We start from the raw sequence: 98,150 nt of genomic DNA on the forward strand, positions 1-98,150 counted from the left end.
GACCTGGGGTGCCTTCACCTATCCCCTGACCTTCCTGGTCACCGACCTGACCAACCGCTTCTTCGGCCCGCACCGTGCCCGCCAGGTCGCCTATGCCGGCTTCGCCATCGCCGTGGTGCTGTCGCTGTGGCTGGCCGATTGGCGCATCGCCGTGGCCTCCGGCACCGCCTTCCTGGTCGGGCAGCTGCTCGACATCCACATCTTCAACCGGCTGCGCCGCGCCGCCTGGTGGCAGGCGCCCTTCGTCGGCTCGGTCCTGGGCTCGGTGGTCGACACCGGCATCTTCTTCACCATTGCCTTCGCCGGCACCGGCCTGCCGATCCTGAGCCTGATGGCCGGCGACCTCTCGGTGAAGCTGGCCTGCGCGCTGCTGTTCCTGGCGCCGTTCCGCGCGCTGATGAACGTTGTGATGCCGATGCCGACGCTGCAGAACGGCTGACCCAGAGCCCCATGCGAGTCGACGATTTCGATTTCGATCTGCCGCGGCAGCTGATCGCCGACCGGCCCGCCGAGCCGCGCGACGCCGCGCGGCTGCTGGAGGTCGAGGCGGGCGGGCTGATGACCGGCCCCGAGCTGACGGATTGGCATGTGCGCGACCTGCCGGGCCTGCTGAAGGCCGGCGACGTGCTGGTGGTCAACGACACCCGGGTGATTCCGGCGCGGCTGCGCGGCAAGCGCGGCCTGGCCGGGGTCGAGATCATGCTGCACCAGCCGGTCGACGCCGGGCGCTGGCGCGCCTTCGCCCGCCCGGCCAAGAAGCTGAGCCCGGGGGACACAATCGTTTTCGCCGAGGATTTCACCGCCACGGTGATTGCCAAGGGCGAGGGCGGCGACGTCGAGATCGCCTTTAACGACCCGGCCGCGCTGGCCGACCAGCTGCAGCGCCATGGCGAGATCCCGCTGCCGCCCTATATCGACCGGCCGGACGGGCCGGATGCGCGCGACCTCGACGACTACCAGACCATGTTCGCCGCCCATGACGGGGCCGTCGCCGCGCCGACCGCGGGGCTGCACTTCACCCCGGCGCTGCTCGACGCCCTGACGGCGCGCGGCGTCGAGACGGTGCGGCTGACGCTGCATGTCGGCGCCGGCACCTTCCTGCCGGTCAAAAGCGAGACCGTCGAAGAGCATGTGATGCATGCCGAGCGCGGCGTGCTGACCGCCGAGGCCGCCGCCCGGATCAACGCCGCCCGCGCCGCCGGCGGCCGGGTCGTCGCGGTCGGCACCACCAGCCTGCGCCTGCTGGAGAGCGCGGCGGGGGAGGACGGCGCGGTCCACCCCTTCACCGGCAGCACCGCGATCTTCATCACGCCCGGCCACCGCTTCCGCGTCGTCGACCTGCTGGTGACCAATTTCCACCTGCCGCGGTCGACCCTGTTCATGCTGGTATGCGCCTTCGCCGGGACTGAGTGGATGAAGCAGGCCTATGCCCATGCCATCGCGACCGGCTATCGCTTCTATTCCTATGGCGACACCAGCCTGCTGCACCGTCAGACCGCCCCATGACCGATCCCGCCTTCCGCTTCGAACTCCTGGGCCATGACGGCGCCGCCCGCCTCGGGCGCGTGCACACCGCCCATGGCGTGGTCGACACCCCGACCTTCATGCCGGTCGGCACCGCCGCCACGGTGAAGGCGATGAAGCCGGAGGACGTGGCCGCGACCGGCGCCCAGATCGTGCTGGGCAACACTTACCACCTGATGCTGCGGCCGGGGGCGGAGCGGGTGGGCCGGCTGGGCGGGCTGCACCGCTTCATGAACTGGCCCGGCCCGATCCTGACCGATTCCGGCGGCTTCCAGGTGATGTCCTTGTCCAAGCTGCGGCGCATGGACAAGGACGGGGTGACCTTCCGCTCGCATCTCGACGGCAGCGAGCACCGGCTGACGCCGGAGCGGTCGACCGAGATCCAGCACCTGCTCGACGCCACCATCACCATGGCCTTCGACGAGTGCACGCCGTTCCCGTCGGAGCCGGAGGTGGCGGCCAGCTCGATGCGGCTGTCGATGGCGTGGGCGAAGCGGTCGCGCGACGCCTTCGTCGCCCGGCAGGGCTATGGCCAGTTCGGCATCGTCCAGGGCAGCGTCTACCCCGACCTCCGCGCCGAATCCGCCGCCGCGCTGGCCGCCATCGGCTTCGAGGGCTACGCCATCGGTGGGCTGGCGGTGGGCGAGGGGCAGGAGCGGATGTTCGCCGCCCTCGACGTCACCACCCAGGTGCTGCCCGAGGACCGGCCGCGCTATCTCATGGGCGTGGGCAAGCCGTCCGACCTGGTCGGGTCGGTGCGCCGCGGCGTCGACATGTTCGACTGCGTGCTGCCGACCCGGTCCGGCCGCACCGGCCAGGCCTTCACCCGCCGCGGCACGGTCAACATGCGCAACGCCCGGCACCAGGATGACGGGCGGCCGCTCGACGAGGCCTGCCGCTGCCCGGCCTGCCGCCAGTACAGCCGCGCCTACCTGCACCACCTGATGCGCAGCGAGGAGGTGCTGGGTCTGATGCTGCTGACCACGCACAACCTGACCTATTATCAGGACCTGATGGCCGGGCTGCGCGGCGCCATCGCCGCCGGCACGCTCGACGCCTTCACCGCCGCCTTCGAGGCGGAACAGGCGCAGGGCGACATCCCGGCGCTGTAGGAGACGAGGACCATGGCCCGCAAGGCGCCCACGGCAGGCAAGGCAAAGGGCGTCGAGGCGCTCACCCAGCTCGGCCAGGCCACCACCCTGCCGGCATCGCCGGAGGCGGCGGTGCTGGAGACGGTGGCGAATCCGCGGCCGAAGCAGCTGTACCTCGTGCGCTTCACCGCGCCGGAATTCACCTCGCTGTGCCCGATGACCGGGCAGCCGGACTTTGCCCATCTGGTGATCGACTACGCCCCGGCGGCGAAGATCGTCGAGAGCAAGTCGCTGAAGCTGTTCCTGGGGTCGTTCCGCAACCACGGCGCCTTCCACGAGGACTGCACCGTCAATGTCGCCGAGCGGCTGATCAAGGCGATGAAGCCGCGCTGGCTGCGCATCGGCGGCTACTGGTACCCGCGCGGCGGCATCCCGATCGACGTGTTCTACCAGAGCGGCCCGGCGCCGGACGGGCTGTGGCTGCCCGACCAGGGCGTGCCGCCCTACCGCGGACGGGGATGACCGGCGCAGCCGACATCAAGGACCGGATCAGGGCCGAGGCGAAAGCGCTCGGCTTCGATAGCGTCGGCTTCGCCGCAGCGGTGCCGGACCCGAAGCTGAGGGAGCGGCTGGCGCTGTTCCTGGCCGAAGGGCAGCACGGCGAGATGGGCTGGATGGAGGCGAATGCCGACCGCCGGGCCGATCCCCTGACCCTGTGGCCGGAGGCGCGCACCGTGCTGTCGCTCGGCCTCAACTACGGCCCGGCGGAGGATCCGCTGCCGCTGCTGCAGCAGCGGGGGCGGGGCGCGATCTCGGTCTACGCCCAGGGCCGCGACTACCACGACGTGGTCAAGAAGAAGCTGAAGGCACTGGGTGGCTGGATCCACCGCAGCTTCAACACCGAACTGAAGGTCTTCGTCGACACCGCCCCGGTGATGGAGAAGCCGCTGGCGATGCAGGCCGGGATCGGCTGGCAGGGCAAGCACACCAACCTGGTGTCGCGCGACTACGGCTCCTGGCTGTTCCTCGGCGAGATCTACCTGGCGATCGAGCTGCCGCCCGACGCGCCCGAGCGGGACCATTGCGGATCCTGCCGCGCCTGCCTCGATTCCTGCCCGACCGCGGCGTTCCCCACGCCCTACCGGCTGGATGCAAGGCGCTGCATCTCCTACCTCACCATCGAGCACAAGGGCCCGATCCCGCACGAGCTGCGGCCGCTGATCGGCAACCGCATCTATGGCTGCGACGACTGCCTGGCGGTGTGCCCCTGGAACAAGTTCGCCGAGATGGGGCGCGAGGCGGCGCTGGCGCCGCGACCGGAGCTGAACGGCCCGGCCCTGGCCTCGCTGCTGGGATTCGACGATGCCGGCTTCCGCGCGGCCTTCGCCGGGTCGCCGATCAAGCGCATCGGCCGCGACCGCTTCCTGCGCAACGTGCTGGTCGCCGTCGGCAACAGCGGCGACGCGGCGCTGGCGCCGCTGGTCGAGCCGCTGCTCGACGATGCCGCGGCCACGGTGCGCGGCGCCGCCGTCTGGGCGCTCTCCCGGCTGCTCGGCCCGGCCGGGCTGCGCCGCCTCGCTTCGGCCCGGTCGGCGGATCCGGAGGCGGAGGTCCGCGAGGAATGGCGGGTCGGGATCGCCGCCGCCAACTGATCGCCCGGCTTGCATTTCCGGGGCGCAGGGCGTATCAACCGCGCCGTCGTCAATCCCACACGCGGGCATCGCGGCCTGACCACAGCAGTGGCTCGGTCGCTCCGGTGCTTTTCGCCATATCCGCAATCCCGCGGTCAGGCGAGGGGCAAGGCCCGCGGCGGAACAACCGGAAAAGGACATTCCGACCATGGCTACGCCGACCTTCACCATGCGCCAGCTCCTCGAAGCCGGGGCGCATTTCGGCCACCACACCCGTCGCTGGAACCCGAAGATGGGCCCGTTCATCTTCGGCGTGCGCAACGGCGTGCACATCATCGATCTCGAGCAGACCGTGCCCCTGCTGCACCGCGCGCTCGACGCGGTCCGTGACGTCGTCGCCAATGGCGGCCGCGTCCTGTTCGTCGGCACCAAGCGCCAGGCGCAGGACCAGATCGCCGAGGCGGCCAAGCGTTGCGGCCAGTACTTCGTCAACCATCGCTGGCTCGGCGGCATGCTGACCAACTGGAAGACGGTGTCGCAGTCGATCAAGCGCCTCAAGGAGATGGACGAGCAGCTGTCCCAGGGCGCGCTCGGCCTGACCAAGAAGGAGCAGCTGACCCTGACCCGCGAGCGCGACAAGCTCGAGAAGGCGCTGGGCGGCATCCGCGACATGGGCGGCCTGCCCGACATCCTCGTCATCATCGACACCAACAAGGAGTCGATCGCGGTGCTCGAGGCCACCAAGCTCGGCATCCCGGTCGTCGCCGTGCTCGACAGCAACTCCAGCCCGGACCACATCACCTTCCCGGTGCCGGGCAATGACGACGCGCTGCGTGCGATCGAGCTGTACTGCGAGCTGTTCTCCGGCGCCGTCATCGCCGGCATCCAGGCCGAGATGAGCGCCAGCGGCGCCGATGTCGGCGCCCTCGAGGAGGCGCCGGTCGAAGAGGCCCTGCCGGAGGCCGAAGAGGTGCCGGTCGTCGAGGCCGGCGAGCCGGAACAGCCGGCCGCCTGAGGCGACAACGATACCGGGGCGGCCCAGACAGCCGCCCCTTTCTTTCGATGAGGGCGCTTGCGACCGCAGACTGGGCGCAGCGCCGAACGAACCGAATACGAGGACGATATGGCAGAGATCACCGCAGCGCTCGTGAAGGAGCTTCGTGAGAAGACCGGCGCCGGCATGATGGACTGCAAGAAGGCGCTCGGCGAAGCCGGCGGCGATCTCGAGGCCGCGGTCGACTGGCTGCGCAAGAAGGGCCTCGCCGCCGCCGCCAAGAAGGCCGGCCGCGTCGCCGCGGAAGGCCTGGTCGGCGTCGCCGTCGAAGGCAACCGGGGCGCGCTGGTCGAGGTCAATTCCGAGACCGACTTCGTGTCGCGCAACGACAAGTTCCAGGGTCTCGTCTCGACCCTCGCCGGCCTCGCCCTCAAGGCCGACGGCAAGGTCGAGGCGCTGGCCGCCAGCGCCTATCCCGGCACCGGCCGCACCGCCGCCGAGGAGGTGACGCACCTGGTCGCCACCATCGGCGAGAACATCAGCCTGCGCCGCAGCACTGCCCTGTCGGTGTCGAACGGCGTCGTCGCCGCCTATGTCCACAGCCCGGTCGCCCCGGGCCTCGGCAAGATCGGCGTGCTGGTGGCGCTGGAATCGACCGGCGACAAGGCCAAGCTCGAGGCCTTCGGCAAGCAGGTCGCGATGCATGTCGCGGCGGCCCGGCCGGATGCGCTGCACGTCGCTGACGTCGATGTCACCGCCCTGGACCGCGAGCGCAGCGTGCTGGCCGATCAGGCGCGGGCCAGCGGCAAGCCCGAGGCGATCATCGAGAAGATGGTCGAGGGCCGGCTGCGCAAGTACTACGAGGAAGTGGTGCTGCACGAGCAGGTCTGGGTGCTCGACGGCGAGAGCAAGGTCCGGCAGGCGATCGAGGACGCGGCCAAGTCGGTCGGCGCCCCGGTCACCGTCACCGGTTTCGTCCGCTTCGTGCTCGGTGAGGGCATCGAGAAGGAGCAGGGCGATTTCGCGGCCGAAGTGGCGGCCACGCTCGGCCGCTGACGTCGGAAAGAACGCGGATCCGCGACGCTGAGGGAGTGGGACGACATGGCGAAGGCCGCCCAGTATCGACGGGTGCTGTTGAAGATTTCCGGGGAAGCCCTGATGGGCGACCAGGAGTACGGCATCGACCCGAAGATGGTGGAGCGCATCGCCGATGATGTCGCCCAGGTCCACGCCCTCGGCGTCGAGATCTGCATGGTGGTCGGCGGCGGCAACATCTTCCGCGGCATGAGCGGCGCCGCCTCCGGCATCGAGCGGGCGACCGCCGACTACATGGGCATGCTGGCCACCGTGATGAACGGGCTGGCGCTGCAGAGCGCCTGCGAGCACAAGGGCCTGCACACCCGCGTGGTCTCGGCCATCCCGATGCAGACGGTGTGCGAGCCCTATATCCGGCGCCGGGCGATCCGGCACATGGAGAAGGGCCGCGTCGTCATCTTCGTCGGCGGCACCGGCAACCCGTTCTTCACCACCGACACCGGCGCCGCGCTCCGTGCCTCCGAAATGGGGTGCGACGCGCTGCTGATGGGCAAGCAGGTCGACGGCGTCTACGACGCCGATCCGCTCAAGGTTGCAGACGCCAAGCGCTTCGACCGCTTGACCTACATGGATGTGCTGGCAAAAGATCTCCGCGTCATGGACCATGCGGCGATCTCGCTGGCGCGTGAGAACAAGATCCCGATCCTCGTCTTCTCCATCAACGAGCATGGCGCGTTTGCGGAGGTGGTCGCGGGGCAGGGGCGCTACACAATCGTTACCGAGGAGGGCTGAGCGTGGCCAAAGCCGATCTCGAAGACATCGACCGCCGGATGACCGGCGCCATCGAGTCTCTGCGCAAGGATCTCGGCGGTCTCCGCACCGGCCGTGCCAGCGCCAGCCTGCTCGAGCCGATCACGGTCGATGCCTATGGCGCCCAGATGCCGCTCAACCAGGTCGGCACCATCGGCGTGCCGGAGCCGCGGCTGCTGACCGTCTCGGTCTGGGACCGCAGCATGGTCAAGGCGGTGGAGAAGGCGATCCGCGACTCCGGGCTCGGGCTCAACCCGCAGACCGAAGGCCAGACCGTGCGCGTGCCGCTGCCGGATCTGAGCGAGGAGCGCCGCCGCGAGCTGACCAAGGTCGCCGGCAAATACGCCGAGGCCGCCCGCGTCGCGGTGCGCAATGTCCGCCGCGACGGCATGGATATGCTGAAGCGGCTGGAAAAGGACCACGAGATCTCCGAGGATGAGCACAAGCGCCTGGCCGACGAGATCCAGTCCCTGACCGACCGCCACATCCGCAAGGTCGACGAGGTCGCGGCGCAAAAGGAAAAAGAAATCCTTCACGTCTGAGCAGCGGGATGCACCGTTTCGCCCCCAAGGCCGAAGACCACCCCGCGCTCCACGTCGCCATCGTCATGGATGGCAACGGTCGCTGGGCGACTGGCCGCGGCCTGCCGCGCACCCTGGGCCACCGCAAGGGCATCGACGCCGTGCAGCGGACGATCGATGCCGCGATCGCGCTCGATGTCGGCTACCTCACGCTGTTCGGATTCTCGACCGAGAACTGGCGCCGTCCGATCCTCGAGGTCGGCGAGCTGATGAAGCTGCTGCGCTTCTTCCTGCGTGGCGAGCTCAAGGCGCTGCACCGCAAGGGCGTCCGGCTGCGCTTCATCGGCGACCGTGCCCGGCTGGCGCCCGACATCGTCGACCTGCTGGTCGAGAGCGAGACGCTGACCGAGGGCAACACTCAGCTCAACCTGACCGTGGCGCTGAGCTACGGTGGGCGGCAGGAGATCACCGAGGCGGCGCGCCGGGTGGCGCGGGACGTCGCCGCCGGCACCCTGGCGCCGGAGGCGATCGACGAGGCGCTGTTCGCTGGGCGCCTGTTCACCGCCGACTTGCCGGACCCCGACCTCCTGATCCGAACCAGTGGCGAGCAGCGGATCAGCAATTTCCTACTGTGGCAGGCGGCCTATGCCGAGCTGGTCTTCGTCGACACGCTGTGGCCGGATTTCGGGCATGCCGAGCTCGAGGCGGCCCTGACCGAATTCCGCAGCCGCGAACGTCGGTATGGCGCCGTCGGTGGCCAGTAAGCCCAGCAATCTCTCGCTGCGGATCCTTTCCAGCCTCGTTCTCGGACCGCTGATCCTCGCCACCGTCTACATCGGCAGCTGGGAGTTCGCCGTCATCGTGGCGCTGCTGGCGCTGCTCGGCGTCGACGAATGGCTGCGCCTGGTGCTGCCGCGGCCGCCCGCCGGCTGGCTGCGCGGCCTCGCCGGGGCCGGCATCGTCGCGGTGGCCGTTGCATCGCTCTGGGGCGGTGCGGTGGCCGGGCTGGTGGTTCTGGCGGCCGCGACCGTGCTGCTCGACATCCTGCTCAACCTGCGCCTCGGCGCCCCGGGGCGGATGCCGGCAATGGGGCTGCCCTATCTCGGCCTGACCGTGGTCGCGCTGCTGCACCTGCGCCTTCATGGCTGGCAGGCGGTGGCCTGGCTGCTGCTGGTGGTCTGGGCCACCGATATCGGCGGCTACATCTTCGGCCGCTGGATCGGCGGGCCGAAACTGGCGCCGCGCCTCAGCCCGAAGAAGACCTGGGCCGGGCTGATCGGTGGCGCCGTGCTGGCGGCCCTGGTTGGGGCGGTCGCGGCCGCGCTGTTCGGCCGCGGCGCATCGCCGGTCCTGGCCGGTGTCCTGGCTGTGCCCCTCGCGCTGATCTCCCAGGCCGGGGATCTCGCCGAATCCGCGGTCAAGCGGCGCTACGGCGTCAAGGACAGCGGCCAGCTGATTCCCGGCCACGGCGGCGTGCTCGACCGCATCGACGGGCTGCTCGCCGCCGCCCCGGTCTTTGCCTTGTTCATCGCTTTCCTGGATGTACCATTCCCATGATCTCCACCCCGTCGTCAGACCATCCGCGCTCGGTCACCATCCTCGGCGCCACCGGCTCGGTCGGCGCCAGCACCGTCGACCTGCTGAGCCGGACGCCGGAGCGGTTCCAGGTCGAGGCGGTCACGGCCAACCAGGATGCGGAAGGGCTGGCCAAGATCGCCCGCCAGCTCGGGGCGCGCTATGCCGCGATGGCGGATGAGGCGGCCTATCCGGCGTTGAAGGCGGCCCTGTCCGGCAGCGGCATCGAGGTCGCCGGCGGCGCCGAGGCGGTGGTGGCCGCCGCGGCCCGCCCCGCCGACTGGGTCATGGGTGCGATCGTCGGCGCCGCCGGGCTGCTGCCGATCCTGACCGCGATCCGGCGCGGCGCCATGGTCGCCTTCGCCAACAAGGAGTGCCTGGTCTGCGCCGGCGCCCTGATGATGGACGAGGTCCGGCGGCACGGCGCCACGCTGCTGCCGGTCGACAGCGAGCACAACGCCATCTTCCAGGTGTTCCAGCCCGGCGCCGCGGTGCGCCGCCTGATCCTGACCGCCTCGGGCGGCCCGTTCCGGGAATGGAGCCGCGAGCAGATGGCGACGGCGACGCCGGCCCAGGCCGTGGCGCACCCGAACTGGAGCATGGGCGCCAAGATCTCGGTCGACAGCGCCACCCTGATGAACAAGGGGCTGGAGCTGATCGAGGCCTCGCATCTCTTCGCCATCCCCGAGGACAAGATCGAGATCGTGGTCCACCCGCAATCGGTGATCCACAGCCTGGTCGACTATGCCGACGGCTCGGTCCTGGCCCAGCTCGGGGTGCCCGACATGCGGGTGCCGATCGCCTACACCCTGGCCTGGCCGGAGCGGATGGAGACGCCCTGCGCGGCGCTGGACCTGGCCAAGATCGCCCGGCTCGATTTCCAGCCGCCGGATCCGGAGCGATTCCCGGCGCTGCGCCTGACCCGCGAATGCCTGCGGCAAGGTGGCTCAGCCGCCACCGTGCTGAACGCCGCAAACGAGGTCGCCGTGGCGGCTTTCCTGGCCGGCAAGATCGGCTTCCTCGACATCGAACGGATCGTCGAGCACACCCTTGCCATGATTCCGGCACAAGCTGTCGCGACTCTGGCCGAGGTCTTCGCCATCGACGCCGAGGCCCGGCGCTACGCCGCCGCACTTTGATTTCGGGATCGAGGCGCCTACATAGCCCCTCGGCAAGAGGTTCGCGCGGATGACGTTGTTCACCTATCTGATCCCGTTCCTGGTGGTTCTGACCGTGCTCGTGTTCGTGCACGAGTTCGGGCACTACTGGGTCGCCCGCCGCAACGGCGTGCGGGTGGAGACCTTCTCGATCGGCTTCGGGCCCGAGATCTTCGGCCGGACCGACCGCCACGGCACCCGCTGGAAGTTCAGCCTGGTGCCGCTCGGCGGCTACGTGAAGATGTTCGGCGACGCCGATGCCGCCTCCAGCCCGGCCACGGGCACCCTGGACGGCATGACCGAGGACCAGCGCGCGGTCTCCTTCCACCACAAGCGGGTGGGGCAGCGCGCGGCGATCGCCGCGGCCGGGCCGGTCGCCAATTTCCTGTTCTCGATCGTCGCCCTGTTCTTCCTGTTCATGATCGGCGGCCATCCCTTCCCGCCGGCCGTGGTCGGCGACGTGTCGGCGAACGGTGCCGCGGCCCAGGCCGGGATCGCGGCCGGCGACCGCATCACCAGCGTCGACGGCAAGGCGGTCGACCGCTTTGCCGAGCTCGGCGCCGCTATCCGCGGCGGCAATGGCAAGCCGGTCACGCTCGGCGTCGACCGGGACGGCAAGCCGCTGAGCTTCGAGCTGACGCCGCGCCAGGAGAGCGTGCCGACCACCGATGGCGGCACCGCCACCATCTGGCGGCTCGGCATCGCCGCCGACACCGGCCCCTACGGCGTCGTCGCCGCGGCGAAGATGTCGGTCAGCGAGAGCTGGGCGATCGTGTCGATGACCGCCTCCGCCCTGGGGCAGATCGCGACCGGGCAGCGCGGCACAGAAGACCTCGGCGGCCCGATCCGGATCGCCCAGATGTCCGGCGAGGTCTACCAGGTCGGCATCGTCGCCCTGCTGTGGTTCATGGCGATCCTGTCGATCAATCTGGGGCTGATCAACCTGGTGCCGATCCCGATGCTGGACGGCGGCCATCTGCTGTTCTGCGCGATCGAGGCGATCCGCGGGCGCCCGCTGGGCGCGCGCGCCCAAGAATACGGTTTCCGCCTGGGGCTCGCTTTGGTATTAACCCTGATGCTCTTCGCGACCTGGAACGATCTGGTCCAGCTCAGGGTCGTGGCCTTTTTCAAAGGCTTGGTCTCCTGACCGGGGGTGTAGTACCAAACCGCGGTGAGACCGACTCATCGAGGTTTGCAGTCCGCCGTCGCGGGCCGGCGGGCGTCCGCCGAGCCTTGCCGGTCCCAGCCCATCGGGATCGGAAGGTCTGAGTATGAGTTTGAGGGGAAAGCAGAAACCGATGTCGACCGTGACCTCCCGACTCTGGCTCGCGGCCGTGGCGGCTGTTGCCCTTGGTACCGCGCCGATGGCCGCGCCGGCCCAGACCCGCGGCGGCGGCGGCACCATCGCCGACGTCAAGGTCGAGGGCTCCGAGCGCATCGAAGCCGCGACCGTGATCTCCTACATGTCGATCAAGCCGGGCGACGACTACAGCGACCGCGGCGTCGACGAATCCGTCAAGAGCCTGTTCGCCACCGGCCTGTTCTCCAACGTCACGATCCATCGCCAGGGTTCGACGCTGGTGGTGGTGGTCGAAGAGAACCCGATCATCAACCAGATCGCGTTCGAGGGTAACAAGCGCTTCGACGACACCAAGCTGACGGCCGAGATCGAGGAGCGCCCCCGGCAGGTCTACACCCGGACCAAGGCCCAGAGCGACGCCGACCGCATCCAGCAGCTGTACCGCCGCGGCGGCCGCTTCGCGGCTGCGGTGGAGCCGAAGATCATCAAGCTCGACCAGAACCGCGTGAACCTCGTCTTCGAGGTCAAGGAAGGCGACCTCGCCAAGATCGAGGCCGTCAATTTCGTCGGCAACCGGGCGTTCAGCAACAGCGCCCTGACGGACGAGATCCTGACCAAGGAGAGTCAGTGGTGGAACATCCTCGCCTCCAACGACACCTATGACCCCGATCGCCTGGCGGTCGACCAGGAGATGCTGCGCCGCTTCTACCTGAATCGCGGCTACGCCGATTTCCGGGTGGTCTCGGCCGTGTCGGAACTGGCGCCGGATGGCGAAGGCTTCTTCATCACCTTCACGGTGGACGAGGGCGAGCGCTACAAATTCGGCAAGATCGACGTGAACAGCGCCCTTCCCGGTGTGAATGTCGACGAGCTCAAGACCGTCCTCGTCACCGATGAGGGCGACTGGTACTCCAGCAAGGCCGTCGAGGATTCGATCACGGCGCTGACGCAGTATCTCGGCGACAAGCAATACGCCTTCGTCGACATCCAGCCGACGGTGCAGCGCAACCGCGACGACAAGCTGATCGCGATCACCTACGAGATCGCCGAAGGGCCGCGGGTCTTCGTCGAACGCATCGACATCAGCGGCAACGTCCGCACCGCCGACGAGGTTATCCGCCGCGAATTCGAGCTGGCCGAAGGCGACCCGTTCAACTCGTCGCGGCTGAAGCAGTCCGAGACCAACATCCGCAACCTCGGCTTCTTCAGCAAGATCGACATCAAGCCGAATCCGGGTTCGGCGCCGGACCAGACGGTGATCGCGGCCGCGGTGACCGAGCAGTCGACCGGCGAAGTGCAGCTCGGCATCGGCTATTCCACCAGCGACGGTCCGCTCGGCGACGTCACGGTGCGCGAACGCAACCTGCTCGGACGCGGCCAGGACCTGCGGCTGTCGACCTCGCTCAGCGGCGTATCCTCGCAGATCGACCTGAGCTTCACCGAGCCCTACTTCCTGGACCGCAACCTCGCGGCTGGCTTCGATCTGTTCCGCACCACCCGCAACAACCAGAGCTTCAGCAACTACGACGAGAGCACCACCGGCTTCGCGCTGCGCATGGGCTATCCGTTGAGCGAGAACCTGCGGCAGACGCTGCGCTACCGCCTGGCCTATCGCGATGTGTCGAACGTCGATGACGAGGCCTCGCGCTTCATCAAGGACCAGGAAGGCGCGACGCTGAGCTCCTCGGTGCAGCAGACCTTGACCTATGACCGGCTGGACAGCCGCATCAACCCGACCGACGGCTACACGCTCAGCCTGACGAACGAGGTCGCGGGCCTCGGCGGCGACGTGGCCTACTTCAAGACCGCGGTCAACGCCGACTGGTACTACCCGGTCACCGACACGATGGTCCTGAACATCGGGGGGCAGGCCGGCAACATCATCGGCCTCGGCCAGGATGTCCGGATCAACGACCGAACCTTCCTCGGCGGCAACTCCTTCCGCGGCTTCGAGACCGCCGGCCTCGGGCCGCGCGACCTGAGTTCGAAGGACAAGGATTCGCTGGGCGGCAAGAACTTCGCCGTCGGCACGGTCGAGCTCAGCTTCCCGCTTGGCCTGCCCAGCGAATTCGCGCTCCAGGGGCACACCTTCACCGATTTCGGCACGGTGTTCGGATTGGACAAGGGCGACACCGGCGACGGTGTCGTCGACGAGGCCGCCCTGCGCGCCTCGGCCGGCGTGGGCGTGTCCTGGGGATCGCCGTTCGGGCCGATCCGGCTCGACTATGCCTACCCCATCCTAAAGCGCGACTACGACAAGCAGGAGCAGATCCACATCAGCTTCGGCTCGAGATTCTGATTGATGCGGCGTCGGCTCGCCTCCGGGCTCGCACGGCTCCCGATGGCGGCTCCGGGCGCTGCCTGGGAGCCGCAGGGCGCTGCCAAGGTCGCCGTCGTCACCACCGAGCCGTGAGCAGAGAGAGCGCCCATGCCCGATCCGCGATTCTTTCGCAGCGCCGGTCCGTTCCCGCTCGGCCGCCTGGCCGAGATCGCCGGGGCGAGCCTTGCGCCCGGGGTTGACCCGGCGCGGATGATCGTCAGCGTCGCGCCGCTCGACGCGGCCGGGCCGGACGACATCAGCTTCCTCGACAACCGCAAATACGTCGACGCCTTTGCCGCCAGCACGGCCGGCGCCTGCGTCGTCGCGCCGGCCCTGGCCGACCGGGCGCCGGCCGGCATGGCGCTGCTGCTGACGCCCAAGCCCTACAAGGGCTACGCGCTGGTCGCCCAGGCCTTCTTCCCGGTGTCGGCGCCGCGGCCGGGCATCGCGCCGTCCGCCAGCGTCGACCCCTCGGCCACGATCGGGGCGGGATCGGAGATCGGGCCGGGGGCTGCGATCGGGGCGGGGGCGGAGATCGGCGCGGGATGCCGGATCGGCCCCAACGCGGTGATCGGCGCCGGCGTCGTGCTGGGGGACCGCTGCATCATCGGGGCGGGCGCTTCGCTGAGCCATTGCCTGGTCGGGGCGCGGGTGACGATCTATCCCGGCGCGCGCATCGGCGAGGACGGCTTCGGCTTCGCCATGGACGCCGAGGGCCATGTCCGCCTGCCGCAGCTCGGCCGCGTCATCATCGAGGACGATGTCGAGGTCGGGGCCAACTCCACCATCGACCGCGGGGCCGGCCCGGACACGGTGATCGGGCGGGGGGCGATGATTGATAATCTGGTGCAGATCGGGCACAACGTGCAGGTCGGACGGGGCGCCGTCATCGTCGCGCAGGCAGGCGTGGCGGGGAGCACCAAGTTGGGCGATTTCGCCGTTCTTGCCGCCAAGGCCGGTGTCGCGGGCCATCTCACCATCGGTGCGGGGGCGAGGATCGCCGCGAATGCGGGGGTGATGCGCGATGTCGACCCCGGCGCGGAGGTCGTGGGTGCGCCGGCGATACCGAAGCGGCAGTTTTTTCGGCAGCAGGTCATGCTAGCGCGTCTAGCCGAAGGGAAGGGCGACTGAGATGGGTGGAGCCGCCGGCGACGAGAAGGATCTGTCGCAGCTGGACATCGTCGGGATCATGGAGCTGATCCCGCATCGCTATCCGATGATCCTGGTGGATCGCGTGGTCGACATCATCCCGGGCGACAGCTGCACCGGCATCAAGAACGTCACCATCAACGAGGGCTTCTTCCAGGGCCATTTCCCGCGCCGGCCGGTGATGCCGGGGGTGATGATCGTCGAATCGATGGCGCAGACCGCCGCCATCCTGGTGGTCAAGACGCTGGGCGAGGACGCCAAGGGCAAGCTGGTCTACTTCATGACCGTCGACAACGCCCGGTTCCGCCGTCCGGTCACCCCGGGCGACAGCATGCGTGTCCACGTCAAGCGGCTGCAGCAGCGCCGCAACGTCTGGAAGTTCTCGGGCCAGGTGAAGGTCGACGACGTGCTGGTGGCCGAGGCCGAGTTCGCCGCCATGATCATGGACGATCTATGACATCCGAGATCCACCCGTTATCGCTGGTCGACCCGGCCGCCAAGCTGGGCGCCGGCGTCAAGATCGGCCCGTTCTGCACCGTCGGCCCCCATGTCGCGCTGGGCGACGGGGTCGAGCTGATCTCGCACGTCGTGATCGCCGGCCACACCAGCATCGGGCCGAACACCAAGGTGTTCCCCTTCGTCTCGCTCGGCCTGCCGCCCCAGGACCTGAAGTTCTCCGGCGAGAAGTCGCAGCTGATCATCGGCGCGAACAACGTCATTCGCGAGCACGTGACCATGAATCCGGGCACGCGCGGCGACAAGATGAAGACCGTGGTCGGCGACAACTGCATGTTCATGGTGAACACGCATGTCGCCCATGACTGCATCCTCGGCAGCCACATCATCATGGCGAACAACGCCGTACTGGCCGGCCATGTCACGATCGAGGACCACGTCATCATCGGCGGCAACAGCGCCATCCACCAGCACATCCGCCTCGGCGCCCATTGCTTCATCGGCGGCATGACCCCGGTGCGCAACGACATCATCCCCTTCGGCCTGGCCATCGGCGAGACCGCGACGCTGAACGGGCTGAACCTGGTCGGCCTGAAGCGCCGCGGCTTCACCAAGCCGCAGATCCAGTCGCTGCTGGCGGCCTATCGCACCCTGTTCGACGAGGACACGGTGTTCGCCGAGCGCCTGGAAACCACGCGCGAGAAGTTCGGCGACAACGAGATCGTGCAGCGCATCCTGGCCTTCATCGACGCCGATGCCGGCCGCAACGTGATGCAGCCCGCCCGCCGACGGCATGCCGGATAAGCTTGGCATTCTGGCCGCTGCCGGCCCGCTGCCGGGGCGGCTGGTCGAGGCCTGCCGCCATGCCGGGCGCGACTTCGTCGTGGTCGCCTTCCGCGGCATGACCGATCCGGCGCTGGTCACCGACGACCTGCCGCATTTCTGGACCCGCCTGGGGGCCGCCGGCCGCTGGATCGGCGAACTGAAGCGCCTGGGCGTCGGCACGCTGTGCCCGGTCGGCAACATCCGCCGGCCGAGCCTGTTCGAGCTGATGCCCGACTTCAAGGCGGTGCGCATCCTCACCCGCATCGGCTTCTCCTCGCTCGGCGACGACGCGCTGCTGACCTCGCTGCGCCGCATCCTCGAGGAGGAGGGCTTCCATCTCGTGGCGCTGCACGAAGTGATCGACGACTTCCTGGCCAAGCCCGGCCTGCTGACCCGGCTGGGGCCGGACGAGATGGCCCAGGGCGACATCGACAAGGCCCGCGAGATCGCCCGTGAGATCGGCCGGCTCGACATCGGCCAGGGCGCGGTGGTGCAGCACGGCTACGTCCTGGCGGTCGAGGCGGCGGAGGGCACCGATGCGATGCTCCGCCGCTGCGGCCCGCTGGCCCGGCCCGGCCCGGGCGGCGTCCTGGTCAAGGCGAAGAAACCGCAGCAGGACATCCGGCTGGACCCGCCGACCATCGGGGTCACCACGGTCGAGCTTGCCGCCGCCAACGGGCTGCGCGGCATCGTGGTCGAGGCCGGCGGCGCCATGATCATCGACGCCGAGGCGGTGCGGCAGGCGGCCGACCGGCTCGGCCTGTTCGTGCTGTGCCTGGCGGAGGGCGAGTGATGGCGTCATCGGCGGCGCCGCACATCTTCCTGGTCGCGACCGAGCCCTCGGGCGACCTGATGGGCGCCAGCCTGATGGCGGCGCTGCGCCGGCGCTGCGGCGACGGGGTGCGCTTCAGCGGCGTCGGCGGCGCCCGCATGGCGGCGGAGGGGCTGGACAGCCTGTTCCCGCTGGCCGACATCGCGGTGATGGGCGCGGTCGAGCTGGTGCCGCAGCTGCCGCGGCTGTTCAACCGCATCCGCCGCACCGCCGAGGCGGCGCTGGCGGCCAAGCCGGACGCGCTGGTGTCGATCGACGGCCTGGCCTTCAACGCCCGGGTGGCGGCCCGACTGGCCGGCCGGGCCTTCCCGATCGTGCATTTCGTCGCCCCCAAGGTCTGGGCCTGGCGGCCGGGCCGGGCGCGCAAGCTGGCCGGGCTGGTCGACCACCTGATGGTGCAGCTGCCCTTCGAGCCGCCCTGGTTCGAGCGCTACGGCCTGCCCACCACCTATGTCGGCCACCCGATCATCGAGACCGCGGCCGGGCAGGGCGACGGCGCCCGGTTCCGGCAGGCGCATGACATCGCCCCGGACGCTCGTCTGCTCACCGTGCTGCCCGGCAGTCGGCGCGGCGAGGTCCAGAAGCTGCTGCCGGTGTTCGGTGAGGCCCTGCAGCAGCTGGCGGCCCGCCATCCCGGCCTGCGGGTGGCGGTGCCGACGGTCGAAACGGTGGCGCATCTGGTGCGCGCGGCGGCGCAGTCCTGGCCCGGCGAACCGATCCTGATCGAGGGCGACGGCGAGAAGTACGACGCCTTCGCTGGCAGCGACGCGGCGCTCGCCGCCTCCGGCACCGTGGCGCTGGAGCTGGGCATGGCGCGGGTGCCGAGCGTGATCGCCTACCTGATCAACCCGCTGACGGCCTTCGTCGTCCGCCGCCTGCTGACCACCAAATACGCCAATCTGGTCAACATCATGCTGGACCGCCCGGCGGTGCCGGAGCTGCTGCAGGAGAACTGCACGCCGGATAAGCTGGCCGCGGCGATCGACCGGCTGCTGACCGACCCGGCGGCGGTGGCGGCGCAGCGCGAGGCCTATGCCGAGGTGGCGCGGATGATGCTGCTGCCGGACGGCGCCGTGCCCGGCGACCGGGCGGCCGATGTGGTGCTGGATGTGATTCGCCAGGGCCGGCGGCCGGCCTGACCCCGCCCTAGGCGTAGGTTGGGCTCGCCGGAGGCGAACCCAACATGGTTCCGCCAAGCCGGCATGAACGTTGGGTTCGCGAGACGCGAACCCAACCTACGCCTGACGTCGTTCTGAAGTTTTTTCTCTTCACTGTCATTCCCGCGGAAGCGGGAATCTCGCGCCGTTCAGGGCGTCATGAGATCCCCGCTTCCGCGGGGATGACGAAAAAGGGGAGCGCGACGACGGCGGTTCGGAAAATCAGGAAAATAGATAGGTCAGCAGCGCAGCGCCGGCGAGGACGGCCAGCAGGGCAGCGCCGAAGCGGAGCCGGGCGCGCCAGGGCGCCCGGTTCGCGTTCGCGGCCTTCGGCACCGGCCGCGGGGTGGTGGCAATGCCGATCGGCCGGTCCGTGCGCCCACCAGGGGCGCGCGGACCGGTCCGATTGATCTGGGTGACCCGCCTAGCCACGCTCGTTCAGCGGGACGAATTCACGCGACGTGTGGCCGGTGAACAGCTGGCGCGGCCGCCCGATCTTCTGGTGCGGGTCGCCGATCATCTCAGTCCACTGGGCGATCCAGCCGACGGTGCGCGCCACCGCGAACAGCACGGTGAACATGCTGGTCGGGAAGCCCATCGCCTTCAGGATGATGCCCGAGTAGAAGTCGACATTCGGGTACAGCTTGCGCTCGACGAAGTACTCGTCCTCGAGCGCGATCTTCTCCAGCGCCATGGCGAGGTCGAGCAGCGGGTCCTTGACTCCGAGCTCCTCCAGCACCTCGTAGCAGGTGGCGCGCATCACCTTGGCGCGCGGGTCGTAGTTCTTGTAGACCCGGTGGCCGAAGCCCATCAGCCGGAACGGGTCGTCCTTGTCCTTGGCCTTCTTGACGAATTCGCCGACGCGATCCTTGCTGCCGATCTCGCCCAGCATCTTCAGCACCGCCTCGTTGGCGCCGCCATGGGCGGGGCCCCACAGCGAGGCGATGCCGGCGGCGATACAGGCGAAGGGGTTGGCGCCGCTGGACCCGGCCAGGCGGACCGTCGAAGTCGACGCGTTCTGCTCATGGTCGGCGTGCAGGATCAGGATGCGGTCCATGGCGCGGGCCATGACCGGGTTGATCTTGTACTCCTCCGCCGGCACGGCGAAGGTCATGTGCAGGAAGTTCTCGGCGAAGCTGAGGTCGTTCCGCGGATAGATGAAGGGCTGGCCGATCGAATACTTGTAGGCCATGGCCGCCAGCGTCGGCAGCTTGGCGATCAGCCGGTGTGAGGCGACCTCGCGCTGGCGCGGGTCATGCACGTCGGTCGAGTCGTGGTAGAAGGCCGACAGGGCGCCGGTCACGCCGCACAGCACCGCCATCGGGTGCGCGTCGCGGCGGAAGCCGCGATAGAAGTGGTGGATCTGCTCATGCACCATGGTGTGGCGCGTGATGGTGTGCTCGAACTCCGCCTCCTGGGCCGCATTCGGCAGCTCGCCATGGAGCAGGAGGTAGCAGACCTCGAGGAAATTGCTCTTCTCCGCCAGCTCGTCGATGGCGTAGCCGCGGTGCAGCAGGATGCCCTCATCGCCGTCGATGTAGGTGATCTCGCTGTCGCAGGAGCCGGTCGAGGTGAAGCCGGGGTCGTAGGTGAACATCCCGGTTTCGGCGTAGAGCTTGCGGATGTCGATGACACTCGGGCCGATGGTCCCGTCGATCACCGGCAACACCACCGACTTTCCGGTCGAGTTGTCGGTCAGCGTGACGGTCTTCTGCGCCACGGGAATCTTCGTATCGGGCATGACGATGTCCTTGAGCGGGGGCTTCGTACTGGAAACGCAGGTCGTCCGCTCCGTCGGCCGGGAGGATAGTCGGCCGGCGGCGCAAGATCAACGCGAGTTGGGTCCTCCCATCGCAACAAATCGATCGCCTAATTTTTAGGCTTTCCGATAATTCTCTCTCAAAAACAGAGAGTTACGGATTCTTCCTAAGGGGCTTCGACAGCATCGCGGATCCGCCGGAGCGTCTCGTCGCGGCCCAGGATGGCCGCGACCTCGAAGATACCTGGGGAGACGTTCGATCCAGTCAATGCCGCGCGCAGCGGTTGCGCCACCTTGCCCAGCTTCAGCCCCTCGGCCTCGGCGAGCCGGCCGACCTCGGCCTCCAGCGCCGCCTCGGTCCAGTCGTTCAGGCCGGACAGCGCCGCCAGCATCCGGCCGAGCAGCGCCTTGGCGTCGGCGGACAGGATCTTCAGGGCGCCGTCGTTCATCGGCAGCGGGCCGGAGCGGAGATAGAACAGGGCGCTGTCGGCCAGCTCGACCAGGGTTTTGGCGCGCTGCTTCAGCCCGTTCAGCCCGAGCAGCAGGATGGCGCGGTCGGCATCGTCGAGCGACCGGCCGAGGGCGGTCTCCAGGTTCGGCGTGACCCGCTCCAGCAGCTCGCTGTCCGGCGTCTCGCGCATGTAGATGCCGTTCAGGTTCTCCAGCTTGGCGAAGTCGAGCCGCGAGGGCGACCGGCCGACGCCGTCGAGGTCGAACCACTCGATCGCCTTGTCGGTCGGGATGATCTCCTCGTCGCCCTTGCCCCAGCCCAGGCGCAGCAGGTAGTTGCGCAGCGCCGCCGGCAGGTAGCCGAGATCGCGATAGGCCTCGATGCCGAGCGCGCCGTGGCGCTTCGACAGCTTGGCCCCGTCCGGCCCATGGATCAGCGGGATATGGGCGAAGCCGGGCGGCACCGCGCCGATGGCGTTGTACAGCTGGACCTGGCGGAAGGTGTTGGTCAGGTGGTCGTCGCCGCGGATGACCTGGGTGATGCCCATGTCGATGTCGTCGACCACCACCGACAGCATGTAGACCGGCGTGCCGTCGGCGCGCAGCAGCACCATGTCGTCCAGCTGGTCGTTCTGCACCGTGACCTGGCCCTGGACCTTGTCCTCGACCACGGTCTCGCCGGTGCGCGGCGCGCGCAGCCGGATCACCGGGTCGACGCCCTTCGGCGCCTCGGCCGGGTCGCGGTCGCGCCAGTGGCTGTTGTAGAAATTCCAGGGCTTGCCTTCGGCCTTGGCCCGCTCGCGCCCTGCTTCCAGCTCGGCCGGCGACAGCCAGCAGTGATAGGCCTTGCCCTCGGCCAGCAGCTGCCGGGCAACGGCGGCGTGGCGCTCGCGCCGCTCGAACTGGGACACGATCTCGCCGTCCCACTCCAAGCCGAACCAGGTCAGCCCCTCGATGATCGCGCGCACGGCGTCGTCGTTGGAGCGGGCGCGGTCGGTGTCTTCGATGCGCAGGCGGAAGACGCCGCCGTGGTGGCGGGCATAGAGCCAGTTGTACAGGGCCGTCCGGGCCCCGCCGATATGCAGGTATCCGGTCGGGGAGGGGGCGAAACGGGTCACGACCGTCATGGGTCAGATTCCAGAAGAGCTGCTAGGATCAGTGCGAGAGGTCCATAGCATAGGCCTTCGGGCAATGGCTAATGCGGGGGCGTCGGCCGGGATTCCGCTGGCGGTGCGGGCGTCGTTGCGCCGCCTCGGCGCCGGTCGCTGGGCGATGGACGGGCTGGATTGGGCGGAGGCCGCCGATGCCCTGGCCGGGGGCGTCCGGCGCCGGCTGGTTCTGCTGATGCCATGCTGCCTCGGCGCCGGGATCGGCGTCTATTTCGCCCTGCCGATCGAGCCTTCACTGGCGGTGGGTGCGGGCGCCCTGATGCTGTCGGCACTCCTGGTGTTCCTGCTGCGCCGCAGGGAGCGGGCGGTGTCCTTCGCCGTGCTGCTGCTGGGCATCGCGCTCGGCTTCCTGGCGGCGGAGCTGCGCACCCGGATGGTGGCGACGCCGCTCTTGGACCGCGAACGGCGCGGCACCGTGACCGGCACGGTCGAGACCGTCGACCTGCTGCCGCATGGCGTCCGCGTGGTGCTGGGCGGCCTGACCATGGAAGGACTGGCGCTGGAGGCGACGCCCGACGCCGTGCGGCTGCGCCTGATCGGGTCGGACGCCGTCCCTGCCGCCGGAGACCGCATCCGGGTGCGGGCGACGCTGGCACCGGTGGCCGGCCCGGCCTATCCCGGCGGCTTCGACTTCCGCCGCCAGCTGTTCTTCCAGGGCATCGGCGGCACCGGCTTCGCCATGGGCAAGGTCGAGCGACTGGATGCGACCGCGGACGCGGCGCCGTCCAGCCTGGCGCGCCTGCAGGACCGGATCGCGGCGCGGGTGCGGGCGCAGGTCTCCGGCGACGCCGGGGCCATCGCCGTCGCCTTCCTGACCGGCGAGCGCGCCGGGATCAGCGACGACGCCAACCAGGCGATGCGCGATTCCGGCCTGTCGCATCTGCTGTCGATCTCCGGCATCCACATCAGCCTGGTGGCGATCCTGCTGCTCGGCGGCTTCCGGCTGGGCTTAGCCTTGATCGAGCCGGTGGCGCTGCGCTGGCCGATCAAGAAATGGGCCGCCGGCTTCGCCCTGCTCGGCATCGTCGCCTACACCATCCTGGTCGGCGCCTCGGTGCCGACGGTGCGGTCCAGCGTCATGACCGGCGTGGTGCTGCTGGCGGTGGTGGCCGACCGGGTGGCGATCTCGATGCGCCTGGTCGCCCTGGCGGCCACCGCGATTCTGCTGGCGGCACCGGAGGCGCTGCCGGGGCCGAGCTTCCAGATGTCCTTCGGCGCGGTGATCGCCCTGATCGCCGCCTATGAGGCGCTGCGGCCGCATCTCGCCCGCTGGCATGCCGGGGCCGGGCCGGTGCGCCGCGCGTGCATGTATCTCGGCGGCATCGTGCTGACCACGCTGGTGGCCACGGTCGCGACCACGCCCTTCGCCATCTACCACTTCCAGCGCTTCGCGCCGCTGGCGGTGGCCGCCAACCTGATGGCGATCCCGCTGACCTCGCTGCTGATCATGCCGGCGGTGCTGGTGGCCTATCCCGCCATGCTGCTGGGCCTCGACGGCTGGGTGCTGCCGCTGCTGGGCTGGGGCAACCAGGCGATGCTGTGGGTGGCCTACACCGTCTCGTCCTGGCCGCTGGCTGCCTTCACCGTGCCGGCGATGCCGGCCTGGGGGCTGTTGGCCGGCGCCATCGGCGGGCTGTGGCTCTGCCTCGCCGCGGGCCGCATGCGCCTGCTCGGGCTGCTGGCCATTCCCATCGTGCTCGCTGCCTCGCTGTTCGCGCCGGCGCCGCAGATCCTGGTCGACACCACCGGCCGGCTGGCGGCGGTGCAGGGCACCGACGGGACCCTGACCTTCTCCACCCGTCGCAGCGAGCGCTTCATCCGCGAGATCTGGCTGCGGGCCCAGGCCGTCACCGAGGATGCCACGGCGTGGCCGCAGCAGGGGGAAGGGGCGGGCGGGCGCCTGGCCTGCGATCCGCGCGGTTGCCTGTATCGCCTCGGCGCCGTCACGGTCGCCTTCACCCGCAGCGGCGAGGCCTTCGACGACGACTGCTCGGGCGCCGACCTGGTGATCACGCCCCTGGTCGCGCCGCGCTGGTGCCGGCCGCGCTTCGGCGTCTGGGACCGCTTCGACCTGCGCCGCAGCGGCAGCATCGCGGTCGACCTGTCGGGGCCGGAACCGATTGTGGCCACGGTGGCCGAGGCGGTGGGCGACCGGCCCTGGGCCCCGGCCGCGTTCCGGCCGGCGCCGCCGCCGAATTGACCGAACGATCGGTCAGCGAATCACGCCCGCCCCTCGGCGTTCCCGGCCTTTGCGGCGTCCAGCACCTCGGGATAGGGGTAGTTCAGCCCCAGCAGCTGGCGCAGGTCCGGGCTGGCCTGTTCGACGAAGGCGCGGGGCAGGGCTGCCGGCATGTCCTCCATCGGCTTCACGAATTTCGGCAGATACTGGATCAGGATCGCCGAGCGGTCCTGCTGCGACCGGTTCGGCATGGCGCAGTGCCAGACCGCGCCGAAGAACACCACGGTGTCGCCCGGCTCGCCCAGCATGCGGGCGCAGCGGTCGTAGAACCGGTCGCTCTCGGTGGGATAGCGCAGCTCCGCCTGCGTCCCCGGCACATAGGCGGTGGCCCCGGTCTCCTCGGTGAACGGGTCCAGCATGATCGTGGCCTGGGCGTTCAGCGGGAAGCTGGCGTTGATCCGCACCGGATGCGACTCCGGCTTGTGCAGGTCCCAGTAGGGATAGTCGATATGCGGCTCCTGGCCCGGCCCGCCGGGCAGGATGCGGTTGGCGGCGATCGAGCCCATGATGAACTCGCTGCCCAGGAAGGCCCGCATCACCGTCATCAGCGCCGGATGCGCCGCCATGCGCGAGAACACTTCGCCCTTGGCCAGCAGGTTCCACACCCGGCGCTGCAGGGCGATCTTGCCCTCCTGCTCCGCGGCGCCCTGGAAATGGGTGACCTTGGCGGCGGCCGTCCCCTCGGATTCGCGCATCACCACCGCCCGGGCCGCCGCGACCTCCTCGGCCGTGAACAGTCCGCGCAGCACCACGGCGCCGGGGCCGTTGATCAGTTCCGCCACGATCGCCGCCGGGTCCAGCGTGTCCGGAGTGTAGATTTTCATGCCATCCTCCCTATCCTGGCCGCCAGGGTAAGCTGGTTTGCAAGCGCTTGCAAATCGAGTCGGCATGGCTAGGATTCGATAGGGGCGGCGGCAATCCGCCCGGCATGGGGAGGCCCGCATGGGGAGGATGCAATGACCGGGATGCTGCGCATCGGCCTGATCGGCGCCGGCTACATGGGCAAGGCGCACAGCATCGGCTTCCAGATGGTGCGGACCGCCTTCGCGCCGCCGCTGATCCCGGTCTGCGAGATGATCAGCAGCACCACGGCCGAGGGCGCGGCCGGCCATGCCGCGGCCTGGGGCTGGAACCGGTCGACCGCGGATTGGCGGGCGCTGGTCGCCGACCCCGCGGTCGACGCCGTGATCATCGCCACGCCGCCGCGCACCCATCTGGCGATGGCGACCGCGGCGCTGCGGCTGGGCAAACCGGTGTTCTGCGAGAAGCCGCTGGGCTGCGACCCGGCCGAATCGCGGGCGCTGGTCGAGGCGGCGGAGGCGGCCGGCGTCGCCACCATGGTCGGCTTCAACTACATCCGCACCCCGGCCAGCCAGCTGGCCAAGCAGATCATCGAGGCCGGTGAGATCGGCGACGTCATCCAGGTCACCGCCGAGCATGTCGAGGACTACCTGCACGACCCGAAGGCGCCGGCGTCCTGGCGCACCCGGATCGCCACGGGGACCGAGGCCGGGGCGCTGGGCGACGTCGCGCCGCACATCGTCAACGCCTGCCTGCGCCTGGTCGGGCCGATCGAGTCGCTGGTCGCCGACCTCAACACGGTGCGGGCGACGCGGCCCGGCCCGCAAAGCGAGGAGCGAGTGGAGAATGACGACCAGGGCCAGATGCTGCTGCGCTTCGCCAATGGTGCCACCGGGTCGCTCAGCTTCAGCCGCGTCGCCGCCGGGCGGAAGATGGGCTACACCTACCGCATCACCGGCACCCGCGGCGCCCTGGCCTTCGACCAGGAGAACCAGAACGAGCTGTGGCTGTACGATTCGGCGCGGCCGGCTTCGCGCCAGGGCTTCCAGCGGCTGCTGACCGGGCCGGCGCACCCGGACTACCTCGCCTTCAACCAGGGCGTCGGCCACGGCACCGGCTACAACGAGCAGATCGCGATCGAGGCGCGCGACTTCCTGCAGGCGGTGGCGACCGGCCAGCCGGTGTGGCCGACTTTCCGCGACGGCTGGGAGGTCGACCGCGTCACCGCCGCGGCCCTGCGCTCCGCCCGTGACCGCGCCTGGGTGCGGATCGCCGACGTCTGAGGCATCAGACGCGCAGCCGCGACCGTGCGGTCGGCGACAGCAGCGCGACCTCGGGCGCCCGGACCAGATGTGGCAGCAGCGCCGCGGCGAAGCCGGGCATGCGGGCGAGGACGGCAGCGTGGCGTTCATAGGCCGCCCGGTCGGGGAAGCGCGAGAACCAGACGAAGACCCGGGTGTCCTCGCGCACCGGCAGGGCCGGGAAGGTGTTCTCGCTGTGCTCGCTGACGAAGATCGCCAGGATCGGCACGCCGGCCTCGTGCAGCATAGCGACCAGATCGGTGTCGAACACCGTCATGAATCCGGCCTCGGCTGCCGGGTGAAGATGCCAGGTGGTGGCGACCACGATGCCGCCCGGGGCTGCGGTGCTGCCCTGGGGCGGGCGGCCGGGCCCGAGCGGGAAGCCCGATTCCGGATGGGCCGGGCGCAGCAGCAGGACATCGTCCGAATCGATCATGGTGGCGTTGGCGGCCGCGCGGTTCGCCTGCCACACCGGCCCGCCATAGAAGGCCTGCAGCGCCGCCGCCCGTGACGGCATGTCGGCGAAGCCGCGCAGCCAGACGAACTGGTCGGGCGCGTCGAGGTCGCGGAACTGGCCGATGAGGGTCATCCCGGTGGCCTCCTGGCTTTCCAGGAACTCCCGTTCGAACAGGTCGATCAGCACGTCGCGCCGGCCGGGATGCAGCGTGTAGCGCCGCAACTCGACGATCGGGCTGAGGGTCCGAACCATCACCTGCTGCCCGTTGTCCTGCATGATCGCCTCCCAGTTCATTTAAAACAGACCGGTTGTCCGGTTCTAAAACAGACTGATTGTCCGGTTGAGTCAATATGCTACCCTCCGGCCATGGCAAAGACATCGGCAGAGCCCAAGCGCAGCTACGATCCCGAGGGCATGCGGCGACGGCTGTTGGACGTGGCGGCGGAGGCGTTCCAGTCGCGCGGCTACCAGGGCACCGGCATGCACGAGATCATGCGCATCGCCGGGACCACGGGCGGGGCGCTGTACCATCATTTCCCGACCAAGAAGGCGCTGGGGCTGGCGGTGATCCGGGACCGGGTGGCGCAGGAGGTCGAGGAGACCTGGTGTGCCCCGGTCCGGTCGGCGCCGGATGCGCTGGAGGGCATTGCCGCGGTCTTCGCCGGGATCGCCGAGGGGCTGGAGCGGCGCGGCGCGGTCTCCGGCTGCCCGCTCAACAACCTGGTGCTGGAGCTGTCGCTGGCGGATCCGGAGTTCCGGCTGGCGATGCAGGCGCTGTTCGAGGCCTGGCGGGCCGCGATCGCCGAGCGGCTGCGCGCCGACCAGCACTCGGGCCGGCTGGCGGCGGCGGATCCGGACGATCTCGCCACCTTCGTCGTCGCCGCCTATTCCGGGGCGATGGCGCTGGCCAAGGCAGAGCAGAGCGCGGCGCCGCTCAGGGTCTGTGCCCGGCAGCTGATGCAGGTTCTGGAAGGGCTGCGGGTGGCCTGACCTACAGGCTGCCGCGCTCCACCAGGGCGATCTCGAACAGCCGGCTCCGCAACTCGTGGGCGGGATCGGCGAGGCGGGCGGCGATCTCGCCGATGGCGTGGCGCACCATCTCGGCCATCGGCTGGCGGATCGTGGTCAGGCTGTAGCCGGGCCAGGCGGCCAGCTTCATGTCGTCGAAGCCGACCACGCCGATCTCCTCCGGCACCCGCACACTCCGCTCGCGGCAGGCGTCGAGCGCGCCGAGGGCGAGGATGTCGTCGCCGCAGAACACCGCATCGGGCCGATGGGCGTCGAGCAGCGCGTGCATCGCCCGCCGGCCGTGCTCATGCGAATAGTCGCCGGCGTAGTCCACGGCCACAGGCTGCAGGCCGGCCCCGGCCAGTTCCTGGGCGAAGCCGGCGGCGCGGTCGATCGACGACGCATCCGACGGCGCGCCGCCGAGGAAGGCCAGGCGCCGCAGCCCGCGCGCCAGCATCGCCTGCGCCGCCAGGCGGCCGCCGGCGACATTGTCGACCGTCACCACCGGCACCGGCGCATCGGTCCCGGCCCGGCCGAACACATGCACCACCGGCAGCCCGGCCCGGGCGCAGGAGGCGGCGAAGCCCTCCGGCGGCGCCGAGGTGGCGATCAGCACGGCGTCGACATTGTATTGCAGCATCATGTCGAGCGCGGCCGCGGCGTGGCCATCCTCCGACAGGTTGGCGATCAGCGGCCGCAGCCCGCGACGCTGCAGCTCCCGCGTGAACAGGTCGAACACGTCCATGAAGGCGGGGTTGGCGAAATGGGTCGAGACCAGCCCGACCAGCTCGGTCCGGCCGGTCATCAGGCTGCGCGCCAGCTGGTTGGGGCGGTAGCCCAGCGCCTCGGCCGCCGCCAGCACCCGGGCCCGCATCCGGGGCGAAACGCTGGCGTGTTTGGTGAAGGTGCGCGAGACGGCGGAGATCGACACGCCGGCCGCATCCGCGACCTGCTGCGCCGTCGCCCGTTCGACGCCGCCAAACGGGCGCGGCCCGGCACGGCCAGTCATGGCGTGCCGGGCCGCGTGATGGCGAGCCCTGGCTGGTGAGGCCGCAGGTTACGAATAGGTCCGCAGCAGCCCGACCAGGCGGCCCTGGATGCGGACCCGGTCCGACGGCAGGAAGCGGGTCTCGTAGGCCGGGTTGGCGGCTTCCAGCCCGACCGATGCGCCCTTGCGCCGCAGCCGCTTCAGCGTGACCTCGTTGTCGTCGACCAGGGCGACGATGATCACGCCGGCGTCGGCGGTGTCGCAGCGGCGGATGATGACGGTGTCGCCGTCCAGGATGCCGGCCTCGACCATGCTGTCGCCGGCGACTTCGAGCGCGTAGTGCTCACCCGGGCCGAGCAGCGAGGCCGGCACCTGGGCGAAGTTGTGCTCCTGCAGCGCCTCGATCGGCATGCCGGCGGCGATCCGGCCGTAGAGCGGCAGGCGGACGCCGTGCTCGGCATTGACCAGATCGGCGCGCTCCAGCTTGCGGCCGGGCAGGGGCGTGTCGCTGCGCAGCGGCCGGAAGGGGACGACATTGTCGTCGTCGGTCGCCGCCGGGGCGTCGGTCTTGAGGCAGTCGGGAAGGCGAAGCACCTCGAGCGCCCGGGCCCGATGCGGCAGGCGGCGAATAAAGCCGCGCTCTTCGAGGCCGGTGATCAGTCGATGGATGCCCGACTTCGACTTGAGACTGAGGGCGTCCTTCATCTCGTCGAAGGAAGGACTGACGCCGTCCGCCTCCAGGCGGCGATGAACGAACAACAGCAGCTCCTGTTGCTTACGCGTCAGCAAGGCATCCTCCGTTTTCAGGGCCGCGGTGCGGCCGAATCCCTGGAAACACGATAGGAGGAACAAAACAAAAACACAAGGCGCTAACTTTGTCGCACCCGACTCTTTACTTCCTCGCAACAATCGCCGGGTCAGATCCCGTCCGTGAACAGCACCGCCTCGACCGCATCGCCGCGCGCCGCCGCCGGCGCCAGCGGCGGCCGGATCACCAGCCCGTCGGCGGCCGCCAGCAGCGACAGCATCGAGCTGTCCTGGGCCGGGAACGGGGTGGCGACCAGGCCGTTTTCGGTGCGCTCGATCCGCGCCCGCAAGTAATCCTCGCGCCGATCATTGGCCGGCAGGTCGCGGCCCAAAGTCGCCGCGATCCGGTCGTCCGGGAGCGCCGCGCCCTGCAGCGCCAGGATCGCCGGGCGCAGGAACAGCCAGCCGCAGACCATGGTCGAAACCGGGTTGCCGGGCAGGCCCAGCATCGGGGTGTCGTCGAGCCGGCCGAACATCAGCGGCTTGCCCGGCCGCATCGCGATCGTCCAGAAGTCGAGCGCCAGGCCGCGCCCGCCCAGCACCGAACGGATCAGGTCGTGGTCGCCGACCGAGGCGCCGCCGGTGGTGACGACCAGGTCGGCGCCGCGCGCCCCGGCCGCCAGCGCGGTCAGCGACTCGGCATCGTCGCGGGCGATGCCGAGATCGATCGGCTGGCCGCCGCAGCTGCGGACCAGGGCGGCGAGGGCGTGGCTGTTGGAGCTGACGATCTGGCTCGGCCCCAGCGCCTCGCCCGGCATCACGATCTCGTCGCCGGTCGCCAGGATCGCCACCCGCGGCCGGCGGCGGACGCGCAGCCAGGGATGGTTGGTCGAGGCGGCGATGCCGATGTCGCGCGCGGTCAGGCGCCGGCCGGGCTGCAGCAGGGTGTCGCCGGCGCGGAAGTCCAGCCCGGCCTTGCGGACATAGCGGCCGGCACCGGCGCCCTCGCGGATGGTGACCGAATCGCCTGATGCGTCGGCATCCTCCTGGATCACCACCGCGTCGGCGCCCGCGGGCAGCGGCGCGCCGGTGAAGATGCGGACGCATTGGCCCGGCCCGACCGTGCCCTCGAAGCGGCCGCCGGCCGGCACCCGGCCGATCTCGCGCAGCGTCGCCGGCACCGTGGCGACGTCGGTGGCGCGCACCGCCCAGCCATCCATGGCGGAGACGTCGAGCGGCGGCTGGGTCAGCCGCGCCACGACCGGCTCGGCCAGGATCCGGCCCAGGCCCTCGGGCAACGGCACGGTCTCGGCCGGCAGGGCCTGGAAGGCGGAGAGGATGCGGGCGCGGGCCTCGGCGACCGGGATCATGGCGCGGCCTCATAGATGCCCGACCGCCCGCCGGATTTGTGCAGCAGGCGCAGGTCGGTGACCACCATGCCACGGTCGACCGCCTTGCACATGTCGTAGACGGTCAGGGCGGCGACTGAGGCGGCGGTCAGCGCCTCCATCTCGACTCCGGTGCGGTGGGTGACCTTGACCGTGGCCTCGATCTCGACCCGGCTGTGCTCCGCATCGCAGCGCAGCGCCAGCTCGACGCTGGACAGCGGCAGCGGGTGGCACAGCGGGATCAGGTCGGCGGTGCGCTTGGCGGCCATGATGCCGGCGATGCGGGCGATGCCCAGCACGTCGCCCTTGGCGTGGCCGCCGGCGGCGATCAGCGCCAGCGTCTCCGGTTTCATCTCGACCCGGCAGCCGGCACGCGCCACCCGGACCGTCGCCTCCTTGTCCGAGACATCGACCATGCGCGCCTGCCCGGCGGCGTCGAAATGGGTGAGGTCGCTCATGCGGCGGAGGATCTCGCCTCCGGCGTCAGCAGCGCGCGGGTGGCGGCGGCGACGTCGTCGTGGCGCATCAGGCTTTCGCCGATCAGGAAGGTGGTGGCGCCCACCCGGGCCATGCGGGCCAGGTCGGCCGGGGTGAACAGCCCGCTCTCGGACACCATCAGCCGGTCCCGCGGCACCTGGGCCGCCAGCGCCTCGGTGGTGGCGAGGTCGACCTGCAGGGTCTTGAGGTTCCGGTTGTTGATGCCGAGCAGCGGCGACCGCAGCTTCAGCGCCCGCTCCAGCTCCGCCGCATCATGCACCTCGACCAGCACGTCCATGCCGTTGTCGATCGCGGCCTGCTCCAGCTCCTGCGCGGTGGCGTCGTCCAGCGCCGCCATGATCAGCAGGATGCAGTCGGCGCCCAGCGCCCGGGCCTCGTCGATCTGGTAGCGATCGACCATGAAGTCCTTGCGCAGCACCGGCAGCTCGACCGCATTGCGCGCGGCGGTCAGATACTCGTCGGCGCCCTGGAAATAGGGCACGTCGGTCAGCACCGACAGGCAGGTGGCGCCGCCGTCGCGATAGGCGCGGGCGAGGGCGGGCGGGTCGAAATCCGGGCGGATCAGCCCCTTGGACGGCGAGGCCTTCTTGATCTCGGCGATCAGGCCGGTGCGGCCTTCGGACTGTGCCCGGCGCAGCGCCGCCAGGAAACCGCGCGGCGGGGCGGCGCGGTCGGCGAGATCCGCCAGCCGGCGAATCTCGGCCGGCGGCACCGCCGCCTTGCGCTGTTCGATGTGCCGACGCTTGTCGGCGACGATGCGTGTCAGCGTGTCACTCATGATTCCTAACCCTTGGCCGGGCCCTGGGTTGTGATCCGGGCCAGCCGTTCGAGCACATGGGCGGCCGTCCCATCGTCGATGATGCGCGCCGCGAGGTCGGCACCATCGGCCAGAGTGGTGACCTTGTCGGCAACGATGAAGGCCGCAGCGGCGTTCAGCCGCACGATGTCGCGATAGGCCCCGTGGGCGCCGCCCAGAACCGCGCGCAGCGCCGCGGCGTTGGTCTCGGGGTCGCCGCCCTTGAGGTCCTCGGGTTTGGATCGGGGCAGCCCGGCATCCTCCGGCGTCACCGTCAGGCGCCGGACCTGGCCGCCGCGCAGCTCGGCGACCGAGGTCGGGCCGGTGGTGGTCAGCTCATCCAGCCCGTCGCTGCCATGCACCACCCAGGCGACGTCGCTGCCGAGCTGGAGCAGGGCCTCGGCCACCGGGGCGACCCAGGCCTCGGCGAAGACGCCGAGCAGCTGGCGCTTCACCCCGGCCGGGTTGGCCAGCGGACCGAGCAGGTTGAAGATGGTGCGGGTGCCGAGCTCCTGCCGCGCCGGGCCGACATGGCGCATGGCGCTGTGGTACAGCGGCGCGAACAGGAAGCCGATATTGGCGTCCCACAATGCCTCGCGCATCACCTCCGGCGTCGCCTCGACATTGACGCCCAGTTCCGCCAGCACGTTGGCGGCGCCGGTCAGGCTCGATGCGGCGCGGTTGCCGTGCTTGGCCACCGGCACGCCGGCCCCGGCCAGGACGAAGGAGACGGCGGTCGAGACGTTGAACGACCCGGAACTGTCGCCGCCGGTGCCGCAGCAGTCGATGGCGCCCTCCGGCGCGTCGATGGTCACCGCCTTGTCGCGCATCACCCGCGCGGCGGCGGCGATCTCCTCCGGCGTCTCGCCGCGGACCCTGAGGGCCATCAGGAAGCCGCCGATCTGCGCCGGCGTGGCCTCGCCGGACATGATGATCTCGAAGGCGGCGCGGGCATCGGCCGCGTTCAGCGGCTGGCCCAGCGCGGCCTTGGCGAGGAACGGTCGCATCTCGGTCGTCATGCCGCGTTCCGCCGTTCGGCGATGGCCAGGAAGTTCTGCAGGATCTTGTGGCCGAACTGCGAGGCGATGCTCTCCGGGTGGAACTGGACGCCATGGATCGGCAGCGTCTTGTGCTGCAGCGCCATGATCACCCCGTCCGCGGTCCAGGCCGTGGCCTCCAGGCTGTCCGGCATGCTGTCGGGCGCGATGGTCAGCGAATGGTAGCGGGTGGCCTCGAAATTGTCCGGCAGCCCGGCGAGGACGCCGCCGCCATGGTGGTGCACCGGGCTGATCTTGCCGTGCATCGGCACCGGCGCCCGGACGATCCGGCCGCCGAAGACCTGGCCGATCGCCTGGTGGCCCAGGCAGACGCCGAACACCGGCACCCGGCCGGCGGCGGCGCGGATCAGGTCCATGCAGATGCCGGCCTGGTCGGGGTCGCGCGGGCCGGGCGAGATGACGATGCCGTCGGGCCGCAGCGCCAGCGCCTCGTCGACGGTCAGCGCATCGTTGCGCCGGACATCGGTGTCGGCCCCGAGTTCGCCGAGGTAATGCACCAGGTTGTAGGTGAAGCTGTCGTAGTTATCGATCAGCAGAAGCATCGATTTCGCCCTTTCGAGGCATGGGTATGGGGAGGGGGCGGCGGACGCGATCCGGCCGGCCTCACCATCGATGCGGCAGAGCATGGCGCTGGTCGCGATGCTGCTGCGAAAGGGTGCGTTCTCTAGACATGTCCCATCGGCCGATTGCCGCTGCGCGGTCGGTTGGCGAAGCGTACCGCATCTTCGGCGGCGCGCACCAGCGCCCGCGCCTTGTTGCGGGTTTCCTGGTACTCGCCCTCGGGGTCGCTGTCGGCGACGACGCCGCCGCCGGCCTGGATGTACAGGGTGTCGTCCTTCACCACCGCGGTGCGCAGGGCGATGCAGGTGTCCATGTCGCCATTGGCGCCGAAATAGCCCATCGCCCCGGCATAGACGCCGCGCCGCGCCACCTCCAGCTCGTCGATGATCTCCATCGCCCGGACCTTGGGTGCGCCGCTGGTGGTGCCGGCCGGGAAGCCGGCGGACAGGGCGGCGATGGCGTCATGCTCCGGCCCGATGCGGCCGACCACGTTGGAGACGATGTGCATGACGTGGGAGTAGCGCTCGATGATGAAGCGGTCGGTGACCTTGACCGAGCCGATCTGCGCCACGCGGCCGACATCGTTGCGGCCGAGGTCGAGCAGCATCAGGTGCTCGGCCCGCTCCTTCGGGTCGGCCAGCAAATCCTGTTCCAGCGCCACATCCTCCTCCGGCGTGGCGCCCCGGGGGCGGGTGCCGGCGATCGGCCGGATGGTGACCTCGCCGTCGCGCAGCCGCACCAGGATCTCCGGGCTCGACCCGACCACGGCGAAGTCCCGGAAGTTCTGGAACACCAGGAAGGGCGAAGGATTCAACCGACGCAGCGCCCGGTACAACGCGAAGGGGGGCAGGGTGAAGGGCAGGGCGAAGCGCTGCGACAGCACCACCTGGAAGATATCGCCGGCGCGGATGTACTCCTTCGCCCGCTCCACCACCGCGTGGTACTCCTCCCGCGTCATGTTCGAGGTCGGCTCCGGCAGGGCCGGCAGCACGCCCTCGGCCGCGGCCTCGCGGTGCGACAGGCTGGATTCGAAGCCGGCAACCACGTTGGACAACCGCTCGCACGCCGCCTCATGCGCCTTCTCCGCCGTCACCGCCGGGTCGGGGAAGACCGGGGTGACGATGGTGACGACGTCGGCGATGGTGTCGAACACGCAGACGATGGTCGGCCGGATCATGATCGAATCCGGCACGCCCAGCGTGTCCGGATTGGTGTCGGGCAGCGTTTCCATCTGCCGGACCATGTCGTAGCCGAGATAGCCGAACAGCCCGGCGGCCAGCGGCGGGAAGCCGCGCGGCAGGTCGATGCGCGATTCCGCGATCAGCGCCCGCAGGCTGTCCAGCGGCTTGGCGGCGACCGGGGTGTAGCTGTCGAGGTCGGCCAGCGCCTTGCGGTTGATCTCGACCGTGTCGCCGCGGCAGCGCCAGATTAGGTCGGGGCGCAGCCCGATGGCGCTGTAGCGGCCGCGGATGGCGCCGCCCTCGACCGATTCGAGCAGGAAGGAATAGGGCTCGTCGCCGGCCAGCTTCAGCATGGCCGAGACCGGGGTGTCGAGGTCGGACACCAGGCGGGTCCAGACCACCTGCGGCTTTCCGGAGCGATAGATGTCGGCGAAGGCTTCGAACGCCGTGGAGTCCGGCATGTCGGTTACCTCAGATGAGAGTCCATGGGATGGGGGCGGAAGGGAACGGCGCCGATGCGGCGCCATCGCTCCCCGCCCTTGTCCCGGGCCCTGATCACCGACAGGCCGACCACGCGCGTCATTCCTCGTATTTCAGCCGGGCGAGCACCGACTGGTCGATGCTGACGCCGTAGCGGTCGCGCAGCACCTGGTCGAGGCCGGCGCCGATGTCGCCGGCAAGGCTGCGCCGCAGGTCCTGGCTCACCGCCGCCTCGGCGGTGGCGTCGGGCTTGGCCGGGTCGATCCGGGTCAGCCGGGCGACGACGCGGCCGCCCGGGGTTTCCGCCGTGGCGGTGCCGCCGACCTTGGCCGTGAACAGGTCGCGCACCAGCGGGGCGGGCAGGGCGCCGGCATTGCTGGCGTCGCGCAGCAGCGGCTGGGTCTCGGCATACTGGCCGCCGACCGCCTTGGCGACGTCGACTGCGGCCTCGCCGGCTTGCAGCCGCTTCTCGATGTCGGTGGCCAGCGTCGCGGTCGCCTCGGCCTGCTTCTGCTCGGTCCAGGCGGCGGCGACCTCGTCGCGGACCTTGGCCAGCGGCTCGGTGGTCGGCGGCAGGATGCTCTCGACCCGGACGATGACGGAGATCTTGTTGTCGATCGCGGTCATCGGGCTGGCATCGCCCTGCTGCAGCCCGAAAGCGGTGGTCAGGATCTGCGCCTGGCCCGGCAGCACCGCCAGCGGCGTGCCGCTCTGGGTCGACCCGTCCTTGGCCACCGCCGGCACCGTGGTTACGGTGAAGCCGAACTCCTGCGCCGCCTTGTCGATGGCGACGCCGTCGGCCAGCGCGTCCTCGAACTTGTTCGCGGTCTCATACAGGGCGTCGGCCGCCTTGCTCTGGCGCAGCGCCGTCTCGATCTCGGGCCGTGCCTCCTCGAACGGCACGGTGCGCGCCGCCTGGGTGCCGGTCAGCACCAGCACGTGCCAGCCGAAGGGCGACTGCACCGGATCGGTGGCCTGGCCCTGCTGCAGGGCGAAGCCCGGCTCGGCCAGCGCCGCGACCGGCATGTTGGCCTTGGCGGTGAAGTCGACCGGGACCAGCGTGACCGAGGCGTTGCCCGCCTCGTCCACCGCCTGCTGCACCGGCTTGCCGCCGCGCACCGCGGCCACGATCTGGGCGGCCAGTTCCTTGGTCGGCGCGATCACCTGGTCGAACTTGCGCAGCTCCGGCTTCTCGTAGTTGGCCTGGTTCTTCTCGTAATAGGTCCGCGCCTCGTCCTCCGACACCGCCGCGCCCTTGCCGAAATCGTCGGCGTTCAGGATCACCACGCTCAGCGTGCGGTATTCCGGCGACTGGAACTTGTCGCCATGGTCCTTGTGGTAGGCTTCGAGATCGGCCGCGGTCGGCTGCGGCACGCGGGTCTGGTCGGCGTTGCGCAGCGTGATGGTCTCGGCCACCCGGGTCTCGCGGCGGTAGCGGGTGATCGGGTCGACCAGGGCCTTCGGCGGCTCGGCGCCGACGAACAGGGCCCGCAGCACCTGCTGCTGCGCCATCTGGCTGCGCTGCGAGGCGATGAAGCCGGCCTCGTTCAGGCCGCTGCCCTGCAGCGCCTGCAGGAAGATGTCGCGGCTGAACTGGTTGGTCGCCGGGTCCTTGAACCGCGGATCGACGCGCACGGCGTCGGCCACGACATCCTGCGGCACGACATAGCCGAGGTCGCGAGCGAACTGGGCGTAGAGCAGGGAGGAGATCTGCGAGTCCAGCACCTGCTGGACCAGGCCGAACTGCTGGGCCACGGCCAGCGGAATGCGCTGGGCCTGGGCCACGTTGCGGAACTGGGCGTCGACCTGCTGCAGCGGAATGGTCTGGTCGCCCACCGTGGCGACGGTGTCGGTCTGCCCCCGGTTGCGGAAAATATCCCCGACGCCCCAGATCGCGAAGCTCAGGATCAGCAGGACAAACAGCACCTTGACGACGATGGAGCCTGCCTTATGGCGAAGAATCTGGAGCATGACGACCGTTGAACGAGGGCAAGGCCGCGCCGGGGTCCCCGGGCGGTTGGGCCGCGCATCATAGGTGCGGCCTTGCCATGCAGCAACGAAGGAGTCGCTGTGGCGTCGCGGCCTGCGGATTGGTAGATGAAAGGGACCTTCAGGGACTGGGCGGAGACACGGGGATGGCGCGCAAGCTGATCGCGGGCAACTGGAAGATGAACCTGCTGCGCGACGAGGGCACGGCGCTGGCCCGCGACCTCGCCCTGCGGCTGGCGCGCACCGTCGATCCCGCCTTCGACCTGCTGATCTGCCCGCCGGCGACCATCATCGCGCCGATCGCCGCGGCGGTGGCGGGCAGCGGCCTGCTGGTCGGCGGCCAGGACTGCCATAGTGCTCCAAGCGGCGCCCACACCGGCGATATCGCGGCGCGGATGCTGGCCGATCTCGGCTGCAGCCACGTCATCGTCGGCCATTCCGAGCGCCGCCAGGATCATGGCGAGATCGACCTCATGGTCGCCGAGAAGGCCCGCGCGGCGCAGGCCGAGGGCATGGTCGCGATCATCTGCATCGGCGAGACCGAGGCAGAGCGCAACGCGGGCCGGGCGCCGCAGATCTGCAGCCGCCAGATCGCGGGGTCGCTGCCGCGCGGCGCCACCGCCGAGAACACGGTGATCGCCTATGAGCCGATCTGGGCGATCGGCACCGGGCGGACCCCGACGGCGGCCGAGGTGGCGGACACCCATGCCCATATCCGGGCGATGCTGGCCGTCCATGTCCCGGCCGAGGCGGCGGGAATCCGCATCCTCTACGGCGGCTCGGTCAAGCCGTCCAACGCGGCCGAGCTGCTGAGCCTGGCCAATGTCGACGGCGCCCTGGTCGGCGGCGCCAGCCTGAAGGCGGATGATTTCTGGGCCATCGCCCAGGCCATCGCAAAATAGCCCAGCATCGGCGTTGCATAGGGCGGGGGCCGTGGTTATAGTCCGGCCCGCTCGCCACCCGGCACCTGTCCGGCGGCGACCACGGTCGGAGCGTAGCGCAGCCTGGTAGCGCACTTGCATGGGGTGCAAGGGGTCGGGAGTTCGAATCTCCCCGCTCCGACCAATCTTCCCCCGGTCTGGTTTCACCAGCCGCCAAGCCCCCAAGCGAAGGGCCCGATCCGCGCCATGCTCGTCGCCTTCGATTGGGGAACCTCCTCGCTTCGCGCCTGGCTGCTCGATGCCACTGGCGCCATCCGGGACGAGGCCTCGGCGCCGCTCGGCATCCTCAAGGTCCCCGGCGGCGATTTCGACGCGGTGTTCCGGCAGGTCGCCGGCGCCTGGATCGAATCCGGCGCCACCGCCGCCATCGCCTCCGGCATGATCGGCAGCCGCCAGGGCTGGGCCGAGGCGCCCTATGCCGGCTGCCCGGCCGACGAGGCCGCGCTGGTCGCCGGGCTGATCACGGTTCCGACCTCGCTGCCGGTGCCGCTGCGAATCGTCCCCGGCGTCAGCCGCATCGATGCCGACGGCATCCCCGACGTGATGCGCGGCGAGGAAACCCAGATCATCGGCGACGCGCCGTCGACCGGCCGCCGCCTCTACGTCCTGCCCGGCACCCACAGCAAATGGGCGCTGGCGGAGGATGGCCGCATCACCTGGTTCGCCAGCTCGATGACCGGCGAGACCTTCGCCGTGCTGGCCGAACACAGCATCCTCGGCCGGCTGATGGATGGCCGCGCCCACGACCCGGCCGCCTTCCGCCGCGGCCTGGGCGTCGGCGCCACATCAGGTGGAGGCCTGCTGCGCCGGCTGTTCAGCGCCCGCACCCTCGGCCTGTTCGGCGAGCTCGACTCCAAGGCGATCGGCGCCTACCTCTCCGGCCTGCTGATCGGGGCCGAGGTGGCGGATGCCCGGGCGACCGTGGCCGCCGCCACCGGCGCCGCACCTGATTCGGTGACCATCGTCGGCGGCGCCGAGCTGTCGGCACGCTATGCCGAGGCGATCGACGCGGCCGGCCTGTCCAGCCGCATCGCCCCGGCCGACACCACGGTCAAGGGGCTGTGGCGCATCGCCAAGCAAGCGGAGCTGGTGTGACATGAGCGTTTCCCTGCACGACGCCCTCGCGGGCCTGCCGCTGGTCGCCATCCTCCGCGGGGTGAAGCCGGACGAGGTCGCGGGCATCGGCGCCGCCCTGGTCGAGGCCGGGTTCCGCTGCATCGAGGTGCCGCTGAACTCGCCGCAGCCCTTCGACAGCATCCGCATCCTGGCCGACCGGTTCGGACAGCAGGCGCTGATCGGCGCCGGCACGGTGCTGCAGCGCGAGGACGTCGCCCGGGTCAAGGCGGCGGGCGGGCGGCTGATCGTGATGCCGCATGCCGATGTCGACATCATCGCCGAGGCCAAGCGGCAGGATCTGGTCTGTGCCCCCGGCGCCGCGACCCCGACCGAGGCCTTCGCCGCCCTGAAGGCCGGGGCCGACGCGGTCAAGCTGTTCCCGGCCGAGGCGATCCCGCCCGGCGTGGTCAAGGCCTGGCGCGCGGTGGTTCCCGCCGCAGTGCCGCTGATCGCGGTCGGCGGCATCACCCCGGACCGGATGGCGGCCTATCGCGACGCCGGCACCACCGGCTTCGGCCTGGGCTCGGCGCTGTACAAGCCGGGCATGACCGCCGCCGATGTCGCCGCCACCGCTGCCGCCTTCGCCAGCGCCTGGCGGGCGCTCAAGGGCTGACCGGCCCATCCCTTACCCCCAATTGCCGACCGTGACACGGGACCGGCCGCCGTCTATGACCGTGGCACGAGCGACGGGTGAGGGAATCAGCGCGTGGTGCAGGACGGGGGCGTTCAGGCCGGGGCCGAGCGGCCGGGCTTCATCCGCCGGCAGTACGACCGGCTGATCCGGGCGGCGCACGGGCCGCGGGCGCAGTGGACGCTGTTCGGCGTGTCCTTCGCGGAAAGCTCGTTCTTCCCGATCCCGCCCGACGTGGTGCTGATCCCGATGATGCTCGCCAATCCGCGGCGGGCATGGTGGCTGGCGGGGCTGTGCACCGTGGCCTCGGTGCTGGGCGGCCTGGTCGGCTACGCCATCGGCTATTTCCTGTTCGCGACGGTCGGGTCCTGGCTGATCAACCTCTACGGGCTGCAGTCCGGCTTCCACGAGTTCCAGCAGAAATACGCGGAATGGGGCAGCTGGATCATCCTGGCCAAGGGGGTGACGCCGATCCCCTACAAGCTGGTGACGATCACCAGCGGCGTGGCGCAGTTCCCGCTGGGCCTGTTCATCCTGTCCTCGATCGCCTCGCGCGGCCTGCGCTTCTTCCTGATCGCGGTGCTGATGCGGGTCTATGGCGACAAGGTCCGCTTCTATCTCGAGAAGTACCTGAACTGGGCCTTCTGGGGCTTCCTGGTCCTGGTCGCGCTCGGCTTCGCGGTGATGACGCAGATCTGACCCGCTGCGTCCTGAGCCGCGGGCAAGGGGGAGCCACCGGACATGTCCGTGCAAGCCATCCTGCTTCCGGTGTTCGTCCAGGTCCTGCTGATCTTCCTGCTGGCGCTGTGGATGCTGCAGGTGCGCGCCGCGGCGCTGCGTGGCGGCGACGTCGATCCCCGCGACATCGTCCTCGGCCGGGCGGCCTGGCCGGAGCGGGCCATCCTGGTCTCGAACAGCTTCCACAACCAGCTGCAGCTGCCGTTCCTGTTCTTCGTGCTGGTGATCCTGGCGATGATGACCCGGAAGGCGGACCTGCTGTTCGTGGTGATGTCCTGGGCGTTCGTGGCGTCGCGGATCCTGCACATCGCGGTCCACACCGGATCGACCAACCTCAGCCGCCGCTTCGGCGCCTTCGCCATCGGCTTCGTGCTGCTGCTGGCGATGTGGGTGATCTTCGCCCTGCGCATTCTGCTGGCGGGAATCGAGCCGATGTGACGGGGGCGCCGCTATTCCTGACCGATCGATCGGTCAATAGCGGCCCAGGATCCGAAACCTATCTGTATTATTGTTCGGCAAAACGCACGGGTGCTAACCTTCCCCCTTCGAACAAGCGAAGGGGGAAACGATGGCGTTTGTGTCTCGAGCCGCGATACTCGCGGCGGCGATCGGTGTCGGCTTGTCGGGACCGGCCTTGGCCCAGGACACCGCGACCCAGGCGAAGGCGGAGATCCAGCGGGTGCGGGACAGCGCCGGCTTCAAGGCCGCCGTGCAGCACATCGACCAGGGCTACGACTCCTACATCGCGGAAGGGATCAGGCTGGTCGAGATCCCGGCGCCGCCCTTCAAGGAGGGGGTGCGGGCCAAGGCCTTCGCCGAGCTGCTCCGCGGCGCCGGGCTGGCCGATGTCGAGATCGATGAGGAGGGCAATGTCCTCGGCCTGCGCAAGGGCACCGGCGGCGGCGACCGCGTCGTCGTGGTGTCGGCCCATCTCGACACCGTGTTTCCGGAAGGCACGGACGTCACCGTGCGGCGCGAGGGCACCAAACTGAGGGCCCCCGGCGTCAGCGACGACACCTTCAGCCTGGCGGCGATCCTCGCCTATATCCGCGCCATGGATTCGGCCGGGATCAGGCACAAGGCTAACATCCTGTTCGTCGGCACGGTGGGCGAGGAGGGGCTGGGCGACCTGCGCGGCGTCCGCCACCTCTTCACCAAGGGCCAGTACAAGAATCGGATCGACGCCTTCTTCTCGATCGAGGGCGGGTCGGCCGACACCTTCACCAGTTCCGGCGTCGGCTCCAAGCGCTACCGGGTCACCTACAAGGGCCCGGGCGGCCACAGCTTCGGCGCCTTCGGCCTGGTCAACCCCAGCTACGCCATGGCCGAGGCGATCACGCTGCTGGCCCGCACCCAGGTCCCGGCCGACCCGAAGGTGACCTACAATGTCGGCGTGGTGTCGGGCGGCACCTCGGTCAACTCGATCCCGGTCGAGACCTCGATGGAGGTCGACATGCGTTCCGGCGACAGCAAGGGGCTGGGCCGGGTGGAGCAGCGGCTGCTGGCCGTCATCGCACAGGCGGCGGAGACCGAGAACGCCGCCCGGTCGACCAAGGAGGGCGAGATCACGGTGGAGAAGACGGTGATCGGCGACCGTCCGGCGGGCGCCATCGCCGAGACCGAACTGCTGTTCCAGCTGGCCAAGGCCTCGATCGAGACGGCGGGCTACGAGTTCAAGGGCCCGCGCGAGGCCTCGAACGATTCGAACATCCCCTGGAGCCTCGGCATCCCGGCGGTGACCCTGGGCAAGAACGGTCCGGGCCAGAGCGGCCGGTCGCATTCGCTCGACGAATGGATGGACATCGAGCAGGCGCCGATGGTGAAGGGCATGGCCACCAGCCTGGCGACGATCCTGGCGACGGCGAAGATGGAATGATCTGCTGAGCTGCCAGCCTGGTGGGCGGCCGGCTGGGGCAGCCCCTGATCATCCCCCCATGCCCCGTAGCAGGGCATGGGGGGTGATCAGCGGTACGAGGCGTCGTCCGGGCTGATGTCCTTCGCTGCATTGTCAGGCATCAAAGGATGAAATCGCCCTCGAACAACTTGTGGTCGGAGAAGACGTGGATGGCCGAATCCGCCTGTTTGTCGCCGGTTGTATCGATCAGGACGGTTTGGCCGCCAGTGGGATTGACCACGACCCGAATCTCGCCAGCCGTTCCGGTGAAAGCGCCGGTGCCGAAGCGGAGATGGCCCAGGGACGAGAGATCGATCCAGTCGAGGATCGTGAAATCCAGGATCGTATCCTGGCCCGCCGCCGCCACAGTGCTGTCACTGATCGACAGATAGGCGAAGATGTCGGTCCCGGGTCCGCCGTTCAGCCGGTCCGCGCCGGCACCGCCAATCAGGGCATCATTGCCGCCGACTCCGTAGAGGTCGTCCGCTCCGGCTTGGCCATAGAGAACATTGGTGCCGGTATCGCCGAGGATCTGATCATTGAAATCGGATCCCACCACATTCTCGATCCAGAACAGCCGGTCGCCTGCGGCATCACCCCCTTGGCCGTCACCGCTTTGCAGATAGACGACCACTTTAGAGCTGGATCCGGCATAGCTGACGAAGTCCTCGCCGGCACCGCCGTCGAGCCTATCGGCGCCGGCGCCGCCGACCAGGGTGTCATCGCCGTCCCCTGCGTAGATCTGGTCGGAGCCTGCCCCTCCGTTCAGCCAGTTGGCCGCGCCGGTGCCCGAAATGGTGTCGTTGAAAACAGATCCTTCGACGTCCTCGATCCAATACAGCCGGTCGCCCTCGGCATCTCCGTGCAACCCGGTCCCCGCCAGCAGGTTGATCTGCACGTATGAACTGGAGTTGCGATAGCTGGCCAGATCAAAGCCGCCGCCACCATCGATCAGGTCGGCACCGGCGCCGCCGATCAGGAAATCGTCGCCGTCGCCGCCATATAGCCGGTCCGCGCCTGCCTCGGCGCTCAGCCAGTTGCCGACGCCGCTGCCGGCGATCATGTCATCGAAGGCAGTTCCCGCGACATCCTCGATGCTGATCAGGATATCGCCTTCGGCGTCGCCATGGTGGCCAATGCCATTCACGAGTGTGATCTCGACATAGCTGTCGCCCGAGCGATAGCTGGCGAAGTCCTCGCCGGCACCGCCATCGAGCCTATCGACGCCGGCACCACCGATCAAGGCATCGTCGCCGAGCAAGCCATACAGGCTGTCGGCACCGGCCTCGCCATACAGCCAATTGTCGCCATTGCTGCCGACGATGACATCGTTGAAGACGGATCCATCGACATCTTCGATCCAGCGCAGCTGGTCGCCCTCGGCGTCGCCGTGCCCGCCGATTCCATCCCGCAGACTGATCGCCACATAGGTGGAGGACGTGAAATAGCCGACGGCGTCGAGGCCGTTGCCGCCATCGAGCAGGTCGGCGCCGGTGCCCCCGATCAGGAAATCGTCGCCGTCGCCGCCGTACAACCGGTCCGCACCTGCCGCGCCGTTCAACCAATTGTCGGCGCCGCTCGCGGCAATTGTGTCGTTGAACGCCGATCCCAGGACATCCTCGATGTTGGCCAAGGTGTCGCCTTGCGCATCGCCGTGCCGGCCGAGCCCGCTCAGCAGGTCGATCTCGACAAAGCTGCCGGATGTGCGATAGCTGGCGAGATCCTCGCCGGCGCCGCCGTCGAGCGCATCGGCACCGGCACCACCCAACAGGGCGTCATCGCCGGCCATGCCAGACAGGCGATCTTCCCCGCCCCAGCCATACAGCCAGTTGTCGGTGCTGTTTCCGACGAGGACATCGTTGAAAGCGGACCCTTCGACATCCTCGATGCGATAGAGAACATCACCCTGCGCATCGCCATGCTGGCCGATCCCGGCCACATTCCGCAGGTCGACCGTCACATAGATGCTGGAGTCGGCATAGCTGGCAAGGTCGAAGCCGTCGCCGCCGTCGAGGCGGTCCGCGCCGGTCCCGCCGGTCAGGATATCATCGCCACCGTTGCCGAAGAGGCTGTCGTTGCCTCCCAGGCCCGACAGTTCGTCATCGCCATTCCCGCCTGACACCGTATCGTTGCCGTCAGTCGGCTTGGCTGCTGCGGCCGTATCGCGGTCTGCCAATCCGGAATCCGTGGATTCCGATTCCCTGAACATGATCATTGATAGAATTCCCCCTGAGCGCTCAATTTTTATTTAGTAAGGCAATTATGCCTAGAATACGGCGATCGCCAATATCGATTCTATCCCCGTTCCCGATCGCCGCTCGCGGCCAGAAATCGATCAATCCGCGTCGGCACGGGCGCCCGCCGATGCCGGCGGGCCGGCCTGAGCCGTTGCGGAAGGTCACAGCGGCTGTTGACCGTTATCGATCCGGCCGCGGTGATGGAGCACGCCGCCCGGTCCACCAAAAGGGCGAGATCACGGTGGTGAAGGGCGACGGCTTGCGGTGGCTCGACACCGGATGAAGACAATCGTCTTCTTCTCGTCCGGACCTCGCTGCGGCGGAAATGCTATCCGTCAGATAGAATCTCCAATTCCACAAAGGGGGGAGCACGCCATGACCGACGCAATCAGGTTGCCGGCAGATTCGGAGAGGCGTTCACAGCTCGGGCGGTCGCTCCATCGCGGCCTGCTGATGTCCCTCCTCGCCGCGGCATCGCTGTGGCCGGCCGGCGTCTTTGCCGCCGACCGCGACGAATTCTTCTGGCTCGGGGAAATCAACAAGGCGACCGCCGTCATCAACACCGACGAGGGCCTGCTCGACAAGCAGCTGACGCCGGGAATCGCGGCGGCCCTCGCCAAGGTCATCGCGGACGGAGACAAGAAGGGTGCCAAGCGGCCCAGCAGCGTGATCACCTTCGAGCCGCTGCTGATCGAAGCCGGCGGCATGGATGTGACGCTGCTGCACGCCGGGCGCTCCAGCCAGGACATGCACGCCACCTACCGCGCGGCGATCCTGCGCGACGATATGCTGGACCTGGCCGAGCAGCTCAACCTCACGGCCACGACGCTGGTCGACCTGGCGGCCGAGCATGCCGACACCATCGTCCCCAACTACACCAACGGCGTCGCCGCGCAGCCGAACAGCTTCGGCCACTACCTGCTCGGCCATGCCGCCGGGTTGGCGCGGGACGCCGAGCGCATCCGCCAGGCCTATGCGCGCATCGACCGGTCGGCGATGGGCACGACGGTGCTCAACGGCACCGGCTGGCCGCTGAACCGCCAGCGCATGGCCGATTATCTCGGCTTCGCGCAGCTGGTCGACAACGCCTATGACGCGTCCCAGATCTCCTCGATGGACGAACCGGTCGAGGTCGGGGCGGTGGTCACGGCGATCGCTCTGCACACCGGCAATTTCGTCGAAGACATCATGACGCAATATGCCGGGTCGCGGCCCTGGATCCTGCTGGAGGAGGGCGGCGACAACACCTATGTGTCGAGCGCGATGCCGCAGAAGCGCAACCCGGGCCTGCTCAACTCGACCCGCAGCGATGCCTCGACGGCGATCACGCTGGCGCTCGGGCCGGTGATCCAGACCCACAACATCACACCGGGCATGCCGGACCCGAAGGACGTCGACCAGAACACGGCGATGGTCGCCGCCGGCATCAAGACGCTGAAGGATCTCGACCGCGTGCTGAAGGCCCTGGTGATCAACCGCGACCGGGCGCTGGAGGAGCTGAACAGCGACTGGACGGCCTCGCAGGAGCTGGCCGACATCTTGATGCGCAAGTACAGCGTGCCGTTCCGCGAGGGCCACCATTTCGCGTCGGAGCTGGTGGATTACGCCAAGCAGAACGCCATCAAGCCGCTGGATTTCCCCTATGCCGAGGCGCAGCGCATCTATGCCGAGGCCGTGGCCGGCACGAAGTATCCGCAGGCGCTGCCGATGGCCGAGGCGGAGTTCCGCGCCGCCCTCGACCCGGTGGCGATCGTGAAGGCGCGCAGCACGAGCGGTGGGCCGCAGCCCGCGGAAATGGAGCGCATGATCGCCAAGGCCAGAGCGCAGCTCGCGGACCAGGATGCCTGGATCAAGGAGCGGCGGGGCGTCATCGACGCCGCCCTGGCCAGGCTCGACGGGGATTTCGCCAAGCTGGTGCCGTGACGGGCAGGGGGTGTAACGGGGATGGCCGCAGTCCAGGCGGTGGGCTGGGAGTTCAAGGGGCCGCGCGAGGCCTCGAACGATTCGAACATCCCGTGGAGCCTCGGCATCCCGGCTGTGACGCTGGGCAAGAACGACCGGGCCAGGACCGCCGGCCGCACTTGCTGGACGAATGGATGGACATCGAGCGGGCGCTGATGGTGAAGGGCATGGCGGCGATCCTGGCAACGGCGAAGATGGAGTGATCTGTACTTGCTGAACTGCCAGCCGTCTGCCATGCCTGCGCGGACGGCTGGCTCCAATAGCATCGATACAATCGTATGATCTCGGCATCGATGAGGTAATGCCGATTGAATTTCGTTATATTGAAAGTTAGTGTAGATTTAATAAATGAAGCAAATTTCCTATAGTATAATGAAATTAGGAGCCTTTAGATGGGTACAATCAGGATTCAGACAATTCCATTGCCAGCGATACGGAGACTAAAATTCAGGATCGCGGACGCTAAAAGATTGATCGAGATCCATGAGGAATGTACCGGAAGAGAGCCGGGGAGGCGCCATGGATACGATGCATTGAATCGAAGTACCGTAATACTTTCAGTCGCAGCTTGGGAAGGCTTCGTTGAGGAATTATTGGAGGGAGCTGTTGGGTATATGGCGCGAAATGTAAGGGGGCCATCTTCTATACCGAAAAACGTTCGAGATATGATGATTTCTTTCCTTTATGAAAGAAATGGTTGGTCAAAATTGAAAGATTCAACCAAATCCGAAATTTGGTCTTTAACCGGTAACGGATGGCGCAGTAACTACATATCCTTTGCAAAAAGTCGTATTTCTTCTTTGAATACACCAAATCATGCGAACGTAAAGAAGTTGTATTCCTCAGTGATCGGGGTTCCTAATTGTTCCGAATTTTGGAATTATGGAAGATGGTCTTCCGAAAGATATATAGAAAAACTTGAAGAACTCATGAATATGAGACATAGAATAGCGCATGGATCGATTGGCAAGGATACGGTAGGGAAAACTTTTGCTAAAAATGCAATATCGCTAATCGAATTTATTTCCGAGAAAACCGATCGATCTGTAAAAAATCACGTCAGATCAATTGTTTATCCGCCAAAGACTATTTCAAATTAGGATTGATGGAATTATAATCAGCATTTTGGGGAATGGATTTAAGGGAAATAAGCTAACCATCGTTGGCTCTTACTTCAGAAACTCATCCAGCGCGTCGTGGTCCGGGTCCGTCTTAGCCCGCTCCACGGCAGCGAAGATCACATCGACCGTATCAGCCGTGCGGTGCCTCCGCCGGGCAGCCGCCCTCAGCCAGTCATAGTGCTCGGCCGACATCAGCACGGACTCACGCCGGCCGTGGCGGGTGATCTCGACCGGCTCGCGTTGCGCCTGACGTTGGAACTCGCCGAAGCGGCGCTGGAATTCGGAGGTCTCGACGGTGGGCATGGATAGGCATCCTGCCAAGGAATGGTGTTCGACTATACCAGAGATCCAGAATATTGATCCGCCATGGCGAGGAACGCGGGGAGCCATGCGTAGCGTTATCCCCGCACCAGCAGCCGCCCCGCCCGATCCACATCGGTTTCGCCGTGGCGCCAGGACATCCGGCCGTTGACCAGCACGAAATCCAGGCCCTTCGACGGGGTCTTCGGCGCCTCGAAAGTGGCGGCGTCGGCGATGCTGTGGGCGTCGAACACCACCAGGTCGGCGGCGTGGCCCTCGCGCACCAGGCCGCGGTCGTGCAGGGCGAAGCGCATCGCCGACAGGCCGGTCATCTTGTGCACCGCCGTCTCCAGCGGGAACAGGCCGAGGTCGCGGCTGTAATGGCCCAGCACGCGCGGGAAGGTGCCCCACAGCCGGGGATGGGGGTGGCTGTCATGCGGCAGGCCGTCCGACCCGATCATGGTCAGCGGGAAGGACAGGATGCGGCGGACATCGGCCTCGTCCATCTGGAAGTAGATGGCGCCGGCCGGGTGCAGCCGCACCGCCGCCTCCTTCTCGGTGCAGCCCCATTCCCGGGCGATGTCGGCGAGGTCGCGGCCCGCCACCTCCGGCTTTGCCTTCGACCACGCCACCATGATGCGGATGTCGCCGGTGACATGGTCGGGGTCCAGCACCGTCGAGCCCGCGGTGTAGGGATAGGCGTCGAGGCCGACCGGCTGGTTTTTGCTGGCCGCCTCGATCACCGGCAGGGTCTCGCGGCTGCGGCCCCAATTGTGGGGACCGGCGCATTTGTGGTGCGAGATCACCACCGGCACCTTGGCGCGGCGGGCGGTGCTGAAGCTCTCCTCCAGCGAATCCAGCACCTTGTCGTGCTCGTTGCGCATGTGGGTGGCGTAGACGCCGCCGCGGTCGGCCAGCAGCTCGGCCAGCGCCACCACCTCGTCGGCATCGGCCGCCGCGTTGGGCTTGTAGTAGAGGCCGGTGGAGAAGCCGATCGCGCCCTGGTCCAGGCTGTCGGCCAGCAGGCGCCGCATCGCGTCGATCTCCGGCGCGCCGGCCTTGCGGTCGAGATCCGGCATGGTGCCGATGCGCAGCGAGGAATGGCCGATCAGCGCCGCGACGTTGATGCCCGGCACCACCTCGCCCAGCCGGGCGCGGTATTCGGCGAAGCTCGCGAACTCATAGGCCGACTGGTCGCCCAGCAGGTTCAGCGGCGGCGGCGGGGCGCCGGTCAGGGTCAGCGGCGACAGGCTGATGCCGCAATTGCCGACCACCACCGTGGTCACGCCCTGACTGATCTTGGGCAGCATGTCCGGGCCGTCGATCACCGCCCGGTCGTCATGGGTGTGCACGTCGATGAAGCCCGGCGCGACGATGCGGCCGGCGACGTCGATGCTCTCCCGCGCCCGGCTGGCCGCGATGCTGCCGGTCGGCGCCACGGCGGCGATGCGGTCGCCCAGGATGGCGACATCGGCCTGCACGCGGGGGGCGCCGGAGCCGTCGATCACGGTGCCGTTGCGGAGCAGGAGGTCGTAAGGGGCACGGTCAGGCATGGGACTTCCCTGGGGCAGAACGCCGGGCAGCGGCGGGAGGACGCGGCGGCGGGCGCATCGCCGCGCCGGCCGGCTCGTCGAGGGTGGGGATCTGGCTGAGGGTGTATTTGATGCGGCGCAGGCTCTCCAGCGCGGCCGGGCCGCGCCGCATGGCAACGCCGGTCGCGACCACGTCGATCACCGCCATATGGGCCAGGCGCGACGCGGTCGGCTTGAAGATGTCGCTGTCCTCCGGCGGCGCCACCGCCAGCAGGATCTCCGCCGCCCGGGCCAGCGGCGTGTCCGGCCGGGTCAGGGCGATGGTGGTGGCGCCGTAGTGCCGGGCGATCTCGACGCTTTCGACCAGGTCGCGGAAGCGGCCGGAATTGCACACCGCCAGCACGCAGTCGCCGGGCCCCAGCGTCGCCGCCGACATGCGCTGCAGCTGGGTGTCGGCGTGGAAGTCGGTCGGCAGGTCGAGCCGGAAGAAGCGGAGATAGGCGTCGTGGCCGACGGCGTGCGAGCCGCCGCCGATGCCGTAGATGTCCAGCCGCCGGGCCTTGGCGATGCCGTCGATCGCCTGGCGCAGCGGCTGGGGGTCGAGCTGGTCGCGCACCACCGTCACCGCCTCGATGACGCTGTCCAGCACCCGGTCGGCCAGCTGGGCGACGTCGTCCGGCGCGCCCTCCTGCGGCCGCCGCTGCAGATAGGGGCTGGCGACGGCGAGGTTCTGCGCCAGCTTGACCTTGAAGTCGCGCACGCTGTCGCAGCCCAGCGCCCGGCAGAAGCGGGTGACCGAGGGCTCGCTGACCTGCGCCCGCCGTGCCAGCTCGGCGATGCTGGCATGGGTGGCCCCACCGGGGTCGGCCAGCACCGCCTCCGCCACCCTCTGCTCCGAGGGCCGCAGCGACGCCTCCATGCGGCGGAGGCGCGAGACGATGTCGACCACATAGGCCATCAGAAGAAGGTCCGGATCGCGCCCGAGACGCGGTAGTCGTCCTCCACCACCATCATCACCTGCCATTTGTCGAAGGTGGTGCAGGGGTGGGAGATGCCGCAGCCGATCAGGTCGCCGACTTGCGGGTCGAAGCCCTCGGGCAGCTTCAGGTAGGCGTGCTGGTCGTTCAGCCCGGTGATCACGGCGCCGGCCGGCACGCGCTGCGGCGCGGCGGTGGAGCCGGCGGGGCGCCACAGCGTCGGGATCGGCAGGTCGATGTCGTAGGAGCAGTCGCGCTTGCCCATGGTCAGGATCGCGAGGCCGGGTTCCGGCCGCGACTGCACCGCGGACCAGACCTCCAGCGCCGGCTCGAGATCGCCATGCCGGCGCCAGTCGGCCGGGATGCGGCGGACGACATGTTCGAACAGCCGGGTGTACTGGCCGGAATCATGGGTCAGGTAGCAGCCGCTGCGGATCACCACCTGGACTTGGCGCGACAGCCGGACTTCGGAGAGCTTGCGGGCGACGATGTCGTAATAGGCGGAGCCGCCGGCGCTGAGCAGCACCGTGCCGTCGCCGAACAGCCCGGCCCGGTCGACCTCCGCCGCCACGGCCGCGAGGTCGTCCAGGAAGGCGGCCACGGCGATCTCGTCGGCCGCCGCGTCCTGGGTCACCACCAGGCCCTCATAGCCCTCGACCCCGCGCAAAGCGAGGCCCGGGCGGCCGGCGGTGGCGCGGGCCACTTCCAGAGCCTCGGCGGCCGTGCGGCAGCCGGTGCGGCGGCCTACCATGCCGAGCTCGACCAGCAGGCCCAGCTTCCGGCCCGGCGGCGTCACGCGGGCGGCCTCGGCCAGCCGCTCGACCCCGGCGACGGAATCGACCAGGCAGAAGGCCTCGAGCGCCGGGTCGGCGGCCAGGGCCGCCAGCACCGACCGCATCGCCGCCGCGTCGACCAGCTGGTTGGCCACCAGGATCCGCTTGACCCCGAAGCGGCGGCACACCTCGAACTGCTGGGCGGTGGCGACGGTGATGCCCCAGGAGCCGTTGGCGAGCTGCAGGTCGAACAGCTGCGGGCTCATCGTCGTCTTGCCGTGCGGCGCCAGGGCGACCCCGGTCTCGGCCAGGATGTCGCGCATCCAGCGGGCGTTGCGCTCGATCACCGACCGCTTCAGCACCGCCTGGGGGAAGGGCAGGTCGCCGGCCAGCGCGTTCCAGCCCTGGTCGCCGACAGCGCGGAACGGGATCGGCTGCAGCCCGGGCGGCAGGCCCTTGGTGGCGCCGTCGATGGCTGAGTCGAGGATCGGGTCGAGGTCGAGGACGGAGGCTTGCATCGTCGGGTCCTTCACAACCGCCGGCCGGAGGCGGCATCGAACAGGTGGGTGTGGGCGATGAGGGGGGTGAGGGGCACGACGTCGCCCGGCACCACCCGGCGGCGGCCGTGGATCACCGCGGCGACGCGGGTGCCGGCCAGGCTGCCGTAGAGATGGGTCTCGGCTCCGGTGGGCTCGACCAGGTCGATGGTCACCGGCACGCCGTTGCCGTCCTCGGCCAGGCTGAAATGCTCCGGCCGGACGCCGAGCAGCACCGGCTGGTCGTGCTCAGCCGCGCGGTCGGGGGCGGGCAGGCGGGTGCCGTCCGGCGACTCGACCACCGCGCCGCCGCTGTCGCGCCGGTAGCGCCCGGGCAGGAAGCTCATGGCCGGCGAGCCGAGGAAGCCGGCGACGAAGACATTGGCCGGCAGGTCGTAGAGGTCGAGCGGCACGCCCTGCTGCTCGATCCGTCCGCCATTCATCACCACGATGCGGTCGGCCAGGGTCATCGCCTCGATCTGGTCGTGGGTGACGTAGACGATGGTGGTGCCCAGCCGGCGGTGCAGCGCCTTGATCTCGGTGCGCATCTGCACCCGCAGCTTGGCGTCGAGGTTGGACAGCGGCTCGTCGAACAGGAACACGGCGGGGTCGCGCACGATGGCCCGGCCCATGGCGACGCGCTGGCGCTGGCCGCCGGACAGCTGCTTCGGCAGCCGTTCGAGATAGTCGAACAGGTTGAGGATCCCGGCCGCCTTGCCGACCTTGGCCTCGATCTCCGGCTTCGGTTCGCCGCGCAGCTTCGGGCCATAGGCGATGTTCTGCCGGGCGGTCATGTGCGGGTATAGGGCGTAGGACTGGAACACCATGGCGATGTTCCGCTTCTGCGGCGGCACCTCGTTGGCGCGGGTGCCGGCGATCGTCAACTCGCCGCCGGAGATGGTCTCCAGCCCCGCGATCATGCGCAGCAGGGTGGACTTGCCGCAGCCGGACGGGCCGACCAGGACGACGAATTCGCCATCGGCGATGTCGAGGTCGACGCCATGGACCACCTGCGCCTCGCCGTAGCGCTTCACCACCCCGCGCAGGCCGACCGTCGCCATGGTTCAGAACTCCTCCCGCATCAGAACTCTTCCCCCTATTAGAACTCTTCCAGCGTCAGTTCGCCCGCCATCACCCGGTTGCCGGCGGTCAGCCCGCCATCGACCGGCAGCATCGCCCCGGTGATGAAGCCGGCCAGATCGTCCGAGGCCAGGAAGGCCACGGCCTTGGCGATGTCGGACGGTTCGGCCACCCGTTGCAGCGGATACCATTTGCGCAGGGACTCGAAGATCTCCGGCTTCTTGTCGATCCGCGCCTGCCAGATCGGGGTGCGCACCGTGCCCGGGCAGATCACATTGGCGCGGATGCCGAAGGGCCCGTACTCCACCGCCAGGGCCTTGGTATAGCTGATCAGACCGGCCTTGGCCGCGCTGTAGGCCGGGTGGCCCAGCGCCAGCAGGGCGTTGACGCTGCTGATGTTGACGATGCTGCCGCGGGCCTGGGCCTTCATACCGTCGATCACCGCGGCGATGACGTGGTAGGGGCCGTCCAGGTTCAGCTCGATGTCGGCGTGCCAGCTGTCGATGGTGGTCGATGCCAGGGTGCCGCGGTCGCCGCCGCCGGCGTTGTTGACCACGATGTCGACCGGGCCGGTCCTGGCAACGGCCGCCTCGATCGCCGCCCGGGTCTCCGCGGCGTCGCGCAGGTCGGCCGGCGCGGCAGCGGCCTTGATACCCGCCTCGGCCAGTGCCGCGACCCGCGCGTCCAGCGCCGCCGCATCGCGGTCGGACAGGATCAGCGTCGCGCCGGCCTTGGCGAACTGGTCGACGATGGCGCCGCCGATGCCGCCCAGAGCGCCGGTGACGAGGACGGTCCGGTCGGCAAAGCGGGTCATCTCAAGGTCTTTCCGGCGGTGGCGGCGTGGGGTGGCAGCGCGATGGTATCGCACTGTTTGAAACTTACAAGACGGGTGTCATCCGCGTGCGCTGCAGCATGGGCCGTGGTGCGCCGCACAGGCAGGTGTGGCGAAAATTCCAGGCTCATCGCCGAATAATGAACAAGGCGATCCCGCAGCCACTTCCGAATTGCGTCCCAACGATGATTGTAAGAGAGTTACATCCAGGGACGGTTCCGGCGAAAAGCCGGTCGCGGCCGCCCCACGCCGGCCTCACCCCGGAGGCGGTTCCCAAGTGCGATCGTGCGGCCGTGGCGCCGCCGAAACAGGAGGCTCTTCATGCAGCATGCGCTCCGGTCCGTGCTCCTCGGCGCGGGCGCGTCCATCCTGGCGGCCTTGGCCGTCGCCGCCCCGGCCCTGGCCGCCGAGGTTCGGGTGACCGTCGCCGAATACAGCTCGAAGACCGGTCCCTATTTCGAGGACGCCGCCAAGGCGTTCGAGGCCGCCAACCCCGGCACCGACATCAAGATCGAGGTCGTGCCCTGGGATGTGCTGCAGCAGAAGCTGACCACCGACATCTCCGGCAACGCCAATGCCGACCTCGCCATCATCGGCACCCGCTGGCTGGTCGATTTCGTGCAGCAGGGCGTGGTCACGCCGCTCGACAGCTATATGAACGATGCCTTCAAGGCGCGGTTCATCCCGACCTTCTTCGCGCCCGGCGTGCTGGACGGCAAGACCTACGGCCTGCCGATCGCGTCCTCCGCCCGCGCCATGTATTACAACAAGGAGCTGTTCGAGAAGGCCGGCATCGCCGCGCCGCCCGCGACCTGGGACGAGCTGGTCGCCGACGCGACGAAGATCAAGGCGCTGGGTCTCAAGGACACCTATGGCTTCGGCCTGCAGGGCAAGGAGATCGAGACCGACGTCTATTTCTACTATGCGATGTGGAGCTTCGGCGGCGACATCGTCGGCGCCGACGGCAAGAGCGGCGTCGACAGCCCGGCCGCGGTCAAGGCCGCGACCCTGTACAAGCAGATGATCGACGACGGGCTGACCGAGCCGGGCGTCACCGCCTACAACCGCGAGGACGTGCAGAACCTGTTCAAGCAGGGCCGCATCGGCATGATGTTCACCGCCCCGTTCCTGGCCAGCCAGATCAAGACCGAGGCGCCGAACCTGCAATACGGCGTCGCACCGGTGCCGAAGGGCACCACCTCGGCCACCTATGCCGTCACCGATTCGATCGTGATGTTCGACAATTCCAAGGTGAAGGACGAGGCGTGGAAGTTCCTCGACTTCCTGTTCCAGAACGACTGGCGCGAGAAGTTCACGGTCAATGAGGGCTTCCTGACCGAGAACCAGGCGGTGGCCAAACTGCCGTACTTCGCCGACGACCCGAACCTCAAGGTCTTCACCGCCATGCTGCCGAGCGCCAAGTTCGCGCCGACCATCGCCGGGTGGGAGGAGATCGCCGACGCCACCGGCCGGGCGATGCAGAAGATCTATCTCGGCGAGGCCAAGCCGGAGGAGGCGCTGAAGGCCGCCGCCGACCAGGCCAACGGCGTGCTGGGGGCGAAGTAGAACTCCGACCGCTCGCGTTGCGCTCAGGGGCGCAACAGACTCATCCCCGTCATCCCCGCGAAAGCGGGGATCTCTTTCCGGCCCGCTCTTCCGGGATGGCGCGAGATTCCCGCTTTCGCGGGAATGACGGGAAAATGGATAGCGACGAGGCATCCCACCACCCATGACCGCCCCGCTGGCCACGCGGCTGCCCGGCCTGACGCCGATCCTGCTGATCCTGCCCAGCTTCGGGCTGGCGGCGTTCATCATCGCCTATCCGGTCTGGGACCTGCTGACCGTCGCCACGCATCAGGTCAACCGCTTCGGCCAGCTGCGCGACTTCACCGGGCTGATCAATCTCGGCAATGTCCTGGCCGACCCGCTGTTCCTCGGCACATTGTGGCGGACCCTGGTGTGGACCGGGTCGGTGGTGTTCGGCACGGTGCTGGTGTCGGTGCCGGTGGCGCTGATCCTGAACCAGGACTTTTACGGCCGCGGCGCGGCGCGGGTGATCGTGATGCTGCCCTGGTCGGTGTCGCTGACCATGATGGCGATCGTCTGGCGCTGGGCGCTGAACGGCGAATCCGGCCTCTTGAACCTGACGCTGCAGGATCTCGGCCTGATCGACCAGAAGGTGGTGTGGCTGGCCTCGGCCGCCACCGCCTTCCCGGTGCAGATCCTGATCGGGATTCTCGTGTCCGTGCCGTTCACGGTGACGATCTTCCTCGGCGGGCTGTCGGCGATCCCGACCGACATCTACGAGGCCGCGTCGGCCGACGGCGCCTCGACCTGGCAGCAGTTCAGCACCCTGACCCTGCCGCTGATGCGCCCCTTCATCAACATGGCGGTGGTGCTGAACATCATCTACGTCTTCAACTCCTTCCCGATCATCTGGGTGCTGACCGGGGGCGGGCCGTCGGATTCGACCCAGATCCTGGTCACCTACCTCTACAAGCTGGCCTTCACGCTGGGGAAGATGGGCGAGGCGGCGTCGATCTCGCTGATCATGTTCGCCATCCTGCTGGTCTTCACCCTGATCTATCTGCGCATGGCGATGAGGGGCGAACGCGATGCTTAGGCGGAGCCTTCTCTGCTGGCTGGCGCTGTCGCCGCTGGTCGTCGTGGTGCTGTTCCCCTTCGCGGTGATGATCGCGACCGCGCTGAAGCCGGCGGCGGAGGTGCTCTCCGCCGACCCGTCCTGGCTGCCCAGCCGCATCGCCTGGGAGAATTTCGTCACGATGTGGCAGGCGACCGATTTCGGCACCGCCCTGCTGAACAGCCTCTACGCAGCCACCCTCTCGACCGTGCTGGCGCTGGCGGTCAGCATCCCCGCCGCCTATGCCATGTCGCGCTATCGTTTCCCGGGACAGGGGCTGTACCGCGACTTCCTGCTGGTCACCCAGATGCTGTCGCCGATCGTGCTGGTCATCGGGCTGTTCCGGCTGGTCGCCTGGCTCGGCCTCGTCGGGTCGGTCGATTCGCTGGTGCTGGTCTATGCCGGCTTCAACATCGCCTTCGCCGTCTGGATGCTGCAGAGCTATTTTGCCACCATCCCGCTGGATCTGGAGGAGGCGGCATGGCTGGAGGGCGCGTCGCGCTTCCGCACCGTGGTCCGGGTGTTCCTGCCGCTGGCGGCGCCGGCCGTGGTGGTGACCGCGATCTTCACCTTCATCAACGCCTGGAACGAATTCGCGGTCGCGCTCAGCCTGCTGCGGGCGCCGGAGACGCACACCCTGCCGATCAAGATTTTCTCGCTGGTCGCCGGCCGCTATACGATCGAATGGCACCATGTCATGGCCGCGACCTTCCTGGCGACGGTTCCCGTCGCCATCGTGTTCGCCTGGCTGCAGCGCTATCTGGTGCGGGGACTCGCCCTCGGCGCCGTCAAGTAGGAACCATCATGAGCAAGCGTGAGCATTTCGGAACCACCGTCACCGGCGCCGGCGGGCAGAAGCTGCCCTTCTCCAAGGCGGTGCGGGCCGGGGATTTCGTCTACGTCTCGGGCCAGGTGCCGTTCGACGAGAACGGCGTGGTCGTGGCCGGCGGGATCGAGATCCAGACCCACCAGACCATGAAGAATGTCGAGGCGGCGCTGGCGCTGGCCGGCTGCACCCTGGCCGACGTGATCAAGGTCACGGCCTGGCTGGACGACACCCGCGACTTCGCCGCCTTCAACCGCACCTATGACAGCTATTTCACCGGCGACCGCCCGGCGCGGTCCTGCGTCCGCGCCGACATGATGATCGACTGCAAGGTCGAGATCGAAGCGATCGCCTTCAAACCATTGAGCTGACGCGCGGCGTAACGGGGACCGGCCGCTCGCCCTGCACCATGGTGCGGTACAGCAGCCGGTCCTGGCCGTCATAGTCGTTGACGGCGTAGTGCAGGGTGCAGCGGTTGTCCCAGATCGCCAGGTCGTGCGCGGTCCAGCGCAGCCGGCAGGTGAATTCCGGCCGGATGGCGTGGGCGTAGAGGAAGTCGAGCAGCGGCTTGCTCTCCTCCGCCGTCATGCCGTCGAAGCGCTGGGTGTAGATCGAGTTGATGAACAGCGCCTTGCGCCCGGTGCCGGGATGGACGCGCACCACGGGGTGGGGGATCTCGCGGTCCGCCTCGGGCCGGTTGCGCTCGATGCCGATCGAGCGCGAGACCGCGACATTGCCGGGAATGCCGCCGGTGCCGTAGGGCTTGCCGGAATGCAGGGCGTCGAGCCCGTCGAGCAGCCGCTTCATGCCGTCCGACAGCGCGTCATAGGCGGCATACATGTTGGCGAACAGCGTATCGCCGCCATGGGTCGGCACGTGGCTGGCATAGAGCAGCGAGGCCATCGGCGGCTGGTCGAGGAAGCTGAAATCCGAATGCCAGGCGTTGCCGAAGGTGCTGACCTTGCGCTCGTCCGCCGCCTTCTTCACCGCGACGACATCCGGGTGCTCGTCCATGTGCTTGATGTAGGGCGCCCGGCTGATCGGCCCGAAGCGCCGGCTCAGCGCCACCAGACCCTCCGGCGCCAGTTCCAGGCCGTGCAGATGGATCACCAGGTGATCGTGCAGGGCCTGGCGGATCGCGGCGAAGCTGTCGTCGTCGACCGGGCCGGTGAGATCGATGTCGGCGCCGAGCGACCCGGCCATCGGCCGGATCTCGACGCGTGCGCGGGGGGTGCTCATGGTCGCAGTATAGGCACCCGATTCGGCATCCCGGAAGGTCCGGCATGACGCAGATGAAGGCGCGCGGCCACTATTCCCTTTTCTGTCATTGCCCGGCTTGACCGGGCAATCCAGGGGCCACCAAGAGCCGCTCCGGCCGCCCCTGGATGCCACGGTCAAGCCGTGGCATGACAAACAGAAACAGGCCGAAGCCGAGCCGGCCTCGACCTACGCCTGTTCCTGCGCCCGGATCGCATCCAGCCCGTCCCGATAGCCCGGATAGGTCAGCGTGACGCCGAGCTCGTCACGGATCCGGTCGACCGTCAGCCGTTTGCACTCGGCGTAGAATTCCCGGCCCAGGGGCGACAGGCCGGAGTCCTCGAACGGCACCAGCGGCGGCGGGTCGATGCCGAGCAGCTGGCAGGCGTATTCGATCGGGTCGTTCGGGCTGGACGGGTGGCCGTCGGCGACGTTGTAGACCGCCCCGGCGCGCGGCCGGCGCATCGAGGCCAACAGGACGCTGCCGATGTCGTCGACATGGATGCGGTTGAACACCTGGCCCGGCTTGTCGATCCGCCGGGCCCGGCCGCGCCGCAGCTGGTCGAAGGCGCTGCGCCCGGGCCCGTAGATGCCGGCCAGGCGGAACACCTGCACCGGCACGCCGGTGTCCTGGAACGCTGCGAACCAGGCGCGTTCGGCCTCCAGCCGCTTCCAGCCGCGCGGCGAGCCGGGGGCGGGGGCGGCGGTCTCGTCGATCCAGGCGCCGTCGCGGTCGCCGTAGACGGCCGGGGTCGAGAGGTAGCCGACCCAGCGCAGCTCCGGCAGCGCCTTCAGCGTCTCCGCCAGCGCCGGCACCGCCGGATCGCCCGATTCCTCCGGCGAGATCGACTGCACCAGATGGGTGGTCCCGGCCAGCAATGCGGGGTCGAGCGGCCGGTCCGGGCCGAAGGCGTGGGCGTCGAAGCCCTCGGCCCGCAGCTGCGCCAGCCGGTCGGGGTCGCGGGTGGTGCCGGCGACCTGCCAGCCCAGGTCGCGCAGGCGCCGCGCCAGCCGCGTCATGCTGTAGCCGAGGCCGAAGACCAACAGTCTTCCGGGTCGCAGTTCATCCATCGCGTGTCGCGTCGCCTGTTGCATCCGAGGGGATCGCTATAGCAATGTGCCGGCCAGGACGTCGACGGTGCGTCCTGCGACGCCCCCGGGATGCTTGATGCAACGGGGTTTCTTCGGACGGATAGATCCAAGCGATATCCGCGCGTGCCGCCCACCGTCCGCTGCCGGGATTCGTCCCGGTCGTGCCGGCATGGCGTGGGGCCAGGAGGCATGATGGCGGGCAAGCTGGGTGTGATGATCTGCGGCCATGGCAGCCGGGACCAGGGGGCGGTGGACGAATTCGCCGCCGTCTCGCTGCAGCTGCGCCGGCGCCTGCCGCAATACGAGGTCGATTACGGCTATCTCGAATTCGCCCGGCCGATCATCCGCGACGGGCTGGACCGGTTGCAGGCCAAGGGCGTGACCGAGGTGCTGGCGATTCCCGGCATGCTGTTCGCCGCCGGCCACGCCAAGAACGACATCCCCTCGGTGCTGAACACCTACCAGGCCCAGAACCCCGGCCTGACCATCCGCTACGGCCGCGAACTCGGCATCGACGTGAAGATGCTGCGCGCCGCCGGCGAGCGGGTGCAGGAGGCGGTGGAGATCGCCGATGCAAGGCGTGACGACGGGCCGGTGCCGCTGCACCAGACCATGCTGGTGGTGGTCGGCCGCGGCGCGTCGGACCCGGACGCCAACTCCAACGTCGCCAAGGTCATGCGGATGCTGTGGGAGGGCATCGGCTTCGGCTGGGGCGAGACCGCCTATTCCGGCGTGACCTTCCCGCTGGTCGAGCCGGCGCTGGAGCATGCGGCCAAGCTGGGCTATCGCCGCATCGTGGTGTTCCCGTATTTCCTGTTCACCGGCATCCTGGTCGACCGGATCTACGACGCCACCGACACGGTGGCCGCGCGCCATCCGGGGATCGAATTCGTCAAGGCGCGCTACCTCAACGACCATCCGCTGGTGCTGGCGACGCTGGAGGATCGCATCGGCGAGATCCTGGACGGCACCGGCAACATGAACTGCCAGATGTGCAAGTACCGGATGCAGGTGCTGGGCTTCGAGGCCGAGGTCGGCCTGCCGCAGGAAAGCCACCACCACCATGTCGAGGGCATCGCCGGCGGCCCGGCGCATGAGCATGGCCATGACCACGGGCACGACCATCACCACCACGGCGATCACGGCCATCCTCACGATCACGCGCACGGCCATGATCACGATCACGGGCATCGCCACGATCATGGGCACAGCCATGACCACGGGCACAGCCATGGGCACGATCACGGCCACCACCACCATCCCTATCCCCATGCCGACCACCCGCTGGGGCCGAAGAGCCTGAAGAAGGCCGGGTGAGGGCAGGGATGGCGCGGTCTTCCTACATCCCCGGCGACGAACCGCTGCCCCTGCTCGACGAGATCGAGAAGCGGCGCGGCCTCGCTTTGTCGTCGGGGGAAGAGACGGCGGGCGCGGGCCCGTCCCGTCGTTACGACTATCTCCGCGACCCCGACGCGATCTACCGCCAGTCCTTCGCCACCATCCGGGCCGAGGCGCGGCTGGAGCGCTTCCCGCCCGATGTCGCCGAGATCGCCATCCGTGTGGTCCATGCCTGCGGCATGGTCGAGGTGGTCGACGACCTGGTCTTCGACCCCGATGTCGCGGCGCGCGGCCGGGCCGCTTTTGCAGCCGGTGCGCCGGTGCTGGCGGATTGCCGCATGGTCGAGGCCGGCATCATCCGCGCCCGGCTGCCGGCCGGGAACGAGGTGGTCTCGTTGATCGGCGATCCCTCGCTGCCCGACCTGGCGCGCCGCCTCGGCACCACCCGCTCCGCGGCGATGGTCGAGCTGTGGCGCGACCGGCTGGACGGCGCGGTGGTGGCGATCGGCAATGCGCCGACGGCCCTGTTCCGGCTGCTGGAGCTGCTGGCCGACGGCGCACCGAAGCCGGCCGCGATCCTGGGCTTCCCGGTCGGCTTCGTCGGCGCCGCCGAATCCAAGGCGGCGCTGGCCGACAGCGGCCTCGGCGTGCCGTTCCTGACCCTGCCCGGCCGGCGCGGCGGCAGCGCCATGGCCTCGGCCGCGGTCAACGCTTTGGCGCGGGACGGCATCTGATGGTCCCATGGCTGAGCGTCATCGGCATCGGCGAGGACGGGCTGGACGGCCTGGCGCCCATCGCCCGCGCCCTTTACGACAGCGCCGAGATCGTGGTCGGCGGCAAGCGACACCTGGAGATGGTGCCCGAGGATGGCCGCCGCCGGATTCCCTGGCCGCCGCAGCTGCTGGCGCTGGTGCCGGAGATCGAGGCGCTGCGCGGCCGCCGGGTGTGCGTGCTGGCCAGCGGCGACCCGATGTGCTTCGGCGTCGGCGTCACCCTGTCGCGCCGCATCCCGATCGCCGAGATGGTGGTGGTGCCGGCGCCCTCCGCCTTCAGCCTGGCCTGCGCCCGGCTGGGCTGGCCGCTGGTCGAAGTGCGCATGGTGACGCTGCACGGCCGGCCGCTGGAACTGGCGGTGCCGCATCTGCAGCCCGGCGCCAGGCTGCTGGTGCTCAGCGCCGACCGCACCACGCCGGGCCGGCTGGCCGGCCTGCTGCGCGACAGCGGCTGGGGCGGCAGCGGCTTCACCGTGCTGGAGCGGATGGGCGGGCCGGGCGAGCGTACCACCCACGCCACCGCCGCAACCTGGGATGGGCAGGAGGTCGACGACCTCAACACCATCGCAATCGACTGCGTCGCCGGGCCGGGGACGCGCATCTTCCCGACCGTGCCGGGGCTGCCGGACGACGCCTTCGCCCATGACGGCCAGCTGACCAAGCGCGAGGTCCGGGCGATGACCCTGGCGGCGCTGGCGCCGTCGCCCGGCCAGATGCTGTGGGATGTCGGCGCCGGCTGCGGCTCCATCGCCATCGAATGGATGCGCTGCGATCCGCGCAGCCGGGCCGTGGCGATCGAGCGCGACGACAGCCGCCTCGCCCTGATCGCGCAGAATGCGGCGGCGCTGGGCACGCCGTTCCTGAAGATCGTGCGCGGCGCGGCGCCGGCCGCGCTGGCGGGAGACCTGCCGCGGCCCGATGCGGTGTTCATCGGCGGCGGCATCACCGGGGAGGGCGTGGTCGAGGCCTGCTGGGCGGCGCTGCCGCCGGGCGGACGGCTGGTGGCCAATGTGGTGACGGCGGAGGGCGAGGCCGCGGTGGTCGGCCACCACGCCCGGCTGGGCGGCAGCCTGAGCCGCATCGCCGTGTCGCGGGCCGAGCCGATCGGCGGCTATCACGGCTGGCGGCCGCTGATGCCGGTGACGCAATGGGCGGCGGTGAAGCCGTGGGGGGCGGCATGACCGGCACCCTCTATGGCCTCGGCGTCGGGCCGGGCGATCCGGAGCTGGTCACGCTGAAGGCGCTGCGGCTGCTGCGCGCGGCGCCGGTTGTGGCCTACCCGGCGCCGGATGTCGGCGACAGCTTCGCCCGGGCGATCGTGGCGCCACATCTGCCGGGCGGGCAGGTGGAGATCGCCATCCGCGTGCCGATGCGGGTCGATCCCGCCCCGGCCCAGGCGGTCTACGATGCCGCGGCGGTGGAGATCGGCGGCCATCTCGAGGCCGGGCGCGACGTGGCGGTGCTGTGCGAGGGCGACCCGTTCTTCTACGGCTCGTTCATGTATCTGTTCGGCCGGCTGGCGGAGCGCCACCGGGTCGAGGTGGTGCCCGGCGTCTCGTCGCTCACCGCCTGTGCCGCCGCCATCGGGCTGCCGCTGGCCGCCCGCAACGACGTGCTGACGGTTCTGCCGGCGCCGCTGCCGGTGGAGGAACTGCGGCCGCGGCTCCTCGCTGCCGAAGCGGTGGCGATCATGAAGCTCGGGCGTCACTTCAAAAAGATATCGCAATTGCTTGAAGAAACTGGATTGTATCGCGATGCCCACTATGTCGAGCGGGCGACGCTCGGGCATCAGCGGGTGCTGCCATTGGCCGAGGTCGACCCCGAGACCGTGCCGTATTTCTCGATGATCCTGGCGCATCGGCGCGGGGCGGCGTGGCGATGACGGCGCTGATCACCCTGACCGCGGGCGGACTCGAAATCGCTCGACGTCTCAAGCCGTTGTTGCCCGATGCTGCGATCCACGCGCCGTCCTGCCGCGTCACCGGCGCGGATGTCGCCTTCGACAAGCTGGCCGACCATCTGCGCACCCTGTTCCAGGCGGGGGAGCCGATCATCGGCCTGTGCGCCGCGGGGGCGCTGATCCGCATCCTGGCGCCGCTGCTGGCCGACAAGCGCACTGAGCCGGCGGTGCTGGCGGTGGCGGAGGATGGCAGCGCGGTGGTGCCGCTGCTGGGCGGCCATCACGGCGCCAACGACCTGGCGCGGCAGGTGGCGCAGGCGCTGGGCATCGCCCCGGCCATCACCACCGCCGGGGATCTGCGCTTCGGCGTGGCGCTGGACGATCCGCCGGCCGGCTGGCGCCTGTCGGAAGCCAGCGATTACAAGGGTTTCATGGCCGATCTTCTGGGCGGCCAGACCGTCCGCATTGACGGCGACCTGCCCTGGTTGGCGGAAGCTGAACTCCCGCTCGACCCGGCTGCGCACAAGGCGATCGTCGCCAGCACCCGAGCCTTGCCGGCCGATCCCGACCGACTGGTGTTCCATCCGGCGACGCTGGCGATCGGTGTCGGCTGCGAGCGCGGGGCCGAGGCGGCGGAGATCGAGGCGCTGATCCGCGACACCCTGGCCGAGGCCGGGCTGGCCCTGGAGGCGGTGGCGGCGCTGGTCACGGTCGACCTCAAGGCCGACGAGGCCGGGCTGCAGGCGGCGGCGCAGGCGCTGGGCCTGCCGTTGCGCGTGTTCGACCCGGCGACGCTGGAGGCCGAGACGCCACGCCTCGCCAACCCGTCCGAGGTGGTGTTCCGCGAGATCGGCTGCCATGGCGTGGCCGAGGCGGCGGCGCTGGCCGCGGCCGGCCCTGGCGGCCGCCTCATCGTCGAGAAACACAAGTCACGCCGCGCCACCTGCGCCGTGGCCGAAACACCTGATATTCTCGACCCGGATCGCATCGGCCGCCGCCGCGGCACGCTGGCGCTGATCGGCATGGGTCCGGGCCGGGCGGATTGGCGGGCGCCGGAGGCCGACCGGCTGATCGCCCGGGCCACCGACCTCGTCGGCTACAGCCTCTATATCGACCTGCTCGGCCCGGCCGCGGCCGGCAAGACCCGGCACGACTACAAGCTGGGCGAGGAGGAGCTGCGGGTGCGCGCGGCGCTGGACCTGGCGGCGGAGGGGCGGGATGTCGCCCTGATCTGCTCCGGCGATGCCGGCATCTACGCCATGGGCAGCCTGCTGTGGGAGCTGGTCGAACGCGGCGGCCGGCCGGATTGGCGCCGGGTCGAGATCACCACCGTGCCCGGCATCTCGGCGATGCAGGCGGCGGCGGCCCGGATCGGCGCGCCGCTGGGCCATGATTTCTGCACCATCTCGCTGTCCGACCTGATGACGCCCTGGCCGGCGATCGAGAAGCGGATCGCGGCGGCGGGGCAGGGCGATTTCGTCGTCGCCTTCTACAACCCGGTGTCGCAGCGCCGGCGCAGCCAGCTGGCCCGCGCCCGCGAGATCCTGCTGGCCCATCGCCCGGCGGCGACGCCGGTGGTGCTGGGCCGCAATCTCGGCCGCGAGGGCGAGACCCTGACCGTGACCACGCTGGGCGAGCTGACGGTCGACATGGTCGACATGCTGACCCTGGTGCTGGTCGGGTCCTCGGAAAGCCGGGCGCTGGTGCTCGGCGACGGCACCCCGCGCGTCTACACGCCGCGCGGCTATGGCGACAAGCCGGAGGCGCAGCGGGCATGAGACTGCTCTCAATTCGTCATTGCGAGCCCCGCAGGGGCGCGGCAATCCATGCCAGACGGCGCCGTCTGCGTCTCGACGCGATGGATTGCTTCGCTGCGCTCGCAATGACGAAGGGGGAATGGGACGGGCAGCTCCAAACCTCATCAGCCCTCCTCCAAGGATCGCCGTCATGACCGTGCATTTCATCGGCGCCGGCCCCGGCGACCCCGACCTGCTGACGCTGCGCGGCCGCGACCTGATCGCCCGCTGCCCGGTCTGCCTCTATGCCGGGTCGCTGGTGCCGGAGGCGGTGGTGGCGCATGCGCCGGCGGAGGCACGGGTGGTCGACACCGCGCCGCTGCATCTCGACCAGATCATGGCCGAGATCGAGGCCGCCCATGCCGCGGGCCAGGACGTCGCCCGGGTGCATTCCGGCGACCCGTCGCTGTATGGCGCCATAGCGGAACAGATCCGCCGGCTGAAGGCGCTGGGCATTCCCTACACCATCACCCCCGGCGTGCCGGCCTTCGCCGCTGCTGCCGCGGTGCTGGGAACCGAGCTGACGCTGCCCGATGTCAGCCAGACCGTGATCCTGACCCGGACCACGATGAAGGCCTCGGCCATGCCGCTGGGCGAGGAGCTGGAGACGCTCGGCCAGTCCGGCGCGACGCTGGCGATCCATCTGTCGATCCGCAACATCCCGGCCATCCGCCGGGCGCTGGAGCCGCGCTACGGCGCCGACTGCCCCGTCGTGGTGATCTACCGCGCCACCTGGCCGGACCAGCAGATCATCCGCGGCACCCTGGGCGATATCGGCGCCAAGGTGCGGGCGGCCAAGATCACCCGCACCGCGCTGATCCTGGTCGGCCGGGTGCTGGGCGACACCGACTTCACCGACAGCGCCCTCTACGACCCGGCGCATGTCCACGTGCTGCGCCCGAAGCGCGCCAAGAAGACCGTTTCCGTATCCTGACCGAAGGGGGATTTCCGATGCGATTTGCCAAGACCGCCGCTCTCGCCGTTCTCGCCACGCTGCTGCCGGTGGCGGCCTATGCCCATCCCGGCCATGACGTCTCCGGTTTCACCGCCGGGTTCGCGCACCCGCTGTCCGGCCTCGACCATATCCTCGCCATGGTGGCGGTCGGCATCTGGGCCGGCCAGGTCGGCGGCCGCTACATCTGGCAGGCGCCGCTGGCCTTCCTGGCGCTGATGGCGCTGGGCGGCCTCGCCGGCATCGAAGGGCTGGGCCTGCCGATGGTGGAGATCGGCATCGCCGGGTCGATCGTGGTGTTCGGCGCGATGATCGCGCTGGCGGTGCGGCCGGTGGCCTGGATCGGCATGGCGGTGACCGGGGTGTTCGCCGTGTTCCACGGCTACGCCCATGGCGCCGAGATGCACCCCGACGCCTCGGCCCTGACCTATGGCGTCGGCTTCATGGTGGCGACGGCGATCCTGCACGGCGCCGGCATCGGCGTGGCGCTGGGCCTCAACCGGCTGCGCTTCGCCCGGGTCGAGCGCGCGCTGGGCGCGGCGATCGCCGTGGCCGGCGTCGTCATCGCAGCCGGTTAAGCGCCTGCCAGCCAGTCCAGCGCCCCGGCGATGTCGGTCACGGCTGAAGCCGCCGGCAGCGCCGGGCGCCGGATCATGACCACCGGGATCGCCGCCTCGCGCGCCGCCGTCAGCTTCGCCGCGGTGGCGTCGCCGCCGGCATTCTTGGCGACCACGGCGCGGATGCCGTGGCGCGCGATCAGGGTGCGCTCGCCATCCAGCGTGAACGGGCCGCGCTCGCTCAGCAGCAGGCAATCCGCCGGCAGATCCTGCGGCGCCGGCGGCTCGATCGAGCGCAGCACGAAGCGCAACCCAGCACAGCGTTGGAACGGCGCCACCTCCTGCCGGCCCAAGGTCAGCAGCACGGCAGCGCCGGCCGGCAGCGCCGAGGCCAGCCAGTCGGCGGCCTCGGCCGCATCCGCCACGTCGATCCAGCGGTCGCCCGCCACCGCAACCCAGGCCGGCCGCTCGATGCGCAGCAAGGGCAGGCCGAGCTGGGCACAGGCGGCGACGGCATTGGCCGACATGGTGGCAGCGAAGGGATGGGTGGCGTCGATCACCCGGTCGATGCGTTCGGCCTGCAGATACGCCGCCAGCCCGTCGACCCCGCCGAAGCCGCCGGTGCGCGCCGCGCCGGGCAGCGCGGCCGGTGCCCGGGTGCGACCGGCCAGCGAGGTGGTGACGTCCCAGCCGCCCGCCTCGGCCAGCGCACGGGCCAGCGCCGCCGCCTCGGTGGTGCCCCCGAGGATCAGCAGGCGCCTACCAGCCATCGGCCGCCCCCACCAGCCCGCCCTGGCGGTCGAACACCAGGATCTCGATCGCGACGCCGCTGCCCTCGACCACGGCCTGCGCGGTGGCCTGCGCCCGGCGTGCCACCAGATCGGCCAGCTTGATGCCGGCGGCACCGGCCAGATCCAGCACCTGCTTGGCCGTGTTCGCCCGGCGCGCCTGCTCGACCAGGCCGGCATCGGCGCCGGCCTCGGCCAGCCGGTCGCCCAGCCAGTCGAAATCGACCTCGCTGCGGCCGGAATGCAGGTCCAGGAAGCCCTGCGCCAGCTTGGTCAGCTTGGCGAAGCCGCCGCCGATGGTCAGGCGCGGGATCGGATGCGCCCTGAGGTATTTCAGCAGCCCGCCGGCGAAATCGCCCATGTCGAGCAGCGCGTTCTCGGACAACCCGTAGCGCGCGACCACGGCTGCTTCCGAGGTCGACCCGGTGCAGCCGGCGACATGGCCCAGGCCGAGGGCCCGGGCGACATCGATGCCGCGATGGATCGAATGGATCCAGGCGGCGCAGGAGAACGGCACGACCACGCCGGTGGTGCCCAGCACCGACAGCCCGCCGAGGATGCCGAGCCGCGGGTTCCAGGTCTTCTGCGCCAGCTTGTCGCCGTCCGGGATCGAGATCTCGATCACCAGATCGCCGGCGTCGCCATGTTCGGCGGCGATCCGCGCCACCACCTCCGACATCATCCGGCGCGGCACCGGGTTGATCGCCGGCTCGCCGGGCGGGATCGGCAGGCCGGGCAGGGTGACCATGCCGACCCCCGGGCCGGCCTTGAAGCGGACGCCGGAACCGGCCTCGCCGCGCCGCACTTCGGAGACGACGAGGGCGCCATGGGTCACATCGGGATCGTCGCCCGCATCCTTGATGATGCCGGCCCGCGCCCAGCTGGGGCCGAGCCCTTCCAGCGCCAGGGCGAAGGCGGGCGTCTCCCCGCGCGGCAGGGCGATCGTCACCGGGTCCGGGAAGCGTCCGGTCAGCAGCGCGGTATAGGCGGCGGCGGTCGCGGCGGTGGCGCAGGCCCCGGTGGTCCAGCCGCGCCGCAACGGCCCCCCCTCGGGTGTCTGGGCAGGTTTGCGGGCCATGATGGATTTCGATACAGCATGCGTCGCACGCTGCATAGCGATGCCGGGGCGCGCGTTCTAAGGTGACGGCGATGGTTGATCTTCCCTTGTCCTTCCCGACCTTCGAACCCGGCTGGGTCTGGCTGGTCGGCGCCGGGCCCGGCGATCCCGGCCTGCTGACGCTGCACGCCCTGCACGCGCTGCAATCGGCCGATGTCGTGGTCTATGACGCGCTGGTGTCCGACGCGGTCATCGGCCTCGCGCCGCCGGGCGCCGTGCTGGAATTCGCCGGCAAGCGCGGCGGCAAGCCGTCGCCGAAGCAGCCCGACATCACCGCCCGGCTGATTGCGCTCGCCCGGGCCGGCCAGCGCGTGCTGCGGCTGAAGGGCGGCGACCCCTTCGTGTTCGGCCGCGGCGGTGAGGAGGGGCTGGCGCTGGTCGAGGCCGGCATCCCGTTCCGCATCGTGCCGGGCATTACCGCCGGGATCGGCGGCCCGGCCTATGCCGGCATCCCGGTGACCCATCGCGACACCAACCACGCCGTGACCTTCCTGACCGGCCATGATGCCACCGGCGACGTCACCGGCGGCATCGACTGGGCGGCGATCGCCCGCGGCTCGCCGGTCATCGTGGTCTACATGGCGATCAAGCATATCGGCCGGATCGCGGCGCATCTGGTCGAGGGCGGCCGGGCGCCGACCGAGCCGGTGGCGGTGATCAGCCGGGCGACGACGCCGGAGCAGCGGGTGCTGGAATCGACGCTGGCCACGGTGGCCGCGGATGTCGAGGCGCAGGGGCTGCAGGCCCCGGCCGTGGTGGTGGTGGGCGAGGTGGTGCGGCTGCGCCAGGCGCTGGACTGGCACGGCGCCCTGGCCGGCAAAATCCTGACCACCGACCCGCTCGGCACCCGCTCGAAGGGCGAGGCGGTCTGACCGATGCCGGCTTCCGGCCTGATGATCGCGGCGCCGTCCTCCGGCAGCGGCAAGACGGTGGTGACGCTGGGGCTGCTGCGGCACCTGCGCGACCGCGGCATGGCGGTGGCCTCGGCCAAATCCGGGCCGGACTACATCGATCCCGCCTTCCACGCCGCGGCCAGCGGCCGGCCCTGCGTCAACCTCGACGGCTGGGCGATGCGGCCGCAGACGCTGGACGCGTTGGCGGCGCGCCAGGCGGAAGGGGCGGATCTCCTGATCGTCGAGGCGGCGATGGGGCTGTTCGACGGCGCCCCCGGGCCGGGCGCGTCCGGTGACGGCTCGGCCGCCGATCTCGCCGCCCGCTTCGGCTGGCCGGTGGTGCTGGTGCTGGACGCGGGCGGGCAGGGCTTCTCGGCGGCGGCGGTGCTGGCCGGGTTCAAGGCCTTCCGCGACGACGTCCGGATCGCCGGGGTGATCTTCAACCGGGTCGGCAGCCCGCGGCACGAGGCGATCCTGCGCCGCGCCGCCGGCCATGCCGGCCTGCCGGTGCTCGGCCTGGTGCCGCGCCTGCCGGCCCTGGCGCTGCCATCGCGGCATCTCGGCCTGGTCCAGGCGGGGGAGCATGCAGCACTGGAGGCGTTCCTAGCGACCGCCGGGGCGGCGATCGGGGCGGCTGTGGATGTGGAAGCGCTTCGCCGCGTAGGTTGGGTTCGCGATCCGCGAACCCAACACGACCGCGATGACGGCACGATGTTGGGTTCGCCAGAGCGAACCCAACCTACGGGGATTCCCCCCCTCGGCCAGCGCATCGCCGTCGCGGCCGACATCGCCTTCGCCTTCACCTATCCGCATCTGCTGGCGGCATGGCGTGAGGCGGGGGCGGAGATCCTGCATTTCTCGCCGCTGGCCGACGAGGCGCCGGATCCGCTGGCCGATGCCGTCTACCTGCCGGGCGGCTATCCCGAACTCCATGCCGGCCGGTTGGCCGCGAACCGCCGGTTCCTCGACGGGCTGCGCGCCGCGTCGGCACGGGGCAGGGCGGTCTATGGCGAGTGCGGCGGCTACATGGTGCTCGGCACCGGCCTGACCGACGCGGAAGGGCAGCGCCACGCCATGGCCGGGCTGCTGCCGGTCGAGACGTCCTTCGCCGAGCGGCGGCTGCATCTGGGCTATCGCCGGGCGGTGCTGGCCGCAGCGACCCCGCTGGGGCCCGCCGGCACGGCGTGGCGCGGGCATGAGTTCCACTACGCCTCGATCCGCGCCGAAGGGCCGGGCGAGGCGCTGTTCGAGGCCTGGGACGCCGAGGATGCGCCGCTGGGCTTCCTCGGCCGGCGCGCCGGATCGGCCTTCGGCTCCTTCTTCCACCTGATCGACCAGGCATGAGCATGGTTCCGCATGGCGGCGACCTCGCCGCGGCCGAAGCGCGCTGGGGCGTCCCGGCCCGGGGCTGGCTCGACCTCTCCACCGGCATCAACCCGGTGCCCTATCCGATCCCGGCGATCGATCCCGCCGCCTGGCACCGCCTGCCGCAGCACGACCGGCTGCGGCAGCTGCTGGCGACGGCGCGGGACGCCTATGGCGCCCCGGATACCGCGCCGGCCGTCGCCGCGCCGGGGACCCAGATCCTGATCCAGCTGCTGCCGCGGCTGCGGCCCGGCGCGCGCGTCGCCATCCTGGGCCCAACCTATGGCGAACACGCCGCCTGTTGGACGGCGGAAGGGGCTGACGTGACCGCGGTCGACAGTTTGGACGCGGCTGCCGCGGCCGATGTCGTCGTCCTGGTCAACCCGAACAACCCCGACGGCCGCATCGTCCCGTCCGACCGACTGCTGGCTCTTGCAGATGGTCTGGCGGCGCGTGGCGGCCTGCTGGTGGTCGACGAGGCCTTCGCCGAGGTCGCCCCCCAGGCCAGCGTGGCGGCGGAGGCCGGGCGGCCCGGGCTATTGATTCTCCGATCGTTCGGTAAATTCTTCGGCCTGGCCGGCGTGCGGCTCGGCTTCGCCCTGGGGGCGGCGGCGGAGATCGACCGGTTGGCCCGCCTGCTCGGCCCCTGGGCCGTGCCCGGCCCGGCGATCGAGATCGGCATCGCCGCCCTGTCGGACCGGGCCTGGCAAGGCGCGGCGAGGGCGAGATTGTCGGCCGACGCCGCGAAGCTCACGGCGACACTCGAAGCCCGTGGCCTGCGGGACCGTGGCGGCACCGACCTGTTCCGGCTGGCTGGGCATCCGGACGCGGCCGGGGTGTGGAACCGCCTCGGCCGGGCCGGCATCCTGGTCCGGCCCTTCCCGGACCGGCCGACCCTGCTGCGCTTCGGCCTGCCTGCCGATGCCGCCGGCTTCGAACGGCTGGCCGCCGCGCTGGGTTAAAGCCCCCGGAGCCGGGCCATGACGTAGCCGTCGACATACTCGCCGTCGCGATAGGCGTAGGCGCGCTCGCGGCCCTCGATCTCGAAGCCGAACTTCTTGTAGATCGCGATCGCCGGTTCGTTGTCGGTCCACACCCCCAGCTCCAGCCGCTTCAGGTCCAGCCAGTTGTCGGCGCTGTCGATCAGCGCCGCCATCAGGGCCGAGCCGATGCCGCGGCCGTGGAAATCGTCATGCACGCCCATGATGATGTAGCCGGCATGGGCGCGCCGGCCCTTGCCCGGCTGCAACTGGGCCCGGCCGACCGCGCGGCCCTCGACCACCGCGACGATCTGGACCTCGTCCGGCGGGATCGCTTCGAGCTGCTTGCGGATGGCGTCGGGCGACCGGAAGGGGGTCTGCAGCGTGCCCCAGCGGTAGCGGGGCTGGGCCTGCATCTCGACGATGTCGGGCCAGTCCTCGGGACGCATCGCCCGCAGGGTGAAGCCGGGATCGGTCATGCGGTCGGGTCCTTCGGTGTCGCCGGATCGGGGCGATCATAGCGCGGCAGATCCCGCTTTCGAACCCCGGGCGGGAATCTGTTTTAAACTTAAAGCATTTCATGATTAGATCATTGCAATCGCTTCCGCCGGACGGGGGCACATGAAAGACTGACGGCGCGATCGGCGGCCACCGTCGGCGCGGCAAGAAACGGGGGAGAGCATCATGGCGAGACGCGTTCCGGCCTTGTTGGCGGCTGCGATACTGGCGGTGGCGTTGCCGCTGGGCGCCCAGGCGGAAGAGGGCAAGCTCAAGATCGGCTTCATGGCCACGCTCTCCGGCCCACCCGCCGCGCTGGGCCAGCACATGCGCGACGGCTTCCAGCTCGGGGTCAAGGAGCTGGGCGGAAAGCTCGGCGGCATTCCGACCGAGGTGGTGGTCGAGGATGACGAGCTGAAGCCCGACGTCGCGGTCAACAAGGTGCGCAAGCTGCTGGAGAGCGACCAGGTCGACATCGTCGTCGGCGTCGTCTTCTCCAACGTCATGATGGCGATCGCCAAGCCGGTGACCGACGCCGAGAAGATCCTGATCAGCCCCAACGCCGGGCCGTCGCCGTTGGCCGGCAAGGGCTGCAACCCGTATTTCTTCTCGGTCTCCTACCAGAACGACCAGAACCACGAGGTCATGGGCAAGTATGCCCAGGACAAGGGCTGGACCAAGGTCGCGCTGATCGCCCCGAACTACCAGGCCGGCAAGGACGCGCTGGCCGGCTTCAAGCGCTTCTACAAGGGCGATGTGGCCGAGGAGATCTACACCCAGGTCAACCAGCAGGATTTCTCGGCCGAGCTGGCGAAGATCGCGGCGGCCGAGCCGCAGGCGGTGTATGTGTTCATGCCCGGCGGGTCCGGCGTCAACCTGGTGCGCCAGTACCGCCAGGCCGGCCTGGCCGACCGCATCCCGTTCCTGTCCGCCTTCACCGTCGACGAGACCACGCTGCCGGCGACCAAGGACGCGGCGCTGGGCCTGTTCGCCGGGGCGCAATGGGCGCCGAACCTGGACAACCCCGCCAACAAGGCCTTCGTCGCCGCCTTCGAGACCGAATACGGCTACGAGCCGGCGCTGTACGCCGCCAACGGCTATGACGCGGCCAAGCTGATCGACGCGGCCATCCGCCAGGCCGGCGGCAAGGCCGATGCCGAGACGCTGAAGACCGCGATCCGGGCCGCCAAATGGGCCAGCGTCCGCGGCGACTTCGCCTGGAACAAGAACAACTTCCCGGTCCAGGACTTCTATTTGACCGAGGTGGTGAAGCGCGACGACGGCAAGATCGTCACCAGCCGGGTCTCGACCGTGTTCCCGCATTACGGCGACGCCTACGCCGACCAGTGCGCGATGAACTGAGGCCGGCCGGCGTGCTGTCTCCGGTCCTGCTTGTTCCCCCGCCGTCATTGCGAGGAGGCGCAGCCGACGAAGCAATCCATGGCGCCGGTGCGGGCTGCCCGATGGATTGCTTCGCTGCGCTCGCAATGACGGTATCGGAAGGCGGAAGGGCTCTGCCATGAGCACCACCCTCCTGGTCGTCCAGACCCTGAACGGGCTGCAGCTCGGTGTGCTCTTGTTCCTGATCGCGGCCGGGCTGACGCTGGTCTTCGGGGTGATGGACTTCATCAACCTGGCGCATGGCGTGCAGTACATGCTCGGCGCCTATTTCGCCGTCGCCTTCTACGGCCTGACCGGGCATTTCCTGGCGGCGCTGCTGCTGTCGCTGGCGGCGGCGCTGGCGCTGGGCCTGCTGCTGGAGGTGCTGGTGTTCCGGCACCTCTACGGCCGCAGCCATCTCGACCAGGTGCTGGCGACCTTCGGCCTGATCCTGTTCTTCAACGAGGCGGTGCGGGCGCTGTGGGGATCCTCACCGCTGAGCATCCCGATGCCGGAGGCGCTGTCCGGGTCGATCGCGCTGATGCCGGGCCTGCTGTACCCGGTCTACCGCCTCGCGGTGCTGGCGGCCGGCCTCGGCGTCGCCGCGCTGCTGTGGGTGCTGATCACCCGGACCCGGATCGGCATGCGGGTGCGGGCCGGGGCCAGCAACGCCGACATGGTCTCGGCGCTGGGGGTGAACGTCCGCCGGCTGTTCATGGTGGTGTTCGGCGTCGGCACCATGCTGGCGGGCTTCGCCGGCGCCCTGGCCGGGCCGATCTTCGCGGTCGAGCCCAGCATGGGCGACAACTTCCTGATTCTGGCCTTCGTGGTCATCGTCATCGGCGGCATCGGGTCGATCAAGGGCGCCTTCATGGCGTCGCTGCTGGTCGGGCTGGTCGACACGCTGGGCCGGTCCTTCGCCAGCGACATCTTCAAGCTGGTGCTGGCGCCGGCCTCGGCAAACCAGGTCGGGCCGGCCCTGGCCTCGATGCTGATCTACCTGCTGATGGCGGCGATCCTGTTCTTCCGCCCCGCCGGACTGTTCCCCGCCCATGGCCAGTGATGTGATGGTCACGACGGAGGCCCCCGCATCCCCGTCGGCGCTGCGCTCGGCGTGGCCGGCGCTGCTGATCTTCGCCGTGCTGGCGCTGGTGCCGGTGGTGGCGCCGCTGCTCGGCGCCGGCAGCTACGCCCTGACCATCGTCAGCCGGATCATGATCTTCGCTATCGCCGCGGTCAGCCTTGACCTGATCCTCGGCTATGGCGGGCTGGTGTCCTTCGGCCACGCCGCCTTCATCGGCCTCGGCGCCTATGCCGTCGGCATCCTGGCCGATGCCGGGGTGGGCGAGGGGCTGGTGCTGCTGCCGGCGGCGATGCTGGCGGCGGCGGTGTTCGCCCTGCTGACCGGCGCCATCTCGCTGAAGACCCGCGGCGTGCACTTCATCATGATCACCCTGGCCTTCGGCCAGATGGCCTATTTCACCATGACCAGCCTGTCCGCCTATGGCGGCGACGACGGGCTGACGCTGTGGGCCAAGCCGCTGGTCGCCGGATTCAAATGGCTGAACGACCGATCGGCCTTTCACTATGTCGTCCTCGCTCTGCTGATCGCGGCCTGGGGGCTGTGCCGCGCCGTCACCCGCTCGCGCTTCGGCCGGGTGCTGCGCGGCTGCCGCGAGAACGAGGAGCGGATGCGCGCCCTCGGCTACGACCCCTTCGCCTACCGCCTCGCCGCCTATGTCATCGCCGGCGCCATCGCCGGGCTCGCCGGGGCGCTGCTGGCGATCCAGGCCGATTTCATCAGCCCGGCCTACATGTCCTGGCAGCGCTCGGGCGAGCTGATCGTCATGGTGGTGTTGGGCGGCATCGGCAGCCTGCACGGCGCCATCATCGGCGCCGCCGCCTTCCTGCTGACCGAGGAGCTGCTGTCCGGCGTCACCGAGCATTGGCGCCTGATCTTCGGGCCGCTCCTGATCCTGGTGGTGCTGTTCCTGCGCGGCGGTCTGGGCGGGCTGCTGGGGAAGATCCGCCATGACTGAGCCGGTGCTGGCCGTCGAGGGCCTGTGCAAGCGCTTCGGCGCGCTGACCGTCACCGACGGGGTCGGCTTCGAGGTGCGGCCGGGCGAGATCCACGCCCTGATCGGGCCCAACGGCGCCGGCAAGACCACGCTGATCCAGCAGCTCTGCGGCCGCCTCGTGCCCGATGCCGGCACCATCCGCTTCCTGGGCGGGGACATCACCCGGCTGCCGGCGCACGCCCGAGCCCAGCGCGGCCTGGCCCGCACCTTCCAGATCACCCATCTGCTGCCCGGCTTCACCGTGCTGCAGAATGTGGCGACCGCGGTGCAGCGCCGGCGCGGCTCCAGCTTCCGCTTCTTCCGGCCGGCGGGCCGCGACCCCGACCTCAACGCCGCCGCCCAGGCGCTGCTGGCCCGCACCGGCCTGGCCGCCCGCGCCGCGACGCCGGCCGGAGCGCTGAGCCATGGCGAGAAGCGCCAGCTCGAACTCGCCATGGCCCTGGCGCTGGAGCCGAAGCTGCTGGTGCTGGACGAGCCGATGGCCGGGACGGGGCGCGAGGAGACGGCGCGGCTGGTCGAGCTGCTGAAGGGCCTGGCCGGCGGCCTGCCGATGATCCTGGTCGAGCACGACATGAGCGCGGTGTTCGCCCTGGCCGACCGCATCTCGGTGCTGGTCTATGGCCGCATCATCGCCACCGGCGCGCCGGACGAGATCCGCGCCAGCCCGGAGGTCCGCGCCGCCTATCTCGGCGAGGAGGCGGCATGACCGCGCTGCTGACCATCGACGGGCTGGAGGCCGGCTATGGCGGCGCCCAGGTGCTGTTCGGCGTCGCCCTGACCGTGGGGGCGGGGGAGATCGCGACCCTGCTGGGCCGCAACGGCATGGGCAAGACCACCACCATCCGCAGCCTGATGGGGCTGCTGCGCCCCGCCGCCGGCCGCATCGTGTTCGACGGCGCCGACGTCACCGGCCTGCCGCCCTACCGCCTGGCCCAGGCCGGCATCGGGCTGGTGCCCGAGGGCCGCCAGATCTTCCCGACCCTGACGGTGGAGGAGAATCTGGTCGCCACCGCCGCCGACCGCTTCCGCCGGCCCGCGCCCTGGACGCTGGACCGGGTCTACGCCGCCTTCCCGCGGCTGGCGGAGCGGCGGCGGCACCGCGGCACCCAGCTGTCGGGCGGCGAGCAGCAGATGCTGGCGATCGGCCGGGCGCTGATGACCAACCCGAAGCTGCTGGTGCTGGACGAGGCGACCGAGGGGCTGGCGCCGCTGATCCGGGCCGAGATCTGGGACTGCCTGGGCCGGCTGAAGGGCGAGGGCCAGTCGATCCTGATCATCGACAAGACCCTCGACGCGCTGCTGCGCCTGGCCCAGCGCCATGCGGTGATCGAGAAGGGGCGGGTGGTGTGGAGCGGCACCAGCACCGAGCTGATGGCGGCGGAGGGGATACGCGAGCGCTATCTGGCTGTATGATCCCGGCTGCGCGTTCCCCCACTGCGAGGTGTGCGATGAACTCGGCCAATCTCCAGCTCGAAGGCGTCTATGCCGCGATGACGGCGCTGATGACGACCCTGCGCGACAAGGGCCTGCTCGACCAGGAGGAGATCGACGGCGCGCTGGAGCGGGCCGAGACCGCCCTGGTCTCGAACTCCCGGCGGCCGACCGAGCTGAGCGCCGCGAGCGTCGAGGCGATCTGCTTTCCGCTGCGCTACCTCCGGCTCGCCAACCGGGCCACGGCGGACGGCCCGGCCCTGTCCTTCGCCGAGCTGGCCGCCCGGGTCGGGCAGATGAAGGCCAGCCGCTGAAACCGGGGGTCGCGTGCGACACTGACGCCGGGCATCGGCGGCTGCTTCGGCTTGACGCCGCCGCCCGGTACCCTATCTAGGGGACGCCCCGGCCTGTCGTCGCGGTCGATGCATTTGAGATCGGCAAGGATCACGGAGCCCATGACCACCCCGAACCCCGGACTGGACGAAGCCTCGGACGACCATCACGAGGACATCCTGTATCCGGAGGCGGTGCCGTTCGTCCTGCTGCACCTCGCCAGCTTCGCGGCGATCTGGACCGGCGTCACCTGGCAGGCGCTGGTGATCTGCGTGGTCCTGTACGTCCTGCGCATCTTCGCCATCGGCGCCGGCTACCACCGCTATTTCGCCCACCGGGCCTATTCCACTAGCCGGGTCTTCCAGTTCTTCCTGGCCTTCCTGTCGCAGAGCACGGCGCAGAAGAGCGCGCTGTGGTGGGCCGCCAAGCACCGGCACCACCATCTGCATTCCGACACCGAGCTGGATGTGCATTCGCCGCGGCACCGGGGCTTCGCCTACGCCCATCTCGGCTGGATCTTCTCGACCCGCCACCGCACCACCGACCTGGGCAAGATCGCCGATTTCGCGCGCTTCCCCGAGCTGATGCTGCTGCACCGGTGGGAGCTGACCCCGGCCGTCATCCTGGCCGTGATCACCTTCCTGATCGGCGGCTGGTCGGGCCTCGTGGTCGGCTTCGTCTGGAGCACGGTGCTGGTCTATCACGGCACCTTCTGCATCAACTCGCTGGCCCATGTGCATGGCCGCAAGCGCTACGTCACCGGCGACGATTCCCGCAACAACTGGCTGCTGGCGCTGATGACCATGGGCGAGGGCTGGCACAACAACCACCACGCCTTCCAGAGCAGCGTGCGTCAGGGCTTCCGCTGGTGGGAGTTCGACCCGACCTTCTACATCCTGAAGGCCCTGTCCTGGTGCGGCGTGGTGTGGAACCTGAAGACCCCGCCCGAGGCGGTGCTGCGCAACGAGCAGCGCCTGGGCACCAAGATCATCGAGCGCGCGGCCGCCGAGCTGGCGGGCAGCTTCCACATCGACCGCATCGCCGCGGCAATGCGCGAGGCGCTGGCCCATGCCCATGCGCCGACCCTGTCGGACCTGCAGGACGCCCTGGCGGCCGCCCAGCACAAGACCGTGGACCTGCTGGCCAAGGCACATTTCCCGGCGCTGCCGACCCGCGAGGAGTTCCGGCTGCGCGCGGCGGCGATGTTCGCCAAGACGCGGTCGATGGAGGACATCGTCGAGCGCGCCCACCGCATGGTCCTCGACGCCGTCAGCAAGCGCCTGGCCGCGGCCTGACCGGCCATCCGATCCGGTGGACGCCGGATCGGGCCGAGAAGGAGCGTGTTGCCTCTCCCGCCAGGCGGGAGAGGTCGGGCTCGCGCAGCGAGACCGGGTGAGGGCTGGCCCAGGCCTCGACAAAATCCCCTCACCCGGAGCCGCTTCGCGTCTCCGACCTCTCCCGCAAGCGGGAGAGGCAACGCAAAGGCCGATTGCCCCGGGCCCGCACCGGTTTGACGTTGCGTCCCGCTGACAGCGCTGTCAGAATCCCGGTCTGAGCTCAAAAGAAGCTCGTGGCAGATCTTTGCCAGACATTGGGAGGACACGAAGATGGGCGATCGCGAACATCGCAGCAGACGTGACTTCATGGTCGCCGCAGCCGCCTCGGCGGGCGCCGCGGCGGCCCTGTTCGGCGGCGTGGACCTGAAGACGGCGGCCGAGGCGGCCGAGGCCGTCGGCCGGTCGGAGAAGCCGCTGAAGGCAGCCTTCTCGAATGCCGGCCTGCAGGCGACGTGGTGCGCCCAGGGCAAGCAGGCCGCGGAATTCTGGGGCAAGCTGTTCAACGTCGAGATCACCTGGTTCGACGGCGAGCTCGCGGCGCCGAAGCAGCGCGGCGCGATCGACAACATGGCCTCCCAGAAATGGGACTTCGTGGCGATCCAGGCCTTCGGCATCGGCACGCTGACCCAGCCGGTGCAGAAGATGATTGACGCCGGCATCCCGGTGATCGACATGGACACGCTGATCGCGCCGCTGGAGCAGATCAACGTCCACTCCTTCCTGGCCCCCGACAACGAGTTCATGGGCGCCGCCGTGACCCAGGCGCTGTGCACCGCCATCAAGGGCGAGGGCACCATCATCATGACCCAGGGCGCGCTTGGCCACACCGGGGCGCAGGGCAGGGCCCGCGGCTTCGACTCGGTGGTCAAGCAGTACCCGAAGATCGAGGTGCTCAACACCGATCCGGGCGACTGGGACGTGTCGAAGGTGGCCCGGATCTGGGAGACCCACCTGACCAAGTATCCGAAGATCAGCGCCGCCTTCTTCCACAACGACGACATGGCGCTGGCCGCCTACAACGTGATGAAGGCGCACAACCGCACCGACATCCTGATCGGCGGCGTCGACGCCATGCCACCGGCGATCCAGGCGGTCTCGGAAGGCCGCATGTTCGCGACCGTGCGCAACCCGTCCTGCCGCATCCATGGCGGCGCCGTGGTGGCGGGGGTCGCGGCCGTGACCGGCGGTGAGAAGACCGGCGAAGGCATCCCGAAATCGGTCGTCACCGACGGTCCCGTGGTCACCAAGGCCAACGCCGCCGGCATGCAGTGGATGCAGGATCACTTCCTGATCTGATCGCAGCCGATCGGTCGTGAAAGGATCGTCATTGCGAGCGCAGCGAAGCAATCCATGGGGCAGCCCGCATCGGCGCCATGGATTGCTTCGTCGGCTTCGCCTCCTCGCAATGACGATGGAGGCGGGCGTCCGGAAGACGTCTCGAAGAATGGACAGGCCCGCGCCATGACCCAGACTCCGTTGCTCGAGCTGAGCGGCATCTCGAAGTCGTTCGGCGGCGTCCGGGCGCTGCGGGAGGTCGACTTCACGCTCGAGGCCGGCGAGATCCATGGCCTCGTCGGCGAGAACGGCGCCGGCAAGTCGACGCTGATGAAGATCATCGCCGGCGTGCATGCCGACTATGACGGGCAGATGCGGATCGAGGGGCGGGCCGTCCGCTTCCGCTCGGCCCGCGACGCGGCCGCCGCCGGGGTAGGCATGGTGCATCAGGAGTTGAGCATCGTGCCGGACCTCAGCGTCGCCGAGAACGTGTTCCTCGGCACCCAGCCGGTCGGCCGCTTCGGCATCGTCGACTGGGCCGGGATGCGCAAGGCGGCGGGCGAGCAGATCCGCCGGCTGGGCATCGACGTCGACCCGCGCACGCCAGCCGGGGCGCTGCCGATCGGGCTGCAGCAGCTGATCGAGATCGCCCGGGTGCTGTTCTCCGGCGCCCGCATCATCATCCTGGACGAGCCGACCTCGGCGCTGTCGCCGCCGGAGATCGAGCGCCTGTTCGGCGTGCTGCGGCGGCTGCGCGAGGAGGGCCGCAGCTTCGTCTTCATCTCGCATTTCCTCGACGACATCCTGAAGGTGTCCGACGCCGTCACCGTGTTCCGCAACGGCCGCCGCATCCTCAGCGCCCGCGCCGCCGAGACCGACAAGGCGGCGCTGATCGAGCACATGATCGGCGCCGGCCACGGCGAGCTGGAGGAAAGCTACACCGGCGAGATCCGGCTCGACTCCAAGCCCGGCGCCCCGGTGGTGCTGGCGGCGGAAGGACTGTCGGCCGACCGCTTCTACAACGACATCTCGCTGGAGGTGCGGGCGGGCGAGGTGCTGGGCATCTACGGCTTCATGGGCTGCGGCCAGCTGGAGCTGGCGCGCACCCTGTTCGGCAAGCTGCAGCCCGACCAGGGCCGGATCCGGGTCGCCGGCCGGGCCGTGCGGCTGCGCAGCACCGCCGTCGCCCGCCGCGCCGGCATCGCCTTCGTGCCGGAAAGCCGGCGGGCGATGCTGTTCCACCACGAGCCGATCTACAAGAACACCTCGATCGCCATCCTGGACCGGGTGTCGCGCTGGCTGCTGAGCCCGGAGTCGGAGCGGCGCATCGCCCGCGAGCGGGTCGAGGAGCTGCGCATCCGCACCCCGCATGTCGACGCGCATCTCGGCGCCCTGTCCGGCGGCAACCAGCAGAAGGTCGCCCTGGCGAAGTGGCTGACCTTCACGCCCAAGGTGCTGATCTTGAGCGAGCCGACCCGCGGCATGGATGTCGGCGCCAAGGAGGATGTGGTCCGGATCGTGCGCGGCCTGCGCGACCGGGGCATCGGCGTGGTGGTGGTGTCGGCCGAGCCGGAGACGGTGCTGTCGCTCGCCGACCGCATCCTGGTGATGCGCAAGGGCGGCATCACCCGCGAATTCGCCGGCGGCATGGTCAGCAAGGACCGCCTGCTCGAGGCGGCATGATGGTGGAGCAGGGGAATCGCATGGACGCGTCAGCCAAACCGCCGGTCCGCGGCACCGCCTCCCGGCTCGGCGGGATGCTGGGCGGGCAGCTGCGCAACATCGCGCCGTTCATCACCCTGATCATCCTGGTCGGCTTCTTCAGCATCGCCAGCCCGTCCTTCCTGACGGTCGACAATTTCAGCAACATCCTGAACCAGATCTCGGTGACGGCGGTGATCGCCGTCGGCCTGACCTTCGTGATCCTGTGCGCCGAGATCGACCTGTCGGTGGCCAGCATCGCCAACGCCACCGGCATCATCGTCGCCTTCCTGACCGCGCAGGAAACCTACGTCACCATCGCCAACGTGCCGCTGCCGGGCTGGCTGGCGATCGTGATCGCGCTCGCCGGCTGCGCCCTGCTGGGCCTGGTCAACGCGGTGGGGGTGACGCGGATCGGCATCCCGTCCTTCATCATGACCCTGGCCATGATGCAGATCGGCGCGGGGATCTGCGCCATGCTGGTGCGCGGCCAGATCGCCTATGCCGTGCCGCCGCTGGTGGTCACCCTGGGCTCCGGCTCGATCGGCGGCATCCCATGGATCGTGATCGTGGCCGCCATCATGCTGCTGGCCGGGCACCTGGTGCTGACCTACACGCGCTTCGGCCGCTACGTCTACATGGTGGGCGGCAACCGCGAGGCGGCGGAGTATTCCGGCGTCAACGTCCGGGTCATCGTCGGCGCGGTGATGGTGATCTCGGCCGTCTGCTCCGGCATCGCCGGCATGCTCGGCGTCGCCTATTTCGGCAGCGCCCAGCAGAACGAGTTCGACACCTTCCTGCTCGACGCCATCGCCGCGGTGGTGGTCGGCGGCACCAGCCTGTTCGGCGGCCGCGGCGGCATCGGCAACACCATCATCGGGCTGTTCATCCTGGGCGTGCTGAACAACGGGCTGGACCACGTCAACATCGACAGCTTCCTGAAGATCCTGATCCGCGGCCTGATCCTGCTCGCGGCCCTGGTGATCAACGTCTACGCCCAGCGGCTGCGCTCCGCCGGCGACACCGGCAAGGCGTCGTGACGCTTCGGCGCCGTTGACCCCCTTGCCCGCGCCTCCTACTGTGCGGCCATCGCGCAGCTGGTTCCCCAAGGGCGGACGCCCGAGGGGATGAAAAGGGAACGCGGGACGGTCTATCCTTTCAGGAGGCCTGATCCGCGGCTGCCCCCGCAACTGTAGGCGGCGAGCCCAACTCCGACAGCCACTGGCCGATGGCCGGGAAGGCGGAGGCAGGCGACGACCCGCGAGCCAGGAGACCTGCCGGCGAGGCGATGCGTGCGAACCGCCGGGCGGGGTGAACCGGTGGCGCGGGATGCATGGCGCCTTCCGGGCACCGTCTCCGGCGTCCGATTGCCCTGGCCGGCCGACCGGAAGGGCGAGGCGTGCAGCATCGAGCTATCAGTGGCTAGTCTGCCGGCAGCGACGCTGGTGCTGGGCGGCGCCCGTTCGGGCAAGAGCCGCCATGCCGAGGCGCTGGTCGAGAGCCAGCCCGGCGACTGCATCTATCTCGCCACCGCCGAGGCCTGGGACGCCGAGATGGTCGAGCGCATCTCCCGCCACCAGGAACAGCGCGGCTCGCGCTGGCGCACGGTCGAGGCGCCGCTGGAGCTGGTCGAGACCCTGGACAAGGTCGCCGGCCCCGGCCACGCCGTGCTGGTCGACTGCCTGACGCTGTGGCTGTCCAACCTCATGCATGCCGACCGCGACATCGCTGATGAGACCGACCGGCTGGTGCGCTGGCTGGCGGCGCCGGCCGGCCCCGTGGTGCTGGTCTCGAACGAGGTCGGGCTCGGCATCGTCCCCGACAACGCCCTGGCCCGCGCCTTCCGCGACCATGCCGGGCGCCTGCACCAGGCCGTGGCGGCCGTGGTTCCCTCCGTCGTCTTCGTCGCCGCCGGCCTTCCCCTAACCCTGAAATCCGCCTGAGAGAGACCGCATGCCCGCCAAGATCCCCGCCACCGTCATCACCGGCTTCCTCGGCGCCGGCAAGACCACGCTGATCCGCCACCTGCTGCAGACCGCGAATGGCCGCCGGCTGGCCCTGATCATCAACGAGTTCGGCGATGTCGGGGTCGATGGCGACCTGCTGCGCAGCTGCGGCGACGCCACCTGCCGCGAGGAGGATGTGGTGGAGCTGGCCAATGGCTGCATCTGCTGCACCGTGGCCGACGACTTCATCCCGACCATCGAGAAGCTGCTGAACCGCGCCGAGCCGCCGGACCACATCGTGATCGAGACCAGCGGCCTGGCCCTGCCGAAGCCGCTGGTCAAGGCGTTCGGCTGGCCCGAGATCCGCACTCGGGTCACGGTCGACGGCGTCATCACCGTGATCGACGGCGCCGCCATGTCCGAGGGCCGCTTCGCGCTGGACGAGGAGGCGCTGGCCGCCCAGCGCGCGGCCGACGAGGGGCTGGACCATGACAACCCGCTGGAGGAGCTGTTCGAGGACCAGCTCGCCTGCGCCGACATGGTGATCCTGAACAAGACCGACCTGCTGGATGAGGCCGGGCTAGCGACGGTGTCCGCCGAGCTGGCCGCGCAGCTGCGCCCGGGGGTCAAGGTGGTCAAGGCCCGCCACGGCGCGATCGACGCCGCGGTGCTGCTGGGCCTCGGCTCCGCGGCCGAGGACGATCTGGCGGCGCGCCCCTCGCATCACGATGCCGAGGACGAGCACGACCACGATGATTTCGAGAGCTTCCATGTCGATCTCGGCGCCGTGACCGACCCCGACGCCCTGACGCGCAAGCTGAAGCCGGTGATCGAGGCGCATGACATCCTGCGGCTGAAGGGCTTCGCCGCGGTCGAGGGCAAGCCGATGCGCCTGGTGGTCCAGGCGGTGGGCGGCCGGATCCAGCATTACTACGACCGCCCGTGGCGCGCCGACGAGGCCCGCGGCACCACCCTGGTGGTGATCGGCGAACGCGGCCTCGACCGCGCCGCCATCACCGCATCGCTCGCGGCCTGATGCATCTCCTCGCCACCCAGCCGGGCAGCGTCGCCGACGGGTCGGAGGCGGTCGATCTCGGCCAGAGTCCGGGCGACATCGTCGTCCTGACCGCGGCCGACACCGAACTCGCCTGCCTGTCGGCGGCGCGGTCCGGTTTCGGCGAGGATTTCCCCTCAGTCCGGCTGGCCAACCTGCTGCAGCTCGGCCACAACCTGTCGGTCGACACCTATGTCGACGACGTGGTCAGCCGGGCGAAGCTGGTGGTGGTGCGGCTGCTCGGCGGCGCCGGCTATTGGCGCTACGGCATCGAGCAGGTGCATGCCGCCTGCCGGCGCGAGGGCATCCCCCTGGCCGTGCTGCCGGGCGACGACAAGCCGGATGCCGATCTCGACGCGCTGTCGACCCTGCCGGAGGAGGCGCGGGGCCGGCTGTGGCGCTATCTGGTCGAAGGCGGCATCGAGAACGCCCGCGGCTTCCTGGCCTATGCCGCGACGCTGACCGGCCGCGACCTGCAATGGGCCGAACCGCGGCCGCTGCTGCGCGCCGGGCTGTACTGGCCGGACCTGCGCCATCCGTCCTATGCGGAGATCGCCGGGCGGTGGCCGGGCGACGCCCCCGTCACCGGCCTCGTCTTCTACCGGGCCCTGGTGCAGGCGGGGAACCTGGCGCCGGTCGATGCGCTGGTCGCGGCGCTGCAGGCCCGGGGACTGAACCCGCTGCCGATCTTCGTCTCCAGCCTGAAGGACACGGTGTCGGCCGAGCTGGTCACCGAGGCCTTCGCTCGCCATCCGCCGGCGGTAATCCTCAACGCCACCAGCTTCGCTGTCTCCAGCCCCGGCGGCCCGACCCAGCCGACGCCGTTCGACGCGGCCGACTGCCCCGTGCTGCAGGTGGTGTTCGCCGGCGGGGGCGAGGCGGCGTGGCGCGACGGCACGCGCGGCCTGTCGGCCCAGGATCTGGCGATGAATGTCGCCCTGACCGAGATCGACGGACGGGTACTGACCCGCGCCGTGTCCTTCAAGTCGGAGGCACGCTGGGATCCACTGACCGAATGCACCGTGGTGTCCTACCGCCCGGTGGCCGACCGCATCGATTTCGTGGCCGATCTCGCTGCCGCCTGGGCGGGACTGCGGCGGACGCCGGCGGCCGATCGCCGGGTCGCACTGATCCTGGCCAACTACCCGAACCGCGACGGCAGGCTCGGCAACGGCGTCGGCCTCGACACCCCGGCCGGGACGGTCGAGGTGCTGCGCGCCCTGGCCGCCGCCGGCTATGCCGTCGCCGATGTGCCCGAGGATGCGGCTGACCTGATGGCGCGGGTGACGGCCGGGCCGACCAATGCGCTTGCGACCCGCGCCGACCGCGCCGGCGGCGAGGCCTATCCGCTGGCCGACTACCGCGCTTTCTTCGCCGGCCTGCCCGAGCCCGTGCGAACGGCGGTGACGGCCCGCTGGGGCGAGCCCGAAGCCGATCCCTTCGTCGAGGGCGATGCCTTCCGGCTGGCGGTCCACCGCTTCGGCCATGTCATCATCGGGGTGCAGCCGGCGCGCGGCTACAACATCGACCCGCAGGCGACCTATCACGACCCGGCGCTGGTGCCGCCGCACGGCTATCTCGCCTTCTACGCCTGGCTGCGCGGCGGCTTCGGCGCCCAGGCGTTCATCCATATGGGCAAGCACGGCAATCTGGAGTGGCTGCCGGGCAAGGCGCTGGCGCTGTCGCAGGACTGCTTCCCGGAGGCCGCCTTCGGCCCCGTCCCGCATCTCTACCCCTTCATCGTCAACGATCCGGGCGAGGGCACCCAGGCCAAGCGCCGCACCGCCGCCGTCATCATCGACCATCTGACGCCGCCGCTGACCCGGGCCGAGAGCTACGGCCCGCTGAAGGACCTGGAGGCGCTGGTCGACGAATACTACGAGGCCGCCGGCATGGACCCGCGCCGGCTGGCGCATCTGCGCGACCGCATCCTCGACCTCGCCCGCAGCTCCGGCCTCGACCAGGATTGCGGCGTGGCGCCGGGCGACGAATCCGATTCCGCCCTGGCACAGATCGACAACCATCTGTGCGAGCTGAAGGAGATGCAGATCCGCGACGGGCTGCACATCTTCGGCCGCTCGCCCGCAGGCGACCAGCGCACCGACCTGCTGGTGGCGCTGACCCGGGTGCCGCGCGGGGCCGGGCAGGGCGGCGACGCCTCGCTGATCCGGGCTTTGGCCGGCGATCTCGGCCTCGGCTTCGACCCGCTGGACTGCCGCTTCGGCGATGCCTGGGCCGGGCTGCGGCCTGCAGCTCTCGGGCCTGTGGAAGGCTGGCGCACCCTGGGCGACACGGTGGAGCGGCTGGAGACTCTGGCGCGCGATCTGGTCGCCGGCACCCGGCCGGCGGAGGCCGGATGGACCGCCACCGCCGCCGTGCTGGCGGAGATCCAGGCCGCCGTTGCCCCGGCCGTCGACCGCTCCGGCGCCGCCGAGATCGACGGGCTGCTGCGCGGGCTGGCCGGGCGCTTCGTGGCGCCGGGATCCTCCGGCGCGCCGACCCGCGGGCGGCTGGACGTGCTGCCGACCGGCCGCAACTTCTACTCGGTCGACAGCCGCACGGTGCCGACCCCGGCCGCCTGGCATCTCGGCTGGAAATCGGCGGCGCTGCTGGTCGAGCGGCACCGGCAGGAGCATGGCGACTGGCCCCGCACCATGGCGCTGAGCGCCTGGGGCACCAGCAACATGCGCACCGGCGGCGACGACATCGCCCAGGCGCTGGCGCTGCTCGGCGTGCAGCCGCGCTGGGACCCGGCCTCGCGTCGCGTCACCGGCTTCGAGATCATGCCGGCCGGGGTGCTCGACCGGCCGCGGGTCGACGTCACCCTGCGCATCTCCGGCTTCTTCCGCGACGCCTTCCCCAGCCAGATCGACCTGTTCGACAGCGCCGTGCGTGCCGTGGCGGCGCTGGACGAGCCGGAAGACATCAACCCGCTCGCCGCCCGGGTGCGGGCCGAGACGGCGGCGCTGGTCGCCGCCGGCACGCCTGAGGCCGAGGCCCGCCGCCGCGCCGGCTTCCGCGTCTTCGGCGCCAAGCCGGGGGCCTACGGGGCGGGCCTGCAGGCGCTGATCGACGAGAAGCTGTGGCGCGACGAGGCCGATCTCGGCCGCGCCTATCTGGAATGGGGCGGCTGGGCCTATGGCGATGGCGCCGAGGGCGCGGCCGCGCACGGCCTGTTCGCCCAGCGGCTGGAGAAGGTCGAAGCGGTGGTCCACAACCAGGACAACCGCGAGCACGACCTCCTGGATTCCGACGATTACTACCAGTTCGAAGGCGGGCTGGCGGCGGCGATCCATCACCTCTCCGGCGCCCGGCCGGCGATCTACCATAACGATCATTCCCGGCCCGAACGGCCGGTGATCCGGACCCTGCGCGAGGAGATCGCCCGTGTCGTCCGCGCCCGGGTGGTCAACCCGAAATGGATCCGCGGCGTGATGCGCCACGGCTACAAGGGCGCCTTCGAGATGGCGGCCACGGTCGACTATCTCTTCGCCTTCGCGGCGACCACCGATGCCGTGGCCGACCACCAGTTCGACCTGGTCTATGACGCCATGCTCGGCGACCCCGAGGTCCGGGCCTTCCTGGAACAGGCCAATCCGGCGGCGGCGCGCGAGATCGCGGAGCGGCTGCAGGAGGCGCTGGATCGCGGCCTGTGGCAGCCGAGGGCGAACGCCGTCTACCATGAGCTCGATGTTTTGACGAAGGAGTCTCGTCCATGAAGACCGACGGCATGACCGAAGACGAGATCAACGCCCGCCACGCCGAGAAGATGGCGAAGAAGAAGGCGGTGCGCGACCGCATGCTGGCCGACAAGACCCTGGAGAAGGGGCTGCTGATCGTCCACACCGGCAAGGGCAAGGGCAAGTCCACCGCCGCCTTCGGCATGGTGCTGCGGTCGATCGGCCACGGCTTCCGCACCGGCGTGGTGCAGTTCGTCAAGGGCAGCTGGGAGACCGGCGAGCGCCATGTGCTGGAGCGGTTCCCGGAGCTGGTGACCATCACCGCGATGGGCGAGGGCTTTACCTGGGAGACCCAGGATCGCGAGCGCGACATCGCCGCCGCCCGTGCGGCCTGGGAGGCCGCCAAGGCGATGATCCGCGACCCGGCCTACCGCATGGTGCTGCTGGACGAGCTGAACATCGTGCTGCGCTACGACTACCTGCCGGCGGAGGAGGTGGTGGCCTTCCTGCGTGACGAGAAGCCGGCCGACACCCATGTCATCGTCACCGGCCGCAACGCCAAGGACGAGCTGATCGAGATCGCCGACCTAGTCACCGAGATGACCCAGATCAAGCACCCGTTCCGCGACGGGGTGAAGGCGCAGGCGGGGATCGAGTTCTGATGGGGTTTTCCCCAATGACGGCCTCCCCCTTTCTGTCATTGCCCGGCTTGACCGGGCAATCCAGGGGCCACCGAGAGCCGCTCTGGCTGCCCCTGGATGCCACGGTCAAGCCGTGGCATGACAGAGAGTGACAGGGAGCCACCCCCCCGCCCTGATGATCCAGGGCACTGGCTCCGATGTCGGCAAGTCGCTGATCGTCGCCGGGCTGTGCCGGGTGTTCGCCCGGCGCGGTCTGCGGGTGCGGCCGTTCAAGCCGCAGAACATGTCGAACAACGCCGCGGTGACGGCGGATGGCGGCGAGATCGGGCGGGCCCAGGCGCTGCAGGCCCGCGCCTGCGGCGTCGAGCCGACCGTGCACATGAACCCGGTGCTGCTGAAGCCGGAGAGCGAGACCGGCGCCCAGGTCATCGTCCAGGGCCGGCGCATCGCCACGCTGAAGGCGCGGGACTACGCCGCCCGCAAGCCGGAGCTGCTGGCGGCGGTGCTGGACAGCTTCGCCCGCCTGTCGGCCGAGGCGGATTTGGTGCTGGTCGAAGGCGCCGGCAGCCCGGCCGAGGTCAATCTGCGCGCCGGTGACATCGCCAATATGGGCTTCGCCGAGGCGGCGGACCTGCCGGTGGTGCTGGTCGCCGACATCCATCGCGGCGGCGTGATCGCCAGCCTGGTCGGCACCCATGCGGTGATCGCGCCGGCCGAGGCCGCGCGCATCCGCGGCTTCATCGTCAACCGCTTCCGCGGCGACGCGGCGCTGTTCGCCGACGGCATGCGCATCGTCGCGGACCGCACCGGCTGGCGTGGCCTCGGCATCGTGCCGCACTGGCCGCAGGCGTCGCGCCTGCCGGCCGAGGACGCCAACGCCCTGGCCGAGATCGAGACGGCGCCGGGCCGGGCCATCACCATCGCCGTGCCGGTGCTGTCGCGCATCGCCAATTTCGACGATCTCGACCCGCTGCGGCTGGAGCCCGACGTGTCGGTACGGATGGTGCGGCCGGGCGAGGCGCTGCCGGGCGATGCCGATCTGGTGCTGCTGCCGGGATCGAAATCGACCATCGGCGACCTCGCCTTCCTGCGCGCCCAGGGCTGGGACATCGACATCGCGGCCCATGTCCGGCGCGGGGGGAGGGTGCTCGGCCTCTGCGCCGGCTTCCAGATGATGGGTCGGCGGCTGCACGACCCCGACGGGATCGATGGCGCGCCGGGATCGGCCGAGGGGCTGGGGCTGATGGACCTCGAGACGGTGATGACGCCGGAGAAGAGCCTGGTCGCGGTCGCCGGCACCCATCGGCCGACCGGTGCCGCGATCCGCGGCTACGAGATGCATGTCGGCCGCACCGACGGCCCGGCGCTGGCACGGCCGCTGCTCGACCTCCAGGGAAGGCCGGACGGCGCGGTCTCGGCCGATGGCCGTGTGGCCGGCTGCTACGTCCATGGCCTGTTCGCGGCGGACGGCTTCCGCGCCGCCTTCCTGGCCGCGATCCGGCCGCGCGCCGATGCCGGCCTGGCCTATGATTCCACGGTCGACGCCACGCTGGACGGGCTGGCGGATCATCTGGAGCGGTATCTCGACCTGCCGGCGCTGGCGATGATGGCCGGGCTTCCGGTCTAACGGGGACGCGCGGAGCCAAAACCATACCCGTCATTGCGAGCCCCGAAGGGGCGTGGCAATCCAGCGGTACCGGTCCCTAGATCGCCACGGCGCTGCGCGCCTCGCGATGACGGTGAAAAGTGGCGCTTTCGGCCCTACAGCAGCATCGCTCCCGCCACCGCGACTAGGATCAGCAACACCCCGGCGCCCTTGGTGACCTCCAACGCCCGGCGGATGTCGCGCGGCGTCGCTTCCGCGCGCCCGCCATCGCCCATCCAGGCATCGGGCACCACCGTGCCGTGATACTGGCGCGGCCCGGCGAGGGCGAGGCCGAGGCCGCCGGCCATCGCCGCCTCCGGCCAGCCGGCATTGGGCGAGCGGTGCTTCGGCGCGTCGCGCAGCATCGCCGTCCAGGCCGCACCGATGCGGCCGCCGCCGAAGGGCGCGGCCAGCGCGATCAGGGCGCCGCACAGCCGTGCCGGGATCAGATTCAGGACATCGTCCAGCCGGGCCGCGGCCCAGCCGAAGGCCTCATGCCGGGCGGTGCGGTGGCCGATCATGCTGTCGGCGGTGTTGACCGCCTTGTAGACCAGGATACCGGGCAGGCCGAACAGCGCAAACCAGAAGGCCGGCACGAACACGCCGTCGGAATAATTCTCGGCATCGCTCTCGATCGCGGCACGGCAGACGCCGGCCATATCAAGGCTCTGCGGGTCGCGGCCGACGATCATCGACACGGCGCGGCGCCCGCCCTCCAGCCCCTCCAGCTCGCAGGCGGCGCCCACCGCGGCGACATGGTCGTGCAGGCTGCGCTGGGCCAGGAACACGGCGGCCAGGGCGATCTCCAGCAGCCAGCCGAAGGGCAGGGCGCGCAGCAGGGCCGAGACACCCCAGCCGATTCCGCCGGTCACCAGCACCAGCAGCAGGGTGGCGGCGATGCCGGCGGCGCGGCGCCGGTCCGGGGCGTCGCCGTCATGGTTCAGCCGGCGGTCGAGCCAGCCGATCCCCCGGCCGATCAGTACGATGGGATGCGGCAGCCGGCGCCACAGCCAGGGCGGGTCGCCGACCAGCGCGTCGAGCAGCAGGGCGCCGGCCAGGAGCCAGAGATGGTTGGGAAAATGCGACATGCCCTCAGCGGCTCCAGACAACCGCTCGTCATCGCGCGGCACGAACGCCTGGATTGCCACGCCCCTGCGGGGCTCGCAATGACGATGAGGGGGTGGCCTACGCGGCGGCGCCAGCCGTCGGCGGCCGGATGCGGCGCCAGATCGTCCAGGCGATCACCGCCAGCCCGCCGATGAGGCCGGAGGCGTAGCTGGCGAGATGGGCCCAGGCGGCGCCGGCGAAGGCGACATGGATCTCCGGCGGCAGCACCCGTCCCCAGCCGCCGGGCAGGGAGGACCGCCCCGACGCCACCGCCCAGGCGCCCCACAGCCCGGCCGCCAGGGCGCACAGCGCCATCGTCGCCAGCAGGCGCAGGATGACGGGGCGGAGATCGGTCAGCCCCAGCCGGTTGCCGCGGCCGATGCGGGCGGCGGCCGCGAGCACCAGGCCCAGCGGCAGGCCGACCCACCAGGTCGCCAGGATCCCCCAGCCGATCGCGAGCAGGAAGGGCGATTCGGTGGGGAACACCGGCGGATGGGCGATGGTGAAGTACTCGACGCAGAGATGCGCCGTCACCTGGTCGTGCAGGATGCCGTAGGCGATCGCCGCGGCCAGGCTGAACCCGATGATCTTGAGGATTTCCATGGCGCTCAGCGGTTGTTGAAGAACATCGCGGCGGCCGCCACCACCGCCAGGCCGGCCAGCACGGCGATACCGATCTTGACCCAGCTCCAGGGGCGCTGGCCCTGCACCTCGCCGGTGCGGCCGTTGATCACGAAGCTGTAGGTCTGCTGGCCGTAGCGGAAGCTGTTCAGCCAGACCGGCAGCAGGATGTGCTTGAAGGTGACGGCGCTGTAGGTGGTCTGCAGCGAGCTGATGGTCTGCTTGTCGCCGCCGATGTCGGCGCGGACGTCGCCGCGGATCACCGGGTCCATCTTGCCCTTGGCCGCCTCGAACCCCCCGGCGAGGTCGAGCTGGTAGTGCTGGGCGCCGAAGCCGCTGAGATAGCGCTGGTCGTAGGGGCTGAGGTCGGCGAGGTCCCAGGGCTCCAGCTTGTCGAGATAGCCGCTCGGCAGCGACCGGCTGGCGACCACCAGCACGTCGTTGAAGCCGCGCGACACCTGTCCGCTGCGCGGCGTCCAGCGCGTCTCGACCACGGTGCGAGTCTTGTCGCCGTCCTGGATCGTCCGGGTGTAGTTATCGCCGCGCTGGCCGTCATAGTCGCTGCTGGTGTCGGCATCGTAGGTCCAGTACGGCACATACATGCCGATGAAGCCGTTGTCGGCCTTGGCCAGCCGCCGGACATCGTTCGGCGCGAACCACAGGCCGGACAGCCAGGTCTCGTATTTCGCTCTCGCGCCCTTGGCGTCGAAGCTGAAGGGCAGCACCGCGCCGGGGCGCAGATGGGTGACCGCGCGCGATTCCAGCACGATCGGCGTGCCGCAGAACGGGCAGCGCGAGGCCTGGATCGACGGGTCGAGCTGGAACTCCGCGGCGCAGCGCTTGCACGACACCACCTGGATGGTCTCCTGCGGCGCCGCCTGCCCGGCTTCGGCTAGGCCGGTGGCGTAGTCGATCTCCTCGACCCGGGACCAGGGCGAGGCCGCGATCGGATTCTCATGCCCGCAATAGGGGCATTTCAGCATGCTGGTGCCGGGCGCGTATTCGAGCTGCGCGCCGCAGGACGCGCAGGCGAAAGCCATGTCCGCCATGATGGCCAAACCTATCGTGAGCGGGGATCAGGCGGCGGGCGGCAGCGGCGGGGGTAGGTCGGCGAACAGCGCGGCCAGCGCGGCGACGTCGCCGGCCTTGGTCCAGGCCGCCATGCCCTGGCTCCAGACCAGGCTGTCGCGGGTCAGCCGGCCGTCGCGGGCCAGGCCCTGCAGCTCGGCGGCCGGGAACGGGCCGCTCTGCTTGCCGTCGATCGCGACGTGGTAGGCGACCGCGCCGGGCAGGGGCGGTGGTGCGGCGCCGGCCGATGGCGCCGTGCTCTGCTGCACAGCGCCGCCCATGGCCGAGGCCAGGCCGCCGGCGGTGGCCATGCCGATGCCGATGCCGGCCGCGCCGCCGGGATTCTCGGCCGCGGCCTTGATCGCCTCGGCCGTCTGGAACTGGGTGTAGCGGCCGAGATCGCCGACCACGCCCATGCTGCTGCGGCGATCGAGCGCCTTCTCGACCTCTTCCGGCAGCGAGACGTTCTCGACCAGCAGCGTCGTCACATCGAGGCCGTAGGCGTCGAACTCGGGCTGGATGGCGTCGCGGATCACCTGGCCGACCTTGTCGTAGTTGGACGACAGGTCGAGCACCGGGATGCCGGATTTCGCCACCGCGCCGGCGAAGCTGGTGACGATCAGGTTGCGCAGTTGCTCGGTGATCTCGTCGGTGGTGAAGCGGCCGTCGGTGCCGGCGATCTCGCGGATGAAGGCGGCCGGGTCCTTGACCCGGATGGCGTAGGTGCCGAAGGCGCGCAGCCGCACCGGCCCGAACTCCGCATCGCGCAGCATCACCGGGTTCATCGTGCCCCATTTCAGGTCGGTGAACCGCTTGGTGTTGAGGAAGTAGACCTCGGCCTTGAACGGGCTGGAGAAGCCGTATTTCCAGCCCTGCAGCGTCGACAGGATCGGCAGGTTCCTGGTTTCCAGCGTGTACATGCCGGGCTGGAACACGTCGGCGATCTTGCCTTCGTTGACGAAGACCGCGACCTGGCTCTCGCGGACGGTCAGCTGGGCGTTGTACTTGATCTCGTTGCCGTGCCGCTCGAAGCGGTAGACCATCGTGTCCTGGCTATCATCGGTCCATTCGATGATGTCGATGAATTCGCCGGTGATCTTGTCCCAGAGCGCCATGGTCCGTCTCCCGCGGGGGCCGGTCTCGGCCGAGTTGCGCGCAGACGATAATATCAGGTTGAGACCGAAAAGAGGCAGGTGTGGGAGGGAATGTGGTTACCGGTGAAATGGGGAAGCGGCTGTGAGCCTTGGGGCCGGCGCGGCGGCGCACCGGCCCCGGGCTCGGGTTCAACTGCGGGTGGTGGGCTGCGGCGCCGCGGCCGGCGTCGGCGGAGCCAGCTTCACGCCGGGCAGGCTGGCGGGCAGGCGGCGCGGGTCCAGCCGCAGGTCGTAGCGCTCGGCCAGCAGCGCCCCGCCCATGATCAGCAGGCCGGTGCCCGACACCGCCAGGAAGGGCAGGTACCAGGCCAGGTCGGTCACCACCATGCCGAGCAGGACCACGCCGGCCGCCGTCTCCGGAATGCCGCTGCCGGCACCGCTGGCATAGCCCGAGCGGCGCGAACTGCCCTTCTTCGGGGTGCGGACGAAGCCGCTGCGCCGGCCGATGAAGGCCTCGATCACGCCGCGCGAATTCGACAGCGACAGGCCCGCGTTCAGCGCCATGGTGGCGAGCATGTCCATGGCGACGCGGCTGAGCCGGTCGCGCCGCACTGCACAGCGGCCGGAGACCAGGAAGGCGACGGTGCCGGCGATGCCCAGCACGGTCGAGCACAGGCCGAGCACGGTCAGGAACACCGGCTGGTCGAAGCCGATGCCGAGGAACATCAGCGTGTTGATCAGGGCCACGGCGGCCAGCGGGTAGAACAGGCACTGCAGCAGCTGCAGGCTGACCGCGACCTTGGCCTTGCGCGGCAGGTCCGAGCGCCAGATGGTCGGCAGCAGCTTGCAGGCGACCTGGGCGAAGCCCTTGGTCCAGCGGAACTGCTGCACCCGCCAGGCGGCGATGCTGGACGGCAGCTCGCCCGGCACGGTGATGTCCGAGAGGTAGCGGGCGCGCCAGCCCTTGAGATGGGCGCGCAGGCTGAGGTCGAGATCCTCGGTCAGGGTGTCGGCCTTCCAGCCGCCGGCGTCGTCGATCGCGGCGCGGCGCCAGATGCCGCAGGTGCCGTTGAAGGGCAGGGGCAGGCCGGTCATGCTGCGGGCCGGCTGCTCGACCCCGAAATGCGCGTCCAGCATCAGGGTCTGGGCGCGGGTCAGCCGGTTCTCGTCGCCGTTCAGATGGTCCCAGCGGCCCTGGACGAAGGCCAGGCGCTTGTCGTTCTCCAGCACCCCGACGGTGCGGCGCAGGAAGTCCGGGCGCGGGATGAAGTCGGCATCGAACATTGCGACATAGGGATGGTCGGTCACGCTCAGCCCGGCATGCAGCGCGCCGGCCTTGAAGCCGGTGCGGTCGGTCCGGTGCAGCCGGTGGGCGTCGACGCCGGCGGCGCGCAGCTCCAGCACCGCCGCCTCGGCGATCTCGCGGGTCTCGTCGATGCTGTCGTCGAGCAGCTGGATCGTCAGCTTGTCCGCCGGCCAGTCCAGCGCCGCGGTGGCGCCCAGGATGCGGCGCACGACGTGGCGTTCGTTGAAGATCGGGACCTGGATCAGGACCCGCGGCAGGTCCTCTTCATCCAGGGCCGCGGCCGGCGCATGATTCGCCAGGCTCTGGCCTTGCGACTGGTGCCGCCAGAAGGTCGCGGCGAGCCAGAGGAGGTTGCTTGACAGGAGGCACAATAGCGTCAGCGCGATGGTCAGTAGACCGTATACGCTGAATTCGAAGATCTCTAAGGGGGTCAAGATGGACCGGCCTTTTCTTGCGTTTATTTCAGAACTGAAAACAGCCGACTCATGGCGTTGTTCCGTCATACTACCGTATTGGCTGAACATCGGCATCAAGCGCAGCGCAACGTGGCGTCAGCAAGGCAGCGCGTTGCGGAGATGCGGCGATATCAGCGGGAAGGCCTTGAATCGTCCGATGTAGACGATAGGCTGGGCGCGCCCGCGAAGCCGGGACACCGAGAGGAAGCGTCATGACCAAACCCGTCGTCCTTGCGCTGGCAGGGCTGATGCCCGGACCCTTCGCCGAGCTGGAAGCGAATTGCACCGTGCACCGGCTGTGGGAGGCGGCGGACAAGGAGGCGCTGATCGCGCGCGTCGCGCCCGAAATCCGCGGCATCGTCACCGGCCCCGGCGTCTCCGCCGAGTTGATGGACCGGTTCCCGGCGCTGGAGATCATCGGCAATTTCGGCGTCGGCTACGACAAGGTCGATGTCGGCCATGCCAAGATCCGCGGCGTGCGCGTCACCAACACCCCCGGCGTGCTCGATGACGAGGTCGCCGATCTCGGCCTGCTGCTGATGCTGGCGACGGCCCGGCGTCTCTGCGTCGGCGACCGCTTCGTCCGGTCCGGGAAATGGACCCAGGGCGGCCTGCCGCTGGCCCGCAGCCTGCGCGGCAAGCGCCTGGGCGTGGTCGGCATGGGGCGGATCGGCCAGGCGGTGGCGGAGCGGGCGCAGGTGTTCGGCCTGTCGATCGCCTGGCACGGGCCGCGGGCCAAGCCCGACATCGCTCACCCCTATTATCCCGACCTGGTGGCACTGGCCCGCGACTCCGATGTGCTGGTGCTGTGCTGCCCGGGCGGCGCCGCCACCCACCACATCGTCAACCGCGCGGTGATCGAGGCGCTAGGCCCCGACGGCATCCTGGTCAACATCGCCCGCGGCACAGTGGTGGACGAGCCGGAGCTGGTTGCCGCCCTGACCGATGGCCGGCTGGGCGCCGCCGGCCTCGACGTGTTCGAGCATGAGCCGAAGGTGCCGGAGGCGCTGTACGGCCTCGACAACGTGGTGCTGCAGCCGCATGTCGGCAGCGCCACGGTCGAGACCCGCAACGCCATGGCCGACCTCGTGGTCCGCAACCTCCTGGCCCATTTCGCCGGGAAGCCGCTGCTGACGCCGGTGGCGTAAGGGCGGGGCGCCGCCACCTCAGCCGTCATTGCGAGCGCAGCGAAGCAATCCATGGCGCCGCCTGGCATGGATTGCTTCGTCGGCTTCGCCTCCTCGCAATTGTCTGTTGGAAAGAGGGTAGAAAGGATCATTCCGCGAGAGCGGGATGCCCCGGTCCGGG

General features: G+C 69.8%; 91 protein-coding genes, 1 tRNA gene and 1 riboswitch (1 of these 93 running past the window's edge). Of the genes, 62 read left to right on the forward strand and 30 right to left on the reverse strand.

Annotated features, from left to right (window positions below; translation table 11 throughout):
- The 19 genes from E9232_RS19155 to lpxB form a co-directional block, all read left to right on the forward strand.
- Positions 1-439 carry the 3' portion of a queuosine precursor transporter gene (locus E9232_RS19155; protein ID WP_374710637.1) on the forward strand. It extends 101 nt beyond the left edge of the window, so only the last 439 of its 540 coding nucleotides appear in the window; its start codon lies beyond the left edge, outside the window; it ends in the stop codon at positions 437-439.
- Between the two features lie 11 nt (positions 440-450).
- On the forward strand, positions 451-1,506 hold the full coding sequence (gene queA / locus E9232_RS19160; RefSeq protein ID WP_309796417.1) for a tRNA preQ1(34) S-adenosylmethionine ribosyltransferase-isomerase QueA: 1,056 nt from the start codon (positions 451-453) through the stop codon (positions 1,504-1,506).
- On the forward strand, positions 1,503-2,636 hold the full coding sequence (tgt, locus tag E9232_RS19165; protein WP_309796419.1) for a tRNA guanosine(34) transglycosylase Tgt: 1,134 nt from the start codon (positions 1,503-1,505) through the stop codon (positions 2,634-2,636). Before queA ends, tgt begins: the two co-directional genes overlap by 4 nt.
- A 12-nt stretch (positions 2,637-2,648) precedes the next feature.
- Positions 2,649-3,137 carry a preQ(1) synthase gene (gene queF, locus E9232_RS19170; RefSeq protein ID WP_309796421.1) on the forward strand — a complete coding sequence of 163 codons (489 nt, stop codon included), beginning with the start codon at positions 2,649-2,651 and terminating at the stop codon, positions 3,135-3,137.
- The gene (gene queG / locus E9232_RS19175) at positions 3,134-4,267 is read left to right on the forward strand and encodes a tRNA epoxyqueuosine(34) reductase QueG (RefSeq protein ID WP_309796423.1); all 1,134 of its coding nucleotides are present in this window, start codon (positions 3,134-3,136) and stop codon (positions 4,265-4,267) included. Before queF ends, queG begins: the two co-directional genes overlap by 4 nt.
- 187 nt (positions 4,268-4,454) lie before the next feature.
- On the forward strand, positions 4,455-5,261 hold the full coding sequence (rpsB, locus tag E9232_RS19180) for a 30S ribosomal protein S2 (protein ID WP_309796424.1): 807 nt from the start codon (positions 4,455-4,457) through the stop codon (positions 5,259-5,261).
- Between the two features lie 108 nt (positions 5,262-5,369).
- The gene (gene tsf, locus E9232_RS19185; protein ID WP_309796426.1) at positions 5,370-6,296 is read left to right on the forward strand and encodes a translation elongation factor Ts; all 927 of its coding nucleotides are present in this window, start codon (positions 5,370-5,372) and stop codon (positions 6,294-6,296) included.
- A gap of 45 nt (positions 6,297-6,341) precedes the next feature.
- The gene (pyrH, locus tag E9232_RS19190; protein WP_309796428.1) at positions 6,342-7,067 is read left to right on the forward strand and encodes a UMP kinase; all 726 of its coding nucleotides are present in this window, start codon (positions 6,342-6,344) and stop codon (positions 7,065-7,067) included.
- Positions 7,068-7,105: 38 nt separating this feature from the next.
- Positions 7,106-7,627, forward strand: a complete 522-nt coding sequence (frr, locus tag E9232_RS19195) for a ribosome recycling factor (RefSeq protein ID WP_374710639.1) — start codon at positions 7,106-7,108, stop codon at positions 7,625-7,627.
- An 8-nt stretch (positions 7,628-7,635) separates the two neighbouring features.
- Positions 7,636-8,370, forward strand: coding sequence for a polyprenyl diphosphate synthase (gene uppS / locus E9232_RS19200; RefSeq protein ID WP_309796432.1), 735 nt, complete (start codon positions 7,636-7,638; stop codon positions 8,368-8,370).
- Positions 8,360-9,163: a phosphatidate cytidylyltransferase gene (locus E9232_RS19205; protein WP_309796435.1), complete on the forward strand. Its 804-nt coding sequence runs from the start codon at positions 8,360-8,362 to the stop codon at positions 9,161-9,163. The genes uppS and E9232_RS19205 overlap by 11 nt, the downstream gene beginning before the upstream one ends.
- Positions 9,160-10,320 carry a 1-deoxy-D-xylulose-5-phosphate reductoisomerase gene (locus E9232_RS19210; protein ID WP_309796437.1) on the forward strand — a complete coding sequence of 387 codons (1,161 nt, stop codon included), beginning with the start codon at positions 9,160-9,162 and terminating at the stop codon, positions 10,318-10,320. Before E9232_RS19205 ends, E9232_RS19210 begins: the two co-directional genes overlap by 4 nt.
- Positions 10,321-10,369: 49 nt before the next feature.
- Positions 10,370-11,485, forward strand: coding sequence for an RIP metalloprotease RseP (rseP, locus tag E9232_RS19215; RefSeq protein ID WP_309796440.1), 1,116 nt, complete (start codon positions 10,370-10,372; stop codon positions 11,483-11,485).
- A gap of 151 nt (positions 11,486-11,636) precedes the next feature.
- The gene (gene bamA, locus E9232_RS19220; protein WP_309796442.1) at positions 11,637-13,937 is read left to right on the forward strand and encodes an outer membrane protein assembly factor BamA; all 2,301 of its coding nucleotides are present in this window, start codon (positions 11,637-11,639) and stop codon (positions 13,935-13,937) included.
- A gap of 129 nt (positions 13,938-14,066) precedes the next feature.
- Complete coding sequence (lpxD, locus tag E9232_RS19225; protein ID WP_309796443.1) at positions 14,067-15,089, forward strand: UDP-3-O-(3-hydroxymyristoyl)glucosamine N-acyltransferase; 1,023 nt, start codon at positions 14,067-14,069, stop codon at positions 15,087-15,089.
- 1 nt (position 15,090) lies between these two features.
- Positions 15,091-15,564: a 3-hydroxyacyl-ACP dehydratase FabZ gene (gene fabZ, locus E9232_RS19230; protein WP_309796445.1), complete on the forward strand. Its 474-nt coding sequence runs from the start codon at positions 15,091-15,093 to the stop codon at positions 15,562-15,564.
- Positions 15,561-16,367: an acyl-ACP--UDP-N-acetylglucosamine O-acyltransferase gene (gene lpxA / locus E9232_RS19235; RefSeq protein WP_309796447.1), complete on the forward strand. Its 807-nt coding sequence runs from the start codon at positions 15,561-15,563 to the stop codon at positions 16,365-16,367. Before fabZ ends, lpxA begins: the two co-directional genes overlap by 4 nt.
- A complete protein-coding gene (locus E9232_RS19240) occupies positions 16,357-17,181 on the forward strand; it encodes an LpxI family protein (RefSeq protein WP_309796449.1) in 825 nt (274 codons plus the stop codon). The genes lpxA and E9232_RS19240 overlap by 11 nt, the downstream gene beginning before the upstream one ends.
- Positions 17,181-18,359: a lipid-A-disaccharide synthase gene (gene lpxB, locus E9232_RS19245; protein ID WP_309796451.1), complete on the forward strand. Its 1,179-nt coding sequence runs from the start codon at positions 17,181-17,183 to the stop codon at positions 18,357-18,359. The genes E9232_RS19240 and lpxB overlap by 1 nt, the downstream gene beginning before the upstream one ends.
- 442 nt (positions 18,360-18,801) lie before the next feature.
- Here lpxB and E9232_RS19250 read toward each other — a convergent pair whose 3' ends face one another.
- Entirely contained in the window at positions 18,802-20,118 is a 1,317-nt protein-coding gene (locus tag E9232_RS19250) for a citrate synthase (RefSeq protein ID WP_309796453.1), read from the reverse strand.
- 185 nt (positions 20,119-20,303) lie between these two features.
- Complete coding sequence (gene gltX, locus E9232_RS19255; RefSeq protein ID WP_309796455.1) at positions 20,304-21,713, reverse strand: glutamate--tRNA ligase; 1,410 nt, start codon at positions 21,711-21,713, stop codon at positions 20,304-20,306.
- Between the two features lie 64 nt (positions 21,714-21,777).
- Between gltX and E9232_RS19260 the strand changes: the two genes are divergently transcribed.
- A complete protein-coding gene (locus E9232_RS19260) occupies positions 21,778-23,955 on the forward strand; it encodes a ComEC/Rec2 family competence protein (RefSeq protein WP_309796457.1) in 2,178 nt (725 codons plus the stop codon).
- Positions 23,956-23,975: 20 nt separating this feature from the next.
- On the opposite strand, the gene E9232_RS19265 is transcribed toward E9232_RS19260, so the two are convergent.
- Positions 23,976-24,818, reverse strand: coding sequence for a phytanoyl-CoA dioxygenase family protein (locus E9232_RS19265; RefSeq protein WP_309796459.1), 843 nt, complete (start codon positions 24,816-24,818; stop codon positions 23,976-23,978).
- 132 nt (positions 24,819-24,950) lie between these two features.
- Here E9232_RS19265 and E9232_RS19270 point away from each other — a divergent pair, with 132 nt between their 5' ends.
- On the forward strand, positions 24,951-26,078 hold the full coding sequence (locus E9232_RS19270; protein ID WP_309796461.1) for a Gfo/Idh/MocA family protein: 1,128 nt from the start codon (positions 24,951-24,953) through the stop codon (positions 26,076-26,078).
- Positions 26,079-26,082: 4 nt separating this feature from the next.
- On the opposite strand, the gene E9232_RS19275 is transcribed toward E9232_RS19270, so the two are convergent.
- The gene (locus E9232_RS19275; protein ID WP_309796463.1) at positions 26,083-26,829 is read right to left on the reverse strand and encodes an NIPSNAP family protein; all 747 of its coding nucleotides are present in this window, start codon (positions 26,827-26,829) and stop codon (positions 26,083-26,085) included.
- A gap of 90 nt (positions 26,830-26,919) precedes the next feature.
- On the opposite strand from E9232_RS19275, the gene E9232_RS19280 reads away from it, so the two are divergent.
- Positions 26,920-27,543 carry an LmrA/YxaF family transcription factor gene (locus E9232_RS19280; RefSeq protein ID WP_309796465.1) on the forward strand — a complete coding sequence of 208 codons (624 nt, stop codon included), beginning with the start codon at positions 26,920-26,922 and terminating at the stop codon, positions 27,541-27,543.
- A 1-nt stretch (position 27,544) separates the two neighbouring features.
- Here E9232_RS19280 and E9232_RS19285 read toward each other — a convergent pair whose 3' ends face one another.
- The 9 genes from E9232_RS19285 to E9232_RS19325 all read right to left on the reverse strand — a co-directional run bounded on the left by E9232_RS19285 (position 27,545) and on the right by E9232_RS19325 (position 37,229).
- A complete protein-coding gene (locus tag E9232_RS19285; protein WP_309796466.1) occupies positions 27,545-28,570 on the reverse strand; it encodes a LacI family DNA-binding transcriptional regulator in 1,026 nt (341 codons plus the stop codon).
- 48 nt (positions 28,571-28,618) lie between these two features.
- Entirely contained in the window at positions 28,619-29,338 is a 720-nt protein-coding gene (gene lexA / locus E9232_RS19290) for a transcriptional repressor LexA (protein ID WP_309796468.1), read from the reverse strand.
- Between the two features lie 128 nt (positions 29,339-29,466).
- A complete protein-coding gene (locus E9232_RS19295; RefSeq protein ID WP_309796470.1) occupies positions 29,467-30,666 on the reverse strand; it encodes a molybdopterin molybdotransferase MoeA in 1,200 nt (399 codons plus the stop codon).
- Positions 30,663-31,142, reverse strand: a complete 480-nt coding sequence (moaC, locus tag E9232_RS19300) for a cyclic pyranopterin monophosphate synthase MoaC (RefSeq protein ID WP_309796472.1) — start codon at positions 31,140-31,142, stop codon at positions 30,663-30,665. The genes E9232_RS19295 and moaC overlap by 4 nt, the downstream gene beginning before the upstream one ends.
- Entirely contained in the window at positions 31,139-31,960 is an 822-nt protein-coding gene (trpC, locus tag E9232_RS19305) for an indole-3-glycerol phosphate synthase TrpC (RefSeq protein WP_309796474.1), read from the reverse strand. The genes moaC and trpC overlap by 4 nt, the downstream gene beginning before the upstream one ends.
- Positions 31,961-31,965: 5 nt before the next feature.
- Positions 31,966-32,997: an anthranilate phosphoribosyltransferase gene (trpD, locus tag E9232_RS19310; protein WP_309796476.1), complete on the reverse strand. Its 1,032-nt coding sequence runs from the start codon at positions 32,995-32,997 to the stop codon at positions 31,966-31,968.
- On the reverse strand, positions 32,994-33,578 hold the full coding sequence (locus E9232_RS19315) for an anthranilate synthase component II (RefSeq protein ID WP_309796478.1): 585 nt from the start codon (positions 33,576-33,578) through the stop codon (positions 32,994-32,996). Before E9232_RS19315 ends, trpD begins: the two co-directional genes overlap by 4 nt.
- A gap of 122 nt (positions 33,579-33,700) precedes the next feature.
- Entirely contained in the window at positions 33,701-35,239 is a 1,539-nt protein-coding gene (gene trpE / locus E9232_RS19320; protein WP_309796479.1) for an anthranilate synthase component I, read from the reverse strand.
- A gap of 118 nt (positions 35,240-35,357) precedes the next feature.
- A complete protein-coding gene (locus tag E9232_RS19325) occupies positions 35,358-37,229 on the reverse strand; it encodes a peptidyl-prolyl cis-trans isomerase (RefSeq protein WP_309796481.1) in 1,872 nt (623 codons plus the stop codon).
- A gap of 164 nt (positions 37,230-37,393) precedes the next feature.
- On the opposite strand from E9232_RS19325, the gene tpiA reads away from it, so the two are divergent.
- The 7 genes from tpiA (at position 37,394) to E9232_RS19360 (ending at position 42,549) form a co-directional block, all read left to right on the forward strand.
- Entirely contained in the window at positions 37,394-38,149 is a 756-nt protein-coding gene (tpiA, locus tag E9232_RS19330) for a triose-phosphate isomerase (protein WP_309796483.1), read from the forward strand.
- Between the two features lie 86 nt (positions 38,150-38,235).
- Positions 38,236-38,312 (forward strand) — tRNA-Pro (locus E9232_RS19335).
- Positions 38,313-38,374: 62 nt separating this feature from the next.
- Positions 38,375-39,283, forward strand: coding sequence for a 2-dehydro-3-deoxygalactonokinase (locus tag E9232_RS19340; protein WP_309796486.1), 909 nt, complete (start codon positions 38,375-38,377; stop codon positions 39,281-39,283).
- A 1-nt stretch (position 39,284) separates the two neighbouring features.
- Entirely contained in the window at positions 39,285-39,917 is a 633-nt protein-coding gene (locus tag E9232_RS19345; protein WP_309796488.1) for a 2-dehydro-3-deoxy-6-phosphogalactonate aldolase, read from the forward strand.
- A 93-nt stretch (positions 39,918-40,010) separates the two neighbouring features.
- A complete protein-coding gene (locus E9232_RS19350) occupies positions 40,011-40,634 on the forward strand; it encodes a YqaA family protein (protein ID WP_309796490.1) in 624 nt (207 codons plus the stop codon).
- A 42-nt stretch (positions 40,635-40,676) separates the two neighbouring features.
- Positions 40,677-41,111, forward strand: a complete 435-nt coding sequence (locus tag E9232_RS19355) for an MAPEG family protein (protein ID WP_309796492.1) — start codon at positions 40,677-40,679, stop codon at positions 41,109-41,111.
- Between the two features lie 196 nt (positions 41,112-41,307).
- Positions 41,308-42,549 (forward strand): M20/M25/M40 family metallo-hydrolase, encoded by a 1,242-nt coding sequence (locus E9232_RS19360; RefSeq protein ID WP_309796494.1) that lies wholly within the window; start codon positions 41,308-41,310, stop codon positions 42,547-42,549.
- Positions 42,550-42,688: 139 nt separating this feature from the next.
- Here the strand turns inward: E9232_RS19360 and E9232_RS19365 are convergent, their stop codons facing one another.
- Positions 42,689-44,782, reverse strand: coding sequence for a calcium-binding protein (locus E9232_RS19365; protein WP_309796496.1), 2,094 nt, complete (start codon positions 44,780-44,782; stop codon positions 42,689-42,691).
- Between the two features lie 397 nt (positions 44,783-45,179).
- Between E9232_RS19365 and E9232_RS19370 the strand changes: the two genes are divergently transcribed.
- The 3 genes from E9232_RS19370 (at position 45,180) to E9232_RS19380 (ending at position 47,866) form a co-directional block, all read left to right on the forward strand.
- The gene (locus E9232_RS19370) at positions 45,180-46,727 is read left to right on the forward strand and encodes an argininosuccinate lyase (RefSeq protein ID WP_309796498.1); all 1,548 of its coding nucleotides are present in this window, start codon (positions 45,180-45,182) and stop codon (positions 46,725-46,727) included.
- Between the two features lie 21 nt (positions 46,728-46,748).
- Complete coding sequence (locus E9232_RS19375; RefSeq protein WP_309796500.1) at positions 46,749-46,922, forward strand: hypothetical protein; 174 nt, start codon at positions 46,749-46,751, stop codon at positions 46,920-46,922.
- A gap of 314 nt (positions 46,923-47,236) precedes the next feature.
- The gene (locus E9232_RS19380; protein WP_309796502.1) at positions 47,237-47,866 is read left to right on the forward strand and encodes a HEPN domain-containing protein; all 630 of its coding nucleotides are present in this window, start codon (positions 47,237-47,239) and stop codon (positions 47,864-47,866) included.
- Positions 47,867-47,935: 69 nt separating this feature from the next.
- On the opposite strand, the gene E9232_RS19385 is transcribed toward E9232_RS19380, so the two are convergent.
- From E9232_RS19385 to E9232_RS19410, 6 genes are all read right to left on the reverse strand, one after another.
- A complete protein-coding gene (locus E9232_RS19385) occupies positions 47,936-48,190 on the reverse strand; it encodes a type II toxin-antitoxin system prevent-host-death family antitoxin (RefSeq protein ID WP_309796504.1) in 255 nt (84 codons plus the stop codon).
- A gap of 95 nt (positions 48,191-48,285) precedes the next feature.
- The gene (locus E9232_RS19390) at positions 48,286-49,740 is read right to left on the reverse strand and encodes an N-acyl-D-amino-acid deacylase family protein (protein ID WP_309796505.1); all 1,455 of its coding nucleotides are present in this window, start codon (positions 49,738-49,740) and stop codon (positions 48,286-48,288) included.
- On the reverse strand, positions 49,733-50,677 hold the full coding sequence (locus tag E9232_RS19395; protein WP_309796507.1) for an SIS domain-containing protein: 945 nt from the start codon (positions 50,675-50,677) through the stop codon (positions 49,733-49,735). Before E9232_RS19395 ends, E9232_RS19390 begins: the two co-directional genes overlap by 8 nt.
- The gene (locus E9232_RS19400) at positions 50,677-51,987 is read right to left on the reverse strand and encodes an amino acid deaminase (protein ID WP_309796509.1); all 1,311 of its coding nucleotides are present in this window, start codon (positions 51,985-51,987) and stop codon (positions 50,677-50,679) included. Before E9232_RS19400 ends, E9232_RS19395 begins: the two co-directional genes overlap by 1 nt.
- An 11-nt stretch (positions 51,988-51,998) precedes the next feature.
- Positions 51,999-53,066, reverse strand: a complete 1,068-nt coding sequence (locus E9232_RS19405; protein ID WP_309796512.1) for an ABC transporter ATP-binding protein — start codon at positions 53,064-53,066, stop codon at positions 51,999-52,001.
- A 38-nt stretch (positions 53,067-53,104) separates the two neighbouring features.
- Positions 53,105-53,899 carry an SDR family oxidoreductase gene (locus tag E9232_RS19410; protein WP_309796514.1) on the reverse strand — a complete coding sequence of 265 codons (795 nt, stop codon included), beginning with the start codon at positions 53,897-53,899 and terminating at the stop codon, positions 53,105-53,107.
- 339 nt (positions 53,900-54,238) lie between these two features.
- Between E9232_RS19410 and E9232_RS19415 the strand changes: the two genes are divergently transcribed.
- The 4 genes from E9232_RS19415 (at position 54,239) to E9232_RS19430 (ending at position 57,755) form a co-directional block, all read left to right on the forward strand.
- Complete coding sequence (locus E9232_RS19415; protein WP_309796518.1) at positions 54,239-55,483, forward strand: ABC transporter substrate-binding protein; 1,245 nt, start codon at positions 54,239-54,241, stop codon at positions 55,481-55,483.
- A gap of 163 nt (positions 55,484-55,646) precedes the next feature.
- Positions 55,647-56,540, forward strand: a complete 894-nt coding sequence (locus E9232_RS19420; protein WP_309796519.1) for a carbohydrate ABC transporter permease — start codon at positions 55,647-55,649, stop codon at positions 56,538-56,540.
- The gene (locus E9232_RS19425) at positions 56,533-57,354 is read left to right on the forward strand and encodes a carbohydrate ABC transporter permease (RefSeq protein ID WP_309796521.1); all 822 of its coding nucleotides are present in this window, start codon (positions 56,533-56,535) and stop codon (positions 57,352-57,354) included. The genes E9232_RS19420 and E9232_RS19425 overlap by 8 nt, the downstream gene beginning before the upstream one ends.
- Positions 57,355-57,362: 8 nt before the next feature.
- Positions 57,363-57,755, forward strand: a complete 393-nt coding sequence (locus tag E9232_RS19430) for a RidA family protein (protein ID WP_309796523.1) — start codon at positions 57,363-57,365, stop codon at positions 57,753-57,755.
- Here the strand turns inward: E9232_RS19430 and E9232_RS19435 are convergent.
- Both E9232_RS19435 and E9232_RS19440 read right to left on the reverse strand, forming a co-directional pair.
- Entirely contained in the window at positions 57,739-58,623 is an 885-nt protein-coding gene (locus E9232_RS19435) for a TauD/TfdA dioxygenase family protein (protein WP_309796527.1), read from the reverse strand. The genes E9232_RS19430 and E9232_RS19435 overlap by 17 nt on opposite strands.
- A gap of 207 nt (positions 58,624-58,830) precedes the next feature.
- Complete coding sequence (locus E9232_RS19440; RefSeq protein WP_309796529.1) at positions 58,831-59,685, reverse strand: SDR family oxidoreductase; 855 nt, start codon at positions 59,683-59,685, stop codon at positions 58,831-58,833.
- Between the two features lie 240 nt (positions 59,686-59,925).
- On the opposite strand from E9232_RS19440, the gene E9232_RS19445 reads away from it, so the two are divergent.
- From E9232_RS19445 to E9232_RS19475, 7 genes are all read left to right on the forward strand, one after another.
- Complete coding sequence (locus E9232_RS19445) at positions 59,926-61,050, forward strand: sirohydrochlorin chelatase (RefSeq protein ID WP_309796532.1); 1,125 nt, start codon at positions 59,926-59,928, stop codon at positions 61,048-61,050.
- Positions 61,051-61,058: 8 nt separating this feature from the next.
- Entirely contained in the window at positions 61,059-61,805 is a 747-nt protein-coding gene (locus E9232_RS19450) for a precorrin-8X methylmutase (protein WP_309796534.1), read from the forward strand.
- Positions 61,805-63,025, forward strand: coding sequence for a precorrin-6y C5,15-methyltransferase (decarboxylating) subunit CbiE (gene cbiE / locus E9232_RS19455; RefSeq protein ID WP_309796536.1), 1,221 nt, complete (start codon positions 61,805-61,807; stop codon positions 63,023-63,025). The genes E9232_RS19450 and cbiE overlap by 1 nt, the downstream gene beginning before the upstream one ends.
- The gene (gene cobI / locus E9232_RS19460) at positions 63,022-63,726 is read left to right on the forward strand and encodes a precorrin-2 C(20)-methyltransferase (RefSeq protein ID WP_309796537.1); all 705 of its coding nucleotides are present in this window, start codon (positions 63,022-63,024) and stop codon (positions 63,724-63,726) included. The genes cbiE and cobI overlap by 4 nt, the downstream gene beginning before the upstream one ends.
- Complete coding sequence (gene cobJ, locus E9232_RS19465) at positions 63,723-65,522, forward strand: precorrin-3B C(17)-methyltransferase (RefSeq protein ID WP_309796539.1); 1,800 nt, start codon at positions 63,723-63,725, stop codon at positions 65,520-65,522. Before cobI ends, cobJ begins: the two co-directional genes overlap by 4 nt.
- A 169-nt stretch (positions 65,523-65,691) precedes the next feature.
- The gene (gene cobM, locus E9232_RS19470; protein ID WP_309796541.1) at positions 65,692-66,474 is read left to right on the forward strand and encodes a precorrin-4 C(11)-methyltransferase; all 783 of its coding nucleotides are present in this window, start codon (positions 65,692-65,694) and stop codon (positions 66,472-66,474) included.
- A gap of 17 nt (positions 66,475-66,491) precedes the next feature.
- Positions 66,492-67,070, forward strand: coding sequence for a HupE/UreJ family protein (locus E9232_RS19475; protein ID WP_309796543.1), 579 nt, complete (start codon positions 66,492-66,494; stop codon positions 67,068-67,070).
- Here the strand turns inward: E9232_RS19475 and E9232_RS19480 are convergent.
- Both E9232_RS19480 and E9232_RS19485 read right to left on the reverse strand, forming a co-directional pair.
- A complete protein-coding gene (locus E9232_RS19480; protein WP_309796545.1) occupies positions 67,067-67,819 on the reverse strand; it encodes a cobalt-precorrin-6A reductase in 753 nt (250 codons plus the stop codon). The genes E9232_RS19475 and E9232_RS19480 overlap by 4 nt on opposite strands.
- The gene (locus E9232_RS19485; protein WP_309796547.1) at positions 67,809-68,915 is read right to left on the reverse strand and encodes a cobalt-precorrin-5B (C(1))-methyltransferase; all 1,107 of its coding nucleotides are present in this window, start codon (positions 68,913-68,915) and stop codon (positions 67,809-67,811) included. The genes E9232_RS19480 and E9232_RS19485 overlap by 11 nt, the downstream gene beginning before the upstream one ends.
- Positions 68,916-68,986: 71 nt before the next feature.
- Between E9232_RS19485 and cobA the strand changes: the two genes are divergently transcribed.
- Genes cobA through cobD form a run of 3 tightly spaced genes read left to right on the forward strand, consistent with a single transcriptional unit; the run spans position 68,987 to position 72,174 of the window.
- Positions 68,987-69,826 carry a uroporphyrinogen-III C-methyltransferase gene (gene cobA, locus E9232_RS19490; RefSeq protein ID WP_309796549.1) on the forward strand — a complete coding sequence of 280 codons (840 nt, stop codon included), beginning with the start codon at positions 68,987-68,989 and terminating at the stop codon, positions 69,824-69,826.
- Between the two features lie 3 nt (positions 69,827-69,829).
- Complete coding sequence (locus E9232_RS19495) at positions 69,830-71,191, forward strand: cobyrinic acid a,c-diamide synthase CobB (RefSeq protein WP_309796550.1); 1,362 nt, start codon at positions 69,830-69,832, stop codon at positions 71,189-71,191.
- A complete protein-coding gene (cobD, locus tag E9232_RS19500) occupies positions 71,188-72,174 on the forward strand; it encodes a threonine-phosphate decarboxylase CobD (protein WP_309796552.1) in 987 nt (328 codons plus the stop codon). Before E9232_RS19495 ends, cobD begins: the two co-directional genes overlap by 4 nt.
- Here the strand turns inward: cobD and E9232_RS19505 are convergent.
- Positions 72,171-72,671 carry a GNAT family N-acetyltransferase gene (locus E9232_RS19505; RefSeq protein WP_309796555.1) on the reverse strand — a complete coding sequence of 167 codons (501 nt, stop codon included), beginning with the start codon at positions 72,669-72,671 and terminating at the stop codon, positions 72,171-72,173. The two genes, cobD and E9232_RS19505, sit on opposite strands and share 4 nt — an antisense overlap.
- Before the next feature lie 205 nt (positions 72,672-72,876).
- Between E9232_RS19505 and E9232_RS19510 the strand changes: the two genes are divergently transcribed.
- From E9232_RS19510 to E9232_RS19580, 15 genes are all read left to right on the forward strand, one after another.
- On the forward strand, positions 72,877-74,052 hold the full coding sequence (locus E9232_RS19510; protein ID WP_309796556.1) for an ABC transporter substrate-binding protein: 1,176 nt from the start codon (positions 72,877-72,879) through the stop codon (positions 74,050-74,052).
- Between the two features lie 157 nt (positions 74,053-74,209).
- A complete protein-coding gene (locus E9232_RS19515) occupies positions 74,210-75,133 on the forward strand; it encodes a branched-chain amino acid ABC transporter permease (RefSeq protein ID WP_309796558.1) in 924 nt (307 codons plus the stop codon).
- Positions 75,123-76,109, forward strand: a complete 987-nt coding sequence (locus tag E9232_RS19520; protein ID WP_309796560.1) for a branched-chain amino acid ABC transporter permease — start codon at positions 75,123-75,125, stop codon at positions 76,107-76,109. Before E9232_RS19515 ends, E9232_RS19520 begins: the two co-directional genes overlap by 11 nt.
- Complete coding sequence (locus tag E9232_RS19525; RefSeq protein WP_309796563.1) at positions 76,102-76,854, forward strand: ABC transporter ATP-binding protein; 753 nt, start codon at positions 76,102-76,104, stop codon at positions 76,852-76,854. Before E9232_RS19520 ends, E9232_RS19525 begins: the two co-directional genes overlap by 8 nt.
- 5 nt (positions 76,855-76,859) lie before the next feature.
- Complete coding sequence (locus E9232_RS19530; RefSeq protein ID WP_309796614.1) at positions 76,860-77,561, forward strand: ABC transporter ATP-binding protein; 702 nt, start codon at positions 76,860-76,862, stop codon at positions 77,559-77,561.
- A gap of 35 nt (positions 77,562-77,596) precedes the next feature.
- Entirely contained in the window at positions 77,597-77,893 is a 297-nt protein-coding gene (locus E9232_RS19535) for a hypothetical protein (RefSeq protein WP_309796565.1), read from the forward strand.
- A 141-nt stretch (positions 77,894-78,034) separates the two neighbouring features.
- Positions 78,035-79,207, forward strand: a complete 1,173-nt coding sequence (locus E9232_RS19540) for an acyl-CoA desaturase (RefSeq protein ID WP_309796566.1) — start codon at positions 78,035-78,037, stop codon at positions 79,205-79,207.
- Between the two features lie 312 nt (positions 79,208-79,519).
- Complete coding sequence (locus E9232_RS19545) at positions 79,520-80,545, forward strand: sugar ABC transporter substrate-binding protein (RefSeq protein WP_309796567.1); 1,026 nt, start codon at positions 79,520-79,522, stop codon at positions 80,543-80,545.
- A gap of 165 nt (positions 80,546-80,710) precedes the next feature.
- Positions 80,711-82,207 (forward strand): sugar ABC transporter ATP-binding protein, encoded by a 1,497-nt coding sequence (locus tag E9232_RS19550; protein WP_309796569.1) that lies wholly within the window; start codon positions 80,711-80,713, stop codon positions 82,205-82,207.
- Between the two features lie 20 nt (positions 82,208-82,227).
- Positions 82,228-83,265 carry an ABC transporter permease gene (locus E9232_RS19555; protein ID WP_309796570.1) on the forward strand — a complete coding sequence of 346 codons (1,038 nt, stop codon included), beginning with the start codon at positions 82,228-82,230 and terminating at the stop codon, positions 83,263-83,265.
- 41 nt (positions 83,266-83,306) lie between these two features.
- Positions 83,307-83,521: riboswitch (cobalamin riboswitch) on the forward strand.
- A 122-nt stretch (positions 83,522-83,643) separates the two neighbouring features.
- Complete coding sequence (cobU, locus tag E9232_RS19560; protein ID WP_309796572.1) at positions 83,644-84,168, forward strand: bifunctional adenosylcobinamide kinase/adenosylcobinamide-phosphate guanylyltransferase; 525 nt, start codon at positions 83,644-83,646, stop codon at positions 84,166-84,168.
- 10 nt (positions 84,169-84,178) lie between these two features.
- A complete protein-coding gene (gene cobW / locus E9232_RS19565) occupies positions 84,179-85,207 on the forward strand; it encodes a cobalamin biosynthesis protein CobW (RefSeq protein ID WP_309796573.1) in 1,029 nt (342 codons plus the stop codon).
- Positions 85,207-88,944 carry a cobaltochelatase subunit CobN gene (cobN, locus tag E9232_RS19570; protein WP_309796575.1) on the forward strand — a complete coding sequence of 1,246 codons (3,738 nt, stop codon included), beginning with the start codon at positions 85,207-85,209 and terminating at the stop codon, positions 88,942-88,944. Before cobW ends, cobN begins: the two co-directional genes overlap by 1 nt.
- A complete protein-coding gene (cobO, locus tag E9232_RS19575; RefSeq protein ID WP_309796577.1) occupies positions 88,941-89,567 on the forward strand; it encodes a cob(I)yrinic acid a,c-diamide adenosyltransferase in 627 nt (208 codons plus the stop codon). The genes cobN and cobO overlap by 4 nt, the downstream gene beginning before the upstream one ends.
- 154 nt (positions 89,568-89,721) lie before the next feature.
- A complete protein-coding gene (locus E9232_RS19580; protein WP_309796615.1) occupies positions 89,722-91,173 on the forward strand; it encodes a cobyric acid synthase in 1,452 nt (483 codons plus the stop codon).
- Positions 91,174-91,307: 134 nt separating this feature from the next.
- On the opposite strand, the gene cbiB is transcribed toward E9232_RS19580, so the two are convergent.
- From cbiB to E9232_RS19605, 5 genes are all read right to left on the reverse strand, one after another.
- Positions 91,308-92,279, reverse strand: a complete 972-nt coding sequence (gene cbiB / locus E9232_RS19585) for an adenosylcobinamide-phosphate synthase CbiB (RefSeq protein WP_309796579.1) — start codon at positions 92,277-92,279, stop codon at positions 91,308-91,310.
- A gap of 97 nt (positions 92,280-92,376) precedes the next feature.
- Entirely contained in the window at positions 92,377-92,901 is a 525-nt protein-coding gene (locus tag E9232_RS19590) for a hypothetical protein (RefSeq protein WP_309796580.1), read from the reverse strand.
- A gap of 5 nt (positions 92,902-92,906) precedes the next feature.
- Complete coding sequence (locus E9232_RS19595) at positions 92,907-93,968, reverse strand: TFIIB-type zinc ribbon-containing protein (RefSeq protein WP_309796582.1); 1,062 nt, start codon at positions 93,966-93,968, stop codon at positions 92,907-92,909.
- A 27-nt stretch (positions 93,969-93,995) separates the two neighbouring features.
- Complete coding sequence (locus E9232_RS19600; protein ID WP_309796585.1) at positions 93,996-95,102, reverse strand: SPFH domain-containing protein; 1,107 nt, start codon at positions 95,100-95,102, stop codon at positions 93,996-93,998.
- Positions 95,103-95,270: 168 nt separating this feature from the next.
- Positions 95,271-96,821 carry a glycosyltransferase gene (locus tag E9232_RS19605; RefSeq protein WP_309796587.1) on the reverse strand — a complete coding sequence of 517 codons (1,551 nt, stop codon included), beginning with the start codon at positions 96,819-96,821 and terminating at the stop codon, positions 95,271-95,273.
- A gap of 233 nt (positions 96,822-97,054) precedes the next feature.
- Between E9232_RS19605 and E9232_RS19610 the strand changes: the two genes are divergently transcribed.
- Entirely contained in the window at positions 97,055-97,990 is a 936-nt protein-coding gene (locus tag E9232_RS19610) for a 2-hydroxyacid dehydrogenase (RefSeq protein ID WP_309796589.1), read from the forward strand.
- Positions 97,991-98,150 lie beyond the last annotated feature (160 nt).

Origin of the sequence: Inquilinus ginsengisoli (assembly GCF_031453975.1) — a bacterium.
Classification (GTDB): domain Bacteria; phylum Pseudomonadota; class Alphaproteobacteria; order DSM-16000; family Inquilinaceae; genus Inquilinus; species Inquilinus ginsengisoli_A.

Bases quoted from the DNA above. Each gene is read 5' to 3' on its own strand.
- queA (WP_309796417.1), top strand. From the start codon at position 451: ATGCGAGTCGACGATTTCGATTTCGATCTGCCGCGGCAGCTGATCGCC.
- tgt (WP_309796419.1), top strand. From the start codon at position 1,503: ATGACCGATCCCGCCTTCCGCTTCGAACTCCTGGGCCATGACGGCGCC.
- queF (WP_309796421.1), top strand. From the start codon at position 2,649: ATGGCCCGCAAGGCGCCCACGGCAGGCAAGGCAAAGGGCGTCGAGGCG.
- queG (WP_309796423.1), top strand. From the start codon at position 3,134: ATGACCGGCGCAGCCGACATCAAGGACCGGATCAGGGCCGAGGCGAAA.
- rpsB (WP_309796424.1), top strand. From the start codon at position 4,455: ATGGCTACGCCGACCTTCACCATGCGCCAGCTCCTCGAAGCCGGGGCG.
- tsf (WP_309796426.1), top strand. From the start codon at position 5,370: ATGGCAGAGATCACCGCAGCGCTCGTGAAGGAGCTTCGTGAGAAGACC.
- pyrH (WP_309796428.1), top strand. From the start codon at position 6,342: ATGGCGAAGGCCGCCCAGTATCGACGGGTGCTGTTGAAGATTTCCGGG.
- frr (WP_374710639.1), top strand. From the start codon at position 7,106: ATGACCGGCGCCATCGAGTCTCTGCGCAAGGATCTCGGCGGTCTCCGC.
- uppS (WP_309796432.1), top strand. From the start codon at position 7,636: ATGCACCGTTTCGCCCCCAAGGCCGAAGACCACCCCGCGCTCCACGTC.
- E9232_RS19210 (WP_309796437.1), top strand. From the start codon at position 9,160: ATGATCTCCACCCCGTCGTCAGACCATCCGCGCTCGGTCACCATCCTC.
- rseP (WP_309796440.1), top strand. From the start codon at position 10,370: ATGACGTTGTTCACCTATCTGATCCCGTTCCTGGTGGTTCTGACCGTG.
- bamA (WP_309796442.1), top strand. From the start codon at position 11,637: ATGTCGACCGTGACCTCCCGACTCTGGCTCGCGGCCGTGGCGGCTGTT.
- lpxD (WP_309796443.1), top strand. From the start codon at position 14,067: ATGCCCGATCCGCGATTCTTTCGCAGCGCCGGTCCGTTCCCGCTCGGC.
- fabZ (WP_309796445.1), top strand. From the start codon at position 15,091: ATGGGTGGAGCCGCCGGCGACGAGAAGGATCTGTCGCAGCTGGACATC.
- lpxA (WP_309796447.1), top strand. From the start codon at position 15,561: ATGACATCCGAGATCCACCCGTTATCGCTGGTCGACCCGGCCGCCAAG.
- E9232_RS19240 (WP_309796449.1), top strand. From the start codon at position 16,357: ATGCCGGATAAGCTTGGCATTCTGGCCGCTGCCGGCCCGCTGCCGGGG.
- lpxB (WP_309796451.1), top strand. From the start codon at position 17,181: ATGGCGTCATCGGCGGCGCCGCACATCTTCCTGGTCGCGACCGAGCCC.
- E9232_RS19250 (WP_309796453.1), bottom strand. From the start codon at position 20,118: ATGCCCGATACGAAGATTCCCGTGGCGCAGAAGACCGTCACGCTGACC.
- gltX (WP_309796455.1), bottom strand. From the start codon at position 21,713: ATGACGGTCGTGACCCGTTTCGCCCCCTCCCCGACCGGATACCTGCAT.
- E9232_RS19260 (WP_309796457.1), top strand. From the start codon at position 21,778: ATGGCTAATGCGGGGGCGTCGGCCGGGATTCCGCTGGCGGTGCGGGCG.
- E9232_RS19265 (WP_309796459.1), bottom strand. From the start codon at position 24,818: ATGAAAATCTACACTCCGGACACGCTGGACCCGGCGGCGATCGTGGCG.
- E9232_RS19270 (WP_309796461.1), top strand. From the start codon at position 24,951: ATGACCGGGATGCTGCGCATCGGCCTGATCGGCGCCGGCTACATGGGC.
- E9232_RS19275 (WP_309796463.1), bottom strand. From the start codon at position 26,829: ATGCAGGACAACGGGCAGCAGGTGATGGTTCGGACCCTCAGCCCGATC.
- E9232_RS19280 (WP_309796465.1), top strand. From the start codon at position 26,920: ATGGCAAAGACATCGGCAGAGCCCAAGCGCAGCTACGATCCCGAGGGC.
- E9232_RS19285 (WP_309796466.1), bottom strand. From the start codon at position 28,570: ATGACTGGCCGTGCCGGGCCGCGCCCGTTTGGCGGCGTCGAACGGGCG.
- E9232_RS19295 (WP_309796470.1), bottom strand. From the start codon at position 30,666: ATGATCCCGGTCGCCGAGGCCCGCGCCCGCATCCTCTCCGCCTTCCAG.
- moaC (WP_309796472.1), bottom strand. From the start codon at position 31,142: ATGAGCGACCTCACCCATTTCGACGCCGCCGGGCAGGCGCGCATGGTC.
- trpC (WP_309796474.1), bottom strand. From the start codon at position 31,960: ATGAGTGACACGCTGACACGCATCGTCGCCGACAAGCGTCGGCACATC.
- trpD (WP_309796476.1), bottom strand. From the start codon at position 32,997: ATGACGACCGAGATGCGACCGTTCCTCGCCAAGGCCGCGCTGGGCCAG.
- E9232_RS19315 (WP_309796478.1), bottom strand. From the start codon at position 33,578: ATGCTTCTGCTGATCGATAACTACGACAGCTTCACCTACAACCTGGTG.
- trpE (WP_309796479.1), bottom strand. From the start codon at position 35,239: ATGCCGGACTCCACGGCGTTCGAAGCCTTCGCCGACATCTATCGCTCC.
- E9232_RS19325 (WP_309796481.1), bottom strand. From the start codon at position 37,229: ATGCTCCAGATTCTTCGCCATAAGGCAGGCTCCATCGTCGTCAAGGTG.
- tpiA (WP_309796483.1), top strand. From the start codon at position 37,394: ATGGCGCGCAAGCTGATCGCGGGCAACTGGAAGATGAACCTGCTGCGC.
- E9232_RS19340 (WP_309796486.1), top strand. From the start codon at position 38,375: ATGCTCGTCGCCTTCGATTGGGGAACCTCCTCGCTTCGCGCCTGGCTG.
- E9232_RS19345 (WP_309796488.1), top strand. From the start codon at position 39,285: ATGAGCGTTTCCCTGCACGACGCCCTCGCGGGCCTGCCGCTGGTCGCC.
- E9232_RS19355 (WP_309796492.1), top strand. From the start codon at position 40,677: ATGTCCGTGCAAGCCATCCTGCTTCCGGTGTTCGTCCAGGTCCTGCTG.
- E9232_RS19365 (WP_309796496.1), bottom strand. From the start codon at position 44,782: ATGATCATGTTCAGGGAATCGGAATCCACGGATTCCGGATTGGCAGAC.
- E9232_RS19370 (WP_309796498.1), top strand. From the start codon at position 45,180: ATGACCGACGCAATCAGGTTGCCGGCAGATTCGGAGAGGCGTTCACAG.
- E9232_RS19375 (WP_309796500.1), top strand. From the start codon at position 46,749: ATGGCCGCAGTCCAGGCGGTGGGCTGGGAGTTCAAGGGGCCGCGCGAG.
- E9232_RS19385 (WP_309796504.1), bottom strand. From the start codon at position 48,190: ATGCCCACCGTCGAGACCTCCGAATTCCAGCGCCGCTTCGGCGAGTTC.
- E9232_RS19390 (WP_309796505.1), bottom strand. From the start codon at position 49,740: ATGCCTGACCGTGCCCCTTACGACCTCCTGCTCCGCAACGGCACCGTG.
- E9232_RS19395 (WP_309796507.1), bottom strand. From the start codon at position 50,677: ATGGCCTATGTGGTCGACATCGTCTCGCGCCTCCGCCGCATGGAGGCG.
- E9232_RS19400 (WP_309796509.1), bottom strand. From the start codon at position 51,987: ATGCAAGCCTCCGTCCTCGACCTCGACCCGATCCTCGACTCAGCCATC.
- E9232_RS19405 (WP_309796512.1), bottom strand. From the start codon at position 53,066: ATGGCGACGGTCGGCCTGCGCGGGGTGGTGAAGCGCTACGGCGAGGCG.
- E9232_RS19410 (WP_309796514.1), bottom strand. From the start codon at position 53,899: ATGACCCGCTTTGCCGACCGGACCGTCCTCGTCACCGGCGCTCTGGGC.
- E9232_RS19415 (WP_309796518.1), top strand. From the start codon at position 54,239: ATGCAGCATGCGCTCCGGTCCGTGCTCCTCGGCGCGGGCGCGTCCATC.
- E9232_RS19420 (WP_309796519.1), top strand. From the start codon at position 55,647: ATGACCGCCCCGCTGGCCACGCGGCTGCCCGGCCTGACGCCGATCCTG.
- E9232_RS19425 (WP_309796521.1), top strand. From the start codon at position 56,533: ATGCTTAGGCGGAGCCTTCTCTGCTGGCTGGCGCTGTCGCCGCTGGTC.
- E9232_RS19430 (WP_309796523.1), top strand. From the start codon at position 57,363: ATGAGCAAGCGTGAGCATTTCGGAACCACCGTCACCGGCGCCGGCGGG.
- E9232_RS19435 (WP_309796527.1), bottom strand. From the start codon at position 58,623: ATGAGCACCCCCCGCGCACGCGTCGAGATCCGGCCGATGGCCGGGTCG.
- E9232_RS19445 (WP_309796532.1), top strand. From the start codon at position 59,926: ATGGCGGGCAAGCTGGGTGTGATGATCTGCGGCCATGGCAGCCGGGAC.
- E9232_RS19450 (WP_309796534.1), top strand. From the start codon at position 61,059: ATGGCGCGGTCTTCCTACATCCCCGGCGACGAACCGCTGCCCCTGCTC.
- cbiE (WP_309796536.1), top strand. From the start codon at position 61,805: ATGGTCCCATGGCTGAGCGTCATCGGCATCGGCGAGGACGGGCTGGAC.
- cobI (WP_309796537.1), top strand. From the start codon at position 63,022: ATGACCGGCACCCTCTATGGCCTCGGCGTCGGGCCGGGCGATCCGGAG.
- cobJ (WP_309796539.1), top strand. From the start codon at position 63,723: ATGACGGCGCTGATCACCCTGACCGCGGGCGGACTCGAAATCGCTCGA.
- cobM (WP_309796541.1), top strand. From the start codon at position 65,692: ATGACCGTGCATTTCATCGGCGCCGGCCCCGGCGACCCCGACCTGCTG.
- E9232_RS19475 (WP_309796543.1), top strand. From the start codon at position 66,492: ATGCGATTTGCCAAGACCGCCGCTCTCGCCGTTCTCGCCACGCTGCTG.
- E9232_RS19480 (WP_309796545.1), bottom strand. From the start codon at position 67,819: ATGGCTGGTAGGCGCCTGCTGATCCTCGGGGGCACCACCGAGGCGGCG.
- E9232_RS19485 (WP_309796547.1), bottom strand. From the start codon at position 68,915: ATGGCCCGCAAACCTGCCCAGACACCCGAGGGGGGGCCGTTGCGGCGC.
- cobA (WP_309796549.1), top strand. From the start codon at position 68,987: ATGGTTGATCTTCCCTTGTCCTTCCCGACCTTCGAACCCGGCTGGGTC.
- E9232_RS19495 (WP_309796550.1), top strand. From the start codon at position 69,830: ATGCCGGCTTCCGGCCTGATGATCGCGGCGCCGTCCTCCGGCAGCGGC.
- cobD (WP_309796552.1), top strand. From the start codon at position 71,188: ATGAGCATGGTTCCGCATGGCGGCGACCTCGCCGCGGCCGAAGCGCGC.
- E9232_RS19505 (WP_309796555.1), bottom strand. From the start codon at position 72,671: ATGACCGATCCCGGCTTCACCCTGCGGGCGATGCGTCCCGAGGACTGG.
- E9232_RS19510 (WP_309796556.1), top strand. From the start codon at position 72,877: ATGGCGAGACGCGTTCCGGCCTTGTTGGCGGCTGCGATACTGGCGGTG.
- E9232_RS19515 (WP_309796558.1), top strand. From the start codon at position 74,210: ATGAGCACCACCCTCCTGGTCGTCCAGACCCTGAACGGGCTGCAGCTC.
- E9232_RS19520 (WP_309796560.1), top strand. From the start codon at position 75,123: ATGGCCAGTGATGTGATGGTCACGACGGAGGCCCCCGCATCCCCGTCG.
- E9232_RS19525 (WP_309796563.1), top strand. From the start codon at position 76,102: ATGACTGAGCCGGTGCTGGCCGTCGAGGGCCTGTGCAAGCGCTTCGGC.
- E9232_RS19535 (WP_309796565.1), top strand. From the start codon at position 77,597: ATGAACTCGGCCAATCTCCAGCTCGAAGGCGTCTATGCCGCGATGACG.
- E9232_RS19540 (WP_309796566.1), top strand. From the start codon at position 78,035: ATGACCACCCCGAACCCCGGACTGGACGAAGCCTCGGACGACCATCAC.
- E9232_RS19545 (WP_309796567.1), top strand. From the start codon at position 79,520: ATGGGCGATCGCGAACATCGCAGCAGACGTGACTTCATGGTCGCCGCA.
- E9232_RS19550 (WP_309796569.1), top strand. From the start codon at position 80,711: ATGACCCAGACTCCGTTGCTCGAGCTGAGCGGCATCTCGAAGTCGTTC.
- E9232_RS19555 (WP_309796570.1), top strand. From the start codon at position 82,228: ATGGACGCGTCAGCCAAACCGCCGGTCCGCGGCACCGCCTCCCGGCTC.
- cobW (WP_309796573.1), top strand. From the start codon at position 84,179: ATGCCCGCCAAGATCCCCGCCACCGTCATCACCGGCTTCCTCGGCGCC.
- cobN (WP_309796575.1), top strand. From the start codon at position 85,207: ATGCATCTCCTCGCCACCCAGCCGGGCAGCGTCGCCGACGGGTCGGAG.
- cobO (WP_309796577.1), top strand. From the start codon at position 88,941: ATGAAGACCGACGGCATGACCGAAGACGAGATCAACGCCCGCCACGCC.
- E9232_RS19580 (WP_309796615.1), top strand. From the start codon at position 89,722: ATGATCCAGGGCACTGGCTCCGATGTCGGCAAGTCGCTGATCGTCGCC.
- cbiB (WP_309796579.1), bottom strand. From the start codon at position 92,279: ATGTCGCATTTTCCCAACCATCTCTGGCTCCTGGCCGGCGCCCTGCTG.
- E9232_RS19590 (WP_309796580.1), bottom strand. From the start codon at position 92,901: ATGGAAATCCTCAAGATCATCGGGTTCAGCCTGGCCGCGGCGATCGCC.
- E9232_RS19595 (WP_309796582.1), bottom strand. From the start codon at position 93,968: ATGGCGGACATGGCTTTCGCCTGCGCGTCCTGCGGCGCGCAGCTCGAA.
- E9232_RS19600 (WP_309796585.1), bottom strand. From the start codon at position 95,102: ATGGCGCTCTGGGACAAGATCACCGGCGAATTCATCGACATCATCGAA.
- E9232_RS19610 (WP_309796589.1), top strand. From the start codon at position 97,055: ATGACCAAACCCGTCGTCCTTGCGCTGGCAGGGCTGATGCCCGGACCC.